The sequence below is a fragment of the Bradyrhizobium sp. AZCC 1588 genome, from assembly GCF_036924735.1.
In the GTDB taxonomy this organism is placed as follows: domain Bacteria; phylum Pseudomonadota; class Alphaproteobacteria; order Rhizobiales; family Xanthobacteraceae; genus Bradyrhizobium.
The window spans coordinates 115343-230685 of the sequence record NZ_JAZHSC010000001.1 but is presented as its reverse complement, the minus strand read 5'-3'; the positions used below and the strand labels follow the sequence as shown (position 1 = coordinate 230685).

Annotated in this window: 98 protein-coding genes, 3 tRNA genes and 5 pseudogenes; 47 read left to right on the top strand and 59 right to left on the bottom strand. The window is 59.7% G+C overall.

What is annotated here, in order from left to right; genetic code table 11:
• Positions 1–244: 244 nt before the first annotated feature.
• Complete coding sequence (locus V1277_RS01005; protein ID WP_334414678.1) at positions 245–1003, top strand: SDR family oxidoreductase; 759 nt, start codon at positions 245–247, stop codon at positions 1001–1003.
• A gap of 140 nt (positions 1004–1143) precedes the next feature.
• On the opposite strand, the gene V1277_RS01000 is transcribed toward V1277_RS01005, so the two are convergent.
• A tRNA-Arg gene (locus V1277_RS01000) sits at positions 1144–1220 on the bottom strand.
• A gap of 49 nt (positions 1221–1269) precedes the next feature.
• Positions 1270–1527 carry a hypothetical protein gene (locus V1277_RS00995; protein ID WP_334414677.1) on the bottom strand — a complete coding sequence of 86 codons (258 nt, stop codon included), beginning with the start codon at positions 1525–1527 and terminating at the stop codon, positions 1270–1272.
• A gap of 330 nt (positions 1528–1857) precedes the next feature.
• On the opposite strand from V1277_RS00995, the gene V1277_RS00990 reads away from it, so the two are divergent.
• The 3 genes from V1277_RS00990 to V1277_RS00980 all read left to right on the top strand — a co-directional run bounded on the left by V1277_RS00990 (position 1858) and on the right by V1277_RS00980 (position 5203).
• Positions 1858–2304: a hypothetical protein gene (locus V1277_RS00990; protein ID WP_334363268.1), complete on the top strand. Its 447-nt coding sequence runs from the start codon at positions 1858–1860 to the stop codon at positions 2302–2304.
• A 156-nt stretch (positions 2305–2460) separates the two neighbouring features.
• Complete coding sequence (locus tag V1277_RS00985) at positions 2461–3336, top strand: DMT family transporter (RefSeq protein WP_334414676.1); 876 nt, start codon at positions 2461–2463, stop codon at positions 3334–3336.
• 130 nt (positions 3337–3466) lie between these two features.
• Positions 3467–5203, top strand: coding sequence for a methyl-accepting chemotaxis protein (locus V1277_RS00980; RefSeq protein WP_334414675.1), 1737 nt, complete (start codon positions 3467–3469; stop codon positions 5201–5203).
• Between the two features lie 137 nt (positions 5204–5340).
• On the opposite strand, the gene V1277_RS00975 is transcribed toward V1277_RS00980, so the two are convergent.
• Positions 5341–6000, bottom strand: a complete 660-nt coding sequence (locus V1277_RS00975; RefSeq protein ID WP_334414674.1) for a peroxiredoxin — start codon at positions 5998–6000, stop codon at positions 5341–5343.
• 469 nt (positions 6001–6469) lie between these two features.
• On the opposite strand from V1277_RS00975, the gene V1277_RS00970 reads away from it, so the two are divergent.
• Positions 6470–7009, top strand: a complete 540-nt coding sequence (locus V1277_RS00970) for a hypothetical protein (RefSeq protein WP_334414673.1) — start codon at positions 6470–6472, stop codon at positions 7007–7009.
• A gap of 989 nt (positions 7010–7998) precedes the next feature.
• Here V1277_RS00970 and V1277_RS00965 read toward each other — a convergent pair.
• A complete protein-coding gene (locus V1277_RS00965) occupies positions 7999–8814 on the bottom strand; it encodes an alpha/beta fold hydrolase (protein ID WP_334414672.1) in 816 nt (271 codons plus the stop codon).
• A gap of 480 nt (positions 8815–9294) precedes the next feature.
• Positions 9295–9684, bottom strand: coding sequence for a hypothetical protein (locus V1277_RS00960; RefSeq protein WP_334414671.1), 390 nt, complete (start codon positions 9682–9684; stop codon positions 9295–9297).
• Between the two features lie 202 nt (positions 9685–9886).
• Between V1277_RS00960 and V1277_RS00955 the strand changes: the two genes are divergently transcribed.
• Entirely contained in the window at positions 9887–10165 is a 279-nt protein-coding gene (locus V1277_RS00955; RefSeq protein WP_334414670.1) for a hypothetical protein, read from the top strand.
• A 67-nt stretch (positions 10166–10232) separates the two neighbouring features.
• Here V1277_RS00955 and V1277_RS00950 read toward each other — a convergent pair whose 3' ends face one another.
• Entirely contained in the window at positions 10233–10571 is a 339-nt protein-coding gene (locus tag V1277_RS00950) for a hypothetical protein (RefSeq protein WP_334414669.1), read from the bottom strand.
• Positions 10572–10863: 292 nt separating this feature from the next.
• Between V1277_RS00950 and V1277_RS00945 the strand changes: the two are divergent.
• From V1277_RS00945 to V1277_RS00935, 3 genes and pseudogenes are all read left to right on the top strand, one after another.
• Positions 10864–11315 (top strand): annotated as a pseudogene (locus tag V1277_RS00945) (PPC domain-containing DNA-binding protein).
• A gap of 291 nt (positions 11316–11606) precedes the next feature.
• Positions 11607–12134: a hypothetical protein gene (locus tag V1277_RS00940; RefSeq protein WP_334414668.1), complete on the top strand. Its 528-nt coding sequence runs from the start codon at positions 11607–11609 to the stop codon at positions 12132–12134.
• Positions 12135–12228: 94 nt separating this feature from the next.
• Positions 12229–14949 carry a bifunctional diguanylate cyclase/phosphodiesterase gene (locus tag V1277_RS00935; protein ID WP_334414667.1) on the top strand — a complete coding sequence of 907 codons (2721 nt, stop codon included), beginning with the start codon at positions 12229–12231 and terminating at the stop codon, positions 14947–14949.
• A 12-nt stretch (positions 14950–14961) separates the two neighbouring features.
• Here V1277_RS00935 and V1277_RS00930 read toward each other — a convergent pair whose 3' ends face one another.
• Positions 14962–17415 (bottom strand): PAS domain S-box protein, encoded by a 2454-nt coding sequence (locus V1277_RS00930; RefSeq protein ID WP_442894434.1) that lies wholly within the window; start codon positions 17413–17415, stop codon positions 14962–14964.
• A gap of 56 nt (positions 17416–17471) precedes the next feature.
• Positions 17472–18236, bottom strand: coding sequence for a thermonuclease family protein (locus V1277_RS00925; RefSeq protein WP_334414665.1), 765 nt, complete (start codon positions 18234–18236; stop codon positions 17472–17474).
• Positions 18237–18441: 205 nt separating this feature from the next.
• Between V1277_RS00925 and V1277_RS00920 the strand changes: the two genes are divergently transcribed.
• From V1277_RS00920 to V1277_RS00900, 5 genes are all read left to right on the top strand, one after another.
• Complete coding sequence (locus tag V1277_RS00920) at positions 18442–18651, top strand: hypothetical protein (RefSeq protein WP_334374705.1); 210 nt, start codon at positions 18442–18444, stop codon at positions 18649–18651.
• Positions 18652–18789: 138 nt separating this feature from the next.
• The gene (locus V1277_RS00915) at positions 18790–20805 is read left to right on the top strand and encodes an acetyl/propionyl/methylcrotonyl-CoA carboxylase subunit alpha (RefSeq protein ID WP_334414664.1); all 2016 of its coding nucleotides are present in this window, start codon (positions 18790–18792) and stop codon (positions 20803–20805) included.
• A gap of 109 nt (positions 20806–20914) precedes the next feature.
• Positions 20915–21784 carry an isocitrate lyase/PEP mutase family protein gene (locus V1277_RS00910; RefSeq protein ID WP_334414663.1) on the top strand — a complete coding sequence of 290 codons (870 nt, stop codon included), beginning with the start codon at positions 20915–20917 and terminating at the stop codon, positions 21782–21784.
• Positions 21781–22080, top strand: coding sequence for an acylphosphatase (locus tag V1277_RS00905; protein ID WP_057845542.1), 300 nt, complete (start codon positions 21781–21783; stop codon positions 22078–22080). The genes V1277_RS00910 and V1277_RS00905 overlap by 4 nt, the downstream gene beginning before the upstream one ends.
• Positions 22081–22210: 130 nt before the next feature.
• A complete protein-coding gene (locus V1277_RS00900) occupies positions 22211–22582 on the top strand; it encodes a nuclear transport factor 2 family protein (protein ID WP_334374709.1) in 372 nt (123 codons plus the stop codon).
• Positions 22583–22662: 80 nt separating this feature from the next.
• Here V1277_RS00900 and V1277_RS00895 read toward each other — a convergent pair whose 3' ends face one another.
• Positions 22663–24567, bottom strand: a complete 1905-nt coding sequence (locus V1277_RS00895; RefSeq protein WP_334414662.1) for a diguanylate cyclase domain-containing protein — start codon at positions 24565–24567, stop codon at positions 22663–22665.
• 271 nt (positions 24568–24838) lie between these two features.
• Between V1277_RS00895 and V1277_RS00890 the strand changes: the two genes are divergently transcribed.
• The 3 genes from V1277_RS00890 to V1277_RS00880 are packed head-to-tail and all read left to right on the top strand — an operon-like array spanning position 24839 to position 27523.
• Positions 24839–25396 carry a GbsR/MarR family transcriptional regulator gene (locus tag V1277_RS00890; RefSeq protein WP_334414661.1) on the top strand — a complete coding sequence of 186 codons (558 nt, stop codon included), beginning with the start codon at positions 24839–24841 and terminating at the stop codon, positions 25394–25396.
• Between the two features lie 28 nt (positions 25397–25424).
• Positions 25425–26090, top strand: coding sequence for a DUF4166 domain-containing protein (locus tag V1277_RS00885; protein ID WP_334414660.1), 666 nt, complete (start codon positions 25425–25427; stop codon positions 26088–26090).
• Positions 26087–27523, top strand: a complete 1437-nt coding sequence (locus V1277_RS00880) for a TIGR01777 family oxidoreductase (RefSeq protein ID WP_334414659.1) — start codon at positions 26087–26089, stop codon at positions 27521–27523. Before V1277_RS00885 ends, V1277_RS00880 begins: the two co-directional genes overlap by 4 nt.
• A gap of 27 nt (positions 27524–27550) precedes the next feature.
• On the opposite strand, the gene V1277_RS00875 is transcribed toward V1277_RS00880, so the two are convergent.
• Complete coding sequence (locus V1277_RS00875) at positions 27551–29068, bottom strand: ATP-binding protein (RefSeq protein WP_334414658.1); 1518 nt, start codon at positions 29066–29068, stop codon at positions 27551–27553.
• Between the two features lie 81 nt (positions 29069–29149).
• Entirely contained in the window at positions 29150–30028 is an 879-nt protein-coding gene (locus tag V1277_RS00870) for a LysR family transcriptional regulator (protein WP_334414657.1), read from the bottom strand.
• A 92-nt stretch (positions 30029–30120) separates the two neighbouring features.
• On the opposite strand from V1277_RS00870, the gene V1277_RS00865 reads away from it, so the two are divergent.
• Positions 30121–30549, top strand: a complete 429-nt coding sequence (locus V1277_RS00865) for a tautomerase family protein (protein ID WP_334414656.1) — start codon at positions 30121–30123, stop codon at positions 30547–30549.
• Between the two features lie 52 nt (positions 30550–30601).
• Here the strand turns inward: V1277_RS00865 and V1277_RS00860 are convergent, their stop codons facing one another.
• On the bottom strand, positions 30602–31018 hold the full coding sequence (locus V1277_RS00860) for a tautomerase family protein (protein ID WP_334414655.1): 417 nt from the start codon (positions 31016–31018) through the stop codon (positions 30602–30604).
• A gap of 93 nt (positions 31019–31111) precedes the next feature.
• On the opposite strand from V1277_RS00860, the gene V1277_RS00855 reads away from it, so the two are divergent.
• A complete protein-coding gene (locus tag V1277_RS00855) occupies positions 31112–32011 on the top strand; it encodes a LysR family transcriptional regulator (protein ID WP_334414654.1) in 900 nt (299 codons plus the stop codon).
• Between the two features lie 117 nt (positions 32012–32128).
• Here V1277_RS00855 and V1277_RS00850 read toward each other — a convergent pair whose 3' ends face one another.
• Positions 32129–32428, bottom strand: coding sequence for a hypothetical protein (locus V1277_RS00850; protein ID WP_334414653.1), 300 nt, complete (start codon positions 32426–32428; stop codon positions 32129–32131).
• 108 nt (positions 32429–32536) lie between these two features.
• Complete coding sequence (lipB, locus tag V1277_RS00845) at positions 32537–33265, bottom strand: lipoyl(octanoyl) transferase LipB (protein ID WP_334414652.1); 729 nt, start codon at positions 33263–33265, stop codon at positions 32537–32539.
• 63 nt (positions 33266–33328) lie between these two features.
• Here lipB and V1277_RS00840 point away from each other — a divergent pair, with 63 nt between their 5' ends.
• Positions 33329–33571, top strand: a complete 243-nt coding sequence (locus tag V1277_RS00840) for a FliM/FliN family flagellar motor switch protein (RefSeq protein WP_027583831.1) — start codon at positions 33329–33331, stop codon at positions 33569–33571.
• 97 nt (positions 33572–33668) lie between these two features.
• Positions 33669–33753 (top strand) — tRNA-Leu (locus V1277_RS00835).
• A 23-nt stretch (positions 33754–33776) separates the two neighbouring features.
• Here the strand turns inward: V1277_RS00835 and V1277_RS00830 are convergent.
• From V1277_RS00830 to V1277_RS00820, 3 genes are all read right to left on the bottom strand, one after another.
• Positions 33777–35051, bottom strand: a complete 1275-nt coding sequence (locus V1277_RS00830) for a tyrosine-type recombinase/integrase (protein WP_334414651.1) — start codon at positions 35049–35051, stop codon at positions 33777–33779.
• A 285-nt stretch (positions 35052–35336) separates the two neighbouring features.
• The gene (locus V1277_RS00825; RefSeq protein WP_334414650.1) at positions 35337–35558 is read right to left on the bottom strand and encodes a hypothetical protein; all 222 of its coding nucleotides are present in this window, start codon (positions 35556–35558) and stop codon (positions 35337–35339) included.
• A 434-nt stretch (positions 35559–35992) separates the two neighbouring features.
• Positions 35993–36238 carry a hypothetical protein gene (locus V1277_RS00820; RefSeq protein ID WP_334414649.1) on the bottom strand — a complete coding sequence of 82 codons (246 nt, stop codon included), beginning with the start codon at positions 36236–36238 and terminating at the stop codon, positions 35993–35995.
• 764 nt (positions 36239–37002) lie between these two features.
• On the opposite strand from V1277_RS00820, the pseudogene V1277_RS00815 reads away from it, so the two are divergent.
• Positions 37003–37182, top strand: a pseudogene (locus V1277_RS00815) (cyclic nucleotide-binding domain-containing protein); the annotation flags it as partial.
• 101 nt (positions 37183–37283) lie between these two features.
• Positions 37284–37673, top strand: coding sequence for a Crp/Fnr family transcriptional regulator (locus tag V1277_RS00810; RefSeq protein ID WP_334414648.1), 390 nt, complete (start codon positions 37284–37286; stop codon positions 37671–37673).
• 45 nt (positions 37674–37718) lie between these two features.
• Here V1277_RS00810 and V1277_RS00805 read toward each other — a convergent pair whose 3' ends face one another.
• Entirely contained in the window at positions 37719–38348 is a 630-nt protein-coding gene (locus V1277_RS00805) for a Mom family adenine methylcarbamoylation protein (RefSeq protein ID WP_334414647.1), read from the bottom strand.
• A 337-nt stretch (positions 38349–38685) separates the two neighbouring features.
• Here V1277_RS00805 and V1277_RS00800 point away from each other — a divergent pair, with 337 nt between their 5' ends.
• A complete protein-coding gene (locus V1277_RS00800; protein WP_334414646.1) occupies positions 38686–38973 on the top strand; it encodes a hypothetical protein in 288 nt (95 codons plus the stop codon).
• A gap of 44 nt (positions 38974–39017) precedes the next feature.
• On the opposite strand, the pseudogene V1277_RS00795 reads toward V1277_RS00800, so the two are convergent.
• Positions 39018–39209: pseudogene (locus V1277_RS00795) on the bottom strand (tyrosine-type recombinase/integrase); the annotation flags it as partial.
• Positions 39210–39854: 645 nt separating this feature from the next.
• Between V1277_RS00795 and V1277_RS00790 the strand changes: the two are divergent.
• Positions 39855–40358: a DUF3237 domain-containing protein gene (locus V1277_RS00790; RefSeq protein WP_334414645.1), complete on the top strand. Its 504-nt coding sequence runs from the start codon at positions 39855–39857 to the stop codon at positions 40356–40358.
• 374 nt (positions 40359–40732) lie between these two features.
• Here the strand turns inward: V1277_RS00790 and V1277_RS00785 are convergent, their stop codons facing one another.
• The 5 genes from V1277_RS00785 to V1277_RS00765 form a co-directional block, all read right to left on the bottom strand.
• Complete coding sequence (locus tag V1277_RS00785; RefSeq protein ID WP_334414644.1) at positions 40733–41140, bottom strand: hypothetical protein; 408 nt, start codon at positions 41138–41140, stop codon at positions 40733–40735.
• Between the two features lie 1322 nt (positions 41141–42462).
• Positions 42463–42939 (bottom strand): hypothetical protein, encoded by a 477-nt coding sequence (locus tag V1277_RS00780; RefSeq protein ID WP_334414643.1) that lies wholly within the window; start codon positions 42937–42939, stop codon positions 42463–42465.
• Positions 42940–43031: 92 nt separating this feature from the next.
• Entirely contained in the window at positions 43032–44486 is a 1455-nt protein-coding gene (locus V1277_RS00775; protein WP_334414642.1) for an acetamidase/formamidase family protein, read from the bottom strand.
• An 87-nt stretch (positions 44487–44573) separates the two neighbouring features.
• Complete coding sequence (locus V1277_RS00770; protein WP_334414641.1) at positions 44574–45008, bottom strand: hypothetical protein; 435 nt, start codon at positions 45006–45008, stop codon at positions 44574–44576.
• A 115-nt stretch (positions 45009–45123) separates the two neighbouring features.
• Positions 45124–46188, bottom strand: a complete 1065-nt coding sequence (locus V1277_RS00765; protein WP_334414640.1) for an alpha/beta fold hydrolase — start codon at positions 46186–46188, stop codon at positions 45124–45126.
• Positions 46189–46250: 62 nt separating this feature from the next.
• Between V1277_RS00765 and V1277_RS00760 the strand changes: the two genes are divergently transcribed.
• A complete protein-coding gene (locus V1277_RS00760; RefSeq protein WP_334414639.1) occupies positions 46251–46670 on the top strand; it encodes a CopG family transcriptional regulator in 420 nt (139 codons plus the stop codon).
• A 5-nt stretch (positions 46671–46675) separates the two neighbouring features.
• On the top strand, positions 46676–47878 hold the full coding sequence (locus tag V1277_RS00755) for an extracellular catalytic domain type 1 short-chain-length polyhydroxyalkanoate depolymerase (RefSeq protein WP_334414638.1): 1203 nt from the start codon (positions 46676–46678) through the stop codon (positions 47876–47878).
• A gap of 186 nt (positions 47879–48064) precedes the next feature.
• Here the strand turns inward: V1277_RS00755 and V1277_RS00750 are convergent, their stop codons facing one another.
• Positions 48065–48253 carry a hypothetical protein gene (locus V1277_RS00750; RefSeq protein WP_334414637.1) on the bottom strand — a complete coding sequence of 63 codons (189 nt, stop codon included), beginning with the start codon at positions 48251–48253 and terminating at the stop codon, positions 48065–48067.
• Between the two features lie 850 nt (positions 48254–49103).
• Between V1277_RS00750 and V1277_RS00745 the strand changes: the two genes are divergently transcribed.
• Complete coding sequence (locus tag V1277_RS00745; protein WP_334367195.1) at positions 49104–49526, top strand: hypothetical protein; 423 nt, start codon at positions 49104–49106, stop codon at positions 49524–49526.
• 553 nt (positions 49527–50079) lie between these two features.
• Here the strand turns inward: V1277_RS00745 and V1277_RS00740 are convergent.
• Positions 50080–52131 carry a PAS domain S-box protein gene (locus V1277_RS00740; RefSeq protein ID WP_334414636.1) on the bottom strand — a complete coding sequence of 684 codons (2052 nt, stop codon included), beginning with the start codon at positions 52129–52131 and terminating at the stop codon, positions 50080–50082.
• A 631-nt stretch (positions 52132–52762) separates the two neighbouring features.
• Positions 52763–53587 (bottom strand): site-specific integrase, encoded by an 825-nt coding sequence (locus V1277_RS00735; protein WP_334414635.1) that lies wholly within the window; start codon positions 53585–53587, stop codon positions 52763–52765.
• Between the two features lie 210 nt (positions 53588–53797).
• On the opposite strand from V1277_RS00735, the gene V1277_RS00730 reads away from it, so the two are divergent.
• From V1277_RS00730 to V1277_RS00720, 3 genes are all read left to right on the top strand, one after another.
• Positions 53798–53947: a ChaB family protein gene (locus V1277_RS00730; RefSeq protein WP_334420253.1), complete on the top strand. Its 150-nt coding sequence runs from the start codon at positions 53798–53800 to the stop codon at positions 53945–53947.
• A gap of 308 nt (positions 53948–54255) precedes the next feature.
• Positions 54256–54489 carry a hypothetical protein gene (locus V1277_RS00725; protein ID WP_334414634.1) on the top strand — a complete coding sequence of 78 codons (234 nt, stop codon included), beginning with the start codon at positions 54256–54258 and terminating at the stop codon, positions 54487–54489.
• Between the two features lie 99 nt (positions 54490–54588).
• On the top strand, positions 54589–56145 hold the full coding sequence (locus V1277_RS00720) for a recombinase family protein (protein WP_334414633.1): 1557 nt from the start codon (positions 54589–54591) through the stop codon (positions 56143–56145).
• On the opposite strand, the gene V1277_RS00715 is transcribed toward V1277_RS00720, so the two are convergent.
• The 5 genes and pseudogenes from V1277_RS00715 to V1277_RS00700 all read right to left on the bottom strand — a co-directional run bounded on the left by V1277_RS00715 (position 56131) and on the right by V1277_RS00700 (position 60686).
• A tRNA-Gln gene (locus tag V1277_RS00715) sits at positions 56131–56204 on the bottom strand. The two genes, V1277_RS00720 and V1277_RS00715, sit on opposite strands and share 15 nt — an antisense overlap.
• An 851-nt stretch (positions 56205–57055) precedes the next feature.
• On the bottom strand, positions 57056–57325 hold the full coding sequence (locus V1277_RS34920) for a DUF1214 domain-containing protein (RefSeq protein WP_442894556.1): 270 nt from the start codon (positions 57323–57325) through the stop codon (positions 57056–57058).
• A gap of 500 nt (positions 57326–57825) precedes the next feature.
• A pseudogene (locus tag V1277_RS34915) lies at positions 57826–58233 on the bottom strand (DUF1254 domain-containing protein); the annotation flags it as partial.
• Between the two features lie 180 nt (positions 58234–58413).
• On the bottom strand, positions 58414–60048 hold the full coding sequence (locus V1277_RS00705) for an AMP-binding protein (RefSeq protein WP_334420252.1): 1635 nt from the start codon (positions 60046–60048) through the stop codon (positions 58414–58416).
• On the bottom strand, positions 60045–60686 hold the full coding sequence (locus V1277_RS00700; protein WP_334414631.1) for a TetR/AcrR family transcriptional regulator: 642 nt from the start codon (positions 60684–60686) through the stop codon (positions 60045–60047). The genes V1277_RS00705 and V1277_RS00700 overlap by 4 nt, the downstream gene beginning before the upstream one ends.
• An 84-nt stretch (positions 60687–60770) precedes the next feature.
• On the opposite strand from V1277_RS00700, the gene V1277_RS00695 reads away from it, so the two are divergent.
• From V1277_RS00695 to V1277_RS00685, 3 genes are all read left to right on the top strand, one after another.
• Positions 60771–61667 (top strand): crotonase/enoyl-CoA hydratase family protein, encoded by an 897-nt coding sequence (locus tag V1277_RS00695; protein ID WP_334414630.1) that lies wholly within the window; start codon positions 60771–60773, stop codon positions 61665–61667.
• Positions 61668–61902: 235 nt separating this feature from the next.
• Positions 61903–62832, top strand: a complete 930-nt coding sequence (locus V1277_RS00690; RefSeq protein ID WP_334414629.1) for a glutathione S-transferase family protein — start codon at positions 61903–61905, stop codon at positions 62830–62832.
• A 79-nt stretch (positions 62833–62911) separates the two neighbouring features.
• The gene (locus V1277_RS00685) at positions 62912–63970 is read left to right on the top strand and encodes a hypothetical protein (RefSeq protein WP_334414628.1); all 1059 of its coding nucleotides are present in this window, start codon (positions 62912–62914) and stop codon (positions 63968–63970) included.
• A gap of 670 nt (positions 63971–64640) precedes the next feature.
• On the opposite strand, the gene V1277_RS00680 is transcribed toward V1277_RS00685, so the two are convergent.
• The 4 genes from V1277_RS00680 to V1277_RS00665 all read right to left on the bottom strand — a co-directional run bounded on the left by V1277_RS00680 (position 64641) and on the right by V1277_RS00665 (position 68221).
• The gene (locus V1277_RS00680; protein WP_334420251.1) at positions 64641–65588 is read right to left on the bottom strand and encodes a hypothetical protein; all 948 of its coding nucleotides are present in this window, start codon (positions 65586–65588) and stop codon (positions 64641–64643) included.
• Positions 65589–65718: 130 nt separating this feature from the next.
• Positions 65719–66924, bottom strand: a complete 1206-nt coding sequence (locus V1277_RS00675; RefSeq protein ID WP_334414627.1) for a hypothetical protein — start codon at positions 66922–66924, stop codon at positions 65719–65721.
• Positions 66925–66976: 52 nt separating this feature from the next.
• The gene (gene aztC / locus V1277_RS00670; RefSeq protein ID WP_442894555.1) at positions 66977–67915 is read right to left on the bottom strand and encodes a zinc ABC transporter substrate-binding protein AztC; all 939 of its coding nucleotides are present in this window, start codon (positions 67913–67915) and stop codon (positions 66977–66979) included.
• A gap of 111 nt (positions 67916–68026) precedes the next feature.
• On the bottom strand, positions 68027–68221 hold the full coding sequence (locus V1277_RS00665) for a hypothetical protein (RefSeq protein WP_334414625.1): 195 nt from the start codon (positions 68219–68221) through the stop codon (positions 68027–68029).
• On the opposite strand from V1277_RS00665, the gene V1277_RS00660 reads away from it, so the two are divergent.
• Positions 68220–68798 carry a Fur family transcriptional regulator gene (locus tag V1277_RS00660; RefSeq protein ID WP_334414624.1) on the top strand — a complete coding sequence of 193 codons (579 nt, stop codon included), beginning with the start codon at positions 68220–68222 and terminating at the stop codon, positions 68796–68798. The two genes, V1277_RS00665 and V1277_RS00660, sit on opposite strands and share 2 nt — an antisense overlap.
• A 165-nt stretch (positions 68799–68963) precedes the next feature.
• Here V1277_RS00660 and V1277_RS00655 read toward each other — a convergent pair whose 3' ends face one another.
• Genes V1277_RS00655 through V1277_RS00640 form a run of 4 tightly spaced genes read right to left on the bottom strand, consistent with a single transcriptional unit; the run spans position 68964 to position 72552 of the window.
• Positions 68964–69572 carry a DUF3526 domain-containing protein gene (locus V1277_RS00655; protein WP_334414623.1) on the bottom strand — a complete coding sequence of 203 codons (609 nt, stop codon included), beginning with the start codon at positions 69570–69572 and terminating at the stop codon, positions 68964–68966.
• Positions 69547–70440 carry an ABC transporter permease gene (locus V1277_RS00650; RefSeq protein WP_334414622.1) on the bottom strand — a complete coding sequence of 298 codons (894 nt, stop codon included), beginning with the start codon at positions 70438–70440 and terminating at the stop codon, positions 69547–69549. Before V1277_RS00650 ends, V1277_RS00655 begins: the two co-directional genes overlap by 26 nt.
• An 8-nt stretch (positions 70441–70448) precedes the next feature.
• Positions 70449–71846 carry an ABC transporter permease subunit gene (locus tag V1277_RS00645; RefSeq protein ID WP_334414621.1) on the bottom strand — a complete coding sequence of 466 codons (1398 nt, stop codon included), beginning with the start codon at positions 71844–71846 and terminating at the stop codon, positions 70449–70451.
• 1 nt (position 71847) lies between these two features.
• Positions 71848–72552 carry an ABC transporter ATP-binding protein gene (locus V1277_RS00640; protein ID WP_334414620.1) on the bottom strand — a complete coding sequence of 235 codons (705 nt, stop codon included), beginning with the start codon at positions 72550–72552 and terminating at the stop codon, positions 71848–71850.
• 215 nt (positions 72553–72767) lie between these two features.
• On the opposite strand from V1277_RS00640, the gene V1277_RS00635 reads away from it, so the two are divergent.
• The 5 genes from V1277_RS00635 to V1277_RS00615 all read left to right on the top strand — a co-directional run bounded on the left by V1277_RS00635 (position 72768) and on the right by V1277_RS00615 (position 79343).
• The gene (locus tag V1277_RS00635) at positions 72768–75152 is read left to right on the top strand and encodes a TonB-dependent receptor domain-containing protein (protein WP_334414619.1); all 2385 of its coding nucleotides are present in this window, start codon (positions 72768–72770) and stop codon (positions 75150–75152) included.
• Between the two features lie 14 nt (positions 75153–75166).
• The gene (locus V1277_RS00630; RefSeq protein ID WP_334414618.1) at positions 75167–76594 is read left to right on the top strand and encodes a PepSY domain-containing protein; all 1428 of its coding nucleotides are present in this window, start codon (positions 75167–75169) and stop codon (positions 76592–76594) included.
• A 138-nt stretch (positions 76595–76732) separates the two neighbouring features.
• Entirely contained in the window at positions 76733–77959 is a 1227-nt protein-coding gene (locus tag V1277_RS00625; RefSeq protein WP_334420250.1) for a CobW family GTP-binding protein, read from the top strand.
• Positions 77960–77970: 11 nt separating this feature from the next.
• Positions 77971–78951: a CobW family GTP-binding protein gene (locus V1277_RS00620; RefSeq protein WP_334382758.1), complete on the top strand. Its 981-nt coding sequence runs from the start codon at positions 77971–77973 to the stop codon at positions 78949–78951.
• Positions 78952–79055: 104 nt separating this feature from the next.
• On the top strand, positions 79056–79343 hold the full coding sequence (locus V1277_RS00615) for a nitrate reductase (RefSeq protein ID WP_334414617.1): 288 nt from the start codon (positions 79056–79058) through the stop codon (positions 79341–79343).
• Positions 79344–79908: 565 nt separating this feature from the next.
• On the opposite strand, the gene V1277_RS00610 is transcribed toward V1277_RS00615, so the two are convergent.
• From V1277_RS00610 to V1277_RS00590, 5 genes are all read right to left on the bottom strand, one after another.
• Positions 79909–80502 carry a LabA-like NYN domain-containing protein gene (locus tag V1277_RS00610; RefSeq protein ID WP_334414616.1) on the bottom strand — a complete coding sequence of 198 codons (594 nt, stop codon included), beginning with the start codon at positions 80500–80502 and terminating at the stop codon, positions 79909–79911.
• 103 nt (positions 80503–80605) lie between these two features.
• Positions 80606–81766: a GNAT family N-acetyltransferase gene (locus V1277_RS00605; RefSeq protein WP_334414615.1), complete on the bottom strand. Its 1161-nt coding sequence runs from the start codon at positions 81764–81766 to the stop codon at positions 80606–80608.
• Between the two features lie 655 nt (positions 81767–82421).
• Positions 82422–83858, bottom strand: coding sequence for an HlyD family type I secretion periplasmic adaptor subunit (locus tag V1277_RS00600; protein ID WP_334414614.1), 1437 nt, complete (start codon positions 83856–83858; stop codon positions 82422–82424).
• A complete protein-coding gene (locus tag V1277_RS00595; protein WP_334493412.1) occupies positions 83845–86556 on the bottom strand; it encodes a type I secretion system permease/ATPase in 2712 nt (903 codons plus the stop codon). Before V1277_RS00595 ends, V1277_RS00600 begins: the two co-directional genes overlap by 14 nt.
• A 115-nt stretch (positions 86557–86671) precedes the next feature.
• On the bottom strand, positions 86672–88699 hold the full coding sequence (locus V1277_RS00590; protein ID WP_334414613.1) for a heparin lyase I family protein: 2028 nt from the start codon (positions 88697–88699) through the stop codon (positions 86672–86674).
• A 1184-nt stretch (positions 88700–89883) separates the two neighbouring features.
• Here V1277_RS00590 and V1277_RS00585 point away from each other — a divergent pair.
• The 3 genes from V1277_RS00585 to V1277_RS00575 all read left to right on the top strand — a co-directional run bounded on the left by V1277_RS00585 (position 89884) and on the right by V1277_RS00575 (position 94299).
• A complete protein-coding gene (locus tag V1277_RS00585) occupies positions 89884–91095 on the top strand; it encodes a polysaccharide deacetylase family protein (protein ID WP_334414612.1) in 1212 nt (403 codons plus the stop codon).
• 536 nt (positions 91096–91631) lie between these two features.
• Positions 91632–92894, top strand: a complete 1263-nt coding sequence (locus tag V1277_RS00580) for a nucleotide sugar dehydrogenase (protein ID WP_334414611.1) — start codon at positions 91632–91634, stop codon at positions 92892–92894.
• Positions 92875–94299, top strand: a complete 1425-nt coding sequence (locus V1277_RS00575) for a glycosyltransferase family 4 protein (protein ID WP_334414610.1) — start codon at positions 92875–92877, stop codon at positions 94297–94299. The genes V1277_RS00580 and V1277_RS00575 overlap by 20 nt, the downstream gene beginning before the upstream one ends.
• A gap of 55 nt (positions 94300–94354) precedes the next feature.
• On the opposite strand, the gene V1277_RS00570 is transcribed toward V1277_RS00575, so the two are convergent.
• From V1277_RS00570 to V1277_RS00535, 8 genes are all read right to left on the bottom strand, one after another.
• Positions 94355–95050 (bottom strand): heparin lyase I family protein, encoded by a 696-nt coding sequence (locus V1277_RS00570; RefSeq protein WP_334414609.1) that lies wholly within the window; start codon positions 95048–95050, stop codon positions 94355–94357.
• A gap of 634 nt (positions 95051–95684) precedes the next feature.
• Positions 95685–96962 (bottom strand): glycosyltransferase family 4 protein, encoded by a 1278-nt coding sequence (locus tag V1277_RS00565; RefSeq protein ID WP_334414608.1) that lies wholly within the window; start codon positions 96960–96962, stop codon positions 95685–95687.
• Between the two features lie 87 nt (positions 96963–97049).
• Positions 97050–97895: an FkbM family methyltransferase gene (locus tag V1277_RS00560; RefSeq protein ID WP_334414607.1), complete on the bottom strand. Its 846-nt coding sequence runs from the start codon at positions 97893–97895 to the stop codon at positions 97050–97052.
• A 14-nt stretch (positions 97896–97909) separates the two neighbouring features.
• Positions 97910–99520, bottom strand: a complete 1611-nt coding sequence (locus V1277_RS00555) for a lipopolysaccharide biosynthesis protein (RefSeq protein WP_334414606.1) — start codon at positions 99518–99520, stop codon at positions 97910–97912.
• Positions 99521–99522: 2 nt separating this feature from the next.
• Positions 99523–100893: an O-antigen ligase family protein gene (locus tag V1277_RS00550; RefSeq protein ID WP_334414605.1), complete on the bottom strand. Its 1371-nt coding sequence runs from the start codon at positions 100891–100893 to the stop codon at positions 99523–99525.
• A complete protein-coding gene (locus V1277_RS00545; RefSeq protein WP_334414604.1) occupies positions 100890–102050 on the bottom strand; it encodes a glycosyltransferase family 4 protein in 1161 nt (386 codons plus the stop codon). The genes V1277_RS00550 and V1277_RS00545 overlap by 4 nt, the downstream gene beginning before the upstream one ends.
• Positions 102051–102356: 306 nt before the next feature.
• A complete protein-coding gene (locus tag V1277_RS00540) occupies positions 102357–104189 on the bottom strand; it encodes a Wzz/FepE/Etk N-terminal domain-containing protein (protein WP_334414603.1) in 1833 nt (610 codons plus the stop codon).
• Between the two features lie 143 nt (positions 104190–104332).
• Positions 104333–105829 carry an undecaprenyl-phosphate glucose phosphotransferase gene (locus tag V1277_RS00535; protein ID WP_334414602.1) on the bottom strand — a complete coding sequence of 499 codons (1497 nt, stop codon included), beginning with the start codon at positions 105827–105829 and terminating at the stop codon, positions 104333–104335.
• Between the two features lie 248 nt (positions 105830–106077).
• Here V1277_RS00535 and V1277_RS00530 point away from each other — a divergent pair, with 248 nt between their 5' ends.
• From V1277_RS00530 to V1277_RS00520, 3 genes are all read left to right on the top strand, one after another.
• On the top strand, positions 106078–107541 hold the full coding sequence (locus V1277_RS00530; protein WP_334414601.1) for a polysaccharide biosynthesis/export family protein: 1464 nt from the start codon (positions 106078–106080) through the stop codon (positions 107539–107541).
• Between the two features lie 141 nt (positions 107542–107682).
• On the top strand, positions 107683–108681 hold the full coding sequence (locus V1277_RS00525) for a UDP-glucuronic acid decarboxylase family protein (RefSeq protein WP_334376006.1): 999 nt from the start codon (positions 107683–107685) through the stop codon (positions 108679–108681).
• 187 nt (positions 108682–108868) lie between these two features.
• On the top strand, positions 108869–109033 hold the full coding sequence (locus V1277_RS00520) for a hypothetical protein (protein ID WP_334414600.1): 165 nt from the start codon (positions 108869–108871) through the stop codon (positions 109031–109033).
• Positions 109034–109183: 150 nt separating this feature from the next.
• On the opposite strand, the gene galE is transcribed toward V1277_RS00520, so the two are convergent.
• The 4 genes and pseudogenes from galE to V1277_RS00505 form a co-directional block, all read right to left on the bottom strand.
• Entirely contained in the window at positions 109184–110233 is a 1050-nt protein-coding gene (galE, locus tag V1277_RS00515) for a UDP-glucose 4-epimerase GalE (RefSeq protein WP_334414599.1), read from the bottom strand.
• Between the two features lie 160 nt (positions 110234–110393).
• Positions 110394–111269 (bottom strand): response regulator transcription factor, encoded by an 876-nt coding sequence (locus tag V1277_RS00510; protein WP_334414598.1) that lies wholly within the window; start codon positions 111267–111269, stop codon positions 110394–110396.
• Between the two features lie 288 nt (positions 111270–111557).
• Positions 111558–111810: pseudogene (locus V1277_RS34910) on the bottom strand (IS3 family transposase); the annotation flags it as partial.
• 162 nt (positions 111811–111972) lie between these two features.
• Positions 111973–112245, bottom strand: a complete 273-nt coding sequence (locus tag V1277_RS00505; RefSeq protein ID WP_334414597.1) for a transposase — start codon at positions 112243–112245, stop codon at positions 111973–111975.
• Positions 112246–112392: 147 nt separating this feature from the next.
• On the opposite strand from V1277_RS00505, the gene V1277_RS00500 reads away from it, so the two are divergent.
• Entirely contained in the window at positions 112393–113073 is a 681-nt protein-coding gene (locus V1277_RS00500) for a response regulator transcription factor (protein ID WP_334414596.1), read from the top strand.
• Between the two features lie 246 nt (positions 113074–113319).
• Here V1277_RS00500 and V1277_RS00495 read toward each other — a convergent pair whose 3' ends face one another.
• Positions 113320–114105, bottom strand: a complete 786-nt coding sequence (locus tag V1277_RS00495; RefSeq protein WP_334414595.1) for a metallophosphoesterase family protein — start codon at positions 114103–114105, stop codon at positions 113320–113322.
• Positions 114072–115217 carry a carboxylate--amine ligase gene (locus V1277_RS00490; RefSeq protein WP_334414594.1) on the bottom strand — a complete coding sequence of 382 codons (1146 nt, stop codon included), beginning with the start codon at positions 115215–115217 and terminating at the stop codon, positions 114072–114074. Before V1277_RS00490 ends, V1277_RS00495 begins: the two co-directional genes overlap by 34 nt.
• Between the last annotated feature and the right edge of the window lie 126 nt (positions 115218–115343).

Sequence of the window (115343 nt, the reverse complement as noted above, 5' to 3'; positions counted from 1 at the left end):
GCGAAATACGCGCTCTGGTTCATTCGCGTGACTATTGCCATGTCCGCCTTCTCGTCCGCTATCGATTTCGAGTAGTGTCAATTCGAAAAACGCGGTGGCCGACCATGACGGAGCGTCTTGCATTTCGCGGCCCGACGTGCTGGCCCGCAAACTGGCTATCTGAGGGGATAAAGAACTCGCCGATCACACGGCCCGCCACAGCGTGGGAGTTCGGCACAACAACCCGACACGGATCGGAGGGACAATGAATCTCAATCTCACCGGCAAAACCGCTCTCGTTACAGCCGCAAGCGGCGGCATCGGAAGCGGTGTGGCGGAAGCGCTTGCCGACGCGGGCGTGCGGGTGGCGATCAGCGGGCGCACGCTGGCGACGCTCGAAATGGTTGCCGATACGCTCGCTTCTCGTGCGGGTGGACGGCCGGCGATCGTGGTCGGGGACGTCGGCGCCAAGAGCGGGCCAGCCCAAATCGCGGCCCAGGCAGCGGCGGCACTCGGTGGTCGCATCGACATCCTCGTCAATAGCGCTGGTGGGGCGAGACCGATCACCGACGAAGCGGATGACAGCTATTGGGAGGAGTCGTTCGCTCTCAACTTCATGGCGGCGCGGCGGCTGACCGATCTCGTCATTCCCGCGATGAAGGCGGAGCGCTGGGGGCGGATCATCAGCATTTCCGGGGCACTGGTTGCGCCGAGGCTCAATGCCGCGGCCCCCGCCAAGGCGGCGCTGGCGAGTTGGTCACGGACGCTGGCGTTCGAGCTCGGCGCGTACGGGATCACGGTCAACACGATCGCGCCGGGGCGCATCAATACGGCGCAGATCCTGAAGTTGCATCCGACGGAGCAGTCGCGGGCCGATTACATCAAGCAGAACATTCCTGCCGGCTATTTCGGCGAGCCCTATGACGTCGGCCATCTCGTAGCGTTCCTGGCCTCTCCGCTCGCCCGCTACATCAACGGCGCTGCGATCCCGGTCGACGGCGGCGCGGTGCGGCGGGCGTTGTAGATTTGGAGCGGGCCGCTTGCCAGTTTCGAGGAGTTGGCTGCGGCGTTACAGCGATGCACGCTGCGCACACTGCGGCCGCAGAACACCGAGCTTTCCGGCGCGATATCGGCGGCGTTTGGCGTAAACAGCGTATTCTGGAATGGCGCGCTCGGAGAGATTCGAACTCCCGACCCTCGGAATCGAAATCCGATGCTCTATCCAGCTGAGCTACGAGCGCCTGCGGTCTGCCGATATCAGACTTAGCTCGGCAGGGCCAGCAGCGGAAGCTAGTAGCAGGGATGCCGCCGGCGGTCCTGGCCGATATAGGCGGCTGCGCCCTGGCGGCAGAGGACAGTGGAGGGGCCGTCGTAATAGGCGAAGGTGCCGGGCTGCGGGCCGGGCCCGTAATTGTGCAGGAAGCTGATGGGGTAAGGCAGGCCCCAATTGTGCAAGTGGTGCCGATTATGGCGGGCGTCCGCCAGGTTTGGGGCGAGGGCCGCGGCGGAGAGGAGGGCGGCGGCAACGAAAAACTTTGCTTTGGTCATTTCGATTCTCCGGAAGTCCCACTGAAACTGTAGTGATTCGATCTGAACGGGCAGAAATTCGTGCGAAGAAAGCGCGTTAAAACAACAAGATAGAAGCCTGAGCTGTGATTCGATCGAAGCCCGTAACCCCTGCCATTTTTGCTGATCCAGCGTCCCATTCTAGGAGAATCGGGCAGAAATGCTGCGGAAAGCCATCCTAACGCGCCCATTTTTGGCCTCAAGGGATGCTTAACGAATTCCCAACACAGTCCGGCCAGAGTTCTGTCCGGTCAGACTTCAAGGGCCGACCTATCCCCGTCTGACAAAGGCTACCCGGTTCCCGATCGACCCATGCGCATCACGTCTCTTGCCTTGCTGTCCCTCTCGGTCCTGGTCGCGAGCCCGGCGCGCGCCGACCTGCATATCACGCGCGACCACGGCGGTTATGTCGAGGAGTACAAGGCCAAGTACAAGCGCATCCGCGACCGCAAGGAGCGCGTCATCATCGACGGCATCTGCAACTCGGCCTGCACGCTGGTGTTCGGCATCGTGCCGATGAACAAGATCTGCGTCACGCCGAAGGCGAGCGTTGGTTTCCACCAGGCCTATTACGACAAGGCCTTCACTTTCGGCATCAAGGTCACGAGTGCTGAAGGGACGTCAGACCTGATGTCCTATTATCCGGAAACGGTGAAGGACTGGATCCGCCGCAACGGCGGGCTCACCACCGAGATGAAGAAGATCAGGAACGGCCGCGAGCTCTGGAGGATCGTCGATCCCTGTCCGGAAGAGTGGTGATCGCCCCGTTACCTATCTCGCAAGCCCCTGGAACGTGACTATGCCGCGATAGGGCCGCGCTTTACAAATTCGTTCTTCGATATCTGAAGTCGCGCCGGCGGTCCCGCGTGACCAATCCTTGCCGCACAACATGCGATCGGGCAACAGGGGCGGCAAATGACTGGCGACTTCGAAAAAATTGCCGCGCGCGCGGCGCCGGCGATCTTCGTCGTGCTCTGGAGCACGGGCTTCATCGGCACCAAATATGTGCTGAACAGCGCCGAGCCGCTGACCTATCTCGCGATCCGAATGGCGTGCGTGGTCGGACTGATGGCGATCATCGTCGCGGTCGCGCGGCCGCGCTGGCCAGATCGCATCGGCATCGCGCACAGCGCCGTCGCTGGCATTCTCGTGCACGGCATCTATCTCGGCGGTACGGCGATCGCGATCGCACATTCGATTCCGGCTGGGCTCTCGGCTTTGATTCCGGGCCTGCAGCCGATCCTCACCTCGACGCTTGCGAGCCGCTGGCTCGGCGAGCGCGTTACGCCGCTGCAATGGAGCGGATTGCTGCTCGGGCTCGCCGGCGTCGTGCTGATCCTGCACGACAGGCCGATGAGCGGAGAGGCGGGCTGGGGATGGCTCGCCTCGGCCATCTCGCTAATCAGCATCACACTCGGCACGCTGTACCAGCGGCGCTACTGCAGCGCGATCGACTGGCGGTCCGGCAATCTCGTGCAATACGTCGCGGTGACGATCTTCTTCGGTCTCGGCGCATGGCTGTTCGAGACCAACGAGGTGCATTGGACCACCGAGTTCATCCTGGCGCTGGCCTGGCTTGCGGTCGTGCTATCGATCGGATCGATCGGGCTGCTCTATTGGTTGATCCGGCGCTCGGCCGCGACGTCGGTAGCGAGCCTGTTCTATCTGGTGCCCGCGGTGACGTCGCTGATGGCCTATGTGCTGTTCGGCGAGCGGCTGGACGCGGTCTCGATCGCCGGCATGGCCGCCTGCGCGGCGGCCGTGCTGGTGGTCAACCGCCGCTCAGTTTGAAGTAGAGCGCTCGGCCTTCCTGCACGTATAAATTTCATGAGACATATCAGTATTTTCCCTGGGTTGTGCCCATTAAGGCGATCGTAAGCAAAACGGGTCAGATTGGGCGCGATTTGGGGGATTTCTCGTCATGACCACGCAATCCACTGGAAAGTTCCTGCCGGCGCTCAAGCTGCGCCTCGGTACCAAGGCTGTCATCTGTGCGATCCTCCTGATCGCGGTGAATACCGCGCTCGTGGTCGGGGCGGCCCATTGGTCGCTGACTTCCGAATTCGGCGACCGGGCGCTACGGGACATCGAGGTCAACCTGCGCACGCTGGGTCTGGCATTTGCCGAGACCTATAGCGACGCCAAGATCACCATCAAGGATGGGGCGGTCGCCCGGGCCGAAATTCCGAAGATGCCCGAGTTCAAGGACCACGCAATTGTCGATCGCGCGGTGGGCTATGCCGGCGGCAACGCGACGCTTTTCGTCTATGACGACGCCAGCAACCAGTTCGTCCGCCGCACCACCAATGTGAAGAAGGAGAACGGCGATCGCGCCGTCGGCACTCAGCTCGCGGCCGACCATCCCGGGCAGGCGGTGGTGCGCCGCGGAGAGGCCTACCGCGGCCCGGCAACGCTGTTCGGCAAGACGTTCATGACGGCCTACTACCCGATCGTGAATTCGGCCGGCAAGGTGATCGGGCTGCTGTATGTCGGCATTCCCATGGCTCACTACGAGAGCATGCTGTCGCATGCCATTCAGAACATGGCGATCGCAGCCGGCATTGCCGCGCTGCTGGTGATGATGCTGACCATGCTGATCGTGCGGCGGGTGACCAAGCCGCTGACGTCGGTCACGGCCTCGCTTACCGCAATCGCCAACGGCAACGCCGACGTCGAAATCGACTGCGACGACCGGACGGACGAGATCGGCGAGATTGCGCGTACGCTTGCGGTCTTCAAGAACAATTCGGTCGAGCGTCGGCGTATGCGCGACGAACAGACCGCGGCTGCCGCGGCCGCGGCCGAGCAGCGCAAGGCGGAATTGCGCGGCTTCGTCGACGAGTTCCAGACCGGCATTGGCGGCATCCTCGACAAGGTGCTGAGCTCGTCCAGCGAATTCGAGCGCGTGGCCCGCCAGCTCACCGACACCGCGCGGACGACCGCAAGCCTGTCCGGCAAGTCGGCCGGCGCGTCTGAGACCGCCTCCGAGCATGTCCGCACCGCGGCGGCGGCCTCCGACGAGCTCTCCAGCTCGATCGCCGAAATCACCCGCCGGGTCCAGGAATCGAACGGCATCGCAGCCGACGCCGTCAAGCAGGCCGCCGCCACCGACCAGCGCATCAACGAATTGTCGGAAGCCGGCGCCCGGATCGGCGACGTGGTGAAGCTGATCACCTCGATCGCCGAGCAGACCAACCTCCTGGCGCTCAACGCCACCATCGAGGCGGCGCGGGCAGGCGATGCCGGCCGCGGCTTTGCCGTGGTGGCGCAGGAGGTCAAGAGCCTCGCCGGTCAGACCGCGAAGGCGACGGAAGAGATTTCCAGCCAGATCGGCAGCATGCAGCTTGCGACCGAAGAGTCGGTCAGCGCGATCAAGGCAATCGGCCAGACCATCGAGCGCATCAGTGATATCGCCACCTCGATCTCGGCGGCCGTCGAGCAGCAGCGCGGCGCGACCCAGAACATCGCGCAGAGCGTGCGCGCGGCGGCGAGCGGCACGGCCGATGTTGCGGCCAACATCCGCAACGCCGCGCAGGGCGCCGACGAGACCGGCGAAACCTCGAGCCGGATGTTTGCCTCTGCACAGAATCTGTCGAGCGAAAGCCTGCACCTGAAGGCCGAGGTGGAAAAATTCCTCGACCGCGTCCGCGCCGCCTGACGGAAGCGTGGCGGCGGGCTACGACTTGGTCCGTCATTCCGGGATGGTGCGCTAGCACCAGACCCGGAATCTCGAGATCCCGGGTTCGATGCTTGCGCATCGCCCCGGGATGACGGTTGCGATTGCTTTCGCAACCGTCACTTCGGTTGCGGCACGATCCGGATATAGGGCTTCGGTGCCTTCCAGCCGGCCGGATAGATCGTCTTCGCCTCGTCGTCAGACACCGAGCCCGCTATGATGACGTCTTCGCCCTGCTTCCAGTCGGCCGGCGTGGCGACGCGATGCTTTGCGGTCAGCTGCAGCGAGTCGATCGCGCGCAGGATCTCCTGGAAGTTGCGGCCCGTGGTCATCGGATAGACGATCGTCAGCTTGATCTTCTTGTCGGGGCCGATCACGATCGCGTTGCGGACGGTCTGGTTGTCCGCAGGCGTGCGGGTGAGGGGATCGCCCGAGGTCGAAGCCGGCAGCATCTCGTAAAGCTTGGAGACGTTATAGTCGGTATCGCCAATCATCGGATAGTTCGGTGCCGCGCCCTGCGTCTCCTTGATGTCCTCGGACCATTTCGAATGCCGGTCGACAGGATCGACGCTCAATCCCATCAGCTTGACGCCGCGCTTGTCGAACTCCGGCTTCAACTTCGCGAGAGCGCCGAGTTCGGTGGTGCAAACCGGCGTGAAATCCTTCGGATGCGAGAACAAAAGCGCCCAGTTATTACCGATCCAGTCGTGGAATTTGATTTTCCCTTCCGTGGTCTCAGCTTCGAAATCGGGGGCGGTTGCGCCAATTGGGAGTGCCATGGTTTCACCTCATGTTATTCAAGTTACAGGGAAAATTGCCTTTAACATTATAGGAGTCTGAAGCGGTTAAGTGAACCGGTTAGCGTAAAAGGTGAGATCCTTCTCCGCGAGCCCGGAATTCCTAGCATCTTCTTTTGGTCCGCGCCTCTGCGACGAAAAGAACCGGCGGGCCTGCATTCGATGGTGGAAGCCTGGTTTGGGAGCCATCCTTTTGTTTTCACAACCGTTCCGCTTTTTTGCCGTCGCTGCCCCGATATTGCCTTTTATGGCCCGCATCACGCCGGCCGCTTTGCACCAGGGAGTGCATTTGGTCTGAACCGTGACCGACCTCACAGCGACCAATTGGCAACCATGTAAAAATCAAGGAATGCGGGTTTCGAATCGTTAACCGCTCGTTCATGGCCCGTATGGAAATGCTGGACTGGAATTGAAATTGAGAAGTGCAACTATGTCTGCCGCGACCACTGAAATGTCCCTCCAACCATCCTGCCGCAAGACCGCTGCTCATGCGCTCACCATCGTGCGCGACGGCGTGATTACTGGCGAAGGCCCAACGACCAAGGGCCGTATCCATTTCTCCCGTGCACTCGATGCCGATGACGCCGCCTGGTGCGCGCGCATCCTCACCGTGAGCGCCATCGAGCATGAGCCGGTGAGCCGCGCTGAAATCGAAGCGCTGTTCGAAATCAGCGATGCGGCTGCGGAACGTACCGACGACGGTCGTTTCGACGATCTGCTCGCCAAGGCGGTCGCCCACCATGCCGCTTCCGAATCCGGCCTGCCGGTGCCGCCGCGCACGGTCGCGCTGTCGCCGGATACGCCGATCGAGAGCTGGGCGCCGGTGAAGGCCGCCAACATCGACACCAAGGTGCTGGAATGGATTGCCAGCCAGATGCGCGGCAAGCGCCACAGCAACCATCGCCTTGCGGCGCTGGTCGCTACCCTCGTCGGCGCCGCCGCGCTGCCGCTCGCGCAACTGCCGGGCATGCTGGACATGGGGCTGCTGTAGGTTCATTTGGCGATCATCGGTTTTCAAGGCGGCGGGGTAGTGCCCGCCGTTTTTGTTTTGAAGTCCTGCGTCGGTCCTCTGGTGTCATCCCCTGCGCATGCGGGGGATCCAGTACGCTGCGGCCTATCGGTTCAATCACTGCTGTCTCTGGAATATTGGGTCACCCGGTCCGGGGCTTCGCCAAAGGCTTCGCCGAGACTTTGCCGTGCTGGCGCGCCGAAGCTTTAGCGGAGGCGGCAAGCCGGGCGATGACGGCTGAATATGCGTTCGCGATCTCGCCGCATCATCTGCGCGAGGTTTGCCTGAAACTTCCCGCCCTCTCCAAGCAGAGGGCGCAGGGAAGACCGGGTGCTAGCTGCACCCGAGGTCTCGTGTGCCGTTGCGCATAGCAAAAGACGCACACGAGCATACAGGTACAGCGGAAACACTCCGGCCTTCCCTGCGCAATGGCTTTACGGCTTACTTCGTGCTCTTCCCGGAGAACGGCTTTCTTGCCTCCGTCATCGGCGGGACACTTCCCGCCAACTTAACGCCAGCACCGCGGCGCCAGAACCACACGACTTCACCGTACGTTTCAGGCGCGTACGTCTATCGCGCCATCCGCGTCCATCGCATCTCACCGCGCGTTCGTGACGATGGCCAACGCCCCTCATCTGCGACGAGACGAGCGGAGTTATGCGACTGATTTGCCCTGCAAGTGAAGCGGAATATTTTTGTTTCCGGAGCTTGACACGATTTCTGAAAATCAGAAGTGATCTGCCTGTCGGGCACTCATGGCGAGAGTCAGCCACGGGTTAAGAACAATCAATGACTTGCCGGTCGCACCTTGTGGCTCATCTGGCCGAAAATGGGCATTCGTCGCACGATTGGTGCGACCGAGCCCACGCATCGACTTCGATCAGGTCAAACCAATTCTCAAGGAGATTAACAGCCAGATCGCTCGCTGGCTCCGCTGTACGCATAGGTAGAGCGGTCGCCGAGCAAACGGATTAACCAGATGAACGAGAGAGCTTGTCAATGAAAGCTACGATCAAGCGCGACAGTTCTTCAGGGCGATCCAAGCTCGGAAGATGCGCTGTATCTTTCAAATCATGCTGCTCAGCTTTGGGAATAGTAGATGCGACATGGAGAGCCCGTTCTTGAACATACGGGAGGTCAAGGTTCCCCCACATAACGAGTGTTGGCTTCGCAATCTCGCGCATCCGCTCGTAATTTGGCGGCGCGCCGAGATCCCTTCCGGCAGGTGGCAGTCGGAGCGCATGGCCGTGCATTTCCAAGAAGAGTTCGCGAGGCGCGCCCGCGACGCGCCCTTCGGCCGCCAAGGCGCCGTCCAGGAATATCCGCGCTTTGATCAAGTTCAGGCGATCCAAATCTTTCTGACTTTCCGCATCCCTCATTTGGTCTAGCAGAGCTTTGACCGCTGGCGGAGATGCCGGCGGAGGAGCGCCAGTCACGGAGGGGGCGACAAGTATCAACGCGCGAATTTTTGCGGGCTGCTGGAGAGCCGCATCGATCGCGATCAAGCCTCCTTGTGAGCAGCCCACCAAGATCACCGACCTATCATCCGACAGGGCGCCGATTACTGTCATCAAATCGCCAACGGCTGAGAAATTCTCTTCGTTCGCGAAAGTTTGGCCAAATCCACGACGATCATAGGCGATCGCTTTATTGCTCGCGCTGACAGCAAGCATCTGAGCCGCCCACATACGACTATCTGCGATGTTCGCGTGCAGGAATACGACAGGATCGCCACTTCCCAAGACCTCAGCGGCCAATGTCGCATGACCGGACGTTATCTTTTCCATTCTAGTATCTGCGCTACCTCTCGTCACGGAGTTTCATCTCAATCTATTCCTCGAGTTAAGCGACACAATCGTTACAAGTGCGGATGCGGCGAGTATGCCGAACCGCATTGTCCGCGGATTCAGCGAGTCATAGGGTTTAATTCTCGCTCTGGCACCCCATATGAAGTCTATGGCACAATGGAAATCGTCAACCACGCGGCAACCATCGATGACAAAGGATGAGTTGCGCCAGATGCTGACCGAGGCGGTGCGCAATACGCAGCCAATCGCGGATCACAAGCCGAAACGCGCCCCGGAGGCCGAGGACGATCAGTCCTAGCTAGCCGCCGCTCATTCGCAATAGCCAAGAAACACACCAGGCGCGGTTTCTAATGTCGATCCCGACAGCCTGACCTAATCGAACGCTCAAAAAAGGAATAGCGGATGCGGATAGCTGCCAAGCCCACCGAACAAGAGATCATCGAGGGGCCGCAAGCGGTGTCATTTCAGATCGCGAACGGAACTGCGCGGCAGCGCTGCGTTCTGCAAACCGAGCTGCCGACCAAGGCTCTGGCGCAAAAATTTCTTCTCGCAAATTGGCCTGTTATCGAAAAGATGGCGCGCGACGCGCTCGCGGCCGGAAAGCTTGAAGACGGCCAGATCAAACTCGTCATGGCGGCCTGAGCAGTTCATTATCAACACCAATTTGGATTTACAGGACAAGTCATGCTGAAAGATCGCGAGAATATTCTGAATGCGCTCCGCGAAAAGCCGCTTAAGGTCTACCAAGTCATGCGACGTGCCAATCTCCCCAATGAGGAAGCCTGCCAATCCCTGCTTCTGAAGATGCGCGACGAAGGCCTCGTGAAGTTCGATATCCATAAGGGTCATTGGCTCATCGGGTAGTCAGATCCATGCGGCGGGGTTATTTCCCCGTCGCCTCCCGGTTAGTTTTGCTCTGCGACAGGATTGTTACATTTGTGCGGAACCGGCCTCCGAGTCGCGGAGCATTGGCCGGGGCCGGCAAATCCTGTTTGGAAACACATGGAAACATTGGAGCCTGACATCGTTCTTCGATGGAAGGAGGCCCGCCATGAGCAAGTTTCATGAGAAGGTCGAGGCTCAGACCAAACAGATCATCGGGCAAATGCTCGGCGACGACCTGCTGGTCCGGGAAGGTCGGGAGCAACATCGGCAAGCGACGGAGCCCGAACCGACTGATCCCGTATCGTCCGATGGCAGCGATGATCAGGGCATCGTCCGTGATCAGCGGGGACAGGAGCAACCCAAGGACAAGGAGCGTGCCCAGCACGTGAGCCGGGTCGACCGCGGCGGCGATCCGCCTGGAAAGAAGATTTCAGGCAATCGCTAAATGAAGCAATCGCTAAACGAGAGAAGAGGCGGTGTTGGACCGACTCTTCTCCAGTGCTCGTTGTTAGCTACTGACAGATATGGCGCCGGCCGTCTCCACCGATGAATGTCGTTCCGGGTTGACAGACGAAGCCGCTATTGTAGTAGCGCGGCCCGTAACCATAATTGTAGGCGTAGACGTCGTTTCGGAATGGCGCTGTCGCAATCGCGCCGGCCGTGCCAATCGCGCCGCCGACCACGCCGGCGGCTATCTCACCCGGCCAGAATCCGCTGTGGCGATGATAAACCCGGTCCTGGGTTTGCGGCTTACGGATGGCATCCGACCGTCCGTGAGCATCCTGCGCCAGTGCCGGCGCCGCGACCGCGGTCGAAAGAACCGCCGCTGCGGCTAGGAGCTTCAAGTTCATGAGTTGTCTCCGTTGCACTTATAGGAGCCAACCGGAGGCGCCTGCGACCGTTCCGATATCGTGATCGGTTCGCTTCAAACGGATGTGAGGTTTCAGTTCCAGCTTCTGTTTTGCCAAGGCGCTCAATCAGCAAAACGCACCATGGTTTCGCAGCCGGGTAATCGGGCATTTTGGCGCACTGAAATCCATCGATGCTCGCGGTCGTGAGCTGGGGCGATCCCGGCTCTTCGGGAACGATGCCCTGTAGAGCCGATTGACCAGGACAGAACTGACCGCCATTTGCGAGGTCGCCATGAAGAGCAAACGTATCGGCGCCGACGATGAGGCGCAGGTTCACGTCGTCATTCTGGACACCGGCGAGGAGGCGTTTGCCGCGCTCACCCGTTCGCAGCCGAATCCGGGATTTTTGCAGCCTCGCTGACAGCGATCGGCGCCTTCGAACAGGCGACGGTCGGCTGGTTCGACGTCGTCGCAAAGAACTACCGGAAGATCGAGGTCGACGAACAGTGCGAAGTCCTCAGCGCGATCGGCGACGTAGCCGCCGGCGATGACGGCAAGCCCAGCCTGCACGTTCACGTCGTGCTCGGCCTTGCCGATGGCTCGACCCGCGGCGGTCATCTGCTGGCAGCAACCGTCAGGCCGACGCTCGAAGTGATCTTGACCGAAGCGCCGGCAGCGCTTCGACGCAAGAAGAGGCCCGACCTCGGCATCGCCCTGATCGATCTTGCGGCGGGGGGCGGGTAGCGCATCCGACGAGCGCCTTTAGGAACCAACTCATTCGGTCCCATGTTGTCAGCCCATGCTCCTCGGCGCCCAGGTAGCACCTTGGCAATCTGTTTCGACTTCCGGCGCAGAGTCTCATAGCTCCCGCCGGAGTTCGAGACCGTAAGGAGACACGGCAGCAAAACGATCGCCGAGGTAGTAGTTTCGCGGGTCGAAGAAATTATTTGCGCACCGGGCGCCAGCGTAAGCAAACGTTTAGCCGCTGCCCGTAAAATGCCGGCATCAACTTCTGCATTTAACCTCTGGTTAGTCATGCGCCTTCTGCCGATGAAAGAGCCGGACAGGTCCTGGCGGTCGATCAAGGGCCAGTGGAAGAAGGACGCCGAAAGCGTCGGCGAGGACTTTTCGACTTTTTCGACGGGAAGCTATGCGGCCTATGACGGGTTGACCAAGGAAGGCGATCACCCGAGTCTGTACTGCCTGTCAGACGGCGAGCGCATCCATGCGGCCTGCCAGGTCAGCCGCCTGATGATGAGCAAATTTCCGGATCCCATCCTCCGCGCGCGCTTTATCGTGGTGTCGCCGGTTTACGAACTCGGCATCGCCGATGCCCGTCAGTACGCCCAGACGATGGTGGCGCTGTTCTCGGGCATCGTATGGCTGTCGAGGGATACGATGTCGGCGAGCCACATCCGGTTTTTCCTGCGCAGTCCCGGAGACTCGCAGTTCTTTGCGGCGCTGCAGGCGTCGACGCCGGGCTCGCTGTTTTCGAAGTTCACGATCGACGGGGCTCTGATCGAGTGCAGTCTCAAGGAAGACGAGATGGCGGAATCCGCCTGATTCGGCGGCCGCTTTAACCTCCCGATAACTCATTTTGCTAACGCCGCCTTGGCTTGTGGTCCCTACAACACGCGCCTGTTGAGGGGCAGCGAAAATGCTGAATAATCCGTCGGACGACGTCATCGCGGAGAGCCAGCCGCTGTTCGGTCGCGGCATGCCGTGGCGGATCAGGCTGAGCGCGATCCAGTGGCTGATCCTGAGTGCCGCAGGGCTCGTGGTCGCGATCATGCTCGGCACCGGCTATTTCGCCATGCAATACCGCGAGCGCGCGCTGGAAGTCGCCGAGCGCGAACTCAACAACAGCGCGCTCTTGCTGTCACGGCATTTCGACCAGCAATTGAACGATCTCCAGCATGTGCATGAGGACGTCGTGTCCGGCATGCGGGCCGACGGGGTCGATACGTCGGAAGAATTCGAACAGAGGATGTCGACCTTAAGCGCGCACGAGATGCTGCGCAGCAAGCTTTCGGCGCTGCCCCATGTCGGCGCGCTGAACCTGTGGGACGTCAAGGGATGGCTGATCAATTCCTCCGAGATGTGGCCGGTCCCCGATCTCAGCATCGCGGACCGTCAGTACTTCAAGGAGTTCACGTCGGGAAAGCCGACCACCGATGTGATCGTCGAGCCGGTCGTCAGCAAGGTGACGAGGAACTGGACCACGCTATTTGCGCGCAAGATCGTCGGCCGCAATGGCGAGATCATCGGATTTGCCAGCCGCGGCGTCGAACCGTCGCATTTCGAGGCCTTTGTCGGATCGCTGGAGCTCAACAGCGATACCGCGATCTCGATGATTCACCGCAACGGCACCATCATTGCCCGCTATCCGAAGGACGACAGCCTGATCGGCTTCAATGTCGCCGGAAGCGAAGCCTTTCAACGCGCGCTGGCCGTGGATGGCAATATATCCGGGCGCTTCACCAGCGCGAGGCTGGCGGAAGACAAGGTCGGCGCGGTCAAGTCGCTCATGCACTTCCCGATCCTGATCGTGGCGACCACCCGAACGGAGGCTGCGTTGGCCGACTGGCGGGCGCAGACCAGACTGCAATTTTTCGCGGCCGCGCTGGCGATCATCGTCGTGATCGGCATGGTCTTCCTGATCGTGCGCCAGCTCCGCCGCCAGCATGCCGCCGCGCAGCGCAAGCTTTCGGAGAAGAGCCAGCATCTCGACACCGCCATCAACAACATGACGCAAGGACTGCTGCTGTTCGATTCCTCGGGCCGTCTCGTGATCTGCAACAGGCGCTATATCGATATGTTCGGGCTCTCGCCGGAAGTCGTCAAACCCGGCTGTCATCTGCGCGACCTGATCCGGCACCGTCAGGAACGCGGCTCCTTTCTCGGCGACGTCGACGCCTATTGCGAACGCTTCCTCGATCCCAACGGCAGTCTCGTTCAGGACACCGTGACCTCGACGCCGGATGGACGCACGATCCGGCTGATCTTCAAGCGGTCGGCGGACGGCGGCTGGGCCGCGACGCTGGAAGACGTTACCGAAGGCCGACGCGACCAGGCCAGGATCGAACATCTCGCCCATTACGACGCGCTGACCAATCTGCCGAACCGGACCCTGTTCCAGCGCCATGCGGAGGGACTGCTGCTGGAAACGGAGGGCCACGAGTTCGCGATTCTCTATATCGACATCGACGAGTTCAAACGCATCAATGACACGCTGGGACATCTGATCGGCGACGAGTTCCTGAAGGGCGTGGCGGAGCGGTTGCGCCAGTCGGTCGGCGCTGAGGATTTCATCGCCCGCCTCGGCGGGGACGAATTCGCTATCCTTCAGCACGGCATCGAGAGCGCCGAGGACGTTCGCGCGCTGGTCGCGCGGATCTATCAGGCGCTGCGTACCCCGTTCGACTGCCATGGCCATCAGCTTTCCAGCGATGCCAGCATCGGTATCGCGATTGCCCCGCGCGACGGCTCGGACCTTTTCGATCTACTGAAGAACGCCGATCTCGCAATGTATGCGGCGAAGGCCGCCGGCCGCAGGACCTATCGCTTCTTCGATCCGGAGATGGAGCAGCAGGCCAATCATCGCCGCGAGCTGGAGGCAGACTTGCGCGAGGCGCTGGTGCAGGGCGGGTTTGAACTGCACTATCAGCCGCAGGTCGATCTGAGCGGCGACGGCGTCACCGGCTGCGAGGCGCTATTGCGCTGGCGGCATCCGGTGCGCGGCATGATCTCGCCCGCCGACTTCGTGCCGGTCGCCGAGGAGACCGGCCTGATCGAGGAGATCGGGCAATGGGTGTTGCGCACCGCCTGTGCCGAAGCCGCAGTCTGGCCGGCTCATGTCCGAATCGCCGTCAACGTCTCGCCGATCCAGTTCCGGTCGGAAACTCTGTCGATGAAAGTCGCCGCTGCCCTTGCCGAGACGGGACTTGACCCGCGCCGGCTGGAGCTGGAGATCACGGAAGCCGTTCTGATCGCGGACGACGACGCGGCGCTTGCGGCGCTGAACCAGCTCCGCGCGCTCGGCATTCACATCGCGCTCGACGATTTCGGCACCGGCTATTCCTCGCTGCAATATCTGCAGCGCTTCCCGTTCGACAAGATCAAGATCGACCGCTCCTTCGTCAAGGAAGTGACGCGCAATTCCTCGTCGGCCTCGATCATCCGCGCGGTGGTCAGCATCGCCGCCGACCGCAACATGATCACCACGGCCGAAGGCGTCGAGACGTTGCAGCAGCGCGAGACCGTGCAGAGTCTCGGATGCACGCAGATGCAGGGTTATCTGTTCAGCGCCGCGCGCCCTGCGCAGGAAATCCGCGCGCTCTTGGCATCGGGGGAGGCCGGCGTCGAAGCCGCGGCGTGAGGCGTATATGCCCTAACGGCGCGCCTCGGAAATCGCCTTCCTGAGAATTCGCGACAGCAGTTCCACCGAGTAGGGTTTCTGGATCAGCTCGAAGCCGCGGTGGGCGCTCTCCGCCAGCACGTTGCTGTAGCCGCTGGTCAGGACCACGGGCAGGCCGGGATAGCGTTCGCGCACGATGCCAGCGAGCTCGACGCCGTTCATCCCGGGCATGATGACGTCGGAAAACACCAGGTCGGCGGAAAACTCGTCCTCGGCCAGGATTGCGAGCGCGGCGTCCGCGCTGGCGACACGGCGCACAGTGTAGCCGAGATCTTCCAACAGCTCGGTGGAGAACTGGCCGACGTCGTCATTGTCCTCAACGACTAGGACGCGGTAGCCGCGGCCGCGGGCCGCGGGCTCGCTGGCGGTCGCGGCGGCTTCGCTCGTATCGGCCGGCACCGCGGCCTGCGGCAGGTAGATCGTGAAGGTCGCGCCCCGGCCGGGCTCACTTGCAACTGCGATATCGCCGTCGGATTGCTTGGCAAAACCGAACGCCTGGCTCAGCCCGAGGCCGGTGCCCTTGCCGACTTCCTTGGTGGTGAAGAACGGCTCGAAGATCGTCTCGAGCAGGGCAGGGGCAATGCCGCAGCCGGTGTCGGTCACGGTGATGGCGACGAAGTCACCGCTGCGGGCGGGCTGGGCACGCAGCGGCGGAATCGCATCCACCTTGCGGACCTGAATGGTCAGCCGGCCCTCGCTGTCCATGGCATCGCGGCTGTTGACGGCGAGATTGATCAGCGCGGTTTCGAATTGCGCGACGTCGGCGATTGCGAAGCAATTGAGATCGGCGATTTCGACGTCGATCCTGATCCGGGCACCGACGAGGGGGCGGATCAATTGCGCGACGGACTCGACCTGGGTGCCGACGTTGAACACCTGCGGCTTGAGCGGCTGCCTGCGGGCGAACGCCAGCAATTGTCCGGTCAGCTTGGAGGCGCGCTCCACCGTCTCGGCGATCGCGTCGATATAGCGCCGTCGACGCTCTTCCGGCAACTCGCGGCGGCGCAGGAAATCGGTCGCGGAGCGGATGATGGTCAACAGGTTGTTGAAATCGTGCGCCACGCCGCCGGTCAACTGTCCGACCGCTTCCATCTTCTGCGACTGGCGCAGCGCTTCCTCGCCCTGGCGGCGCTCGGTGACGTCGATGGCCTCCGGCACTGCCCCGATGACGGCGCCGTGCCGGTCGTGCAGCGGGCGCATCGCGAAATCGAAATAGCGGTCGCCGATCGGCAGGTGCAGCAGCATTTCAATCCTGGCCTCTTCGCCCTGCATGACCGTGATGAAGGCGTCGCGGACGGCGTCGCGCATGCCGGAGGTCGCGGCAAACCATGGCGTTTCCCAGAACGGCTGGCCGACCACCGCGCCGGCGTCGGCGCGGATGCCGGCCAGCGCCGTCCTGTTGGCATAGAGCACGTCGCCATGCTGGTTGAGCAACGCCTGATATTGATGGCTGGTCTCGAAGATCGCCCGCATCTGGGCTTCGCTGGATTCGAGCTGCGCCGTCCGCTCGGTGATCCGCAGTTCGAGAATTTCGTTCAGCCGGCGCAGATCGTGCTCGGCCTGCTTGGCCGAGGTGACGTCGTGGGCAACTCCGATGAAGCCGATGTGCTTACCGGTCGGATCCCAGCGCGGCTGGGATTCCGAGCGCAGCCACCGCCATTCGCCGTCGGCGCGCTGATAACGGGCCTCCAGCACGAACGGCTTGAGCGATGCTTCGCCTGCGACGGATTCCTGGACGACGCGCGCGGCGTCGTCCGGATGCAGCCTTTTGCGCCAGTCGAACACGATGGCTTCCTCGAACGGCAGTCCAAGGAAATCGACATAGGCCTGGTTGGCGAAGGAACGCGTGCGGTCGAGCTTGGTGACCCAGATCGGCACCGGCGCGCTGTTGGCGATCAGGCGGAAGCGTTCCTCGCTTTCGCGCAAGGTTTCCTGCGCCAGCATCTGATCGGTGACGTCGCAATCGGCGCCGACGAGGCGCAGCGCGCGGCCGTCGGCCTCGCGCTCGATCTTAGCGACGACGCGGATCCAGCGGACCGCGCCGTCGTTCGGCCGCACGATGCGGTATTCGGCCGAATAATCCTCGCTCTGGCTTTTCAATACGCCGAACAGGTGCTGGACCGTTCGCTCGCGATCCTCGGGATGGATTCGACTGACCCATTCCTCGTAGGTCTCGTTGGCCGCCTCGGGTGGCAGCCCGTGAACGATAAGATATTCGGGGGAGCGGCGGTTCTTGACGCCGTCACGGAAATCGATTTCGAGGCCGCCGACGCCGGCAATGCGCTGGATCCGCGCCAGCTCCGCTTCGCGCTCCTGCAAAGCACGATGAGCACTGTCGCGCTCGCTTGCGATTTCCTGCAGATATTGCCGCAAGCGCTCGGCGGCGGCAGCTTCAGGCAGGAGGTTCGTCGTGTCGGAAGGTGTCATGCGTGCCGGCAACCTCTGCCGGCACTTTCACACAAGAGCCGGCGCGTTTGCCAGCCTCATTTGCTCTTGGTGGTTGACCGGCAGTTATAGGCCCGGCGGAACCCGGCGGCCTGCGCATCTTCCTCGGAACAGAACCAGCGATCCGGCTGGGTCAGTCCCGGATAGGAGCGGCATGCCTGCAGATGGTAGATGCCGAGGTTCCCGGTGACGCGCGCGCGTACCGCGTACTTGCCCTTGATGTTGCAACTCGCCGGCATCACGAGATCCTCGGGGAACAGCGCCTCACGGATTTCGCGATCGCGATCAGCGCGGCACGCAGCGCCGAGCAGGGGGCCGTCTTTCTTCCCGGCGCGGAACTCGCGCGGCGCGACGAAGCAGCCTTTCCAGAGTCCCTGGCGGTCATCCTTGGCGCGCGCCTCGTCCACCGTGAAGCGCCCGCTGGCGGAGGCCTCGACATTCAGGGCAAATCCCTTGCGGACCAGCAACTGGCTGAGACTTGTGGTGTCGCCCTCGATCTTGCACACGCCGATGCGCCGCTTCTTGTAGACGGGATCGGGACCCAGATCGTCGCAGCGGACCTGTTTGCCGCCGATCAACTTGGTCAGTTGATCGCGCGCCTCGATCCCGCAGGTCCAGCTATCGGCGTGTTCGTCAATGCAGAGTTGATCGACGGTGGGCGCCTCGATGCCGTCGAGGCGGTAGGTGACATTGCTGAGCTGAAGTGTGCCGCCATCCCGCACGATGGCGGTGGCAGCCAAACTCTGGCTGGCTGGAAGGACAATCGACAGCAACGCCGCAACCAGAATAATTCGTGATCGCATCTGATTCATTTCAAATCAATTCCACACCCGCCGCAGCCTTCTAGCATAAGCTGATGTGATTGAACCAAGATGCCGGCGCTAATGGCGCAAGCGAAGCAGGTTGGGGAAAGCTGCGAGCGCAGTTGCGACCAGACGACAACGGCCCATTGACTTCATAGGAACAAAATAAGAACATGGGCCACCTCGCTCAACACGGATTATTGCCATGTCGTCCTCTTCACAGCCGAAGTCCGAAGAGAGCGATGAGCTGGAAGCCGCTGTAGATCAGGCGATTTCTGCCTGTGGTGGGGATATGAGGGCGACGATCCGCGCGTTGATCGTGGCCAACGAATATCTGGAATCCGAGGTCGGCGAGCTGATGAAGGCGGTATCCCACGCCTATGCGCGGGGCCGCTTCAACTCCTATTCCGGCTGAATTACCGCCAGGCGGCACCGCGAAGCCGGTACGAGACCGTTGCCTCCATCGATTTTTGCTGTACGACGGGTGTGTTACCCGCGTCCCGCATGTCTCATTGCGGGGGAGGATCCCGCCCAAAGCTCAAGCAAGAAGAACATGTTCAAGAGAATTCTGATCGCAAATCGCGGCGAGATCGCCTGCCGGGTCATCAAGACTGCGCGCCATATGGGGATCGAGACGGTCGCGGTGTATTCCGAAGCGGACCGCGATGCGCTCCATGTCGAAATGGCGGATAAGGCCGTGCTGATCGGCCCGCCGGCGGCCGCCGAGAGCTATCTGTTGATCGACCGGATCATCGACGCCTGCCGCAAAACCGGCGCAGAGGCCGTGCATCCCGGCTACGGCTTTCTTTCCGAGCGCGAGGCGTTTCCGCGCGAGCTCGCCAAGGCCGGCATCGTTTTCATCGGCCCCAATCCCGGCGCCATTGCCGCGATGGGCGACAAGATCGAATCCAAGAAGGCCGCCGCGAAGGCAAAAGTCTCGACCGTGCCGGGACATCTCGGTGTGATCGAGGACGAAAAGCATGCGGTGAAGATCGCCGACGAGATCGGCTACCCCGTGATGATCAAGGCCTCCGCCGGCGGCGGCGGCAAGGGCATGCGGATCGCGCATTCGAAGAAGGAAGTCGCCGAGGGCTTCAACCTCGCCAAGGCTGAGGCCAAATCCTCGTTCGGCGACGACCGCGTCTTCGTCGAAAAGTTCATCGTCGATCCGCGCCACATCGAAATCCAGGTGCTCGGCGACAAGCATGGCAATGTGATCCATCTTGGCGAGCGCGAATGTTCGATCCAGCGCCGTAACCAGAAGGTCATCGAGGAAGCGCCGTCGCCGCTGCTCGATGAGACCACCCGCCGCAAGATGGGTGAGCAGGCGGTGGCACTGGCGAAGGCGGTGAATTACGATTCGGCCGGCACCGTCGAATTCGTCGCCGGCCAGGACAAGAGCTTTTACTTCCTGGAGATGAACACCCGTCTGCAGGTCGAGCATCCCGTCACCGAACTCGTCACGGGCATCGACCTGGTCGAGCAAATGATCAGGGTCGCAGCCGGCGAGAAGCTTTCCATCGCTCAGAAGGATGTCACGCTCACCGGCTGGGCTGTGGAATCGCGTGTCTATGCCGAGGATCCCTTCCGCAACTTCCTGCCGTCGATCGGCCGGTTGGTGAAATACCGGCCGCCGGTGGAAGCGAGCCAGGACGGCGTCACCATCCGCAACGACACCGGCGTGCAGGAGGGCGGCGAGATCTCGATCCATTACGACCCGATGATTGCCAAGCTCGTGACGCACGCGCCGTCACGGGCCGCCGCCATCGAGGCACAGGCCACGGCGCTCGACGCGTTCTACGTCGACGGCATCCGTCACAACATTCCGTTCCTGTCGGCGCTGATGAACCATCCGCGCTGGCGCGAAGGCAAGCTTTCCACCGGCTTCATATCAGAGGAATTTCCAAAAGGGTTTTCGACGCGTCCGCCGGAAGGCGAGATCGCGCGGCGGCTGGCCGCCGTGGGTGCCGCGATCGATCACGTGCTCGGCGAGCGCAAGCGCCAGATTTCCGGTCAGTTGACCGGCCGCCTGGTGCAGCGCGAGCGCCGCCGCGCGGTGTGGCTCGATCGCGACGAAATCGCGCTGGACGTGGCACGCGAGGCCGACGGCATCGCGGTGCGTTTCATCGGTGCCGATGGCCTGCCGGGCAATCCGCACAACCTGATCTCGGCCTGGACGCCGGGCGAGCCGGTCTGGCACGGCACCATCGACGGCCACTTGGTCGCAATGCAGGTACGCGCAATCCCGAACGGCTTCCGCCTCGCGCACCAGGGCTTTGAAGTTGCAGTCAACGTCTTCACTGAAAGCGAGGCTGCCGCCGCGAGGCTGATGCCGGTGAACTCGGCCGCCGACACCGGCAAGAAGCTGCTGTGCCCGATGCCCGGGCTCGTGGTGTCGATTGCGGTCGCCGAAGGGCAGGAGGTCAAGTCCGGCGAGACTTTGGCCGTGGTCGAAGCGATGAAGATGCAGAACGTGCTGCGCGCCGAACGCGACGGCACCGTGAAGAAAATCCATGCCGCGGCCGGCGCGACGCTGGCGGTGGACGCGCTGATTTTGGAGTTTGCGTAGACGCAACCCCCGTCATTGCGAGCGCAGCGAAGCAATCCATCGTGCGGCAAAGGAAGTATGGATTGCTTCGTCGCTGCGCTCCTCGCAATGACGAATGAGGAGCCTCCTGATGTCTTTCCGCAAACGCCGTGAAGCTCTGCGTTCCATCCTCGCCGGCCCCGCCTGCGTCCGGCCAGGATCAGTCTATGACGCAACCTCGATCCGCATTGCCGAAGACCTCGGCTTCGAACTCGGGATGTTCGGCGGCTCGGTGGCCTCGCTTGCCGTTCTCGGCGATCCCGATATTGCGCTGATCACGCTGACGGAGCTGGCCGAGCAGATGCGGCGGATGTCGCGCGCTTCGACACTGCCGGTATTGGTCGACGCCGACCACGGCTACGGCAATGCGCTCAATGTCCGCCGTACCGTGCAGGAACTTGAGGCTGCCGGCGCTGCTGGCCTCACGATCGAGGATACGCTCTTGCCGCAGGCGTTCGGGCAGGCTGGAACGCAATTGATTCCGCTGGAGGAGGGCGTCGGCAAGATGAAGGCCGCGCTTGATGGCCGCAGCGATCCCTCGCTGGTCATCATGGGCCGCACCGGCGCCGTGTCCGTCACCGGCCTTGACGACGCCATTGGACGTGCGAGGGCGTATGAGGCCACCGGCGTCGATGCGCTGTTCTTCACGGGCATCAAGAGCCGGGGCGAGCTGGAAGCGATTTCCGCCGCGACGAGATTGCCGATCGTGCTCGGTGGTGCGCCCGAGGACATGACGGCGCTGGATTATCTCGCCGGTCAGCGCGTGCGGATCGCGCTGCAGGGCCACGCGCCATTCGCCGCCGCCACGCAGGCCGTCTACCAGACGCTGAAGGCGTTGCGTGAGGGAACCTCGCCGAAAAATTTGAACAGCCTTGCATCTGCCGAGTTGACCAGCCGGGCCATGCGCGATGCCGAAATAAAGGCGCGCGCTGGCGCCTTTCTCGGGTTGAAGAATAAATGAGCGATGCAATTCGTCATGTCACGATAAGCGGCCGGGTGCAGGGCGTCGGCTATCGCGCCTGGGTGGACGACACGGCACGGGCGCGCGATCTCGAAGGCTGGGTGCGCAACCGCAGGGACGGCCGTGTCGAGGCGGTGTTCGCAGGTCCCGCGGAGCCGGTGACCGCGATGATCTCGGCTTGCCGGCGAGGGCCGTCATCGGCCCGGGTCGAGGCGGTACAGGACGACGCCGGCAATCCCGAGATGCTGAAGCTGCGGCGGGCAGGGGAGCGGTTCTCGGTGCTGCCGACGATATAACGTCGGTGCCTGTTTGAACTGGGGCCCGCTCTCGGAGCCTCCGACCTTGACCGACCGAGTCGCCAATGGCCTATTCGAAGATCGAACGCGCAGAGCAGATATCAATTATCCGACTGGGTGGAGACGGGCGATGGACATTCGATCGACGCTGGCGGGTTTATGTGATGCCTTCAACGCGCACGATCTTGATCGCATCATGGCATTCTTTTCTGACGATTGCGTCCTGGAGATGCCGCGGGGAAGCGAGCCTTGGGGGACTCGTTTCGAGGGCAAACGGAACGTAAGAGAAGCGCTGGCAACACGCTTCGAAGGCCTGCCTGACGTCCACTACGGTAACGATGAGCATTTTGTGGATCCGACTGCCGAGACCGGCATCTCAAAATGGACCCTCACGGGCACCACCCGCGAGGGCACGAGAAAGGAGGTCCGAGGTTGTGACTTCTACACGTTTCGCAACGGGAAGGTGATCCGCAAGGACTCCTATTGGAAAATCGTGGAATAGGTCGGTGTTGGCTTTTCGCGTCCAGCAAAGCGGATATCGAGCCACTTCTTGCACAATTAGGTAGCAGCTACGCGCCCTAGCTAATGCGCCCGTTCGCCCGGCGCGAACTCGCTATCGTGCTGGATGGAGGCGCTGTCGACATACTGCAGGTCGACTGAGGAATACACGATGCTGCGGTTGCGGCCGAGGCGCTTTGCCTCGTAGAGGGCGGTGTCGGCTTCTCCCACCAGCGCGGCCTCGTCGATCGTCGAACGGGTTTTTGCGGCAACGCCTGCGCTGATGGTGATGTAGCCGCGGCTCGAGGCCGTGTTCGGAATGCCGAGCGCCCGAACCGTCAGCCGGATGGCTTCGGCAACCTTCATTGCGTCGTCTTCCGAGCTGTTCGGCAGCACGACGGCGAATTCCTCGCCGCCATAGCGCGCGGACAGGCCTGACGTGTTGTCGGTCGCATTGCCGATGGCTTTTGCAACCGCCTGCAGGCAACGGTCGCCGGCCTGATGCCCGTAGGTGTCGTTGTAGCCCTTGAAATTGTCGATATCGAACAGCAGCACCGAAATCTCTTCACAGGCTTCGTATTCGCGCCGCAGGAAGCCATCGAAGGTGCGGCGGTTGGTCAAGCCGGTCAATCCGTCGGTCGCGGCAAGCTGGGTGAGGCGGCGGTTGAGCTGGGTCAGCTCATCCTCCATCCGCTTGCGTTCGGTCACATCGCGGATGACGCAGAGGAATTCCGTCCGCGCCGGGTCGCTGGTTGCAGAGGCCATCTTGAACTTGCTTTCCACCCACGCCAGCGTCCCGTCGCCCCGATAGTGCCGAAACACGACCGTGCTGACGCTATCGGCGCCGTCGATCCGGGTGGTCGCCGCTTTGACGCTCTCCCTGTCGTCGGGATGGACCAGGTCGAAGCATGACTTGCCGAGCAGATCTTTAGGACGCAATCCCAGCACCGGCTCGGCCGATCGGGAAACATAGCGGAGCAGGCTGTTGGCATCGATGAGGATGATGATATCGGCGATGTTGTTGGCCAGCAGGCGATAATGCGCCTCGCGCTCGCGCAGCGCGCGCTCGGTCTTGCTGCGGAAGCGGAACTGCAGGGCAACCAACGCCGCCAGCATCAGGATCATGCATAGCAGAACGCCGGCGACGATGGCGTCGGTCCGCAAGCCCTTCCACCATTCGGAGAGCAGCCAGTCTTCCGACATAGCGACGGTGACCACCATCGGGTAGTGCGGCGTCACCTCATAGCCAAGGTGCTTCACGAGGCCGTCGAACGGCGAGATGATCTTGTAGTATCCGACAGAACTTTGCTTGAGATGCTTCCTGAACAGGTCGGTCTTGGAGAGATCCGTGCTCTTGTCCGACTGCGGCCAGCGCATCAGGAGCGCACCATCATTCCGTATCAGGCTGATGCCACCGTCGGGGCCGAGCTGGAATGTCCGGTAAAAGTTATTGAAGTAATCCTTGTCGATCGCTGCGGCGACGACCCCGCCAAAGCTGCCGTCGAGCTTGGTGATGCGTTTCGAAAGAACGATCATGGAGGATCGCTCGTCCACGCGGGATTGCATCAGTTCGCTGATCCGAAGCGTGTTGTCCGGTTTGTCACGATGGTAGGCGAAATAGCTGCGATCCGAGATGGTATGGCGCGGTGTCTCCGTCAATGACGAATAGGTCCAGTTGCCCTTGGCATCTGCGACGCCGATGCTCCGCAATTGGGGCAGCGTTTTCGCCGTTTCAGCGAGGTATCTGTTGAACCGGTCCGGATCGGGATCCCTGTATTTCAGCAAGTCGACCATTCCGCCCATCGCGATATCGACCGCCTGGATGGTGTGCGAGGCATGCTCGGAAAGCGAATGCGCGAGGTTCTGGATCTCGGAGCTGCCGCTCGCCAGCGCCGCCTTCTTGGCGTCGAGCACCTTCCAGGCCATGACGCCGAGGATGCAGGCGGTCATGACCAGCGCAAAGGCGATGACCAGGGACGTCGATGTCACCCGCCGCAGCGGCCCGCCGGGGTCTGGGGGATTTCGATGGGGCATTCCGTGCCTTGATTGCCGCGCCGGACCTTGTTGCTGGCAGCGTGCCAGCGGAGTCTAAGACGCGACCGGTACTGGGCGGTTAACGAGCTGTCCGTGAAAACACGGAAGCTATGAACCCGAGTTCCATTTCGGGAACCCGGACTCTTGGAAAGCGTGACGCGCGGATTGGGTCCTCCAAACCGCAAGAGGTCTTGACAGTCGCACAGTAACGTCAGATATTTCTGTCATGACAGAAAAGACCGACAAAAAGAAACTCCCTGCCGTGGTCGAACGGTTCATCCTTCACTGGGGCGACATGGGGGACGAGTGGGGCGTCAACCGCTCGGTCAGCCAGATCCACGGTCTGCTGTATCTCGCCGAGGCGCCGATGACCGCGGAGGATATCGCCGAGACGCTCGGTATGGCGCGGTCCAACGTGTCCAATTCCATCAAAGAGCTGCAGGCCTGGAATTTGATCCGGCGGGTGCCGATCCTCGGCGACCGGCGCGATCATTTCGAGGCGGAAACCGACATCTGGGAAGTGGCGGCGCGGATCGCCGCCCGCCGCAAGGAGCGCGAGATCGATCCCGCCATCGATGCGCTGCGCGCCTGCGTTTCCGACGCCGCTGACGATCCGACCATCAGCCCGGTCGCGGCCAAACGGCTGAAGGAAATGCTGGCTTTCACCGAACTGGTCGACCGTTGGTACACGCAGATGCTCAACGTGCCGCGGCCGAGGCTGGTCGCGTTGATCAAACTTGGCGAGAAGATCGTCAGCTTCTTGCCGGCGGGGAAGTCCAAATAGGGGCAGAGGGGCAGAGCAGGAGCGAGTGATGGTGTCCACAAGAGTACCCAGGTTTCCTGCAACGCCTGCCTCGAACACTATCCTGCTCGACGACCACCGCTTCCACGATCTGTTGCCCGACGAGGAGTGGGGCCGACTGCCGTTGGCGATCTGGCGGCGATTTTCCAAACGCTTCGCCGATGGCGAAACCGTTGTCTATGTCGGCACGGTGGAGGAGGCGAGTTTTAGCCGCGCCGGCTGGTGGCTGGCGCAGCTCGCGCGCGTGATCGGCGGGCCGTTTCCGCTATGCACCGAGACCGGCGTCTCGATGGCCGTGATGGTGACCGAAGATGCGGCGAGCGGCGGCCAGATCTGGACCCGGATCTGCGCGCGCAGCAACGGCTTTCCGCAGGTCATTCACTCGGCGAAACGGTTCGCCGGGCCCACCGGGCTGGAAGAATATGTCGGCTACGGCGTCAGCATGGCGTTGCGCATTGCCGTCGAGCACGAAGCCCTGGTGTTTCGCAGCGTCGGCTATTCCTTGCAGATCGGGCCGTTGCGGTTGCCGCTGCCGCCCTGGCTCACGCCTGGCGATCTCACCGTAACCCATTCCGACCTCGGCGGCGGCACGTTCCGCTTCATGCTCGAGATCGTCCATCCCCGCCTTGGCAGGCTCATTCGTCAGTCCGCCGTGTTCATGGAGGCCGCATCATGACGTCGTTGCTTTGGATCCTGATCGCCATTCAGGTCGTGATGGGCGTGTTCGACACGTTCTACCACCATGAGCTGACCGAGCGGCTCGCATGGCGACCATCGCAGCGCTATGAGCTGCAGCTTCATGCGTTGCGCAATATGCTCTACGCGCTCTTGTTCCTGGTGCTGGGCTGGCTGGAAGTGCACGGCGTCTTCGCCATGCTGATCATCGTGGTGCTGGTTGCGGAAATCGTGATCACGCTGATGGATTTCGTCGAGGAGGACATGAGCCGGAAATTGCCGGCCAGCGAACGCATCAATCATACGCTGCTCGCGATCAATTACGGCGCCATTCTGGTGCTGCTGCTGCCGGTTCTGATCGGTTGGGCGGCGCAGCCGACCGGCGTCAAATCGGCTTACACAGGATGGCTCAGCCTGATCGCGGCGGCTGCGGCCGTCGGCGCTGCCCTGTGCGGGCTGCGCGATTTCACCGCGTCAAAGCGTCTTTCGCGAATGACGAGTGCGCCGGCGGCAAGCCTGGTCGAAAAGCTGCCCGACCGGCAGACGGTGCTGGTCACCGGCGCTACCGGCTTCATTGGCAGTCGCCTGGTGGCAGGACTGAGCGGGGCAGGGCATCAGGTGATCGCGCTGGTGCGCAACCCCGCCAAGATCGAGATGCTGCCGCCGCCGATCACGCTGATCACGAGCCTCGACCAGCTTCCGGCCGACACCCGTATCGATGCGATCGTCAATCTCGCGGGAGAACCGATCGGCAACGGGCTGTGGACCGAAGCCAAGCGCCGCAAAATCCTGGATTCCCGCATCAACATGACCGGCGATGTCATCCGCCTGATCGCGCGGCTCGAGCGCAAGCCGACGGTGCTGGTCTCGGGTTCGGCGATCGGCTGGTACGGGCTCTGGCAGGACCAGGTGCTGACGGAATCGGCCAAGTCGCATGCCTGCTTCAGCCATGAACTCTGCGACGCCTGGGAGAAGGCAGCGCGTCCAGCGGAAGAGCACGGCGTGCGGGTGGTCTACTTGCGGATCGGCCTCGTGATCGGCACCGACGGCGGCTTCATCACGCGGATGCTGACGCCGTTCGAGTTCGGCCTCGGCGGGCCGCTCGGCTCGGGCCGACAGTGGATGTCGTGGATCGAGCGCGACGACCTGATCCGCCTGATCGCCCATGTCATAGCGCGTCCGGAAATCTCAGGACCGGTCAACGCGACGGCGCCGATTCCGGTCACCAATCTGAAATTCACCGAAGAACTTGGCCGATGCCTGCGCCGGCCTGCGGTGTTCCGCATTTCCGGTGGGCTGCTGCGCCGTGTCGGCGGCGATTTCGCCAATGAATTGCTGCTCGGCGGCCAGCGCGTGTTGCCGAACAAGGCGCTCAGCAACGGCTTTGTGTTCCGGCACGAAACGCTCCGCAGCGCCTTCGAGGCGATCTTGTGAGGAGGGCAGTGGCCCACCAGCCAGCCATCACCGCGGCAGTTTCGCGATCGCCTGGCTGAGCTCGTGGATTTCGTAGGGCTTGCGCAGAATCGGAAAGTCGCCGCGCACGTTCCGCGCGGAATCGCTGTAGCCGCTGGTCAGGAGGATCGGCAGTCCGGGTCTGACGGCCTTCAAGTGGCGCGCCAGACCGAGGCCGTCCATTTTGCCGGGCATCACGATGTCGGAGAAGACGAGGTCTATCCCGTCGAGTTCGATTTCGCGCAACGCGGCTTCGGCGCTGGCTACCCTGCGCACGGTGTAGCCGAGCTGTTCGAGCAGCCCGGTGCTGACGGCTGCAACATCAGGATTGTCCTCCACCAGCAGCACGGTGCCGCTTCCGCCGGTTTCAACCGCGTCGACGGCCCCGGCAGCGTCAGCGGGCTCCTTTCGCGGCAGCAGGATCGTGAACTTCGTGCCCTTGCCGAGCTCGCTCGCCACCTTGACCGTTCCGCCCGCCTGATGGGCGAAGCCGTGAACCTGCGATAGTCCGAGACCCGTGCCCTTGCCGATCGGCTTGGTGGTGAAGAAGGGATCGAAGATCTTGCCGAGCACGTCGGGCGCGATGCCGGTGCCCGTATCTTCCACCGAGATCGCGACATATTGGGTATCGGCCTCGCCGGACGTCTCGTTGTACGCCGATATCGTGATGACGCCGCCGCCGGTCATGGCGTCGCGCGCGTTGATGACGAGGTTGACCAGCGCCGTCTCGAACTCGGTGACGTCGACCATCACCGGCCAGACCCCCGGGTCGACGTCGAGCTGCAACGTCACTGCGCTGCCGACACCGCTGTCGAGCACCTCGCGCATCGCATCGATCTGCTCGGCGACGTCGACGGCCTGCGGGTTGACGCTCTGCCGCCGCGCGAATGTCAGCAACTGGCTGGTGAGGGAAGCGCCGCGTTTGGTCGCTCCTTCGATCGCCGATAGCCCCCGCAGGCAGCCGGGATCGTTGCCCACCGCTTTCTTCAACGTGTGAAGACTGCCGCTGACGATCATGAGAAGATTATTGAAATCGTGCGCCACGCCGCCGGTCAGTTGGCCGAGCGCATCGAGCTTCTGCGATTCCGCGAGCTGCTGGTGCATCCGTTCGAGTTTGAGCTGGGCTTCGCGGCGTTCGGTAATGTCCCGGGTGATCTTGGCGAAGCCGACGAGCTCGCCGTCCTCGTAAATGGGATCGATGACGACGCTGGCCCAGAAGAACGTGCCGTCCTTGCGAACGCGCCAGCCATCCTCCTCGTAGCGGCCCTGTTCCCGGGCAATGCGCAAGGCGCGAAGCGGCTTGCCATTCGCGCGGTCGACTTCGGTATAGAAGCAGGAAAAATGCTGTCCGATGATTTCGGCGGGCGCGTAACCCTTGATCCGCTGGCCGCCGATGTTCCAGCTCGTCACCACCCCGGTCGGATTCAGCATGTAAAGCGCGTAGTCGGAAACGCCTTCGACCAGGAGTCGGAAATTGCGTTCGCTTTCGAATAGATCCCTTTGCTCCTGCTGATCTTTTTTCGACATCCGACCTGCCCATTTAACTGGCGCAAACGCTTGTCCTGCCGATTAGTTCCACGGCCGTTGGCTTTTTAACGAAATGGTGGGTTACCGCGCTGCGGCCACGCTTCTGAATGTCGCCGCGAGCGTCCGCAGCGCCGCGAGCTTGGTTGGGTCGCTGACCTTCGAGTGCAGCATCACCTTCGAAGAACCGAGCCGCGGCAGTCCTTCGGCCGGCCCGATATCGACCAGGCCCGGTGGCGCGATCCGGTGGGCCAGCGGCGCTACCGCGAGGCCGGCCAATGCCGCGGCGGCAACGGCGGTGACACCGCCGCCGACAAAGCTCTCGCTCCAGGCGATGCCGGCCTTGTCGAGGGCACGAACGGCAAGCGCGCGTACGCCGCAGGGCGGGGCCAGCGTCGCCAGCGGCAGCGTCTCGCCGCGGCGCCAGGCCAAACCTTTGGCGGCAAACCAGCCGAAGCCGTCTTCAGTCAGCTTCTCGCCGCCGCGGCGGCTGCCTTCCTGGCGGACCACCACGGCTTCGAATTCGCCGGCATCATAGGCGTCGAGCATCTGGCGCGAGAAGCCGATGGTCACGGAAAGCGCCAGTTGCGACGACACCGCATGCAGCCGTTCGAGCAGCGGCACCAGTTCGGGGCCTGCGGCGTGATCGGAGATCCCGAGCGACAATCGCGAGCGCGCGGGCTTGTCGCTCGACAGCGCACGGTCATGCGCCTCGATCAATGCGCGGGCGTGGGGCAGGAACGCAGCGCCTTCGGCGGTGAGCGCGACCGCCCGCGGCGAGCGCTCGACCAGCCGCCGGCCCACCACGCTCTCCAGCCGCTGCAGCTTCATGCTGACGGCGGCCTGCGTCGTGCCAAGCGCTTCGGCGGCGCGGGTAAAACCTTGCAGTTCGGCGACCAGCAGGAACGCCTGCACCGTATCGATATCCAGCGTGCTCACGGAGCCATCAACAGAGCTTATCATTGTTATGAATAAAGATAAGATACCAAAATGATGGCCGCGGGTCTAGCTAGCGGGAAGCGCAATGCCAGCGCGCCCGCTCAAGGAGAACGACCATGCCGCTCATCACCGTCACCTATTCCAGCGTCCACAAGGCGCCATCGCTGCAGGCCGAGATTGCGTCCGCCGTCAGCGATCTCACCGCGCGAATCCTGCGCAAGGATCCGAAGGTTACTGCCGTCATCGTGAAGTCGGTCGATGCCGCAGACTGGTTCGCCGGCGGCAAATCGCTCGCCGAGCAGAGCCTCGCCAGTTTCTGGCTGGACGTTCACGTCAGCGAGGGCACCAACACCAAGGACGAGAAGGCGGCCTATCTCGCCGCGCTATTCCAGCGCATGGGCGAACTGCTCGGGCCGCTGCACGAGGAGAGCTACGCTCATGTTAACGAAGTGAAGGGCGATGCTTACGGCTTCGGCGGCCTCACCCAGGAGCGCCGCTACATCGCCGGCCAGCTCGAAGTCGCGCCGCGGAAGGCTGCCGCGTGAAGATCGCCTGATGTGCGGACGGCGCTTGCGGCGCGGTCCGCACGGCTTGCTGCTAAGGGGCGGACGTAGGGCTGGTTGCCATCGGCGCGTGGTGGTCGCCGAATGCAAGTCCGCGTCCGAGCGACCAGTCGACCGGCGCATTTTCAGTCAGCGCGATCATGATGTCATCTGCGGAAAATCCGGCGCCAATGGCCCGATCCACAATCCGCCGAAACAGGTTTTTCTTCTGATCGATCGTGCGCCCCGCGAGAAACAAAATCTCGATGATCGACGCATCCACCGTGCGCGTGACATCCGGGAAGGTCGGGTCGATGAACATCATTTCGTGCGCGTAGGTCGAAACGAGCTGAAACCGGTCCTTGGGCGGCACACCGCAGGTCTCGACGAGACCCTCGTGCACGGCGTCGGCAAGGGCGCGAATTCTGGCCGGCGCAAGATGGGCCGGAACGGAGATGCGGGCGAGGGGCATGGGAAGACCTCCAAGTTGCTGGGGACTCCGTCCTATTCATGCTAAGAGTGAAGATAAATCCTCGATTTTGCGAAACACTCATACTGAAATGTCGTGAATACGAATATGCTGATGCACCCGATGTCAGACCTCGCGGTTTTCGTCCGAACGGTCGATCTGGGGAGTTTCGCGGCTGTGGGCGCTGAAATCGAGCTGACCGCCTCGGGCGTCTCCCGCATCGTGACGAGACTGGAGCGCCGCATCGGCGCCAAGCTGCTGCATCGGACGACGCGGCGGCTGGTGCTGACGCAGGAAGGCGAGACGTTCCTCGTTCATGCAAGGAGCATCCTGGCTGCGGTGGAGGCCGCCGAAGCCGATGTCGCCTCCGTTCATGGACGCCCGCGCGGCCATCTGCGGATCAACAGCGGCACCGCGTTCGCAAGACACCGGCTTGCGCGACTGCTGCCGCAGTTCATGGACCGGTTTCCAGAAATAGCAGTCGATCTTTCGGTGAGCGATCACCGCATCGATCCGATCGCCGACCAGGTCGATGTCACGATCCGGGTCGGGCCGCTCGGCGACAGCGAGCTGATCGCGGTTCGCCTCGGTGAAGTCAGGCGCATCATCGCCGGAAGCCCGCGATATCTGGAGCGCTGTGGCACTCCCGAACAAGCCGCGGATCTCGTGCGGCACAATTGCCTGCAGCTCAGCGGCTTCTCGCGGCTTGCGCAATGGCCGATGTTCGAGCAAGGCAAGCGGATCATGGTGCCGGTAAAGGGATCGATCCGCTCGGACAGCGCCGATTTCCTTCTCGACCTCGCGTTGGCCGGCGCCGGTCTCGTGCGGTTTGGTGATTTTTTGGGGGAGGCGGCCGTGAAGGATGGCAGGCTGGTGCCGGTGCTGTCGCACTGCCACGATCCCGATCCGCAACCGATCACGGCCCTGATCCTGCCGGGGCGGCAAACCATCCCGCGGGTTCGGGCTTTCGTTGATTTCCTCAAGGCGAGCACTTGACGGCGGTTGGACAGCCGCTTCCGCGCGCACGCGCGGCTCGTGGCGCCGAACAGATCCTCGAGGCGGGCCCGAGCGCGACGCCTGTATCGCGGTTCGTCCGCCGAGCGGCTCTCCGCCTCACACGATCAGCACATCCAGCACGGCCGCGGTCGCTGCGACAAGCAAGAGCGCAATCACGGTGGCTCGCCAAAGCAGTTGCCGACGCGCCGCGCGGCGATCTTGGAATGCCAGCCAGTCGCGAACGAATCCGACGGGAATGTTCATCGTGACGCTAAGCCTGTTCGGATGATGCAGTTCGTGATCCGCGAACATGGCGCGCACGTTCGCCACGCCCAGTCGTTCTAATACGCAATTCCATTCCCAGGCGTGCGTGCTGTTGGTCCATCGGTTCTCGAAGGGAAGCCTGTGCGACATCATCGCGACCTCCGCTGTTCACCGCCTGCCTCTGATATGTGGCCGCACTCACCGTGGCGGAAGACCTCAAGGGAGAGCGGCGATAGAAGCGGGCATATCCGATCGACAGTTTCAGGCCGTTGCCGCGGGCAGGTCTGCCATGGTCGTTCCGAACACTTCCTGGAACGTCCGCCGCAGCGCGATGTCGACGTCTTCCATCGCCACCGGCAGGCCGAGGTCCACGAGTGAAGTCACCCCGTAACGCGGATCGACAACGCCGCAGGGGACGATCGCGGAAAAATGCGAGAGCTCCGGCTCGACATTGATGGCGATGCCGTGGAACGACACCCAGCGCCGCAACCGCACGCCGATCGCGGCGATCTTGTCTTCGTGGCCGACACCCTTGTCCGGCCGCCTGACCCAGACGCCGACACGATCCTCGCGGCGCTCGCCGCGCACGTTGAAGGCATCCAGCGTGCGGATGATCCATTCTTCGAGGCCGGCAACATAGGCGCGCACGTCCGGCCGCCGCCGCTTGAGGTCGAGCATCACATAGGCCACCCGCTGGCCGGGACCGTGATAGGTGAGTTGTCCTCCGCGGCCGGTGGTGAACAACGGGAAGCGCGGCTCGAGCAGGTCGTCCTGCCTGCCGCTGGTGCCGGAGGTGTAGAGCGGGGGGTGCTCCAGGAGCCAGACCAGTTCGGCCGCCTTCCGCTCGGCGATCTCGGCCGCGCGGGCCTCCATTGCTGCCACGGCTTCGGGATAGGGTACCGGTTCCGCCGAAATCCGCCATTCGACCCCGCCGCCGTCTTGGGCTTGTGCGAAGGTCGTCAAATCAAGGCTTTGGCGGTCATTAACCATTGGCTAACCATAACGTGTTCAGGTGGGAACCACACCAATTTAGTCCCCTTTGGCGGTTCAGAAGTGGCCACCCTCGATAAAGTCAGCGTCGATCTCATGGTGGTGCTCGGCACCACGACCATGCCCATCCACCAGGTGATGCGGCTTTCCCGCGGCGCCATCATCGAACTGGACGCCACCGAGGCGGACGAGGTCAAGATCCTCGCCAATAACTTGCCCATTGCCTCCGGGGTGGTGCTGGTCGATCGCAACCGCATCGCGGTCGAAGTCAAGCAAATGCTGCCGAAATCCCCTGATGTCAGGTAGTTATCGGAGCGCAAAACTTCCTTGTCCCTCCATCCCTGATTTGTTACATCGCAGCCGTTGATCCGGCGGGCTGCAATCCTTCCAGCCGGTATCCCAAGCGCTCGTGGCGGAATTGGTAGACGCGCTGCCTTGAGGTGGCAGTGAGTAACATCGTGGGGGTTCGAGTCCCTCCGAGCGCACCACCCCCACACTTGGCGTTGAAATCTCACGACTTTTTCCGCCGGTTACTCTCGAAGGTTACTATTCTGTTCTGGTCCGGCGGCATCGCCAGATCGACGATGTTCTGGGTTTGATCGAAGGCGATCAGCTTGTCCATACCGTCGAATCCGAGCCGCTCGCGGTTGGCCTTGGCGATGTAGACCGCCGGCATTTTCTCGTCCTGCCAGCCGAACATCGACATCATCTGCGACTCGGTCGCGCCGGCATAGGCAGTGTCCTCCGCACGCGCCTTGCGCACGCCGTGGCAGTTCTTCTTGGCTTCGTTGACGCCGGCAAGGCGGGCGTACTTCTTGAACTTCGCCGCCCATGCCTTCTTGCACATCGGCACGATCGCGCCTTTGACCAGCTTGCCGGTGAAGGTCTCGGCTCCCAAGATACCGGCTTCGCGCGCCTTGGCCAGCGAGATGGCAAACTCCGGATGCACCGGCACCGTCACGATGGTGCGGCCTTGGCTCTTCTCGGTCGCGATCTGCACGGCCATCCGCTTGATGATCCGCTTTAAGTGCTCGGGGCCAAAGCGCGCGGCGTCGCCAAGCCGCAGGAAGGTGAAGTGCAGGATGTCGAACATCAGCCGCGCCTCGGTGCCGAGTGGCCAGCGCGCCCGGTACTTCGCCATGTCCTCCTCGGTCCACGGCACCCAGCCGCCGCTCTCGCGCGAGGCCGCCGCCTTGCCCGACTTCAGCCCGATGGTCGGGTCGTCGTCCTCCTCGATATATTCCTCCTCGATCATCCAGCGGATCATGTGCCGCAGCGCGGAGAGCAGGTTGCCGGCCTGCACGGGCGTGCGCGCCTTCATCTCGGCGCGGATCACCTTGCGCCTCAGCGCCGCGAACGGTCGCTCGCCATTGTCATAGAGCAGCGATTCGATCAGCCCGGTGCGCGCCAGCCGCGTGCCATCCGCCAGTCCCTTTTCGCCGACCGCGAGATCACCCAGCCAGCGGTCGCTCTGCTTGTAGAGCGTCCAGTACCAGCGCAGCGATCCCGGAATCGGCGGCGTGTCCGGCAGCGGCTCACGCTTCTTGCGGCGCTGCTTCTCGGCGCGAACCCAGTCGGTGGCGTCGCCGAACTTGCCGATCTGTTCGACGATCGCGGCATCAACCGCCTGCTTGAATTTTTCGGTGCCGAACTCCTCGCGGATACGGGTCTTCGGAAGCTTGTCGCGCAGTTGCACATACCAACGCAGCTGACCCTTGTCGGAGACGTCACTGATCACGTAGCGGCGCGTAGTGGGTGGCACCTCATCGGGTCTGGTGCGGCGCATGCGTGGCACTCCTCCCAAGGCACGGACCGCAGCCTCCCATGCTTGATGGAAGTCGCTTCGCTCATACGTGCTGTAATCTTCTGCGATGTCGATGCGGCGACCCGTTTTGCTGACCTTGACGTACCAGCGCAGCCGTCCACGAAAAGTATCGTAGTATAGGTTCATCCGGTGATCCTCGGGCGCGCGAGGAGGCCGGCGTTTGGTTTCAAGCATTGGCTTTCTCCGAGGACCAATGCTTGGAGTCTAACGATGCGGTGACTCCGCATCAATTGCATAAGGTGTGTTTCACCCGCTTTCGGTGCGTTTCAGGTAACGCTGCAACGCTTCTGACGGCACCCACGTCTCGTCGAGATCGCTTGTGGGCTGGGTCGGCGTGACGCTTTCCATCAGCGCAATTCGAATGACGCCGTTCGCATCGACAGTGACCGCGCTCGCGCCGGCTTCCTTGGCGGCGCGGATCGCGCGAGCTATGTCTGCTTGTGTAACCTTTGCCGGACGCCGCGGCATGATCTTCTCCTCGTGTGAACTTCAGCTCCGTTCAAGCTGGGCGCTCTGCCGTTATGCAACACCGAGCATCCCGAAGGCGGTCTGAGTGCGACCACAGCGCGTTTGACATCAGATTCTGTGTTGGCGACCCACGAAATCGAAGGAGGAATGGTACGGGAGAGAGCGTCGCGTTAATTCATTCAACCACGGCGTTCAGTGGTCACTCCAGTGAAGCCAAATAAAACTTGGAGTATTGTGCGATAGTCGAAAGAGCCAAAAATCATCGTGAGCCAGTGAAGTCGAAAAAGAAGATACTGATCATTTTCTCTTGATGAGCTTAGCTGAGACAGTTTCACAGTTCTCAAGGGCTTCTTCAGCGCTTCCAATGCTCCGGCCTTGGAGCGTCGGGGAGGGTGCCGACCTCATGCATGCGGTACATGATGACACCGAACGTACTAGTCTGTGCAGTGGCTTTGGTGATTCGCTGCTATCGATGTTGTGCTCGAGTGCCCTGTCTTCGCCGCTTTCAGCTGGAAGCCGCGCACGAAATCCGCATCGCTGACGGTCTTGAGGTTAACGATCGCCATCTCGGGCCCTATGCACCATAAATAAGTCGGCAGCCACTGGATGCTATCGAAGGCAACGTTTGCCTCGTTGATCGAGGCCGCCGCATTGATCGCGGCTTTCGCGCCGAGCCGCACAGTCTCGATCGTTCGACCAGTCTCGATCGTTCGACGCGATCGAGACCCGCGCGATCGAGGCGATCCGCCACGCGGATCACTTCACCGCAACGCTGTTCCTCGGGCGCGGTCAATACCGCGTCGAACGACGGCCCACCGTTCACGCGGCTACGCAATCCGCACGCGAGATCGAGCAAGACCCGGCGGCGCACACGCGCCGCGCGCTTGTGTACGCCATCGCGCCCGACGGCCACGCCACGCTGCTGACCGCCGCCCTGATTGAAAAACTCCGCAACCTCGCCAATCAATCGAAAAGAAAGAACCGGGGCGCGTACTCATAAATCGGGACGTTGGATTGCCGCGTTCGATGTCGCTTGTCTACCGTGCGCCGGGAATTGGAACCCCTGCGTTTCCGCAGTCCACGGCAATTACCCATGCGTATTTTACGGTTGTGTCCGGCAGCTAGTTGCGACTAACCCCCACGACGCCGCGAGCAGGAAAACCCTTCTCGCGGGAGGTTTTTGGAATTTCGTTTTTAAGAGTGAAAGCGTCGCTAAGTGAGTTGGGTTCTCGATGCGTGTAGAGAAAGCAAGCAAAGCTAGACATTTTTTAAGACCGCCCTTTCACGACGCTCCAGATGGAGCGAGCCGCGGATGCCTCACCGCGGGTTCGTCGCAGTGACGCCGCCCGGCGGAATTGGTAACCGCCTTCTGGCAGCGCTACCGCAAGCCGACCTGGATCTGCTCGCGCCCGAGCTGGTGGGGGTCGCGCTCCATCAGGACGCTGTGATCTCGCGAGCGGGTGACCAGGTCGACTATGTCTTGTTTCCTCATAGCGGTGCCATCTCGCTGATGATCGACATGGCAGACGGTCACACCGTGGCTACGGCGATAGTCGGGCGCGAGGGAGCATTAGGCACTCTTTCCGTGTTTGGACCGTCAGCTTCGGCCCTTACCGCCATCGTCCGTGCGGCGGGCACTGCCTCGCGAATCCCGGCGCCGCGATTTCACGCCGCATTTAACCGGAGCCCGGCGATCCGGTACATGATCCAGTGTCACGTCAGGCGATGCAGGTACAGCTTCAGCGCAGCGGAGCCTGCAATGCGCTGCATCAGGTGGAAGCCCGGATGGCGCGCTGGCTGCTCCACCTTCGCGACCGCATCGACGAGGACGTCCTCCCGCTCACCCAGGAGGCGCTGTCGCAAATACTCGGTGTTCGACGAACGACAGTGACGCTCCTGATGCGCAATCTGCGAGCGCGCGGAGCGATCAGGTCTGAGCAACGAGGCAGGATCGAGATCGACCAGTCGCGGCTCGCCGCGGCAGCCTGCGAATGCCACGGCACCATGCGTCTCGAAGTTGAGGAGATCTTCTCGAACAATACGGCCCGATCTCGTCGGGCGACTCTGGCTGCTGATGAGCGCATCTCAGGGGTTGAATTCGACGATGCCAAGTGAGCGTAGTGCGGTCGTGGCGGCGCGACGCCTGCAAGCTTTCGTCGGTCAAAATGGAGCGTGGCGGTCGCCGCTGCCGCGCCGCTGTGCCGACTGGGGGCCGGCCATCGCCTGCTTGCCACGCGCAATTCCTCGATGCATGCCGGCGCCGCGCCGCTCGATCTCCGCATACGGAAGTTCTTTGCAGGCGAGCCGCGCACGCGCGGACTGATTGAGAAAATAGATATATCGCATCTGGTAGCCGTCGAGCGGCACGCCCTGGCCCGACCATGAACCGCCGGTTTTGGCGAAATGCGCCGCGCGATTCTTTCCGGTTACTTGCGTCATCTTGTGCGTGACTGAACCATCGGGCAATCGCAACAAACTTTTATTCAGCTTGATCCCCGTGAGCACAAAGCCGGCCGCGCGATAGATCGTCCCGTCACCGCACTGGCTTCCATCGGCGAACGAGATCACCCATTCGATGTGCGGATAATGCTTCCTGATCATCCGCAGCGCGATCGAGAGCGCGCGGCTTTCGCTGTTGCGCGGCAGCGCCTCCGAGAACGCCAACCGGTTCAATTCGAGAAAGCCGTTCCATGCGGTATCGCGCACGAGCCCGAGGACGTTCCTCTTGTCCATCGACGGGCCGAACGTCATCGCGCCCTCGAGCCGGCAGCCGATAAAGACGAAAGGCATTGTTGACCGTCTTGTGGCTGTAGTGCAGCCGAATGATCAGCGCGTCTGCGTCCTTCTTCGAGATCGGCGCGCGCGGATATCCCTAGCCTGACCCATGGTTAGTCACTGAGTTCGTAGCACATGCTTCGAGACGCGGTACATCAACTCAACACGGCTCATCGCGGAGGCGCCAATCGTCAGAACTTACTTCCGCTTTTAGGGCATAACGGATATTGCCGGACTTGGTGCTGGCTCGACCCGGTCGAGAATGACCCATCCCGGAAATAGGCCCTAGTCCAGCAGCGGCCCAATATGCTTTGATGCCTTGGGGCTCGGACTCAGACGTATGGGTGGCCTCATGTACATGTTCATTCGAAAGTACACCAAGGTTCGTTCGGTTGCGGATGCTGCCCGCCGCGCCAAAAGCGGCATCGGTCAGATCCTAAGGGAATCGCACGGATTCAGATCTTATTATGGGGGCGAAGGCGTCGGTGTCGCTGTGATGATATTCGAGGACCGCGAAAGCGCCAATGCGGCGAACGATAAGGTACTGGAGTCTGTTAAAGCGAGCCTGCTTGACCTTAATCTTGGAGATCCCGAAATCATCGCCGGGGAAGTTTTGGTCAATATAGAATCTGATGCGTAATTGTTCGCAAAGCGTCAGGGCAGCGCGTCAAAGCTGTGGCTCCTGCTTGCACGGTCGGCTGCATGGCCGCTCGGCGCGACGTCGTCGACCCTGAGCGCCACGACATCGCAACCCCGAAGTTTGCTGTCAATGGCTACGTTGAACAGAGCCAGATCACGGATCCTGCCATCGACCTGGAGCTTCGTCCGGATGGACCACACGTGCTTCGGGTGGAGAGGCGGCTTTGCGCCGACGATCTTTCCCTTATTCCAAAGGGCGTGCCTTGAGACGCTCTCGCTCCGTTAACGAGGGGGCCATTCTCAATCTGGTAACCTTTTGAAAGAACGGTCGGCTTTCAGACGATTGAGGACGTACTTGGGTCCAATTCGACAGACCAGAAGTCGCATTTTGACCCAACTCAGACATAGCAACTGCGGTCTATAGCCAGTTTGCGCCAATCCAGCAGACGATTGCTATGGGTCCGTCGTGTTCGGACGCGGCTGATAGCGGCAGCTTCGTTGACTATTACGGGTCTCGCTAGTGGCCACGATCACAATGTGCTAGTTTGGAGAACACGACCGGACGCGAGGCGAGCATGCGTCAGTCGTCGGACCGAACCGCAATCCGCACAGCGCGCAATCCGCACAGCGACTGAACCTGCGGCGGTTGACCCGTCCCGCTGAACGCTGGCACTGGATAAAATTTTCGGCGGCTACAAGCGTTGTCGGCGCGGCGCCGAAAGAGCGCGACACACCAGCTGGTGAGCTAGATACATATCGCGTTCGGTTGGAATGCACCAGTACAAGAGGTGTCTCGTGCACGATTAAACAACCACAATGGGAGGTACAAAATGAAGGGTATATTGTCCTCCTCACCGGATCATCCCCCTTGGCGCATTTGTTATGGCGCTTGCCATATCCGCGCCGGCATCCGCCGGCGGTCCCGAGACTTCCATAAAGACCGAGTACCTGATGACGTTGCACGCGCCCCTCGATGCGCCTCAAGCAATTGATCAAAGTCTTCTCATTTACAATGCGCAACCAGGCGGAGGGGTCGACGGGCCACGTATCAAAGGAAAATTCCTGGCGCCGGCCGCCGACTGGTTGCGAGTGATGCCGTCTGGTGTCTTCCGCCTCGATGTGCGCGCCACGATCCAAACCGATGATGGCGAACTCATCTACCTAAGCTATGGCGGCGCGATCCAATGCAGTAAGGAGCAGGCGGACCGCCTGAACGCCGGAGAGCAGCTAAAAGCGGACGATTGCTACTTTTTCACCACGCCGACGTTTCAGACGAAGTCCGACAAATACGCCTGGCTCAATGCGATCCAAGCCGTTGGCAAGATGGTTTCCGTCAAATTCGGTGAGGGCAGTCACGTACGCTATAATATCTTTGCGCTGAAGTGACCCGTATCGGAGTTTTCCGATTGAGGGTTGCCAACGGTCGAGGGCCCGAAGAGCGCCTCGTACAGTCAGAACACTGCACAGGGCACTCCTCCTATCCAGGTCACTGGCGTGACGACTGGATACAAGATCACGTGTCGCCTATTGGGCCCAAGCCGACCAACTCCGTCGCTTACGGCTGGTCTGGTTTTGAGGGCAGTCCGGACTTCGCATCAGCGGTCCTTCGACCGCCGCTTGTGACCCGGAGCCGCAATGCAAAGGGAGCCGATTTGATGCGATCACCTGCTGGCCGAGGGCAAGCAGCCTGACGCTTTCGCGCTTCCAGTTTTCGGCGGCAAGGGGAGTTTGACCTCCCCTTCTCTTTGCCAATGGAAATCTCACGCCTTCAGCTCGGTGATCCGCATGATCCCGACCACGTTTCCATCGTTGAACGCTTGCTCGTTTGTACCTTTGTTGCAGGTCCAAACGAAATTCGTCTTGGCCGTAAAGGTTTTTCCTTCCTGCTCGATCCGAAGCTCCCCTTCGGGGATATGGCAGACCATGGCGTTCATCATCGGGGGACCGGCAGTCTTCGATCCGGGCTGCATGATGACGTCAAGCATCGAGACAGTCTTGAAACCGGGGATGATGGATGGTGTCTCGCCATCGTAAGCACGCACCACGACGCCTGGCCACGGCGTGGTGTCCTTGTAGCCCAGGGTTTGAGCGGCGGCGGGCTTCATCATGGCCGCCGAAGCCGCTGCCAACCCGATTCCAAGTGCTGACCTTCGATCGATCTTGTTCATCGCTATTCTCCTGAGGGTCGCGCAACGAGCCGCCGCAGAGGCGGCGCGCGCATTTCGTCGAATGTGAATGAGTTGTGCGAACCGAAAAAAGCGTCGGCCTCTTAAGAGAGTGTGCCTGCCGATGGCGTCAGTGCTGCTCGTTCGCCCCGGACGGCGATTTCGGCTGTCCCGTTTCAAGGGCAACTACATTCTACGCGACCTGACGCGCCTGAGAAACAGGTGGTTTCGTGCGAAGGTCCGATGGCATACCCTCCGGAGGCGGCGGGCTGCGGCTTCTAGGAATGTCCGGAGTTGGCACTTTTCGGACCTGACAGGTGTGGCTGACGATGCCCGTTGTTGAGGGCAAAGCGGATTTCCCAGTTGCGCACTCAGACTTCTGAGTTTGACCCCAAGCAGACTTTTCTGCGCTGATTGGAGGCGGACTGACCGGCCGCCGCTCGCCTATCAGAATGTCGAGGTTGTCGAGCTAGGATGCGTGCTCGCCAGTATCAGTTGATCGAGCGGTGCGCTTGCGCAGCGATTCCAAGGCAAGACAGGCGTGGTGCGCGGCCTTTAGATCACCGGTCTTCTCGATGAACTCTAGTGCCCACATCAAGTATTGCATAGCGGTGTCGGCGTCAGAATCAGGGCGAGTGGTCATGACAGCCGTTCGTACAGGATTTTGTTGCGGTCGTCCTCATTTCGCGGCGCATGCGCGAAATGCGCGAGTGATGGTCGCTTAGGTTCAAAAGTGTGCCGATGTGGGGACCTATAGTGGCGCGCTATGTAGGAACAGACTGATGCGCTTTTCGTTGTTGTGTGACGCGAACCTTAGCGCCCTTTTTGGAGGCGAAGCACCTTCCTCGCAGCACTCCGCACGTTCCAAGGAAGGTAGAAATGCGAGCGCATCAGATTTTCCTGATCACTGCAATAGCGGCGGGTTGCAGCATCAGCCTTCAGAGTACCGCCTTTTTCCAAGAGTATCGGGGAACGTGGGAACAACAAAGGGCCTGCACGCCCGACGTCTGGCGGTTATGCGGCGCGCAAATCCCCGATGTGGACAGGATCGTGGCTTGCTTACGGCGAAATACTCCGCAACTCAGCGATCGTTGCCGCGCGGTTTTTGCACAAGGCGATGCGCCCTCACGTGGTGAGGATCGCTACTATGAGCAAAGGCGCTACGATCGGGATTATGGCGCCGCGGCGGGTGCTTCGACCTCCCAGGCGACGGTGCCTTGCGGAAATTTGTAAGGACCGGGATCGCGGTAATCGTCGCGGCGCAACGACGCAAAGCAAATAGAGCAGGGCGACAAACCACCCCGCTTTGGCTCGCTTCCGTCTGGTCAGGCGCACGAACATCCAAGAATCCCTTTGGGTGGCTCGGAGGACGAACCGCTCGGCAGCAGCAATTCGGGAAGGGCGCTGCGGCTCTTGTCCAACGCTTCGGCGATCAACCAGGCATGGCGTGCTGCAAAGTCGTCGCGGCAGACGAACAAATACTCTCCGATGCCGACGACGGTGAACAGCTTGACTGGTCCGTGCTCGGCGAAGGGGGGCCTCCCTTGTCGAAGGGCTGCCGCATCGTCGCGCCGCATTAGCGCGACGTCCAACTGCTGCGAGCTGATCAGACTGGCGATGCGCTCCTTGTGCGGCGCCCTGCTCACCTGGGCCTTGCTGCTCGGCAAGCGATCCGCGAGGACCTCAGCTACCCGCTTGCCGAGCTCGAACGAGGGAGGATCGGCGCGCGAAGTCAGGATCAGCAGGTGACGCCGGCGGTAGACGCCCCACTGGCCATAGGGTGCGTGGCCACAAAGGAACATGGCTGCGGCGCCGGCCCCCGCCGTTCGGAGGAATTCCCCGGCGGCTCGGCCTCCCCCCAACCTCAGGACCTTCGGTCTTATGCCACACGCTACTACTTGCGGAATATGGTGGTCGGCAGGATGGCGGAGACTGCGTAGTTCGGCACGTCGACGACATTGCCGATACGCAGGTCGGCGGCCACGCTCGCCACGACATATGCCTGCTCCGGCGTGAGGCCCTTCTCGCCAACCATCCAGTCGATCAGCTCAATCAGGGCGTTGCGCGCCGCCAGCATCAGATCCTCCGAGAGGTTCTCGAGCGGGCCGATTTTCTGGCTGCCGAGGTAGGTATGGTAAGGCGGGATCTGGCCCTTGGCTTTCAGCGGGAAGCCGGTGGTGGCGTAGAACTCGGTCGGCGCCAACCGGATGAGCTGATCGCCGCCTTCGAAGTGCGGGACTTTGACCTTCGCGGCTTGCGCTTTGCGGATCTCGGTGACCAGCGTGACCGTCGCCCCCATCTCGATCGCCGTGCCGGAGACCTCGCCATCGCCTTGCGCGAAATGGACGTCGCCGACGAACAACCCGCACCCGTCCACGAAGCAGGGCAGCAGCAGCGTCGTGCCTACCACCATCTGCTTGATGTCCATGTTGCCACCGTTCTCGCGCGGCGGAATGGTGCGCAGGCACTCGTTCTTGCTGCTTCCGTTCTGACCGCAGACATCGCTCGGCAGCGCACCGAGCGGCTGCGGAGTCAGCACGACGCCGCCCGCGCTCTGCAGCGCCGCCTCGCGCGTGAGGATCGTGACCACCTCGGGCTGGCCCGGCAGCACCCCGACCGTGCCCATAAATCCGTTAAAGGGGATGACGACGCCCGGGATCTGGTCGGAGACCGCCTCCTTGCGGTTGAGTTTCCAATTGGCGATGAAAGGCTTGGTGAAGCGATCGCGCAGGAAACCGAAGCCCGGGACGATCACGGTGTAACCGTAGTCGTCCGGCTGTACGTCGAGGAGTGTCACCGCCAGTACGTCGCCGCGCTGGGCACCCTCGATGAAGACTGGGCCGGTCAGCGGATGGACGAGATTGAGATCGGCCGCCGACACATCCTCGGGCTTGGAGCCGAGGTTGAAGTCGGAGTCGAAGGCGTCGCGCGTTTCAAAGACGATATGCTGACTGGGGTTGGCGCGACTCACCGGCTTGATGGCCGGGTGCATGCGGTTCATGCAGTTCTTGTCGTCGACGCAGTGCGCGCCGGTCTTCGCGACGCGCACAATCTGCCACGCCTTAACGGACGTCGTATCCGCATGCGCTGCGGTTGCGCTGAGCAGCAATGTCGCGGCCGCAGTGATGATCCAGAATTGCCCAGATTGCATCATTCGCTCCTCCCTCAGCAGAATCGTGACCCTATTCTGGTCGGGACGACGATCGGCAACGCCTTGGGCGCCCGGCGGCACGATGAGGAGATCAAGATCTCGTCCTGACGACCGTCCGGCGAAGCTACTCCCCTTTGGGGTAAGTGCCAACCACCATGGGTCGAAAGGGCGGAAAAACAACGGCCTCTTCACCGCCATGGCGTTCTTGTCGGTCCAGCATTTCCTTGTCCTCAAAGTGCAGCGTTTTCAGTGTCGGCGCTGACACGACGGACATATCCTTCGCGGTCAGATCACCGAAACGAACGGCGCGAGACCGATCAGCAACAGGGCGACGCCCGTGGCACCTTCCAGGAGACGGGACAGATGGGCTAGGGTTGCGCCATGCCGGGTCCAGCTGCGCACGCGCCATTCGCGTGCGAAGGTTGTCAGCAACGCAACAACGCAGGGCGTCAGGGCGACGCCCAGCAGCATCGCGGCGGCGAAAGCAACGCCGGCCGCTGGGACACCGTTTGCCAGGGCGTAGACCATCGCGAACAACGTGAGGCGGGCACGGTACGAGACCCGCCACAAGTCCCACGGACAAGCATCGTGACGGTGCGGCTCACCGCGGATTGCGCGAAAGAGCAGCCATGCGCCGATGGCTGCCAGAAGACCGCGGCTCAGCAGTTCGAGCGCGGCGGCGCCCGGCGCCTCTGGTCGAGTGTGAACGCATGAGGCCACCGGTGCCAACTCATAGCGACGTCACGCTTCTGGCACCAAGCTGACCTGACGTTGTCCTGAGCGACGTCCGCTGTCGAAGCAAAGCGGCAATCGACAACTTGCCCTTAGGTTGGCGTCATCGTTGGCGCCCACGCAACCAATCAATTACCTTCGGCCAGATTGCTCGATGCGCCTGCCTGCCCACAAGTGGTCCCACATGCTGAAGCGCCACGCCGACTTCCGGCTCATACGGAAAAATCGAAGAGTTCTTCAACACTCCTAAAACTGACGAGGGTGGGACCACTCGGCTTGCATGATCGACAATGGCCGCAACGGGAATTTTGGCCAGAGCGTCGGATCGGGCATCCCGCCCAAGCACATGAAGCTCGTTCCCGGCGAATCGGTCTTCACGATAGAGCAGCTGGATAACATCTCGGATCAGTTGGCCGCTAGGCGCGAACTCATCCAGACTCCAACGAATGACGGCAACATGGATTGCTAACGCTTCCAGATCCAGCAAGCTTGAGCAGCTATCGCCATAACGCCCGATAACGAATTCTTCCGGAGCCGCGACAACGCTCGCCAGATCGAGCAGACTTCCCGGGACGGGACCAAGCGGCACTGTTGGCGAAGACAGCACAATCGGTCCTAGCGCTCCGGTCTGTTCACCGAATTTTAGAGGAGCTTCTACAAGCACGAGTTTGCTGACCAGGTGCGGCTCAATAGATGCAGTGATTGCGGCGAGGGTCCCACCAAGAGAGTGCCCGACGAGGGTGGATGGGCCGCGATGCTCGGTCGCGATCAATTCAGCTGCAAGGCTGAGCGAGCGTATGCTGGATTCAAGGTCCCACTTGCCATCCTGTTCCTCTGGCCATTCGTACAGGTAGACGGCGAATCCCGCCTGGATGAGACGCCGCACCACGCTCACGTCCGGCAAAAGGTCGAATATGTAGGCCCGCTTGATCGGGGCGGGTACAATCAAGACTGACGAAGGGGTCGCCGCCGACCGTGCGTAGCGGCGTAGTCGGAAATCGGGATGCTCAACGCGGTCCCATGCCGTTTCATGCGGCCCGTAGCCCGCACTTTCCAGCATTTCACCAACTGACCTTCTGAAGGCGTCGCTAACCGACAAAATCGGAAACATCGTCTCGCGTCCGTGGGTGCACTTCAAATTCGAGAACCCACCAGCGTTCCATTCCATTGACAGGCGCCTTTAACATCCATATACCATCCATATAGATGGCATGAGGATGGAGGAATGCCATGACGAGCAACGTCCGCGAACTCCGGCCAAAGCCCCCGGAAAGCGAAAAAATCACGATCAATCTCGGCTATGTCGATCTTGGTCAGGTCGACTTGATGGTTCAGGAAGGTTTCTACTCGAACCGTACCGATTTCATTCGAACGGCAATCCGCAACCAGCTGGAACGTCACGCGGACGTCGTCAAACAGACAACGACCCGAAAAAGTTTGGATCTGGGTCTGAGGCACTTCAGCCGAGAGGATCTCGAAGCGGCGCGGCAAGCCGGGGAAATGCTGCACATCAACGTTTTGGGCCTTGCCAGTATCGCTCAAGACGTCACGCCCGAGCTTGCTCGCGCCGCAATTGCTTCGGTCTGCGTTCTGGGCGCGTTGCAGGCCAGTCCGGCGGTCAAGGCCGCCCTCGTCGATAGAACACGGTGAACGCAATGCTCAGACAGGACATAGTTGGCGAAGCCACACGCCTCACGCGCGCTGGCCGACTCGTGGAGGCCACCGCGCTCCTTCAACGCATGCTGCGCGACGAAAGCGCGCCAGACCCGGAATCCCGCATCGGTCACCCCGCGCTTATTGGACAAGAGCCGTCGATCATTGACGCGAAGGCCAATGCTATTGAGGAGAGCGATAGCCCGGACCTGGCGCGGCCTCCATCCGCTGAACCTCGCATGCTCCGCGAGTTTCTCGATCGCACAAGGCAGCGCCCTGGGTTCAACTTGCGAGCTGTGATTGAGCGCAAGCCGCTTTCCCCGTCAGATATCGTGCCTGACGGCACGAGGTTCATCGAAGGAACCTACAGCAATCCGGCGGGAAGCCGTGCCTACAAGCTGTTCATCCCCAGCCACTATCAGGACCAATCGCTTCCTTTGATCGTGATGCTACACGGCTGCACTCAATTCCCAGACGATTTCGCCGCTGGTACGAGGATGAACTTCATTGCTGAAGAAAAATCTTGCTTTGTGGTCTATCCGGCCCAGCGCAGCGAGGCAAACCAGGCGAAATGCTGGAACTGGTTTCGCCCAGCCGACCAGCAGCGGGGCAAAGGTGAACCCTCGCTTATCGCGGGCATCACTCGCCAAGTCATGCGTGACTTTTCGATCGACCCAAATCGCGTCTATGTTGGTGGACTATCGGCCGGAGCTGCCGCTGCTGCGATCATGGGTAATACCTACAAAGATCTGTACGCAGCGATCGGCGTACATTCTGGCCTTGCCTGCGGGGCCGCTATTGACCTTCCATCTGCGTTGGTCGCCATGCGACAAGGTGGCGGAGCCAGTCACAGCGTTACTTTATGTGACGGTCCACCTGTTCCAACTATTGTTTTTCACGGCGACTGCGACACTACCGTGCATCCTAACAACAGCGGTCAAATTCTTGCGCAGTCTGTCAGAGCGATGAACCTGCAAAAGAAGGTTGGTCGCGGCCAAGTACCTGGAGGGCATGCCTATACCCGCACGATCCTGAGCGACGTGAATGGGCGCGGAATATTGGAGCACTGGGATATCCACGGAGCTGGTCACGCATGGTCCGGAGGCAACCCAGCCGGCTCCTACACTGATCCGAAAGGACCGGACGCAGCAAGGGAAATGCTGCGTTTTTTCCTCGAGCATTCGCTCCCACAGCGATCAGGTTAGGGTCAGCCCGTTCGCGGCACTTTCGGAAATGACGGCTACGAGCCGACTGTCAGCTCATTTGAGGCAAAGCGGACATATCCAGAGCAGATAGATAGGACTTAGCGGTGTGGTTGGATTTGTTAGCTGGACCTCGGTGGCCGAGTACTCAGGGCTGCCTCTTCCGTGTTTCATTGGAAGGAGAAGTGGCTAGACGATCTCCACGCCAGGATCGTTGCCTGGTACGACAAAATCCGGGTTTGCGGGTGACGGTGAAATACCGCGCTCAACGATGCCAGTGGCTACCAGCCACTCGTTTGCATTGCCGCTTGCAAAAATTACAAGCGCATCCTGGTTGGGAAGCGCCTGCAGTCGAACTATGAGCTCTTTGACGGTCATCGCGATTTCTCCTGACGACAGGTCCTTGCTGGCCAGTCGTAAGAAATCGTCGCCTCGATCTCGATCTTATCGAGAGGAGACCGTCGTCCACCAAATCAAATGTTAACGTGTAAAGCCTGCATTGTCCGTGACGTAAGCCGGATCATCTCGTCCGTCCAAACCTGGTGCCCCGTTCCGCCTCTTGCGCAAGCTTCAGCCAATCCTCGGCAAGGCGCACCCAAGCCTCCTTATCCAGAGGGCTCATGGCCTTCTCCGCCAGCTCACGGCATTCCTCAGCCTCCTTACGGAACCTCTCCGCGTCGGTTTGGGACGAGGGTGTCATCTGCGGTTCTTTCCCCTTCATCAACATGGGTATCGAGTTGTCTGTGGGAACAGCACCGAGCTATCCCGCGAAACGCGTCTCGCGATTGGCCGTTCCAAAGAAGATAATCGGCAGTTATATTATTGCTGCGGGTCGGCTAATGCGCTCTGCGCTAAATTTGACCGTTCCGCGCCGCGTGAATGTGCGAGAGCGCTAGGTCTGCTTCTGTGACGAAACGGACCTTCCAGCGCGGCCTGACGATGTCCGCCCTTGAGGGTACAGCGGACCTGCCATGAAAGCAGGGACACTTCCGAGTTTGGACCCAAAGCGGACGTTGCGGTGAACAGGTTTACCGGACTGGGCGTATCGGACCGCCTCGCGAAACTTCATCAGATCGGAGCTCGATCATCGCCTGTCGAGCGACGGTCGCGCGGTCTTGCAGCCGGACTTCCGATCACACGATCGTGCAGCGTTATGCACGGAAGCGAATCTCATGTTGGTTTTGCAGGATCGCCGCCCTAGAATTACGGGGATCCCGGGACGAGTGAAATGCAGTTTGTTTGCGACGCGCCGAACGGTAAGGCCTGGTTCCGTATCGAGACAGAAGGTGAGGCGGCGCATGAGTCTCGCCTGATGGGCCACACGGTCGAGAAATATTTTTGCCGCGAGCGGGAGAAGGCCGTCCAGTCATGGCGTCCCGAACGACCCGATGCGATCGAGCGCGACATCGGTCTCAAGGCCCATATACAGCGAGAGATGCCGCTTTTCCTCACGTTGCGCGACGGGGATGGCAATGCACTGAGTACAGCGATGCTGCCGCCGGGTGGCAAGGATCGCGGCGATTTCCGCATCATCATCGTTGCCGCATCCAATGCCGATCCTTACCCTCAGCAAGGCGCAGCCATCGCGGCGCTGGGAGCGCATTTCGGTCTCACACTCGATCGCGACCGCTGCTTTCCCTACCGCCGCTGACGATGAGCTGGAAAATTGCCGCCGCCGCTGCGTGATCCTGTCCGCTTCTGGCCGATTGTGTTGCAAAAGTCGATTTTCGCCGATGACCAAAATTCTGCGGGCCGTGGGCGCGACTTTCGTGTACAAGATGTGAGGGACCTCACGGCCTCGCGCAAATTCACAGGCGACTTTCGTAGCGCGATTGAGGTCATACGAATCAACGATCGCTCGCTGCTTAGTGTTTCGCGAAAAATCTTGAGCCCTGCAACTTTCGACTTTTGCAACACTATCGGCCCCTAACGGCCGTGCCGCATGAGCCGGATGATGTCCGCCTTGGAGAGCAGAGCAGAAGCGCTTCTAAAGCCGAACGATGCCGCCTTTTGACCCGGAACGGACATTGACCCTGGCCGTACTGGTGCCGGACGCACCAGCGGTCTAGCGACAATCCTCTTTTTTCGTTGCTTGTCAGACGCGAGATTGCTGGAGTTGTCTTCTCGGGCGAGGTAAGCGGTTATCTGCGCGCCTAGGCCACTGCCGACGCACGATTGCTTTGGGAAATCGACACGGCGCGCGACTACGCTACCGTGAATGGCGTTTCGGCACGCAGTGGTGCCATGGAGGGATCCGGTCCAACCATCGCGCGCGCGGCGCGAACGGGCTCGTCTTGTTCGGGAGGCAGGGTGAACTGAAACACTGCGCCCCGCGGTTCATTCGCGGTGACCCACAGCCGCCCTCCGTGCGTCTCGATGATCGAACGGCAGATGGATAGACCCATACCCATGCCGTCCGGCTTGGTGGTGTAGAATGCCTCGAAGAGGCGATCCTCACTCGTCGGGTCCAGCCCCGGACCGGTATCCCGCACCGCGAAGAGCACACCGTTCGAGATATCCGTGTTCGTGCTGATTCGTAGCTCCCGCGCCCCTTCGTTGAGGCAGCTCATTGCTTCGACCGCATTGAGGATCAGGTTGAGAATTACCTGTTGCAGCTCGACGCGAACGCATTTGATGAGCGGCAAGCCGGTCGCGAGGTCTGTTTGCAGCGAGACGCCATGTCTGAGCACTTCGCTTCGGGTCAGGGCGATGACGTCGAGGATAGTGTTATTGACGTCCATGCTATCTTTCCGCGCGGGTGCTTTCTTGATGAGGGCACGGATCTGATTGATCACCTCGCCGGCTCGCTTGGTGTCATTGACAATGCGAGCGAGCGTCTGTCGCACCTCCTCCAGATTCGGAGGTTGAGAACCGAGCCAGCGCAGCGCGGCCTGGGCGTTGGTAAGCGTCGCGGCGATGGGCTGGCTGACTTCGTGGGCGACCGAGGCGGTGAGCTGGCCCATCGTTGCGACACGGCTGGCGTGCGTCAGCTCCACCTGTTTCTCGCGGAAAGCCTCAGCGGCTCGCTTACGTTCGGTGATGTCCCGGCTTAGGGAAATGAACAGTCGCCGGCCGCCGTCTTGGCAGAACTCTCGCACGCGAATCTCGACGGGGAACACCGTGCCGTCTTTTCGGCGATGGCGACTCTCGAACGTTACGATGTCCCCCGCTTTGAGGCGATCGCCGTAACGCTGCCACGTCACTGTGTTCAGATCCGCATCGAAATCGAACGGAGTCATCCCGATCAGTTCGTCCCGGCTATAGCCCAAGCTTTCGCAGGCGTTTCGATTAACGTCGAGAACAATTCCATCCTGGTTGTGAAGCATGAACGTGTCGATCGCGTGGTCTACGAAGGTGCGGAAACGCGCCTCGCTCTCCCGTAGCGCCTGGTCGGTGCGCATGCGCTCGGTAATGTGCCGCCCGACGCCGCGATAGCCGACGAAGCGGCCCGCCTTGTCAAACACCGGCAGCCCCGAGACAGACACGTAGCGCTTGCCGCCGCCGGACGTCGGCCGGGCGAGCTCGAAATCGCGGAACGGGAGATGCGCATCAAGCGTCTCCCGGTGCTTGCGCCAGGCCTCTGCGTCAGGCTCCAGGTACGGCACTTCCCAGCGCGTCTTACCGATCTCGGAGCCCGGCGCCGGCGCGTCGGCAAGGCGATCGGCGAACTCCTGGCGGATAAAGCGATGCTGAGCGTCGGTCTCCCAGTACACCCCGAAGGAGAATTGCATGAGGATGCGAAAGCGCTCCTGGCTCTCCTGCAGCGCCTCTTCCGCACGCTGGCGCGCTGCCAACGTTTCCAAGTCGGCCTGCAATACGTCGCGCCACAGCAGCATGAGTCTGATGTAAAGCCCGCTATACTCGTTCCTTTTGTTGTCACAAACACAGAGAGTTCCGAATATCTCGCCGTCGGGCCAAGCGATCGGAACACCAAGGTAAGAAATCAATCCCAGATTACTGTCAGGGCACAACTTCCACCGTTCGTCCTCGCGGACGTCAGGGATAAGCAGCGATTGGCGGGTCTTCATCACGGTCTCGCAACAGAATCCCGTATCGAGCGACACGACGCCCCAAGGATCCCTCTTGGCATTGCTTGATATGAAGACCTTGATGCTGGGCGGCTCCGCCCGCATGATCAACGCGGAAGGGACGTGCACGATCTCGGCAAGTAGATCCACGATCTCCTGCCACTTGCTGACGATCTCAGAGGGTACTTGAGCAGGATGTGGCATGGTCGATTTTGTTGCCGAGAACAATTGATCTCATCGAATCATATTTTTGGGACGAGTAGCTCGCCGTTGCGCGTCCCGCAGCGGCAGATTGCCTCCCCAACCGGTCTTGAACATTGGATGCCGGTAGCTCTTCGCCCCAGCAGCGAATGATCGATCAGGGCATATCGCGTGACCACTATACTTATGTATGGGAGTAGCTAGACCTTCGCACTCTGACGCGAGATTATCTCTGACCGCTCGCTAGAAACAACGTCGAATTGGAAACCAACCTAATGTACCCGCCTTCGGACCCGTATCGGGAGACAAGAACCATCATGGTCGGTAGGCACTACTCACGCGCCAGGCGGCGACTATCAGGGAAGAACGGCCCTCTACTTGAACGAACAGAAAACCACCTCGGTTGGCGGCTTCTTTCAGACTGAGCCCCGACGAGGTGATCGAATGATTCCGACTTCCGCTCTTGGCCCTTAGGAGACATGGAGGAGGAGTCCAGCAAGGTCCGCTCTCGGCGGTAGAGCGGACGTGGAGCAGCGCGGGTTAATACTTCCGGCTTTTGGCGAGTCACGTGAGTTCGTTGCCGCGCGGCTCGCTTCGCTTTGTGAGTAACGCAGTCATCGAATTCGTCGTCGCGCCGCCGGGCTGATGAATACATGGCCTAGGTCGAAACCAGCGTTGAGACGAACTGCTCCATTGAGGGTTGCGCAGCTTTCTGCAGTTTGTGTAGGTCTTCGGGTTTGAGAGTCGTATAGCGCCGCAGCATCCGCCAATCCTTGTGGCCCGTCACCATCGCAACCTGCTGTATCGAGAAACCAGCTTCAAAGAGCAGGTTTGTGCCTTCATGGCGCACATTGTGAAAACACAAATCGTCGAGATCGATAGCGTTGCATGACCGATGGAAAGCAGCTCCAACGGATTTTGAGTGGTGAGGGAACACGCGTCCGATACTACGCGTGACTATACGTTGCTCGAGAATGATCTGCCATGCATCGTAGCCCGTGGAATTGAGGAGAGAAACTATCTGATGATTTCCGTCCTTTCGTCGCGGGTCTTTGCGATCGCGGATGGTGACCGTTCGCTTGGTCATATCGACATCAGTCCACTCTATCCGACAAATCTCGGCCTGGCGCATTGCAGTCGCGATTGCGAAGCGAATAATTCTACCGAGTGGAATAAATTGTAGGGGATTGCATTCAGCATATTCAATCAATCGGTTTAGTTCATCCTGCGTAGGACGGCGGTCGCGCTCGTTTGATTTTCCCACGAGATCGAGATGCTTCAGCGCAGCTCGCGCTAACCGAACACTCTCTACAGAAACTTCGATGCCGTGAACTGACGCAGCGTGCAGTAGGATGGTTCGTATGAAGGAGAGATCGATCGCAAGGGTTGCCGGCCCAGCCCCTTGCGCTGCTCGCTTCCGTCCGAACTCGATCAATCTTTCGCGGTCGGATTGGAACGTGAGTGCCAAATTGGAATTAGCCACGTCGTTATTGGCGTTGAAGCAAATTGGGCGCTCGTTTGCCTGATCAATTGACTTCGGTGAGTGCAGGGAAATGTCTTCGCTCTTACAAATAATTGATGCCTGGCCGGCCTTCTCGTGGTCAGAAGATCACTAGGAGTGGTGCAGATACCTTACGTAGTGAACGCCCCTCCCGCCTTCGGTCAGGGACCATTGCCTGAGCATTGACAAGACATTTTTCGCGAGGCGTTCAATCACTCCTTTGCCGAGCACGTTGGAGATCCTCGACAGGAAGAGGCGGCACTTCGGATCGCATCAGGCGCGGTGAAGCGGTCCTACATGAAAGTCGGCAACAACTGGATGTCACGACGTGAGCTCGGCTGATGGTTTGCTGCATTGAGCAAGGGCTTAGTCTGCAAGGTCGTCCCCCGATGCGTTAAACGCTTTGCAAATGTATCCAGGCCGCCCGGACACCGAATCGCCGACATGCTTGTGATCGCGCTCCATATCGGCTGGCTGCGTGATCTAATTTCATCACGTCCCTCACGCTCCATTGAGGCGTTTCCCCAACTACACTCACGTTGCGGCGTGTGTGATTTACCCCTCGAAGCGTTGGATCAACGCTGACTTCATTGCCAAGCTGGTTCTTGATTTCAGTTGAATGTGCGTCGTTCTTGGCCCGAGAATACGTCATGGCAATGGACAGCAAACCTCAAAGACAGAGTAGCCGAAACAATGCGCCGGCCGCATCCGTTGAATGCGGAGATTTCATCGATCAGACGATTGCAATCTGGCAGCCGCGGACAAAGCGGCAGCTTACCCGCGAGGACGGCCGTGAGATCATCGAGAATATGACTGGCTTCTTTCGCATTCTTCAAGAGTGGGACCGCGTCGATCGGGCCAAGAAGAACGCTGACAAGTCCTGATTGTGACTCGCTTTACGGTTAAAGAATCTCGTTGCGCCCGGAATCGGACGTCGGCAGAATGATCCTAGGTCCTCCAAACGCGGGCGTAGGGTAGGCCTCATGAACAAGCAAACACGAAGCGAGATCACTGCCGTTGGCGATGCGACGAAAGCGATTGCTTACGCGCGCGTCTCGTCGAAAGAACAGGACAAGGAAGGTTTTTCGATTCCTGCCCAGCAAAAGCTGCTTAGCGGTTACGCGCAGACGAACCGACTGACCATTGTGCAGGAGTATGTTGATGTCGAGACCGCCAAGCATACCGGCAGGACAAATTTCGAAGAGATGGTGCGCTATCTAAAGTCGCACAGAAATATACGGATCGTTTTGGTCGAGAAGACCGACCGCCTTTATCGTAATCTCAAGGATTGGGTGACGCTCGACGAGCTTGATGTCGAAATTCATCTCGTCAAAGAGGGCGTCGTTCTCTCGCGCGATTCCAAATCCTCGGAAAAGTTCGTGCACGGCATCAAGGTCCTGATGGCGAAGAACTACATCGACAATCTCTCAGAAGAAGCGCGTAAGGGCCAGCTTGAAAAAGCGGAGCAAGGAATTTGGCCTTCGAAAGCGCCTCTTGGGTATCGCAACGTTACTGGCCTCAATGGTAAAAAGATCATCGAGCCAGATCCCGAATTTTCCGGGACGATCACACACCTCTTTGGCTGGTACGCGACGGGTACTCTTTCGTTGAAACAGCTTGCAGCCGAGGCGCAATCGGCGGGACTCGTCTATCGCCGGACCGGTGGGCCGCTGCCGACGAGCAACCTGCACGCCATCTTACGCAACCGTCTCTATACAGGTGATTTTGATTGGAACGGTCGTCGATATGTTGGCCGCCATCAGCCGCTTGTGTCGCGTGAGCTATGGGAGCGAGTCCAAGGGGTGCTCGATGGACGCCATGCGAGTAAGAGCGGGCGCAAAACCAAGCGAGACTTTGCATTCTCCGGACTGATCAAGTGCGGACATTGCGGTTGCGCCCTGGTAGGCGAGCTTAAGAAGAAGCGCTACGTGTACTATCACTGCACTGGGTATAAGGGGAAATGCCCCGAACCCTATGTTCGGGAGGAGGTGGTCAGCGAACAATTTTCTGCCCTTCTTGGGCGGCTCTCCTTTGGCGACGAGGTCCTGTCGTGGGTGAGAACGGCACTGCTTGAAAGCCATGCGGACGAGCAGAAGGAACATGAGGCCGCCATCGGCCGCCTGCAGGGCGAATACGATCGGCTGCGCCACCGTCTCCACGCGATGTATGTCGATAAACTCGACGGACGGATAGACGGCTCGTTCTATACCCAGATGTCTGAGCAATGGCGGACCGAGCAGGACAAGATTGCTCGGGAGATTGCGCGTCACCAGGCGGCCGACCGTTCGTATCTCGAAGAGGGTGCGCAATTGATTGAGCTCGCGCATGGCGCGCAAAGGCTCTTTGCAAAACAAGAAGCCCAGGAACAGCGACGGCTTCTGAATTTCGTACTATCGAACTCAATCTGGAAAGATGGCGAGCTCACCGCGACGTTCCGGCAACCCTTTAATCTGATAGCAGAAGCTACCGCAGCGGCGTCGGGTGGAGAGGGCGGCGGAGGCCTAAATTCGCCCGGGCATCCGGCTTGGCTGGGGAACTAGGATTCGAACCTAGACAAACAGAGTCAGAGTCTGTTGTGCTACCGTTACACCATTCCCCATAAACCATTGATATTACATCGTTTCTTGTCGAAACTTTTGCAAATGGCTTCGCAAATGGTCCCGATCATATAACTGCACCGGTGGTTTCGGTCCAGCCCTTGTTGAATCGCCCTCGAAACAGCCTGCATCTAGCGGTTTTCGTAGGCTTTGCTGCGTTATCCTGGGACATAGCATTGTTCTTTCCATTAGCTGACTCTGATTAAGCCGTCAGCGCGGCTTGGCTAAGAGAACGAAAATTGCTCCGGTCGGTGGTTCGAGTCGCTCCCCCGCTACCACGGGCCACGATTTTCTACGCCAGACTACGATTTTGTACGATTTCGTACGCTCGATGGTAGCGCTTGGGCGCCTTAACTAAGGGAGAAGTTTGCGTTAGCCGCTACACGGGGTGTTCTCGACCCGCATGAGCCAGCGTCGCTGAGACCCCGACCGTCGATCTCGATCGATGGATCAAATCCATTGAACGCAGGGTGCTCAGGAAATCTCGCACGCCTGAGCGTCCGCCGCTACCGAGATCCGACCGAACTTCCCGCCTGATCACCACTTATCTCTTCCCTACGTGGATCCGCCACTGCAACGCCCCCGCTACCATCTTTACACTCCTTTGACCTGGTTCGGATGAGCCTTCTATCCCGAGCAAGGCATTTAGGCGGCCTGCTATCTACATGGCTACACCACGTGGGCGCGCCGGATTGCTGAACACAGTGACGGTCCTCCACCAGATTTCTGATGGCTTCTGCCGCCTCTCCGGAGTGGGCGTGACTGAGGTGAGAGTCACTGAGCATGGCGTTTCAGTCGAACTGATACCCGTCGGACGATCGGTAAACACCGGTTGTCTGAAGTGCAGCGTTCCCTACATGCCTTGAGTGATCGGAAGTTCGTAACGGCCTTCGACCAACGATGGCTTCGGCAGATACGCTCTCAGCAGCACCGTGAAATTTCCGTCGGCAGGCGTCGGCAACCAGTTTGCGTTCGGCGCTGTGCTCGGTTCGCTTCTCGACATCCAGATATCGATAGATCCATCCGCGCCGCGTCTGAGGCCCGGTGTGCGATCTCCGATCGTGTAGCGATTGATTGGATTGTCCACGAAATAGAACTGCCCCTCAGGAGTAATCTGATACATCGACAACGACCAAAACGCGTCGACCGGCGGTAGTGCTCGCCCGAGAACGTCAGTCGCCAGTTTCGCGCGCTGTCGTACCCCCGAGAGTCCGGACCTAGTGCACGAAAATACATTGCTTCCACTCGGGTCAGCCCGCCAAGGCCGCCTAAAGCCACGGCCGCACGATAGTCGTAGTCCTGACCGAAATTACCCAGGCTTGATCGGGGATATGTCCAGCCGTTCTGTACGCGGCCGAGGCCGCGAGCCTGCGACAAGATCTTCTTCGCGTCCGAGATACCTTCTTCGATTTCCTTTGCCTGATCGGCAGAGAAATTCTTCAAATCGAAAGTGCCACCCAGGCGCAGAAGGGGAGCCATGCTGTCGAGAATGCGAATATCTGTTACCGGCGGTGGACTCTCGTTCATGAGCTCTTGAACGGAAGCAAAATACTCGCTCCAGGGCGCGGACCGTCCGGCATAAGCTTTCAGCGTCGAGCTCTCGGCGCCGCTGATCTGCCACCCGTCCTGAAACGCATGAGCACGGGGCAGGTCGTCCTCGCTGTCGACGAGTGTCCTTCCGAGAACCCAGACCCAATTCGTGGGCGAGCGGATGACCATCGGGTTGAGGGTCGCGTCGTGCGGTCCAACCACCATAAACGATCGAGGGCCGTTCCCGGATGTCCGGGTGCCAACCATAGCAAAATTGTTGGTGTACATGTCCATGAACGGGATACAGTAGTAGCGGCCCGCTGAGTCCGGTACGGTGATGATTACTGGTCCCTTTTCGAGGTTCAGCCACGCCTGCGAATAAAGCGTGTCATTGTTCGGGGTCGTGACGAACTGACCTTTGGCTGAGACGAGCTTGCGCTGATGCTGGAATGTATTAGCTCGAACCCCCTCGGCGAATCTCGCGCTCCGTTGTTGTCCCATTTCGATCAGTGGCAGACCCACATCCATGCGTCAGCGGCCGCTTTACGCAGGCTACCCCGAGCGTCGGTGGACGACTCCGTTGCGCGAGCGACGCCGGAAACCTGTGCGACCGCCGCAGCAGAAGTGACAAGAAAGCGTCTTCGGTTCATGTTGGTCCTCCTGTCGCGTGGCTGGAGCGCCTCATCGGAGAGCGTCCAGCTTCCCAGAAGCCAATGCTTCCCGAAGCCGGAATTTCTGTACCTTGCCGGACGCGGTCAGCGGAAACTCGGTGCAGGCGAACCACAGCGTCGGCACCTTGTGGTGCGCCATCGCCGCGCGACAGTGCGCGGTCAATCGTTCCGCGCCTCCGGTCGCGTCCGACTTCAGCCGGACGGCCGCGGCGACGACCTCTCCCCATTTCTCGTCCGGCGCCCCGAACACCGCGACATCGGCGACGTCGGGATGCTGCAGCAGGCAGGCTTCGACCTCGGCCGGATAAATATTCTCTCCGCCGCGGATGATCATGTCCTTGAGGCGGCCCGTGACACGCAAGTGGCCGCGCTCATCCAGCGTCCCCAGGTCGCCAGTGCGCAGCCATCCGTCAGCCGTGATGGCCTGACGCGTATCCTCCGGCGCGTCGAAATAGCCGATCATGGTCTGATATCCACGGACTTGAATTTCGCCCTCAGTGCCGGTCGGCAAAACGCGAAGATCCATCGGATCTGCGACACGCACTTCGACGTTCCAGAGCGGCTTTCCCACGGTGTGGACGAACTCGGTCTCCGGATCGTCGACGCTCGTCTGCGCGACGATCGGGCTGAGCTCGGTCTGACCGAAGACGGTGACGACCGGGAGGCCGAGCGCTTCCTTCACGCGGCGATGGATCTCGGGAGAGACCGGCGCACCTCCAGACAACGCGACGCGCAGCGACGACAGATCGCGCGGGGCGGTCTTCATCGAGTCGATCAGCGCGAGCAGCATCGTCGGAACGCCGAAGACGATCTCAGCTTTCGTCGCTTCGATCGCCTGCAACACCGTCGGCGGATCGAAAAACAACGGCAGCACCAGCGTCGCGCGCGATGTCATGCATCCCAAAACGCTCATCACAGAGCCGGCCGTGTGGAAGAGCGGCATTGGACTGAGCAGGACGCTGTCTTCGAGGCCGGCCCTGGCGGCAACGTAGCTCGCGTTCGTCACGAGGCCACGGTGGTGCAGCAACGCGCCCTTGGGGCGACCCGTGGTTCCCGACGTATACTGGATCTGTGCAGGGTGTCCGGGGTCGATTTCGGGTAGGCGCGTTGCCGGCGTGCTCCGGATTTGATCGAGCCAGCCGTCGAAAGCGTAACACTTCAGAGCGGTCTTCTTCTCCATGTCGCGGGCGACGGCCCCGGTGTCGACGCCGCGGAAGTTCGCTAGATGGAAAAGGGCGGACGACCTTGACCGGCGCAGCACGAACTCGAGTTCGCTCGGCTTGAACGCTGGGTTGGCGGTCACAAGGACCACGCCAGCGAGCGCCGCGCCGTATTGCAGCACAACCCACTCGGGCACGTTCGGCGCCCAGACGCAGATGCGGTCGCCCGTCTCGAAGCTCCGCAGCAGCCAGCTCGCGCAACGCCTCGCGTCATCATTTAACTGCGCGTACGTCCACCGTCGATCGGTGTTCGGGACCCTGACGGGCGACGGCATTGACGTCGGCACGACCTCGATCAGTGCCGTACGATCGGGAACTTCGGCGGCTGTCGTGGCCAGCGCCCGGCCGATGCTGACGTCAAGGATTCCTCGCGTCGTATCCGCCGGCCAGTATGATTCTAGAAGCCTCTTCCCGTCCGTATTCATTCTCTCTCGATCCTTTGCCTTGCTGGAATCTTCTTCTTTGTTTCGAGCAGGGTCCGCATCGCTTCGGCCCAAGCGGCGACAAGGCGCTCGCGTCGCCCCGGCGAACTGCGGAGATTCTCGGAAATTGCGAGCCCTCTGATGAAATGGAGCGTCAGCGCGACGACTTCGTCGTAGGCGTCAGAATCCGTCCACTCGCCGAAAAGCTGGAAGTAGACTCGGTCGAGATCGCGCCGAGCGCCGCGTTCGGCCGCGATCAAGGCCTGCTTCAGTGCCGCGTCGGTGCGCGCGACCGCCCACAACTCCAGTTCCGCGAGATAGGCCGGCTGACGCGCAGCGAAGGCGAGCGCCTCGACGGCCGCGACCAGACTATCGGCTGGGCCGGCCCCGGCGCGGCCTTGCGACACGGCTCTCTCGTTACGGCGGACCAGTTCGGCCACACTCGCGGCCAACAGGGAGGCGTGGGTCGGGAAATGATGGAGGAGGGCGCCACGGCTAACTTCCGCCCGATGCTGCACCGCAAGCGTTGTCGTGCCTGCGACGCCGGCCTCGATCAAGCATTCGACGGCGGCATCCAGGATACGTGATCGTGTGGAATCGGCCGCTCCAGCCCGGCCTCCGGTCTTCGCCGCTTTTGGCATACCTCTCCCCTTCGACAGTCAGTGTTGACTGTATCAAGGTAGATGCTACAGTCAACCTTGACTGGTTTGACCCCGAAGGATCCCATGCCGAATTTTTCGACCCTCAGCATCACAGTCCGCGAGGACGCTCCCCGCATCGCGCGCCTCGTTCTTGACCGTCCCGAACGTTTTAACGCTATCGACGATGCGATGCCTGGAGAGATCCGGGCCGCCGTCGAGTGGGCGGAGGAGAACGACGACGTGCACGTCATCGTGATCGAAGGTGCCGGCAAGGGCTTCTGCGGCGGGTACGATCTTGTCGCCTACGCCGAGAGTGAGATCGAGCACCCCTGCCAGCAGGAGAGCGAGCCCTGGGACCCTATGGTCGACTACGCTTTCATGAAGAAGAACACCGAAAATTTCATGAGCCTCTGGAAGTGCTCGAAGCCGACCATCGCCAAGATCCACGGCGCCGCGGTCGCCGGTGGCAGCGACATCGCGCTCTGCTGCGACCTGATCGTGATGGCCGAAGATGCTCGGATCGGTTATATGCCCACGCGCGTATGGGGATGTCCCACTACGGCGATGTGGACGTTCAAGCTCGGACCTTCACGCGCCAAGGAGATGATGTTCACCGGCAACATGATCGACGGTCGGACGGCGGCGGAGTGGGGCTTGGCGAACGCCTCTGTTCCGGCCGAGCAGCTTGAGGGGGCAACGCGAAGGCTAGCGGACCGGATCGCCGGCGTGCCGAAGAGCCACCTCGCAATGCACAAGATGGTCGTCAACCAGGTCATGCTGAACATGGGCCTCGAACAGACGCAGTCGCTTGCGACTCTGTTCGACGGTATCACGCGTCACAATCCGGAGGGCCTGTGGTTCAGGCGCTACGCGCAGAAGCATGGATTCAAGGCTGCGATCGAGTGGCGCGATAGCGGACGTCCGATTCCGGAGCGCGACGAGGCGCGCAAGTTGATCAACGAAATGGATGGCCGAAACTGAGGCCGCCAGGAGCGTGATCGATGTCGGTCAACATCCATCCGGTCGATACTACGGCGTTGGCTACCTATATGCAGATACGGGTCCTGATTGGGGGTCGTCAGTGTTGGAACAGCCCATCTTCGATTTTGCCTTCACGCGATGAGCTGGCACAATCCTCTCGAGGCGCTGCTCGGGCTCAGCGGTCTGGATCTCGGCGCGCGGGCGCACTGGCCTCTCGCTGGCGAAATGAAGGCGCATGACCGAACTCATTCTCCATCACTACGACTTCTCCAACTACTCGGAGAAGGTGCGTGTTGCGATGGGCTTCAAGTCGCTCCGTTGGAAGAGCGTGGTCGTGCCGCCGGTGATGCCGAAGCCCGACCTGACGCCGCTGACGGGCGGCTATCGCCGCGCGCCGGTTCTCCAAATTGGCGCGGATGTCTATTGCGACACGCGGATGATTCTCAAGGAACTCGACCGGAGGCATCCCGCGCCGACGTTGTTTCCTGCCGGATGCGAAGGGCTGGCCAACGCAGTGTCGGCCTGGGCCGAAGGACCGCTCTTTCGTTCCATCATGTTGTATGCGTGGGGCACCAATCACGATTTGATGCCGCCGCAACTGTTCGAAGACAGAGCTCGGATGAGAGGTTTGCCGGTTCCGAGCGTCGCGGCGGTAGAGAGAGCGGCGGCGCGCAACGTGCCGCTGGTCCGTGCGCAGTTGCCGCTTGTCGAAGATATGCTGGCTGATGGCCGGACATGGATCTGCGGCGACCGATTCACCGTGGCGGATCTGTCGATATTCCATGCGCTGTGGTTTCTAACAGACCGCAGCGACCGGTTGGCGCACGAACTCCAACGCTTCTCTGCCGTTCGAAGCTGGATGGAAAGAGTTGAACAACTCGGGCATGGCGAGCGTGAGGAGATTGCGCCAGATGAAGCGCTGGAGATCGCACGCAAAGTCGAGCCGGCGCCGCCATCGAGAAATGGCGTCCGACATCCCGAGGATCCCGAATGCGGTTCGCTCGTCGAGGTGCGCGCCATCGACTACGCGAAGGATGCAATCGCAGGCCGCGTCGAATTTCTCGACGTAGACGAGGTTGCCATCGGCATCTGCAACGATCGGGTCGGCGACATCGTGGTCCATTTCCCGCGTGTCGGCTTCGAGTTGCGAAAGACACGGAGTTAGGCGCGGATCAGGTCCGCTGACCAAGCGCAACGGCGCTCATCACTTTAGCTGTACATTGAAGAACGCCCCGGAGAAGCAAATGAACATCGAGAACAATTCGACGGATGACGTGCAAGCCTATCGCGCGGTCGAGCGGATCTATCATTCGTATCTCACGGGCCTCGTCCTTCATCTCTCGTCGCGCGCCGGGGCGGCTCGCGCTGCCGAAATCGTGTTCAGAATGTTCCGGCGCCAGCAAGCAACCCATTTCGTCGCGAGCCTCAAAAAGCTTGGTTTGGACAGGCTGCCGCATGCGGTCGCGAGCGCACAGTACAACTACCTCGCCAATCAGGTTGGTGGCGTAAAGGTCGAATACGTTTATGAAAGCGACAGGAAGGCATGGATTCGTTATCCGCCCCCCCGTTGGCTTTGGTATGGCACCGCAATTTGTGGAATTCCCTCGGAAGTGTCGCGCGGGATGCTAAGGGGGTGGCATGGCAACAATGGCGTGGTTCTCGGTAACCCTCGCCTCGGCTTCGTCTGCACGGGACAGACCGTCGACGGGCAACCCGGCCTGGAGGGATATTACCGGGAGTACGATCACGAGCTTTCTCCGGAAGAGCGGCTGCAATTCTCGCCCGGTGAGCGCTGCCCGCCATTCAGGCCAGAACTTGCGCCACGCCTTCCCGAAACGAATTGGCCAGAGAGTCGCTTGAGAAAGGCGCTCCGCAACTACGCGATGGACTATATCACGTCGATCCTGCCTGAAATGATGTCGGTGCTCGGACCGGCCGAGGGAGGTCACTTGGGAGGTCTAGCTGCCCGATTGATCGGCATGCATATGTTCGACGAGGTTGCGTCCATGCTCGGTGGAGTGGACCAAGGTGTCGCAGGCTTCGCGACCGCACTTACGCGCCTTCTGCGAGGCCAAGGCGATGACGCGGAGATGCATCTTGAAGGTGACACGGCGATCGTAAGACAAACTACGTGGCGCCTCATGGCGGGAAGGGAGCAAATGTCTCCCGCCATATTCGATGCATGGAACGAATTGTGGCTGGGCGCCGCACTAGCGCACGATCGTTTCATGCGCGTTACCCTAATCAGCCGACGCGATGCCGGCGACCCGGTGTGGGCATGGGCGATTCGAGAGGGGCGGTAATTCGCAGTAGAACCGCCAACTTGAATTCGGCAGTCCCGATGAATTGATCGGTAGATCCAAGTCATCCTGATCGAAGCACTTCTGGCGTCGACCAGCATGGCTGAATGTCGGCGCCCGGTGATGCGCGCCGTGTATCTGCTAGCGAGCAACGGATACGAGTCTCTTGTGCCTCGCTCGGCGCCTGCGCCGCCTGAGTCTTCCCGCCGGGTGTCGGATCATGCGGGATTTGAAACTGCAATCGGAGTCAGGTGGAATTCCGACCGGAAACACCGCGCCTGGCGGACCAAATGCCGCTTTCGATTTTCCGCGACGGAGGTCGCTGTCGCCCGACCGGGCGCCGAAAGGGGTTTCGACGTTCCTCCGTACGAGGGTACAGTTGCGGCAGTCCCCGGCTCACGAACGACCCTATGCGAAGGATTGGATGAGGTATAGCAGGTCCGGCGAGTGTGGGGAAAGGCGGTAGCGGACCCCCGCTACCACGGCCTCGATCTTCTACGCCAAACTACGATTTCCCACGATTTCCATCGATTGGTGGTCGCGCTCTCCGACAGTTCATGGGCGGCGCTTCTCGAACTCGAAGCGTCCTTCAAGTTCTGACAGCGGCGGGTGGGCAGAAGCGATCCAACTCGATGTCGCCCAGGTCCACGGGTCCACACCTTTGTCGTCGATTTCACGGCTCCTTACAAATCGGTGCCGGCGTCGGCGGCACCGGATGATCCTTCTTGTACTGAGCAATGATCGGCTCGAGAGCCGATCTTGACCAAAATTTCGGAGACCTGATTTCTTTCAAGCAGGATCGGTTCCAATATAGCCCCCGGCGCGATGGTAACTGGTCAGCCGCAACTGCCTGCGCGATGGCGTCGATATCGTGTGATTCAGGATAAATGTAGACCGTGCTGGGATTGTCTTTCATCAACGCGATGACTTGCTCGGCGTCTGATGGCGACCAACTGGTGCAACCATTGCTGCGGCCTGCAGAGTAATCGACCAGTGTTCCAAATGGAACGTAACCGTCATGACTCGCGTAGGGGCTGTGCGGGTGCCTTCGAAGACATACTCCCTTTAGTGATACGGCCGCGTGGCCCCCGATCGCGCGCTCTCTGGCATTCGCGGTCTCACCTTCACCGTCAAACTGAACGAATGAGCGTATGAGGATCGCGTCTTGCTTTGCTGAAACGCGGTAATAGCCTTTGACGGAAGTCTTCGTCTCGACCGTCACATAGGCGCCACCGGCTGTCAGGTTGGAATCGATCGCATTGCCGAAGTTCTTTGCGCACCGCCTCCCATTTGCAATATCCGCGATGCCTTTCAGATCGCGACCGCTGCCATGACCCGCTGAAACTGCGCGAAACGACCGGTCGGCCTCGCAGATAATGTAGAACCGGCGCCCCAAGTTGCCTTCACTTGTATAGTTGGGCCGCGTAGCGTCCATAGCGAAGTAGCAGGGATTTCTGACCGCGCCTGCACGCACCTTTTTCAGGTAGAGCGCGCGAGCTCTCTCCAAGACCACTGGTGCGATTTGACCTTCGCTGTCGCCGACATGGGGCTGCAACCAGGCCGGCACGGCCGATGACTGACCTACCGCAAAAGCTGGGTCCGAACTGGACAAGACAGTCATGCTGACGAGGCCGACAATGTTCAGAAGGTGCACTCTTGACTGCAACGCAACAGCTCTCTTGTCCACGTATCTTGCACCCGGCTCGGATGTCGCCACGCTCTGCAAAGGCCGCGTTGGTTCAGATCCGCCGCTATTCGTCATGAGTCTGACCTGATCCGCCGACCGCAACAATATTGAAGGGCCTCCCGCCGAGGCTGATTTCACTGGCCTTGGTGAGGCTCATTGCGTCGACGAGCGAAACGACGCCTCTTGCCGGATCAGTCACAGCGATCTTGTCACCAGCGACTGCCAGCCGTGGGCGCGGATCATTCCAGTGACCGTCCATGGAGTAGGGCTCGGTCACTCGTAGCGATCCGTCAAGCTTTCCGGCGACAACATCCAATCGATGCAAGCGTCCATCTTCCGTAAAGATGTACGCGAATTTTGCGCGGACTGGATCCACGGCAAAATCCACCCGCCGCACTGGCAATGTCACGAGGCGGAACGGTTCCGCATCAGTCGGCTCCATCAGAACGACCTTGTCAGAACCGTAATTGCCAAGGAAGTATTGCAAGCCTCGTCCGCCAAGCATGATGGTCGTCTTGCCGCTTGGCAGCGCGGCGGCGTAGGGAAGGTGCTTAACCTGCGGCGCGGACCCATCCATGCTGGCAACGAGAAGTCCGGTAGCGCAGCTGAAAACAAGGATGTTTCCTGATGTTGCTTCGCCGTGCAGGTCCGGGCACGAATGAACGCCGCCGATTTGCGCACCAGACTTGTCGACGATCTTGATGCCAATGGGCAATTCATCTGAGTTCTTGACGTTAGGCTCGGAAAGGAGCGTGTAGCGATCATTCGCAACCGCGACCCCATGGTGAGGCACCCCCGCTGCGGTTTCGCGCAGAACAGACTTCGATTCCAGGATCATCCTTTCGGATGCGAATCGCGCGCGGCCCTCGCCGTCGAAGAAGATCGCGATCTCGCCACCATACTCGACCACGTGCGATGGCTGCTTGCCCGCGATCTCAACGCCAAGCAATCGCGGCGGCTTGACTTTGATGTCGCCGTGATCGCCATGATCGTCAAATGATATGCCACTATCAATCGCTGTGACCAGGTCCGCACCTCTCTGCACGGCAAGGACCGTCCGTCCGGTCTTGCTGCGGTAGAGACGAGCTGGCGCTTTGGTCGCAAAGGTTTCGATCTTCTCTTGCTTGAGGAGATCGATGACATTCACAATTGGCTCGGAATGGTCGGAGACGAACAGGCGCCACGCCGTCTTCTCGCCAGCTAAAGCAGCGCAGTTGAGAGCGAGTGTCGTCAGAAGGACACCGATAGTGCCGGTTTGAACTCTGGTCATCGGATATTTTCTCTCAAAACAGCATTCGCGCTCCGAAACGAGACGCGTTCGATCAGGGGACATCAGGCGCGATGGCCTTCCGGATTGTCGAGGCGTTGTGCTTCATCATGTCAACGTAGGTGGCCGCCGGCCCGTCGGGGCGGGACAGAGCATCGGAGTAGAGCTCTCCGCCGACCTTCGACCCTGTTTCCGCGGCAATTCGCTGCACGAGACGGGGATCGGTGATGTTCTCGACGAAGACCGCGGCGACCTTGTCCCGCTTGATTTGCCGGATGAGACTGGCGATGTCGGACGCTGGGGCCTCGGCGTCTGTTGAAAGGCCTTCTGGCGCGAGAAATGTCAAACCGTATTCGTGAGCGAAGTAGCCGAATGCGTCATGCGCGGTGATGACAATGCGCTTGCGGGGCGGGATGGGTGCGATCGTCGTTCTGATCTCGTCATCGAGCACGCTGAGAGTTGCATCATAGGCTTTGGCATTTGCCTCATACGTCGTGCAGCCGGGTGGATCGATCGAACAGAACGCGTCTACGATATTTTTGACGTAGATCCGGGCATTCGGAACCGCTTGCCACGCATGGGGATCATAGTCGCCGTGGTGGTGGTGATGGCCAGATCGCCCGTGATGGTGCGCTTGCTCAGTGCTCTTGAGCGGCTGGACTCCTTTCGTAAGCTCGACAACCGGCGCCTTTGTTCCGCTCGCTTCGATAAGACGTCTCAAGAAGCCTTCGAACCGAAGGCCGTTGACGAGTACGATGTCGGCGGCGGCAATAGTTCGGACGTCCGCGGGCCTGGGTTCGTAAACGTGGGGATCGCCGTTTGCTCCGACGAGTGACCTGACATCGATACGGTCTCCGCCGACATGACGCGCAAAGTCAGCAATAATCGAGAAGCTGGCGACCACATTGAGCTTCTTGGTCGACGCGGCACCAGCAGCAAGCGGTGATAGTGAGACGAGTCCCGCAAGCACGACCGTTCTTAACGTCTTGATGATCGCGTCCATCCGATGCTCGCCTCAGCCTGAACTGTTACAGAATATGTAATGTTATAACATAACAACGCATTGCGCGAAGCGGGGCGGGGATCAGTTCCGCGCGCAATCGCCCTAGATCTCTGTGTGGTCCAGGATCGTATGTTCTCCGGACCAGACCTTGTCTGCGTCGTAAATTCGCTCGCGGCGCTTGGACCTGAAGTCAATCCCAAGAATGATCTGGCCCATGGCCCTCTTTCCGCCACCGAAGAATCGGGACGGAATGGAGACGGGGAGCAGGGCGTCCTCCCGCGTTTGGGACTTGGTCATGAACGATCCTGGGTGTAATGTTGTAACAGCACAATACCTGTTATACTGTTACACCGTCAAGGTGAACGGAATGCATCGCAATCCAGATCCGCGCGGAACTCGCGCGCACGAAAAGACGCATGGTCACCCCGTCGATGGCGATGCAGTTGAGTCGCGCGCCCGCTCGTACGCGGTATCGAAAGGGGTGCCGTTCACGCCGATGCGCCAAAGCGTGCTTGCCTTGCTTGCGGCGTCCGGAAAGCCGATGAGCGCCTACGAGATCGCAGAGAAAGTGAGCGATGCGCGAAAGCTCAAAGCCGTGCAGGTCTACCGTGCGCTCGAATTCCTGCAGGAGGCAGGATGCGTCCATCGGCTGGCGTCCCGCTCGGCCTATTTCGCCTGCGATCATCTGCACGGAGAAGGCGAAACGGTTGTCTTCATGGTTTGCGCGCAATGTGGCGCGGTTCAGGAGGCGGCCTCCGAACTGGTGGCGCGCGGCTTGCGGGGCGCAGCGAAAACAACCGGCTTCAGGCCCCGACATCCGTCGATCGAGGTGGAGGGCGAGTGTGCGGAATGCGCGGGTACGCCCGAACGCTAACCCCATGGCTTGCCGCAGGATCAGTCAATCTCGCGGCTAGGCGCAAGGAGTATTTGCCGGCGAGCAGCGGCAAGCGTCATACCCCGTCTCGGCTTCACTGCAGTTGTCGATAGCTTTGGCGACTCTCCGTACCAGAGGTGTCCTGATCGGAAACGCTTTGGACAGTTACTCGATCGACCCGCGGGACGAGCGCGCAAGCGCGAGGCCGCCAAGCACGGACGCGAGCGCCAGCATCAACATGGCCCGCCACCAAATGCTCCAGTTGATTTCGCTTGCCGGCATCTCAATCCAATGCCACCGGGGCAATGATGACAGGTCATGCACGGTCATGGCGCGGCTCTCCAGGATTCTGGGAGAGAAATACTGCCGCCATTTTTTGTGAAAAGCCTCGGTCTGATCCTTGAAGGCGAGGAAACGGCGTGAATCGGTGCCGGCGATAGAGGTTAGCGCTTCATTGACGAGAATCGCAGGCGATAGCAAGCTCAGCCTGTCGACAAGTTTTTGCTGTTGCAGCAGTTGCTGATCAAAATGTTTCAAAAGCGGCTCGATTCGCTCATCGACGTTTTGCTTGGCCAGAAAAAATGCACGCATGCGCGAAGGCACTTCGATGCGTTCATTTTTTACCAGCAGCGCTTCTGGATCGGAGGCATAGCGATAATCCGCGCTATAGAGGTCCTCGTATTCACGCAATGATTCGGCGGTTGCGACGCGCGTGCGGTTGGCCAATTCGGTGCGGGAGGGGGCCGGGCTAACCAATCCCACGGCAAGGTTCATTGTCACCGGCAAGATGAGCACAAGAATCGTCCAGAGTGCCACCATGATCAACGCATTGGTCGAAGATGAGAGGCCAACGGTGTTGACCAAGGCCGCGACCGCGAACCAGAAACAAGGTATACGCCGCCACCAGCGCCGACCACGACAGCATCAAGACCAGTTGCTCCGCGCCGCGGGCTTCGGGACGGATCAAAAGCAGGACCACGAGCGGCACAGGAATGACGATCGCCAGCAGCGCAAGCATGCGCACGATGACTTTCCCGGTCATCAACGTTGCGATGGAAAGCGGTTGCGAACACAGCATGCGCAAGGTGCCATGTTCGCGCTCTGCCGACAGCAGGTTATACCCGAGCGTCGTAACCAGCAGAGGCAGTACGAATACGACAACGAAAGCGAGATCGAAGTGCCCGCTGAGCAGATTCCAGGGATTTTCGATTTCCGTGTCGTACATGAACTGAACTTTGCTCAAATAGGTGATGCGGTAATAATTGGGCATCATGTCCGACTGACCGATCGCCAGCGCCGCGAGCGGCGCGTTGGGCATCGTGGCGTAACGCCCGGACAAGGTGCCGGCCATGGCAGCGGGGTTCGCGGGATTGGAGAACGGTATCAGCGCGGTTTGGCCAGCGAGAACGGATTGGAGCATCCCGCTATTTGCCGTTTGGGTCTCTTGTTCGTGTTTGAGGACTTGAGCGACCATGCGGTCGCGGAGCGTTGCTTGCGCCAGTCCCACAAATAGTCCGTAACCCACCATGAGGGCCAGAACGCAACACACCAGCAGCAGCGTGCGGTCGCGGACAAGGATGCGGGCCTCGTGCAGTACGATCAGCGACAAGGTGGAGAGCGGGCGAGGCTGCATTGTCTTCATTCGACTGCCTAGCGCATCAGCGGACGGGAGAGCGCATACTGCGCGAGCGCGACGGAGAGGCAGAACATGACGGCGAGCAGCGCAAGGCTCGCCCAATGGTGCGCCAAGGCAAACGACACAGACGGAAGTTCATACTTGAATTGCGGCACGCTTGCCCACAGCTCGGGGCCAGCCTTGTAGGTGAAATGCGCATTACCCAAGCGATCGGCGTGTTCGATCAAGTCCTCACTGACAATGTTCTGAATCTTCCGCCGTTGGCCTTCGGCCGCGGTTGAGAAGTCGCGATGCTGGGAAAAGTCCGTTCCCGCCAGGCCCATGGAGAAGCCGCGGAGTGCAACGACCGGGGCAACAAGGCCGACCCACTCTTGCGCGCGTTGTTGACGCTCGAATGTGTCCCAAAGCCTGCCGAAGTTTTCATCAAGTGCGCCGTAACCCGCCTCGTCATCGACTTTCAGCGCCGCGCCCCACTTGCTGAGCGGAACCGATGGATCCCACGGCGTTCGCGCACCGAAGTGGATGGACCAGGCCTTGCGGCCAGCGTCTGCCACGTCGTGCGCGAGTTGATTGTCAAAGTCGAGCCGGGACGGCGTGGGATGGAGCAAATTCGTCGCCTCGGAGGCGGTGCGCGGAGCAATCAGCGTTGCGGCGACCCAGAAGCCCAGGAGCAAGACCAGGGCGGTCCGCGACGAATGCGCGAGTGCTGATACCGCCAGGGTCAGAAACACGAAAAAGCCGAGATAGAGGCCGTATCCCGCCGCGAGCCACGCAATCCGATAGACCACGTCCACGCGCTCTCCAGCGGGTAGGCGAGCAACGATGAGTACTGCAAACGCAAGGCCGACTGGAGCAATCAGAATGCCAACGCAGCTCGCGAGCGCCGCCGCTTTGCCGTAAAGAAGGCTCCGCGTGGGCGCGCCCAGGCTGAGCAGCTGGCGCAACGTTCCGCGTTCGCGCTCGTCGCTCACAGAGTTGAAGCCGATGACGATAATGAGCAGGGGAAGCAAAACCTGAAGAAGCCAAGCTGGCGATAACTCGCCGAACCGCTGCAAACCGGTTGCATCCTGGGCCGGCCGGAACTTGACTTCGCTCTGGCGATGCGCCTGTAGCCAGACGGTCGAGCCAACAAACGGCCCAATGCCGGGATCGAAGACGGCAAGCGATGGTTCAGGCTTGAACACATGCATGCCCTGTTCCGCCGCATCGTGCGGGTGCCGATAGCCTTGGTGAAGCCAGGCGTCATGGTCGAGGGCTTGGCCTGCCGACCGTTCGCTATTCAGCTGAACCTGCCGATTCCATCCGGCCGCCAGAGCCACCAGCATGAGGATGACGACCAGCCCTCCAGCCCAGAGCAGACGCCCGTCGCGGGTCAGCACGCGAAGATCTTTGGCGGCGATGATTGCGAACACGTCAACTCTTCATGTGCTTGAGGTACAGCGCTTCAAGATCGGCATGGCTGACCTCCTCGCTCCTGAGTTCTTCCACCAGCCGCCCTTGCTTCATGATGCCGATGCGGGTCCCGGTCTGCTTCGCGTGGAAGAGATCGTGTGTTGTCGTCAGGACGGTCACGCCGTCATTGCTGGCCTTGACGAGAAGCTCCGAGAACTCGTTGGCCGCGGACGGGTCAAGTCCTGAGGTGGGCTCGTCGAGCAAGAGGGCTTTGGCATTCTTGGCCAGTGCGATGGCAATTCCCACCTTCTGACGCATGCCTTTCGAGTAGGTCGCGACCCTGTCATCGGCTGCTTGGCGAGGCAGACCTGCCGCCTCGAGCAGTTCAAGCAGCCGCTGCCGCGGCAAATGCTCTCCGATTGCGAGTGAGGAGAAGAATGCCAGGTTCTCCAGACCTGAGAGCACGCCATAGAGCGTGACCTGTTCGGGGATATATGCAAGGAGCCGCTTCGTCTCCAGCGGCTGACGCGCGACATCGAGCTTGCCGATTTGCAGGCTGCCGGATGTCGGCTGGAGAAAATTCAGGAACAGATTGACCAGCGTCGTCTTGCCCGCGCCGTTCGCCCCCAAGAGGCAATAGATCTCGCCAGGCAGGACGCTGAGCGAGACATTATCTAGGGCACTCTTGGCGCCAAACTGCTTCGTCACTTCAATCGCATCGAGCATGGTTTCTCGTACACCTCCACTGGCCACGTCGGCCGCTCATCGAAGGTGGCCTCGTTCGGCACGCCAGCAATAGAGAGTAGTGAATTCGGCTTTTCACGCTCTGCGGTCGCATGGCGAGGCTCGTTGGGCTGCCTTGACGTATGTAACGTTATAACATTACATGTCCCTTGTGAAGCCTTGATGTGGTCGAGGTGGTTCGCGGGGTGGGGGCAAGCGTGCGTTACCTGTTGTGTTCGGTTTCTCTATCAGCTCTTTTGGCGGGCGTTCTGCTTTTTGGCTTGGCTGAAGCGCAAGCTCAGACGCCTTCGTCATCACCCGACCAGCCGGCGAGCTCGTTGCCACCTATTACCTTTGACGCGCCGCAGCGGCGACCAACGGCGAGAGTGCCGACGCTGTCGAATTCGCAAAGAGGCCGCATCTCCCGGACAAGCAGAAATCCGCGACCCTCAACCATCGCCGAGGCGTCACCGCAGTCGCAAGGGCAACAGCAGGTGCCGGCGCCGCCGCTGAACACAAATGTAGTTACGCCCAGCGCGAGCCGGCTGGGGCTGACCCCTCGGGAGATTCCCGCAACCGTCGAGGTCGTCGGAGCGGAAACGATCCGGGAGCAGGGCTACCACACCACGATCGACACGGTGAAAGGCGCAACTGGCGTGACCGCCAGCGACGCGCCGAACGACGTGTTGTTCTCCATGCGCGGTTTCCAGGGCGAACAGGTCAACGTGACTTACAATGGCGTCAATATCGGTCCGACGGGCTTCACGGCGCTGACCATGGAGACGTTCAACCTCGATCGGGTCGAATTTCTCAAGGGGCCATCTTCACTGATGTCAGGGCAGGGCGCGGTCGGCGGCGCCATCAACTACGTCACCAAGGCACCTTACACCGGACCGATCAGGAATGAAGCGTTCGTCGGTTTCGACTCGTTCGGCAGTGTTCGCACCGGCGTTGGCTCAGGAGGCAGCACCAACATCCAGGGCCTCGATTACCGGTTCGACATCAGCCGATCTGTGCAGAACGGCTTCATTGATGACACCGACACAAAGAATCTGCACGTATCTGGGCAACTGGATTATCGCCTCACGAATGCGTTCAAGGTTTTCGTCGCGACCGAATACAAGGACTACAATGCGCGGGTCTATGAAGGCACGCCGCTGGTCCCGGTCGCTTTTAGCGGTCCTTTCGCGACCACGGGCATCGTGTCCGGAACGAAAGTGTCCGATTATAACGGCACCAATCTCGGGCCTGTCACCATCGACAGCCGTACGCTGAAAACGAACTATAACGTGCTCGACAACCACAAGACCATCAAGGAGTCATGGGCGCGCGGAGGATTCGAGTGGGATCTAACGAGCAACGTCACCCTGAGAAGTCAGGTCTATAACTACAATGCCAGCCGCGACTGGTACAACAATGAGGTAAGTGCCTTCAACGCCGCCACCAACCTGGTTGATCGTGAACGGTTCTATGTCCATCACAACCAGAACATGGTCGGCAACAACACGGATCTCACCTGGAACACCAACGTTTTCGGAATGGAAAACCGCTTGGTGACGGCGCTCGAATTCTATCACCTGGATTTTTCAAGGCCCGGCGCGGCGAACTTTCCTTCTGATCAGGTGACGCTGGTCGATCCGTTCCGTGGCTATTATGGTTTGCTGACGACGCAGCGACAGACCGCCACCAGCGACAGCTTTGCGATCAACCTCGAAGACCGGCTGAAGGTTACGCACAACTTCGCGCTGATCGGCGGTCTCCGCTACAATCCCTTCCAGCTCGATCGAACATCAACCGACGTCAACGGTGTCAGCACGGCCGGTTTCCCCTACACCACAAGCTGGCAACCTGTGACCGGCCGCATCGGATACACGTGGGAAGCGATTCCGGGGACGACGTTCTACAGCCAATATGCGACGGCGAGCGACTTGTCGGTAGGCAGCATCTTCCTCTTGAGCCCGACGCAGCCGCTGACCTTGACGTCTGCCCGCAGCTACGAGACCGGTGTCAAGAATCTGTTGTGGAACGGTCGCGCCGAATGGACCTTTTCGGCTTTCGACATCGAGCGCAGCAATGTGTATTCGGCGCAGGTTGGCCAACGCCTCAACATCGCTGGAAAAGTCAAATCGCAGGGCGTGGAGTTCGCCGCGGCAGTGCGTCCGACCCCTGAGCTCAAGTTCTGGGGCAACGTCGCGTATGTCCACGCACGCTATGCCGACTACGAATTCACGGGCGGATCGTTCTCGGGAAATACCCCGCCGAATATTCCTGCCGTTGTCGTGAACGGCGGGGCCTCGTATCGTTTCCTTAATCCGGGTTGGCTGCCAGTCGAGCTCGGGGTTTCGGTTCGTCATGTCGGCGACCGGTATAGCACCGATGCCAATACGGTTAAGCTACTCGCCTATACGACGGCGGATGCCTTCGCCTTTATCGACATTCCGAAGTCACCGACATTCCCGAATTTTGACAGCACGCGCGTCACCTTCCGGGTACGTAACTTCACCGATGCGAAGTACGCGGCATGGAGCTCTCCATTCTATCCAGATCAGATCTTACTGGGGGCACCGCGGACCTACGAAGTCGGGGCGTCCTTCAAATTCTGATGGTGGTTCGCCCGTTGCGGGTCCTGGTCCTTATCCATCGCTGGCTGAGCATCCCGCTGTGCTTGCTGTTCCTGATGTGGTTTGCATCTGGGATCGTGATGCACTTTGTGCCATTTCCAGCGCTCACCGAAGCTGAGCGCTTCGGAGGATTGTCCGTCTTCGACGTTTCCAAGGTGAGGCAAAGTCCCGCCGAGGCTGTCGCGGCGAGCACGCTCAAAGGCGTCACGCGGGTGCGTCTGTGGCAGCGCAGCGACGGTCCGGTGTACCTGGTGTCGACTGCCTCCGGCATGAAAGCGCTGCATGCTGACGATCTGCGCGCGGCCGATATCGGCTCCGAGAAAGTGGCACTCGCAATCGGGTCCGAGCATGCGCGCTTGCGCGGCTTGAATCCTGCTGCGGCCACTTTCGTGGAACTGGCGGAATATGATCAATGGACGGTTCCGAACAGTCTCGACGGACACCGACCTCTCTATCGCATTGCTCTGAACGATGTTGCGGGAACCGAGCTGTACGTCTCGTCACGCACCGGCGAGATCGTGAGAGATACGACGCGCAGTGAACGCGCATGGAACTACGTTGGAAGCGTCGTCCATTGGATCTATCCGAGTGTGCTGCGCAAGAACTCGATGGCCTGGAACGTCACGGTCTGGTGGTTGTCCCTTGCTGCCGTCATCGCGGCATTGTCGGGCCTCATGGTAGGCCTGTTTCGTTTCAGGCGCGTGCGAGACCGTATCGTATCTCCCTTCCGAAAATGGCATGCTTGGCATCACTGGCTCGGACTGGCGTGCGCTGCGTTCGTGGTGACGTGGATTGTTAGCGGATGGCTATCGATGGACCATGGCCGTCTCTTTTCCACCGGCGTGCTTACCAGATCGGAAGCCGACCGGATCGCCGGGACGCCGGCATGGGTCGAACTGACCGCGACAGTGCCCGCATCGCTTTCACCGGCTACCCGTGAAATCGAGTGGTTTACTTTCGGCGGCCGCATCCATCAACGTAATCGAACGGGACTTGACGCGCAGCAGCTTTCCGTCGTCGTTCCAGCGTCTGCTTCACCTGCTTCCCCGTTCCTGCAAGCCGATCAGATCAATGTCGTCATCTCGCACGCCGTCGGTAGCTGCTCGGGCACTTCGGCTGTCGCGCCAGATGACCGTTACTTCCGTGCATCCGAAGTTGCATCGGCTCCCGTATATCGGTCCATATGCGGGGACGTTTGGTACCAAATCGATGGTGCCAGCGGCGCCAACCTGGAAAAGCTTGATGCGCAGCGTCGAACCTATCGCTGGCTGTATCGCGCGCTGCATACTTTCGATTTTCCTGCCTTGATGGCGCGCCCCAGCCTGCGGAGCGCGATTATTGTTGTTCTATGCGCGTTTGGAGCAGCGTTCAGCATCACCGGAATCGTGATTGCCTGGCGGCGACTGAGACTTGAATTTCGCTGACCGCTTCGAATGGCCCGCCTGCCCATGCGCTGCAAAGGCAGAGACCACAATCAATCGTGATGGGCCCCCAAAGGGGCTGTTGTGCGCCTGAATGTAACGTTATAACATTACGCATCGGGGCGATTTGATTGCGTGGCAATGAAGATAGACCAGCCGATTCCGGTGACGATCCTCACGGGCTTCCTGGGCTCGGGGAAATCCACGCTGCTCAATGAGCTCTTGGCCAGCGAGGGCTTTGCGGACACCGCCGTCATCACCAACGAGTTTGGCGATATATCGATCGATCATGACCTTGTTCGCGTGAACAAGCGGGAGCTGATGGTGACAACGACAGGCTGCCTCTGCTGCACAGCAGCCAGCGACATCAGGTCTTCCTTGTTCGAACTTTACGACGCTGTGGAGAGCAAGGCTGTCCCGCCGTTCAAGCGCGTGGTCGTCGAGACGACCGGGCTTGCCGATCCCGCTCCGATCATCAATCAGATCACACCGGGCGGTCTTCCGGCGGTCGGGTATCGGGACCATGTCGTGGCAAGATGCTTTCGACTGTCCGGCGTCGTCTGCGCAATCGACGTGACCATGATCGAAGAGACGATGGAGCGGCACTTCGAATGCATGAAGCAGGTGGCGTTTGCGGATAGTGTCGTGCTGACCAAGACGGATCTCGGCGCAGAAGCCGCCGCAGCTCCCGGTTTCTCCGGCCTGCTGCCGAAGATCCGGCAGATCAACGCTTCCGCGGCCATCGTGGACCGTCACGGGAACGACTTCGATCTCGCAGCGGTCTTTGCTCCGCGTCGCTACGTTCCCTCCGAACAGGGGGCCGATGTCGAGGGGTGGTTGGCCTTGGAGGTGGCGTTGGCCCAGCAGGGGCAAACTCACAACGATGCCACAGGCGCGAGCCGCCATGCGGCGGCTGGCATCCAGAGCCTGGCATTGCTCGAAAGCCGGCCCGTATCGCCGCGAAATCTCGCCACATTCATTGAACTGCTCAAGGCCGTAGGCGGCCCGCAATTACTCCGTCTGAAGGGGCTCGTTGGGCTGGAGGACGATCCGGAGCGGCCTGTTGTCGTACACGGCGTTCAGCATGCGATTCAACAGTACCGGCTTCCGGCCTGGCCCTCGGACGATCGTCGCACGCGAATGGTCGTCATCGCTCACGGCCTTGATGAAGCGGTCGTCAAGAATCTGTTCACGGCGATAACAGGCATTTCAGCGCGCGCAAAGGCGCAGTTGGTGCTCACGGTCGCGGGTCTGAGCGTTCTCGGTTTTGCGCTTGTCGCAGGGCTATTGCTGTTGCTTCACGAGCGCGCCACTGCCCAGTTTGAACCCAAACCTGTGATTCAGAACGCAACGAGACCTCAACGCTGAAAGGGCCACGCATGAACAATGTGATTTCACAAACACCGGTCACCGTCCTCACCGGGTACCTGGGCGCAGGGAAGACAACTTTGCTGAACCGTATCCTGACCGAGACCCACGGTAAGCGTTATGCGGTGATTGTGAACGAGTTTGGCGAGGTCGGAATTGACAATGATCTGATCGTCAATGCGGACGAAGAAATATTCGAAATGAACAACGGGTGCATCTGCTGCACGGTGAGAGGTGATCTCATCAGGATTCTCGAAGGACTCATGAAGCGGCGCGGCAAGTTTGACGGGATCATCGTGGAGACCACCGGGCTTGCTGACCCGGCGCCCGTGGCGCAAACCTTTCTTGTAGATGACGACGTTCGTCGTAACACGAAACTCGATGCCATCGTCACGGTCATCGACGCAAAGCACCTCCTCGGAGAGATCGACCAGGCGCACGAAGCGCAAGAGCAGATCGCATTCGCCGACGTTGTCTTGCTCAACAAGACCGATCTGGTCTCGGAGGCGGACCTTAAGCTCGTCGAGGCAAGGATTCGTTCAATTAATCCCTATGCGATGATCCATCGCACCGAACGTTGCGCCCTTGACCTCGAAAAAGTCCTGGATCGGAATGCGTTCGATCTCAACAGGGTTCTTGAATTCGAGCCTGGCTTTCTCAGTGAAGCTCACGACCATGAGCACGACAGTCACGTAAAGAGCCTGTCATTGACGACGCAGACACCTCTCATTCCTGAGAAATTTTTCCCCTGGATGCAGGAGACCGTTCGTCAGTTCGGGACCGATATTCTGCGGCTGAAGGGCATCATCCAATTCCAGGACGATCCCGATCGCTTTGTTATTCAGGGAGTGCACATGTTGCTCGAAGGAGACCATCAACGCCCCTGGAAACCCGATGAGCCGAGAACAAGCCGCCTGGTCTTCATCGGGCGCGATTTGCCGGAGGACGTCTTGAAGGCAGGCTTTGAGCAGTGTCGGGGCTCAAGTCACTGATTGAAGGCACGGGTGATGCACCAAGCTTGCAGCATGGCAGCGGAATTTGTCCGTTGCCATGCTGAGGCTGACAGCCCTCGCAAATCCATTCGGACGCCAAAAGCATGCCAAAGATTGCCTTACCTATGGGGCGGCGGGTCCAAAGAATCGGCTATCCTCAGGCAGTTCAGGAATTAAAGCTGCAGACGCAGAAGCTGTTGGGCTTGTCGAATGACGTGACTATCTCGGTTAGCGAGTTGACCTGTCGAGAGCCAGGATGTCCCGATGTGGAAACCGTCGTCGCGATCTTGAGAGAAGGGGAAAGGCCAATAATTGCAAGAATCCACAAATCGATTCCCGACGTCACTCTCGATGAACTGAAAGAAGCGCTTGATCTGAGACTTCGTACCTAGAGCGCGCTTTCACGGACATTTCACCGGGATATTGTTGGCGAAAAGTTTCCCCGAAGCTGCTCGATGCATCGAGCGGAGCGTTGTCGAGTTGGCCGAGCCGCAACTGTTCGGCCGGAGTCGGCTGAGCGGCAGATCGAAGGTCAGCAGAACTCCTTCAAGGACTCTACGTTCAGTTGGGCGAGCGAAGCCAATTCCTCGCGCGTAAACTGGCCTTTCTTCGCATGCGCGGTTCGACACCGAAGCTCTTGGACGCCTCGGCGCAGTTCGCTCCCAGATTTCGCCGCGCCTGATCCTCCGTGGAGGGCTGTCTTTCATTTGGAAACGGCTGCCAACCCATTGGAATTACTTGAGCGACTTTTCAGCCTTTTTTCCAAATGCGCCCCGAAATCGTTGGATAATCAAACTGATTTTGATTCCGCCATTCGGGCGTCCGACCCGTCCGGCTGCAGCCAGCACTTAAAGCGGCGAGTTCGTTATTAGATCAGCTCTTTTCGGGGCTAAATTTTAAGGTGCGTTTGGAAAGCACTGCAGCGTCGGTTCTTTCCCTCTGCGGGCGAGAATGTTGTCAGCCGTGATGGTCCCGTTGCGAGGATAACGTGGGATGGCGCGCGTCGCGCGGGGCTGGCCGTTGGGATGGGTCGCGGCTAAGCTTGGGCTTCAAATCTACCAGATCGATGAAAGCGTCGGCCTGACGCCGAAGTTCATCGCCGATCATCGGAGGATGGGTGGCAATGGTTGAGACGACAGTGACGCGAACGCCTCGACGTTGGATCGCCTCCACCAATGGGCGGAAGTCGCCGTCACCTGAGAACAGAATCATCTGATCGATATGCTCGGCAAGCTCCATGGCATCAACAGCGAGTTTGATGTCCATGCTGCCCTTCATCTTGCGATGGCCGCTGGTGTCGGTGAACTCCCTGGTTGTTTTGGTTACCACCGTGTAGCCGTTGTAGTCGAGCCAATCGATCAAGGGTCGGATCGATGAATATTCCTGATCCTCGATGATCGCGTTGTAGTAGAACGCCCGAAGTATCGTGCCGCGACTTTGGAACTCCTTGAGCAGTCGCTTGTAGTCCACATCGAAACCAAGCGTCTTGCTGGCCGCATAAAGATTGGGGCCATCGATAAGTAGCACGATCTTGGTACAGCAAGATGACATTCAAACAATGGCTCCCAGATCGGACAGCAAGGCATTAGAGACATCAGTTCACGTTGTGTGTTTCGCGCGGCCGGCCGACGCGGCGTAAGGGCCGCGCAACCCGTCACCGTGCCCAGAGTTCTTTGACCGCTGCAAGACTGCCGGCCGCGCGCCGAACCTTTCCGGCGAGCCGCGGATAGCGTCGCAGTCTCTCCACGGCGTGGTCGCGCAACACATAGGGCATGCCGCGCCAGGAAAGGGCGATACCGACATCCGTCAACGGAAGAGGTTGCGCGCCAAAACGCCGCTTGTAATCGTAATTGCCGATGCTGAAATCAAAGTGCCGCACACCTTGCCCGTGCAAGGCGGCCATCGTCCGCTCGATGCAAAGCCGGCTCGGTGAGAAATTGGACCACTGCTCTCCGGCGTTGGTGTTCCGCAGCATAGAATAGTGCGGGCCGTGCCTGAATCCCAGGGTGGTGGCCACGACGCCGTCGTCGCAGATCAACGCCGAAACCACGGCGTAGCCTTCCGCAAGACCGCGACTGACGACGTCGCGATAGAACTTCGCGCGACGGGGTTCGTCGAGAACGAATTTCTTTCCCAACTGCTTCATGCGCTTGTGCTGTTGGCAATCCATCACATCGAGAATCCGCAGCGCTTCGTCGACGGTGGTGGCGATTTCAAATCGGGCTCCGGGGTGGCGGGTGAAGACGCGCCAGCACCGCGGCATCTGTATTTTGCGGATCGAGGCGCGATAGACTTCGAAATCATCGCCGAGTTCGACGAGATTGCCGTTCACCGAGCAGGATCGGGCGCCCTCGATCTCCGCCAACGGATTGGGACGCCCACGGATTTCAAGCGGCATCTTTTTCAGCCGGATCAGGTCGGGACGATCAGGCAATTGGCGCAATGCCGCCAGCAGCGCGGAACCGATCGTGTGCAAGCTTGCGGCAACATGCGGCGCGTTGGATGCCAGTATCGGCGCGTTGTAGTCGCTCAGGCCCAGATCCGCGAACTCGATCGAGCGAACGCCGTGTTGATTGCGGCACACCAGCGGAACGAGTGCGACATCGCGCTGCGTACTCGTGTCGCTGATGATGGCAATCACGGGATCGACGGTGTCGAAGGCGCGATACCACGCATCGAGCCAGTGCCTGTGTTGAAAGACCGTGGCGTCGCCGCCGTTGCCCCAGCGCGCCGAGGCTTTGGTCCAGTCGCGGACAAACTCTACGCGGAACGACGCGGCCTGCCTCCCAGGCTCTGGAACAGCCAACTTGGCCATGCTTCTCACTCACCGCTAAATCGATTGCGCTTGTCTCCGACGGGCGATCGTGATGATGCCGTCTGCCTCCGTGTCGTAGGAAAATCGCCGTCGCGTGGCGGAGCAGTGAGATATCCGTGCCGGCGCGCTCCGGAGGGAGGAATCTAACCGACCGCGCCTGCGGGGTCGGCGGCGCAAAGGTGGATGTTGATGAGCAATGCGCTTCCGGGCGAGGTACCTCCGAAGTAGAACTCTTGACCTTGCAGTCAGGTATCTTCGCATCGATGACGATCGTGTCACGTCGCCCGGCTTCGTCGACACCGAACTGACCGGATCCTTGGACGACGACGGCCGCCGACGTATCGCCGGCCAAAGCGCTTCGCGCCGCTTGTCCGAGGCCGACGATGTTGCTTCTGCTTCCCTCGGTGTAGTCCTTAAGAGCAGCCGCAGAACGGAATAAAACGTAATAAGGGAGAAGGGGCGAACGCCCGTGCATTGGCCCATGAGCGAAGCATCGCTCGTGATGAATAGTGAATCGACCGTGTCGACAAGATGAAGACGGCCCGTAACGCGGCCGACGCGGTAGCGGAGAATGGTGACGGCGACGTCGGTTAACGAGCCATGCCGCCGATCTCCGGCTACCCCGCAAATGCTCTTCGCTGGCGTTCAGCGTCTTCTACCGCTCGCGCAAAGACTCCTGCTTGTATCGTGCCAGCGGCGAGAGAAGGTAGCTGATGATGGTTCGCGAGCCTGTCTTGATCTCGACCGTCACCGCCATTCCCGGCCCTAGCTTGATGAGTTTCTCATCTATCTGCATGGCCGCACGGTCGAGCGAGACACGAGCGGCATACTCCAGCTCCTGACCTTTCGGTTCACTGCTGCTCGTCGTCGCGCCCATTGCCCGATCATTCGAAGGGCCCTGCTGCCTGTCGCGGGTGATGGCGTCAGACGAAACGCTGAGCACTTCGCCATGAAGAAGCCCATAGCGCGTGAAGTTGAATGTATCGACCTTGATCTCCGCTTTCTGGCCCGGTTGCACGAACCCGATATCGCGGTTGGAAAGCATGGCCTCGATCTCGAGTTGGCTCTCGCTCGGAACCACCACGGCGAGCGCCTGAGCAGGAGTCACCACGCCTCCGACGGTATGAACAGCGAGTTGCTGCACGACGCCATCGACGGGCGCGCTCAAACGCTGGAGTTTCGTGCGCCGTTCTGCCTTGATCACCTCCTGCGCCGCGCTCGCAGTTTTCTGCTCGGCTTTCGCGAGTGCGTCATAGGTCGTGCGCCGATACTCCGCGGCGGTTCTTTCCCTGGTTTCCTTCAGCAATGACAGGGCGGCATCGGCTTCGCGCAGCCGGCTCTGCTGTAGAACGAGGTCCTGCTGAAGCCCGACCAGTTCCTGGTATTCGGAGAGGTAGACGACCTTCGAAGCCAGCGCCTTGTCGACCAGATTCTTGCGGATGTCCACGCGCTCCTGCAGCACCGGTATTGTCGCCTGGAGCTTGGCGACGCTCGCCGAAGTGGTCGCCCGTTCAGCTTCCTTCTGCCCCTGTTGCCGTTCGATCTCCGCGAGCTTGGCGTTCTGTTCGGCGCGCTGGCTGATCAGGAACTGGCGATGCATCTCGACCTCAGCGGCGCTCGCGCTCTGCGGCGGCCGGAAGGCGGCAAGCGGATCCTCTGCGAGCGCGGCGCGCAGTCGCGCCACATCGAGTTCGGCCGCAAGGAGATCGCTCTTCTGGCGGTCGTTGTCGGCTTCCGTCATCGTCGGATCGAGTTCGATCAGAACGTCGCCGGCTTTTACGGTCTGCCCGTCGCGGACGTGGATAGCGCGGACGACACCCGTCTCGAACGGCTGGATCAGCTTGGTGCGCCCGCCCGGTACGATCTTGCCGGTTGCGGAGGCGACGATATCGACGCTGCCGAGCGACGCCCACAGTAGTGCGATGCAGAAGATCGCAATGATGCTCGCGCCGATCGCCCGTCCAATCGGCGAAGGCGGGGTTTCAGTGACCTCGAGCGCCGCCGGCAGGAACGCGATTTCGTGCTCGCGGCGGCGAGCTGGGGGAGCCGGATTTCTCGGAAACGGGACGATATTGCGGCTAGCGGACGTCATGGATACCGGCCTGTAGATAGTGGAGGTTTGCGTAACGGCCGTTCGACCGGATCAGCTCATCATGGCTGCCGTCCTCGACGATGCGGCCATGCTCGAGCGTGATGATCCGGTTCGCATTGCGCACCGTCGAGAGCCGGTGAGCGATGACGAAAACGGTCCGGCCGGCGGCAATTCGCTTCATGTTCTGCTGGATGGCCCGCTCGCTTTCGTAGTCGAGTGCGCTGGTCGCCTCGTCGAGGATGAGGATACGCGGATCAGTAATGAGCGCGCGCGCGATCGCGACACGCTGGCGTTGCCCGCCCGACAGGCTGCTGCCGCGTTCGCCGACGATGGTGTCGTAACCCTCGGGCAGTTCCAGGATGAAGTCGTGGGCGCCGGCGAGCGATGCCGCCTCGATAACGCGCTCCATCGGCATGGCCGGGTCAGCCAGCGCGATGTTCTCGCGGATCGAACGGTTGAACAGCACATTCTCCTGCAGAACGACGCCGATCTGGCGCCGCAGCCAGGTCAGGTCCACCATCGCGAGATCGACGCCGTCGATCAGCACCCGTCCGCTCTCAGGCACATAGAGACGCTGGACCAACTTGGTGATGGTGCTCTTGCCCGAGCCGGACGAGCCGACGATGCCGATGACCTGCCCGGGTTGGACATTGAATGACACGTTGTGCAGCACCTCGGGACCGTTAATGCGATAGCGGAACGTCGCATGCTCGAACGTGACCTGCCCACGGATCGGCGGCAGTGCGGCGCGGCCGGGATTGAAGCTCGGCTCCGGGATAGTGTTGAGGATGTCACCGAGACGATCGATCGACAGGCGGGCCTGATGGAAATCCTGCCACATCTGGGCGAGACGCAGCACCGGCGTGCTCACACGTCCGGCCAGCATGTTGAATGCGACGAGTTCACCGACGGTGAGATCGCCGCCGATCACAAGTCTGGCGCCGAAGTAAAGCGTTGCCGCTATGACCAGCTTGTTGATCATCTGGACCGCCTGGCTCGCCGTATTGTTCAGGCTAAGCACGCGGAAGCTCGCGCCTACATAGCCGGCGAGCTGCTCCTCCCACCGGCGCTGCATCTGCGGTTCGACCGCCATGGCCTTCAGTGTCTCGACGCCGGTTACGCTCTCGACCAGGAAGGCCTGATTCTCGGAGCCCCGATTGAACTTTTCATCGAGGCGCCGGCGAAACAGCGGCGCAGCGCCCACGGAAATGCCGATGTAGAACGGGAATGACGCTAGAACGATCAGCGTCAACGTCGTCGAGTAGTAGAACATCACTGCAAGGAAGACGACGGTGAACAACAGATCGATAACGAGCGTAAGCGCTGAGCTCGTCAGGAACTGACGGATATTCTCCAGCTCGCGGACGCGTGCGACGGAATCGCCGACCCGGCGGGCCTGGAAGTATGCGATCGGCAACGCCATCAGGTGACGAAATAGCCGGGCGCCGAGCTCGACGTCGATACGGTTCGTGGTGTGCGCGAACAGATAGACCCGGAGCGTTTCGAGAACGGCCTCAAACACCGTCAGCGCCACAAGACCTATGATCAGGACGTCGAGCGTACTCATGCTTCGATGCACGAGCACCTTGTCGATGACCACCTGGAAGAACAACGGTGAGATGAGCGCGAAGAACTGAAGGAAGAACGAGGCGACCAGCACCTCGCCGAGAAGACGGCGATATTTGTGGACCGCGCCGACAAACCAGCCGATATCGAAGCGGCGGGAGAGATCGGTCAGGGACGCGCGTCGCGCCATCAGGATGATGTCGCCGTCCCAAATCGCCTCGAGCTCTGCCTGCGTCATTGCTTCGGGCTGGGGAGACAATGGGCGCTGAACAAGAAGCTTGTCATCGACGACTTTGCCGAGGATCAGGAAGCCGCCGTCGCGCAGCAGGGCGATCCCGGGCAGCGGAGTGACGGCAAGTCTGTTCCAACTCGTCTTCTGTGCTCGCGCCTTGAGCCCGAATTCCTTCGCGCAGCGCAGGATCTCGGTAACACCGAGCCGCGCCGCACCCATGCGATGCCGGATCTGTTCAGGGTCGGCCGCAATGCCATGGCAGCGTAACAGGATTGCCACAGCCACGAGCCCAGATTCGTCCTCGCTCTGAGGTACGATGCTCACAGCCTCGGCGTCGGATCTGGCCGCCTGGAAGGCCATATCGCTTCGTTCGCCGAAGCACGCGCGCAGCAATGTATCGCGGGCATGCGTCACGATATCGCGGGCGCGCGTTACGGGGACGACGGCGCGCCGCGCCAGACCACGTACGGTGACACCCATGTCAGCGAGGGCTTGGAGCATCTGATTGGTGACGTTCTGCGATCCCGTCAGGATCAAACGACCGTCCCAGATTTCCTCGAATTCCGTGCGCGTCATCAGCTCCGGACGCGACGCGGTCGGACGCAGCACGAGCGCCCCGTTGTCGTCGACTTTGCCGAGAAGCAGAAACCCGCCGTCACGCAGCGATGCGATTCCAGGAAGCTGAAAGCTCGCAAGTCGCGTCCAACGTGTTGTTTGCGAACGAACCTCGACTCCAAACTGGCGCGCGCAGCGAAGCAGGGCGCGGATGCCTACTGTGCTGCTTCCGCAGCTATCGCGGAGCTGATCGGGTTCGGTGTGGACGCCATGAAGGCGCAGGAACAGAGCCAAGGCTCGAAGCCCATGGTCTGCGGCGTGGGCATTCCCATTCTGCATCGCCATAATGTTTTAACTCAACTCCTCGCGGCTACCGGCCGCGATTGATGTTCCTTCTCTGCATTCCCAAACTTTGGTGGTGCCGCACCCAGGCGCTGCTGCGCCTGGGTGCGAACGCGGATCAACGTTGCGGTCTGGCCAGGATAGCTTCCTGCCCAAAACCAGTCGGTTGCGACACAGCCGATACGATCTGCCCTTGATCGACCCGGCCGATGTTGCCGGCCAGATATTGGTTCAGCAGCGCGTAGTTCTGGCTTGCCAGAGACGCCGTGGCCGCACCTGCCGCGGGCTGAGTATCCCCCACGACCGCTTGCGGCTGCGTGGTCGCCAGAGTGCTGGTGCCCGACTGCATGTGGTCCCGCAGCATTGCAAAGCCCTGGTTTGCCAGGAACCCTGCGCTTGCGGCGGTCGCATCCGTCGCGGCGATCGGCTGCGGTGCGGTGGACGCCGCGGTGCTCGTGACGGGTTCCACGCGCGGCTGCTGTACAGAGCTTTGGCTCAGCACGCCTGAGCTCGTTGAGGTCGAAGACGGAGGATTCGTCACGGTGTTGGTCTGCTGCGCCGTGGTGGTCGTCGTACCCGCACTTCGCGGATCCGTCACGGTGATGGTCTGCGGAGCGGCTGAAGTCACAGCGCCGGTGACCGGGTCCTGCGCCGTTGCGGTCAGCGTGAGCGTAGCGGCAGGAGCGATCCCGCTACGGTTGTAGTACGAGCTTAGCTCGAGGCCGCCGTTAACCTGCTCAGCCGTCAAGGTGATGTTATTTCCCCTGAACGTCTGACCATCGGACGTGGTGATCCTCTCGTACCTCGGCAGGCCCGTGACGTTCACGGTCACCCGATCGTTGGGATCGGTCGTTGTCACGTTGGCCCCCAGATCGACCCTACCGCCCCTGCCGGTCACCGAGAGCGTGTTATCCGCGACGGTGAGGGCCGGCTTGGTGACAGAAGGGGTTGTGGGGTTGGTAGGGGTTGTTGGCGAGGTCGGCGTCGTTGGCGATGTCGGCGTTGTCGGTGAGGTCGGCGTGGCATCGATCTGCAGACCGGTGAACGTCTTCACCGCACCTGAGAGGTTCGCCGCAAGACCGGAAGCATCCTTGATGCTGGCGCCGCTCGGAAGATTGACTCCGGTGATCGCGAGCGCCGGCGTGTCCTTGTCGGTCGGTGCGACGGTCGTTTTGAAGGTGAGCGAGCTCGTGCCCGAGCCACCGACATAGGTGGCCGTGCCGCCATCGTTGAGCGACAGCGTAGGAATGCCGGTGACGGCCACGGCCTCGCTGAAGCCGAGCGTCATTGTGATGGTATCGCCGTTATCTGCGACTCCCGTCCCCGGTGAAGCGGATGCCTGCGTCACCGTCGGCGCGAGGTTTTCCGGGGTGGTTGGCGACGTGGGCGAGGTTGGGGTCGTCGGCTGTGTCGGTGCCGGTGCCGCCCCAGTCCAGACGTCCAAGTTGCTGTAAGTCGCCGTAAGCGTTTCCGGGGCCGGCGCACGGTAGACGCCTTCCTTCCAATAATACTGTTCGCCACTCCCATATCCTATCGGACCCTGGTAATTGGCGATCTGCACCCCATCCCGCCAAACTTTCGCATATCCGTTTCCCGAGCTGTCAAAATTGACTTGAATATTCATGGAATATTCATGCCCCCGCTGAATGGGGTTCGGGTCTCTATAGATGACATTCTCCTTACCGGAGCTGTCACGAACGATGATACTCATATGTTCGCCGTACATTGCGACGGCGAATGGAGGCGAGCCGCTTATACTGGTTTGATGAAACTGGCCGAGGACCATCCATGCAGCAGTATTTGCCGCCCCGGGCTCTAGGGTAAGACCGTAGGATACATTTATGGGAGTGCCGCTTGAATAACGTTGGGATAGCTCTATCTCGGAACGCTCCGCTGTAGAATCGCTGTAGCCGGGGCTGCTCCAATGATCGCCGGAGTGGACCGAAAATCGGAGCGTTTGGGAATCGGGCGACGTCAGGCTCCACGCCTCGTTCGCGTTCTGGACGCGCGCGCCATATCCATCGATTGTTATGCTAGAGCCATTTGCACCTGAGAAAGAGGTGATTGGTTCGGAAGCCATTCCGTGATCCTTTTGAACGTTGAAGACGGGGAATTCCACTGCCGCGCATGCGATGACGCGCGACATACCACATGTTCGCAGCGCGTAGCTCAGCGAACAGAGTTCATGTGCCGCGCATCGCGATGGCGAGTGACACAGCGCATGGTCGCAACGCGCTTGGCGCCGCGAACGGATTTCAATGGGCAGTGGGTTTTGAAGTTGCCCCCCGACTGCTCAGCCGGATGGCTAATTAGGAAGTGTGGCGAAAAAAATTTCAGAATGTGACTTTATACACACGTATACGGCAGCAATACGTACGCGGAAGTATGGCGCTGAAAACATGCACTATCCGCCTGCCAATCGAACAAAATTGAATCGGTCGATGTGGCGGGGAAGTCGCGAGCGCGACGGGTGCGTGATCGGTGTCCAAGTGATGGAACAGACGATTCAGCGGCGCGATCGTCATCTTGGCGCCTGTGAAGACACTTGCCATTCTGCGAAGGCAAGCCCGCCGGCTGACGCGCACCGAGTTGCGCCGGTGCAGCCGACTATGAGAACAAGGAGCGGCGCGAATGGCAGATAATCGAGTAGAACTTATCGAGGATAGCTCGAGGTCCCTGCGAGCCGAATAGCCGCAACCGGTACGCCTACGAAGCACAGATCAACCGGGCGCCGTCCAAGTGAGTCCAGTAATCCAGGAAGGTGCTGGCGTGACCTTGAGATGCGCGGCGCCACCAGCGCACCGCAGCCGCGGACCGAGGCCGACACATCGAACAGCGAAGACGTAAACCCATCATAGCGAGCGACTTCGCGACGGCATGATCTCCGTCGTCGGGTCGAAAAATTGTCACATGTCGGCTTGATCGAAGCATTTCGGCGGGCGGAATTGCCGGCGGGCCTAGTACCCAGAATTGGGTAGCCACTATGCCCCAAGTGAACTCTTCTCCGTCCCCGGTGAATGTCTCGACCCTTTTGCTTAAACTTGCAGTGAAGTGACACGCGCCATGCAGGAGGAGGTGATGGTGCGTTCGATCTCTGTTGTACCCGCGTACATTCCTCACTGAGCTAGCGAACTGCATCACGTCTTCGCGAACTCTCTCGGTCAGAGAATGGCGGCGATTACAAGGAGCTCAAGGAATTTTGCCATCGAATTGTTCTCCACTTCTCATACGCCGTATTTAAGTACGCCTTGCCATCGCAAGCGCCGCGACGGACCGCAAACTGAGCGCAGGGTGACCTCGAGAATGAACCTCGGCGCGAGGAGGAGGCTCGTGCGCAATTTCGTATTAGACAGAGCTGAGTCATTGAGCCTTATGCACGGCTCACCTGACCCATGGATGATCGATGAATGTCGAGAGTCGGGTGTGCCGGAAATCCGGGAGGCAGTTTCTGCAACATGGTTAGGCTGCTGCCGGAATGGATTCCAGCTGCGCCCTCCAGTGAAGCAGTTGTTAAAAAATGGCCTGTTTCATGGAATCGGCGGCATTGGACTTTTTCCAGTTTTTCGCCGAATCTTCGCTGGCAGGGCAGCGATCGTGATGTTCCACGAAATTCAACGGGATTGTCGGTCGGAATTGATGACCGGTACTTCGGTTGAGCTTTTTGAATACTCGATCAGTTGGCTGCAGCGAGAGGGATGGGCAATTGTTAGCCTTGAGGAATGTCTTGAGAAGTTGGCCAGGAATGACCGATCGCGTCGCTATGCGGTTCTTACTTTTGATGACGGATACCGAGACAATGTCTCGGTGGCCCTTCCAATCCTCGAGCGCAACAACGCTCCATTCATGGTGTACATACCCACCGCCGCCTTGACGCGGACCCTGCAATCGTGGTGGTTGGGATTGCGCGAGCAAATTCGCTCAAGTGATGACATTACGATCGATGCAATGGGCATTCGGATTCACTGTCCTGACTTCCGACGCAAGCGACTTGCTCTAACAAAAGTGGTCCAGTGGGTTCACCAAGACTACAAGCGTGTCGCAGCGCTTGCGACGACGTTCAACAAGGCTGGTATTTCGATGTCAGCGTTGAACGAGCGATACTTCCTGGACACGTGCGCGCTTCAAAATTTGGCACGTCATCCTCTCGCATCAATTGGCGGGCACACAACTTCACACGCAGCGCTCGCAACCTTGGACGTGTCCTCAGCGCGAGCCGAGTTGGTCGATAACCGCAACTATCTGGAGAATCTACTTCAGTTGTCCGTTCGGCACCTCGCTTATCCGTATGGCACCCCCGGGGCATGTGGTCCGCGTGAAGAGCGTCTCGCCAGTGAAGCGGGCTATTCTAGCGCCGTAACAACACGACACGATCAGCTAAGCAACCATAAATTAAATCAATTCGCGCTTCCTCGCATTGGCGTTAGTAGTTCGTTTGACTCGGAAACATCTTTCGCTGCACGAATGAGCGGGGTCCAGTTGGCTGCACATAGATTATTGGAGAACAGTCGCCGGATGATTGGCGTCTGGCTCGGCCGGCAGTAGATAGGGCGGCGGCCCGGATTTGGCTGGCTAGGTGACGTGCTTGCGTTCGGAAGGATCGTGATTTTATCCTGAAGGGTGGGAAGCCGATCGAGAATGACGCGCGCGCCATAGTTGCCAAGCACGATAATGGCCGCACTATCCTCGAACAATCGGTTGATGCGTCCGCGCAAATATGTCCCGCACGCTAGGTCAGCCTCACCACGACGGCTTGCGGCGACAGCGAATTGGACCAGTGCCTGTGCAAAGACCACCAGCGCCCAATAGATACTCTTCTATCCCCTGGTCCTACTACCTTTAGTCGCTTGGTTACAAGAGTGGCGCGAATCGCAATAGGTCCAGCCGGCGAAGCCGGGCTTTGTCGATCAAAGCGATTGCGCGTGGTTGAGCTCGACGTTCTCATTGCGGATTAACGCATACGACGGCGGTCGAAGAATTAGTTCGTCGCCGGAGTACTCCCAACTGGGTAGCCACTCAGCCCCCGACGACAACCCTTTTGCTCACACTTGCTCGGCACACCCCAAGACTATTGTGGCAGGATGAAAATTGCAGTGTTCGGACTTGGTTACGTCGGCATGACCGCGGCCGCCTGCCTTGCCAGGAACGGTCACGAGGTCATCGGTGTCGACGTCAGCGATGAAAAAGTGGCGATAGTCAATGCGGGCAAGTCGCCGATCGCGGAGCCCGGGCTCGACGAGTTCGTAGCGCGTGCCGTCAGAAAAGGTTTACTGAGCGCGACCAAGGATGCGAGTGGGCATCTCGACAGTTGCGCCATGGCAATAGTGTGTGTGGGAACGCCCAGTGCGCCGGACGGATCTCACAACATGAGCTTTATCGTCGAGGTTTCCCATCAGATCGCGGAGTTGGTCGGCTCCGCTCGAGCAACGATGTTGACTGTCGTATTTCGCTCCACGGTGCGGCCCGGCACGATCGAGGAACTGGTACTCCCGATTTTTGAGGACGCATTGAAGGGTAAGATGGATCTTGTCGAACTCGTCTACAATCCAGAATTCTTGCGCGAATCCGTGGCGATCGAAGACTTCTTCAATCCACCGAAGATCGTGATTGGGACGAAGGACGGAGAAAAGTGCCCGGCTCTCGACGAGTTGAACGCAACAATCAACGCACCGGTCTTCTACACGACCTACCGTGCGGCGGAGATGACAAAATTCGTCGATAACACGTTTCATGCAGTAAAGATTGCTTTTGCCAACGAAGTTGGTCGCGTTTGCGACAAGCTCGGTATCAGCGCGGCCACTGTCCATAGGATATTCATCTCTGACACGAAGCTCAACATCTCGCCCTATTACTTGAGACCAGGTGGCGCATTTGGCGGCTCATGCCTACCGAAAGACGTTCGCGCGCTGCAATACATCGCAAGCGACGTCGGGGCACATGCTCACCTTGTGGATGCGCTTCTGAGGTCGAATGATGCGCATAAGAATTTCCTGTTTGAGAATTGCGTGAAAGCAGTGCCGGCAGGCGGGCACGTGCTTATGCTTGGACTAGCCTTCAAGGAGGACAGCGACGATCTTCGCGAGAGTCCCAATATCGACTTGGCTCGCAAATTCCTTCAATCGCACATCGACTTGTCGATCTACGATCCCCAAGTCGAGCCATCAAAATTGTTGGGGCAGAATCTTGGCTATGCGTTCTCGAGTCTGCCCGCACTCCGCAAACTACTAGTCCCGAAATCGGTCGCCGAGTCGGAGCCATTCGACCTTGTCGTCGATACCAGAGGGTGGGCAAAAGCAATGGCATTACGCGCCGGGCGGGTCATCGATGTTAACACGCTTTCGTGACGATTGCGACGCAAGCCACCCAGCCCAAGCGGGTTTAGCGAAGCCCAAGTCGGTCGACGTCGAGAGCGAACTCCGCGAATTGGTCGGTTCGGATGCTACTCCCACGGGACTGGCTGTCGACGCGCCCGCTTTACAACCCGGCATTAGCGGTTCGGTTCGCCGCCGGGTGCTCATCATCGTCGAAAATCTTCCAGTCCCATTCGATCGCCGCGTGTGGTCGGAAGCCACTACCTTGTCGCGGCATGGCTATGAGGTGTCTGTAATTTGTCCCAAGGGGCCGGGTGCAACGGCTTCATTTGAGATCATCGAGGGAATCGCCGTTTATCGCCACTGGTTGCCGAAAGAGGGGCGCGGGGTACTAAGCTATTTCGCCGAATATGGCGCGGCATTGCTTTGGGAGTTCGTGCTAAGTATGAAAGTGCTCACAACGCGTGGGTTTGATGTCGTCCACGCTTGTAATCCGCCGGATCTCATTTTCGTAGTTGGTGCATTTCATAAGTTCCTGTTTGGAAAGTCATTCATTTACGATCAACACGACATCAACCCGGAGTTCTACGAGGCAAAATTCGGACGCCGTGGCCTGCTCTGGCGGGTCTTGGTTCTGCTTGAGCGCATGACATTCGCATTATCTGACCTATCGATAGCGGCAAACCAGTCATACCGTACCATCGCCATTGAACGAGGGAGAATGAACTCGGACCGGGTGTTCGTTGTGCGCTCCGGTCCGAACCTTTCGCGCGTGCGATCACTTCCACCAGACCCGGCCTGGAAAAAGGGAAGCAAATTCCTGGTCGCATATGTGGGCGTTATTGGAGAACCGGAAGGGATCGATCTGTTACTGGAATCGATCAAGCACATCCGCAAGAGAGGCCGCGATGATGTCCAGTTCGTCATTGTCGGGAGTGGACCGGCATTAGAGGAGGCCAAGAAACTTGCAATGACCTTTGAGTTGGACGAGTTGGTCACGTTTACTGGCCGTGTTGATGATGAGACACTGTTCACAATACTTTCGACGGCAGACGTCTGCGTGGATCCGGACCGCCCCAACGCGATGAACGACAAATCAACGATGAATAAGACCATGGAGTACATGGCCATTGGTAAGCCTATCGTCCAATTTGATCTCACCGAAGGGCGCGTTTCGGCTGGAGAGGCGTCCCTATATGTACAGAATACGGATACTGCGGAGTTCGGCGACAAGATACTGGAACTTCTAGATGATCCAGCGCGGCGTGACCGTATGGGCGCATTCGGCCAGAAGAGAATCCATGACGAGCTCGCCTGGGAGCACGAGACGGCAAACCTTCTAAGTGCTTATGAAAGGGTATTCAGTCTAAGATCTTCATCAAGCCGCCAGCGGCGCGCCGCCGTACCTGAATTGAGCCGACGCGATAGCCCGCGCTGATGCCGTAACGCGAAGCAGCGTGTGGCGGTCAGGAGTTCCGAGGCGGCCAATAGTATCACTGTTGGGGGAGTGCCGGTCGCGCGGCGGCTACCTGCAGATCTTGGTAGTACGCCGCGATCGATGCGGTACTCCCACGCGCGCGGTAGATCCCTTCCTTCCAATAGTACGTCTCACTGTGCCCGTATCCTATCGACCCTTGGTAGCTGATAAGCGGGACGTCATCCCGCCAAACACTGAGGGCTCCGTTTTTTTTGTCGCCAAACTTCACTTGAATGCGCATGGAATAGTATCGACCCCGTTGAATGGGATTCGGGTCTCGATAAGCTACGAACGCGGTTGAGGGCACATTTCGGATAATGATTTGCATATGTTCCCCAGCCATTGCTATGGCGAATGGAGGCGGACCGTTTGCATTGGTTTGACGAAATTGACCGACGACCAGCCATGGTGAAGTATTTTTTGCTCCGGTTTCTATCATAAAGCTGTAAGACACACTTACGATGGTGCCGGATTCAAACCGTGGTTCGAGCTCGATTTCAGAACGCTCAGCCCCGTCGTTATTCAAAAGATCGCTCCAGCCGGAATTGCTCCAATGATCGCCGGGGTGGACCTCAAAACGGAGCGTGTGGCTATCCGGCGAGGTCAGGCTCCAACTTTGGTTTGCGTTCTGGACTCGGCCGCTGATTCCACCGATCACTATGGTTGAGTCATTGGCGCCGGAGAACGAGGTGATCTCCGTTTTCGTTGCCACCCTACTGGTCGGGGCTGGCGGCACTTGGTCTGTGCCAGCCGCGATATCCATCGCAGTCGAGCTGTGAGCACCGCCCGAAGTAGTGCCGCTCGGAAATATCCTGCTGCCCCGGCTGTCTGCTGCCACCAAGCCTGGGAGCGCGAAGAATTGCAACAAGATTAGCACTATCAGCCTATGCTGTCGTACCCTCGTTGATCGATCTGATTGGTGTAACCACATTCCGTCGTCCCGCGTAGCAACCACCGTCGATGTGTTGTAACAAAATTTTCGGTCAGCATCTCAAAGCTCGCGCGCAGAAACGGCCGTAAACAAATCTCCCTAGTCCACGTTCAAACGGCTGCGACCAGTTGGGTTACCCAATTCGGCCACACCCATGCTTTCTGTTTGCTGGATGCGCCGTCGGCAACGCCGGTCATGAACCAGGCTCGGGACATAGTGCCAGCAGATCTTCGGACGAGGCTCATGATGACGAGATCCCGTCTACATAATCGAAGCGATAAAAGTACCGCGGCAGGTCTATTCAATTCGTGTGCGGGCCATCACTGGTGGCGCAAGAGCGCCTGGACAACGTCCGTGTGGCCGTCGACCATGCGTTCTACCTTGAAATGCCATCGCGAACGGACGGTCGCATACTTCAACGTCTCGCCGCCCTTCGCCAGGTTGAAACCAGGCGTGTGATATAGGCGCTGATCTCATATCGCTCGGCATAGTCGCGACGAGCAGCGTCGCCCAGACTTCGCCGCAACTCCCCATTCTCGATCAGTCGATCAAGCGCAGCAGCGAGCGCCGCGATATCGCCGACTGGCACGAGCAGGCCGTTGCGTTCGTGATCAATGACTTCGGGTACTGCGCCAACTGGCGTTGCAATCACGGCTATGCCATGGGCAAAGCCCTCTATCACTACCATTGGGAGATTTTCCACGAACGACGGGAGCACCAGGATATCGGTGCTGCGGAGCAGCGTCGCGGTTTCGTGGGGGCCAAGCCAGCCCGGTAGATTCACTCGATCGACAATTGCCAACCGTTGAGCATGGGCACGACTCTGATCCAATTCGCCATGTCCGGCTATCGTCGCCGACCAGTCGGCGCGGGTTGATAATCTTCCGAGTGCGTCAATGAGTTGCGGAACTCCCTTCTCGGGTCGAACTTGACCCAGAAAGGTAATCCGGATCGGCTCACCCTGCGCCCGGTCTCGATTTGGCCCGCTCGGCAGGGGGGACGCGTTCGGAAGAATTGTGATCTTGTCCCTCACGTCTGGCAGCCGATCCACAATGAGGCGCGCCCAACACTGCCCCAGAACAATGATCGCCGCACTATCGATGAAGAGCCGGTTGATCCTCCCGGCCAAATATACTCCGGAGTCAGCCCAAAAACGCCCGAACCGGCCGCTGTGAAGATGCACGACGTAGGGAACTCCCGAATACCGCGCAATCGCCGCGATCATGAGTTTGCGGTAGACGCTGCCGCGCCATGCAAGTTGAATGTGTAGCAGGTCAACCTCACGCCGTCTGGTCGCGGCTACTAACTGAATCAGTGCGCGCGCAAAAACGAGCGGCCACCATCTCTTCTCTCCCCTGGTCACCAGTCGCTCTGCCTCAACCCCGAGTTCCTTGCGTTGGCCGATGGAATCAATGATGAGATCCGTCAGCCGATCAATTCCTCCTCGGCCATACTGGCCAAAGGGAGTGACCACCATCACGCGAAGTGCATCCTGATCGGCGGGCTTTTCGAGCGTGCCGTTATCCACTTGAATGCGGGTTCGCTTGGGGTGAGCATTCGGTCTCATTGGAGCACGTGCGGAGACCGGTACGTGGGGGCCGCTGACACCGCGACTTAAGCTTCCTTCCGTCCCTTTGGTCCCAGCGCAACGTTTTTCGCTTTCCGTTTGGGACGACCGCGTCAGTGTGTTCATGACGGAATCCTAAGAAATCGAAGCGGACGGATTGCGAGCGTCCGCCGCAAAATGCAGAGCGAGCTCAATGCGGCGTGCAGCTCACTTTCAATGCAGCGCCGCGTGGGTATCATACCAACCAGGTATCGCCACTCGGAGATGTTTCTGCAGACGCGACGAGGTCTTGTAGAGCTGCCGGCCAATGATGTTCCGCCGCAAGGGCGAGTCGTCGCCGAACAATCGGTACATTCTAAAAATACGTTCATAATCCCTGATCGCGTCAGCCTGCGACAAATACGGCTCCGCGATCTCGGTACCGAAGGGCCCTGATGCCCCCCGCGGAAAGACGTGTCGTACCGTATTGCCGGTAAGCGATTGTCCCTCATACGACCTGCCATCGATCGTCTGCTGCTGCACTACCGCAAAGCGGGAGTAACCAAGCTTGGACAAGAGATCAAACTCGCCGAGTAGAGCCGAGAAATCCGTTTTTGTGGACTCGATCGAGAGATAGTCTGGGCGTTCCGTAAACTGCAGCAGCATCTTGGCGCAGACGAGGTCCGCACCCTCTATATCGATCTTCATATAATGAGGGATTCCGAACTTGGCGAGACACCCGGCGAAATCAACCGTCTCAAGCTGTATCACCGAAGAGCTGCTCCCGAGCTGTTGGTTTCGCTCGGCCCACTCCAGACGGGCGGTACCCCACTGATCGTTCGTGCTGCGATAAAAAGCGACACTTCCAGACGCTGGTGGATCAGGGCAGATCACACCTGGAACAATATTTAACTGACCGTCTGCGAGCGCAGCCGCAAAGCGCTTTCGGCAGTGATCCACAAGCAGCGGATCGGCCTCGAAACCAACAACCCGGTAGCCTTTCTTCAAATAGAATTCAGTATCTTCACCTCGGCTCATTCCGACGTCGTAAACCAAATCTGGATGTTTCAACTCGGCCATCTCATCCTCCCCGATCAACGCGTTAGCCACACGGTAAGATTGCGAGGCCCAGACCACGATTCAGGTATGATGCTCAATGCCACCTCCCGCTCGTCCGGGCGTATCGGGCGCAGGAGGAGAATGGCGCCGATCATCGCGGCGACGCATCCGCCCGCGACGGCTAGCGCTGCATGATCTGAGGCAACTCCGATCACTTCCTTGACGGCCAAACCCGCCAGGATAATAGGAAGGCCGACGAGGGCGAATTGAGTCATCGTTACGAGGTCGATGGCACGACCCACCATCTCTCTTCGATAAACAAATAGAAAAATGCAAAACCTTGCAAAACTCTCTACCATAGGGAACGCAAGTGCGCTCCAAATGCCGTACCTTCCTATGGTGACATAGATCGCACCGGCCGACGCCAATCCAAGGGGAGACAGGAGCAGGAACACCTTCTGCTTGAAATTTAAATTACCTACGATTTCGAAAATTCTGTAGGCTGTGTTGATAGCCATCATGCCCGCAAGCACCGGCAACACAAAGAAATATTCGGCATATGCCGGCGTCGCCAGTATCCGGACGATCGCTTCGCCGGCTACCGAAGTGGCTATCACGATAGCAAGACTACAAACGAGGTCGAGCTTGTATACAAGCGATAGCGGAGCGAAAAGTCTTTCGCGCGATACCCCCTGGGCCATGTTGGCCATGACCATCGGCTCCAAGCCCGGCAGCACCAGTCTCCCTGGGAGGCCACGCTGCAGCGATCCCAGGAGACTTTGTGCAAAGGAAAATCCGGCAAGGGCCAGCACGTCGAGACCAGTGGCCGCTACCAGCCGCACGACGGAAGGGTTCGATACCACCCAGGCAAAGTGTGCCAGATAGATCGTTGCAGCGAAGCGTGGCGCTTGCTTAACGTAGATCGGCATAGGAGTGTCCGCGGCGACCTGGCTTCGCCACAACCGGGTGACGACTGGCACAAGAAGGATGACGACCGTGGCCAGCGCCAGCAGGGCAGTCGCGGCGCTGCTCACAACAATCAGCTCGGCGGTAGCGGCGTGGCCCGTTGCGAGAAGGACTACGACCGCGGCAAAGCGGCTGATGATTTCCACGGTCGTCGCGATTGCTAACCGGGTATGAGCAATCCAGGTCTGCGCCAGCGCATCGGCATCACTGAAGATGCTTGTCGCGATGTACCATACGGTGAATGCGATACGCGTGGTGGTTGTAAGCTTTTCGGACGTGAACCAGTCGAGGAAGCCGTATTCGATAGCGATGAGGAACAGCGTAATCCCGGCGACGCGCGCCACCACGATCCCGAGCCCCAGGGCGAGCAATGCGTCGCGTTCTCCGCGCAATGTTAGATCGGGGACAAACCGGTACACCGTCCGTTCGATGCCGAATGACAATATGTTCTGCCCGAGCATCAAGGCGGCAAGAAGGATGGCGTAGGTCGCGTAGTCCCCGACCGGCAGACTCTTGACGACGAGGACCTGAAATCCGAATGCGAGGATCAGGTTCGCGGCTCTCGCACTGATATGAATGCAAAGCGCACGCCTAATTCGGGGCCTGACGTAAATTTCGTCTCGTCCTTCAGGGAGCGACCGGTTGCTCCCGCCAGCGCTCAATTGACTTTGGCTATACATGGTCAACCCCGGCGGAAGCTGGCGGTAAGCGCGTGGAGGTCTCGCACTTCAACCCTTGCTCTTGTTGTGAGACCCGCTGCCAGTGCAAGCAGTACGACTGCGTAGCACTCGGTTATCAGATAGGATTCGATGCAGTTGGCGCCAAGCGTGTAGATGACAACAACGAAGGGAAACCCACTCAAATGACCGAGGTGAGCGGGAGGAGCGACAACGAGCCGCCCCGTTACCGTCAAGAGCCAGATTATGACAGCTAAGCAGATACCAAGCCCGAAATAGCCGAAGGCAATCAGTACCTCAAGATACCCATTGTGGCAGTGCGGATATTCGTATCCCGTCGCGGCCAAAATCTGGGGTTGGACCTCGTAGACGAAACCGGCGGCATATCCGTACCCAAAGAGAAGGTGCTCCTGTGCCAAGATGAGTAACGTGTCCCACAAGGGGATACGACCTGTTAGATCGGGTTGCTTACCAAGGACGGAAAGCACCGCGGTAAGCAGCTTCGGTGCAAAAAGGAACACCGGCAGCATGGTTGCGAGCAGCAAGAGGAGGACCGTGCCGCGGCGAGCGGGTTTTAATCTGGTCAACCATTGCGTGACTAGTAGCGCCGAGGGAAAGATTGCTGCCGTCAGGAAGCCGCCACCAGAGCCGGCGTTAATGATACACGCAATTGAAACAATCACGATCCCATAGCGAATGATGCGTGACGGCCATATGAGGCTTCCATAGCAGATTAGCAAACCCATGCTGACGCCGGCGACGTGCCCCAATGCAGTCCGATGGGAAAAAACCCCGCGCCAGTGTCCGACGTGCACTGACTGGAAATAATCTGAAGCATTGTGCACTCCGTAGCGCGGAGCAAGAAATACATAAACGACGCTGAGCAAGATTGTGAGCGACAGGACGCGGCCTAACAGCCGAACGGCGTCTTGGGTATTCAATACTGTCGCCACCAAAAACCCGAACAGCACCGATCCGGTGAAGGCGACGCCCTTTCGAAGCGTGAAGCCGGGATCGGGAGACCAAAGCATCGACGCAAACGCCATGGCCGGCATTAGGAAAATGGGCCAAGTGCCGAGCGCCATGTCGCTCGCCCGACGTGAGCAAAGGAGCAGTCCGCCAGCAGCAAGAATGATCGATCCGAGCAGGATCTGGACCGTCATGGATGCTGCTCCCACGTCGATCGGGACGAAGGGATCGTTTCCAGACAACTGCATTCGGAATGCGCCGATTTCGAACAGCAGACCGGCTGCGAGGAAGATGATCAGGAATGTATGGGCCGGCGTACTCGCAGAATTGCGGGACACGTCCCCAGCGGGTATCGGGCGAGCCTCCTCGCGGAACTGATAGGTTAGGGGCAAACCTGCGGGCGTCACCGTGGTCTCACTCGAACAAGCTCCGCGTACACGGAGCTGACCAACTCGGCAAGCACGGCGTACGATCGGTGTGCAGCAATCCAGGGCGGGCCGCGCCCAGCCATGGACTCCGCGACGGTTCTATCGGAAAGCAGAGTGGCGATTGCCTCGGCGAAACCTTCGGAAGAGAGGTCGGTAATCAATCCTGCTCCACTCGCCTCCAGGATCTCGCGCTGGTCGGGATGATCGTTCGCGACCACCGGACGGCCCATCGCAAGATACTCCACCAGCTTGGTCGGGGTTCCGTCGGCTAAAATCGGGATGGGGGGGTAGGGGGACAGACAGACATCTGCGCGCCGGACATAGCCGAGCGCCTGTGCAAGGGGGAGATGCCCGGTGAAGATCAGCCGATCAGCCATCCCTTCCTCCTTGGCGATGTCAAGCAATGAGTCGCGATCCGTCGGTCGCGTGTTGCCAAGCAGCACGAGAACGGCGTCATAGCCCTTGCGCACCACCGCGCCCAGCGCCCGAACGATGACGTCGATCCGGCGGCTCGGCCCGCTCGATCCGATGTAGAGGAGGACATTCCTCCCGCCCAGGCGCCGGTCATCGGTCGGTGCTATGTTCGATAGGTTGAATCGATCAACCGAGACCGCCATCGGAACCGGCGTTATTTTGTGCGCCGCGACCCCCCGTTCAATGAGTGTGGCCTTCATTCGCGCGCTCTGGGCAAAGACGTGATCCGCGGCCTGCAGAACGATGCGGTAAAGGATAGGCCTTCCCGCCGTCACATAGGCCCGCATCGCCAACCGGCGCCAGCCGGGAATAGCTTCTCTTCGGTCGCGAGCCCGCTGGAGTGTTTCTTCCAGCATTGGAAAGGACATCCAGTATACGAACGGCCGACCGGCCAATCTGGCCAGCAAGAGAAATAGAAGTGATGATGTCGACCGGTCGCGAGCCTGAACAATGTCGTACTCGCCGCGCAGAATGGCGAGGCCGGCCCTTAGCATGAGGCGCAGACCTGCGAGCCGGGCGCGGATCGATCCGCTGCCGAGCACGAAAGTGCGCTCCCCAGGCGAAGCAATCACAATCTCCGAAGGACCGGGGCCGCTTCTCGCCATCAACCAGTCGACGCGACATCCCGTACCTACGAGCCACCGTGAAAACAGCTCGGTCATGTCCACTCGAAACGGGGGATAACGATCCTTGGCAACGCAGAATAGTCGGTAGCTCGCCTCGGAGACCAGGTAATCACGAGCCGGCTTTTCACCGAACGCTGCAATCGGGCCCGGCGCACCGGCTTTGTGGGCAGGTCCTTTCGGCACGACTCGGAGCGACATTCCGAGTTCAGCAGATCGGCGGTCACCGAGATGGTGATCACTATCTCCGTTGTTGATAGACAGGCTCATCGAACAGTACTTTGCATTTGCTTAACGAACGGACCAGCAGAGCTTCGCACCACGCGCTTTGCATACCAGATGCGCCTATACGCCATCGCATTTTGCTTTATTGAGTACGATGCCGGCGACGTTCTCATGTCGAATAACATCGAGCCCGCGCTTTACGACATCGGCATTCGTACGGCTCGCTTCAATCACAAAAATGAACGAATCCAACACATTCACCGCGGCCCGCGCGTCCGCAAACGGTTCCACTGCCGGCAAATCAACAATGACGTATTCGTAGTCTTGGCGAAGAGTACAAATCAATTTGTCGAGCAGCTCAGATGCTAGGACTTCACTCGCGTAGATTGGTCGAGATTTGTTGCCGACCGGTAGAAAAGCCAATTGTGTTGTGGACTCGATCCACGCCGTTTCGTGCACTGAAGCCGTTCCCGACATGACATCCAAAACACCAAGTTCCGCAGACGGAGCCAATGCGGCCGAGAGTGATTGATTTCGTAAGTTGCAGTCCACCAAAATAACTCTGGCCCCAGTGTTTGCCATGAGTAACGCCAAGGCCGCTGCAACAGTCGACTTGCCCTCGTCGGCTTGCGTTGAGGTAATCCCGATAACCTGGTTTCGCTTGCCCCGACGGTTCATGGAATCGATGGCTAGCTTGATCTCAATAAATGAATCCGCAAATCGAGACTGTGGCGCATCCGTAATGGTCCAGATTGGACTCGCGCTACGCGCGATCTTTCTAGCCACAGAGTTGGATAAAGCACGCTTGTGGCGACGCGCGCTATCCGCAAACAACGAGCCAAGCACGGCGCCGTCGGACTTGATCCCTGGGACAACTCCGATGCAGGCGATCTGAAGCGCTTTCCAGACTTGCTCGCTGGTGCGGAGGCTTCGATCTGACAGATCGCGCAGCATTCCGAGAACGACGCCGAGAAGCGCGCCTCCAATGGTCGATATTCCAAGCACGACTCCGACTTTTGGCGAACTGGCCCTCAAGGGACGGGAAGCTTCGGCGAGCAGACGGGCTTCCAATACCGGCGAGGATTGCTGCTGCGCCTCGATGTAACGCAGGAGACGGAGAAAATTATCATAAGTCCTGGCGGTGGATTCCGCGGCGGCCTCCAATTCTCGGAGCTCACCTTGCGTCCTCGCCGTCAATTGGGACGCGGGTGTGCCCGCATCGACCGTCTCTGCGGAATCCGCGGTATCGTTCCTGTTCTTTCGATAGTTCGTCAATGCTTTTTGGGCAGTCGACGCTTCGTTGCTCAGCTCGCTTATCCGATCCTTGACCCACTTCTCATTTCGCAAAACCGATTTGTATTTTGAGTCCATTTGATCGGCGATATATGTTTCCGCAACGGTGTTGAGGATCTGCGTCGCTCGGTCAGGATCGACGGAGTCGAAGCTAATCTCGATAATGTACGTAAGGCCGACGCGCTTGGCCGAAAGCTTGCGTTCGAACGATCTCAGGGCATACCTCGTTGCGCCAGATTCCGTTTCCGGTTTGATCCAGCCGAGCAGCCGGGATATCGATTTGATCATGCTGCGCAGGACGCCATTTTCCGGGACAAATTCCGGATCCTCTGCCAGGCTTAGTTTCCCTATTACGGCACGAGCGATACTCTCAGACTTTATGATTGCGATCTGACTTTCCACGATCGTTGATACGGACGCGGCGTCTCTCGCAGCCGCTTTCGACTCTACGACGAGTTGCGCGTCGGCAGTAAACGTCGGCACTGCAGCAATGAGGTAGAGGAGACCAACGCCAAGCGTTATCAAACACGTCGATAATATGAGCGAGGTGCGCCGTCGAATGAATGCCACCCCTCCTGCCAGCGACTCGGTCGGCAAGCGAAATTCAGGGGGCATAGCGTCCGATTCTACCGGATTGTCCGGTCTATTGGTCTTCAGCATTTTCTTGTACTGCCGCTAGTGGTGTCAACCTGAGGCTCCGCACATCATGATACGAAGCGCACGGGGTGCGGATGCCCAATTCCAATGCACCCTGGGGATTCACTAAATGAAAAGGTCGGTTGGTTGCAGCAGACGGAGCCGCGTTAATAAGCATTCCAGTACACCTTTCTGGAAAAGAGGGTCATGACCATGATTTTGAGATCGAAAAGAAGCGACCAGTTGTCGATATAGTAGAGATCATGCTCCACACGGCGCTGCATCTTCTCGAGAGTATCGGTGTCGCCACGGTACCCATTGACCTGAGCCCAGCCGGTAATGCCAGGCTTGACGTTGTGACGACGGAAAAATGACGAAATCAGCTCAGCGAACGCCTCGTTTTGAGCGGTTGGCTGTGGACGGGGCCCGACGAGCGACATGTCGCCGACGAGAACATTCAATAGCTGTGGAAGCTCATCGATGTTCGTACGGCGCATGATACGTCCCAGACGAGTCACACGTGGATCGTGTCTGGTGGCAGGTCTGAAATTGTCGCCTTCTTCCATCACGGTCATGGATCTGAATTTAAGCACGTGAATGGGCTCGTTGTTGTAGCCATGCCGCCTCTGACGAAATAGCACGGGCCCACGGGAGTCGAGCTTGATTGCAAACGCCACGATAGCGAGGACGGGGCTAGCTACAATAAGTCCGGCGATTGCAGCGACGACGTCGAATGCTCGCTTTATTGCTCGGTTGAATGGAGTGAGGGGACACTGAAAGATCCGCATCGTCACCATGTTGCCGAACTGAGTGATCCGCGACACGGCCATGAGATCGACAGTCCCAACAGGGACGACGTGAACGTCAACTGGGAGCTCGGATAGGGCGCCGGCAAGGACGAGAGCAACCGGAATATCCGGCTCCGACGTCAAAATTACAACGTCATCCGCTCGAAGGGGTCGGCAATCCGCGACCAGTGGGCGGGCATCAGGCAGCACTTGGACGGTGCTGGTGCGCGACGGTCCTGAAGAGTCGGCGCGAAATGTCGGAAAGTCGAACGAGCGGATGGTTCGAATTCCGGTGGCGGCTGCTCGCGCGGAAAAATGCAAGCAGTGATTCGGGTCTCCTATGAGAATGACGCGCCTGGCATCTATCAACCCTGAGGCAATCGAAGGCTGTAGTAATGAGAACCAAAGTGCACGGGTGCAGAGCACCGTAAGGAGAACGCTCACAGCTTGAGCTATGACAGTAGCGCGCGAGTAGTCTTCGGAGACTTTCAAAAGGAATATCGTCGAGACAAAGAAGGAGAATACGAGGAAGACGCCGCTGGCGCCGTTCCATAGGAAGACGTGGCGGGGCTGCGTCTGAATCCGTGAGTATTGCCGGTGCCCTATGGAAACCAGCAATTGCAAGGTAGCGATCAGAAGGGATTCCGGAATGTACTGGGCGGGATCCGGCGAGTGCAGCAGGACCAACCGATAATAGAGGAAGGCTGCGGCATAGGCCGCAGCGGTTACGAGCAGGAATTCGCTCGCCGCTGCCAGTGCCAACAGGACAGCCAAGCGGCCCCTGCCGATGCGTGCTGGGGTTTCCCTGCCGACGTCGACCGACTCTGCTGGAAACTTGGTAGAGGCCGGCACATTGGCAAACGAGGCATAACTCATAGCACCTTGCCACCCAGTCACTCTGTCTCGCTGGCCAAATCAGTACCATCGGAGACAACGGTTCGAAGTGGCTATAAATGGGTAGAAAGGGGTAACTACGATGGTCGATTGAGCTGCGGCATTGCGGGACTAAAATTGTTGGAAAGCAATCGGCTCGCAATGCCCCTTCCAATGATGAGAATGCGACGTTGATAGAGGATCAATCGAACATGGCGGAAGAGGGCACTGAGCGGTCCGGCGCCCAATGAGTGAACAGAACGTTGATTTTGCGGAGCGTCTGGCTCGACGGTCGGCCGGATGCGCGGGATGGCTATGTGCTGCCTTCCGCGAAACGATTCGAAGGATTTCCGGTGAAGGTGAATACGTCCGTACAGAGAGTTGCCGCCATGCCGAACTCCAGACAGCGCAATTGCATTCGTATCGATGCCTTTGGCGGCAGCTTGGGTCGTTGCAGATGGGGCTTGGTGGCTGTCGGCCTGACGATTTCCGTCACTCAAGCCAACGCCGAGTATCGAGTAAATGTTGGAGATGTACTGGAGGTCGCGGTGGCAGGCGTGCCGGACCTGCGGCATCGTGCTGCCGTCCAAATTGACGGGAACATTTCATTACCACTAGTCGGAACGGTTCCAGTAGCCGGCCTCTCCCTGCCGCAGATCCGATCCAAAATTGGGTCCGCACTGGCTAGCAAGGTGTATCGACAGAGGGCTCCGGATGGCCGTGAGGGCGTCATCGTGATTGACGCAGATGAGGTTACGGCGATCGTGGCCGAATACAGGCCCCTATACGTAAATGGGGACGTGTCGAAGCCGGGTGAGTACTCTTATCGTCCCGCCATCACCGCGCGCCAACTCGTCGCCATGGCGGGTGGCTACGACATCATGCGTATCAGAATGAGTAATCCCTATCTCGAGTCGGCGGACTTGAGAAGCGAGTACGGATCGCTTTGGACAGAACTCGCCAAAGAGCAGGCGCGTATGTGGCGTATCAAGAATGAGCTCGGAGAGCGGACGCAACTCAATCCAGGCGTTCTGACGGACGTGCCCGTAGCTCGATCGACGATATCGGAAATCGTCAATGCAGAAACGGAATATCTGAAGACAAAGCAGAGTGACTATCAGCGGGAGAAGGAGTTCCTTCAGCGCAGCGTCCGACAGGGAGAGGATCAGGTCCGCGTGCTCTCGGAGCAGCAGAAGAAAGAGGAAGAGGGATTGCAGTCAGACCTCGAAGAACTGCAGAAAGTGTCCGATCTCTACGGCAAGGGGTCCTTGACCAGCCCTCGCGTTACGGATGCCCGGCGCGGGGTGCTGCTGTCATCGACTCGGAAGCTGCAGACCTCTGCGCAACTATTGTCGATCAAGCAGCACCAGGACGAGGTCGCCAGAAGGCTGGTAAAGCTCGACGACCAGCGACGGCTCGATCTGCTCCGCGAGTTGCAGGACACCAGCGTAAAGCTCAACCAAATTCGCGAAAAGCTGCAGAGCGTCGCCGAGAAGATTCAGTATACCGCGATGGTTCGATCACAGCTCGTACGAGGAGCGGACACGAGAGCGGAGATTGCCATCGTTAGAAAAAGCGAGAAGGGACCGGAACGGATTGTCGCAAGCGAAGATACCGAACTGCGTCCGGGGGATGCCGTCGAGGTCACCCTGCGATATCAGGACGGTCTTGGTGCGGCTCTCCAGAGGCAGAGCAGTTCTTCAACTACTCCATAGCGATGGGCCGGACCGATACGACCGGGGGCGATTCGCTGCGCGAGATGCCCTCGGATCGGAAGGGCGCCACGTCTGGGAGGTGACTGTCGACGCCGCTGCCACAATGCAGCGTCAGCCCATTGATTTCGAACGGAGAGTAATATGCGACGCAATTATGATAGTTGCAAACGCGTTCTGGTCACCGGTGGAGCCGGCTTTCTAGGCTCCCATCTAATCGATCGACTGCTTTCCGACGGCCATGACGTTGTCTGCGCGGACAATCTCTTCACGGGAACCAAGCACAACATTGGACATCTGCATGCAACTCCGCGCTTTGAATTCATACGCCACGACATCACCTTTCCCTTGTACGTCGAAGTCGACGAAATCTACAATTTGGCCTGCCCGGCGTCGCCGATTCAGTACCAGCACGACCCGGTGCAGACCACAAAAACGTCGGTCCTCGGCGCGATTAACATGCTGGGCCTCGCCAAGCGTCTGAAGTGCCGAATTCTACAGGCTTCGACAAGCGAGGTTTATGGCGATCCTTCGGTTCATCCTCAAACCGAGGATTATTGGGGTCATGTGAACCCCGTTGGACCTCGATCCTGCTATGATGAGGGAAAGCGTTGCGCCGAAACCTTATTCTTCGATTATCATCGACAATGCGGTGTCGAAATCAAGGTCGCTCGTATCTTCAACACATACGGTCCGCGGATGCATTGGAATGACGGTCGAGTAGTGTCCAATTTCATTATTCAGGCACTCAGCGGCGAGCCGATTACACTCTATGGCAACGGCAGCCAGACGCGTTCATTCTGTTACGTTGATGACTTGATAGACGGTCTGGTGCGCCTCATGGACAGTCGAGATTCATTCATCGGACCAGTCAATTTGGGAAATGAAGGAGAATTCACGATTCGCGAGCTTGCGGAACTGGTGCTCGCCGAAACCGGCTCGTCGTCAAAACTTGTCAATTTACCGTTGCCCCGCGACGACCCCAGACAACGCCGACCCGATACTTCCCTCGCCAAAGCCGAATTGGGCTGGCAACCGACCGTAAGACTGCAAGACGGACTGAGGCCGACCGTTGCATTTTTTCGCCGCGACTACGCGCGCCGAGCCCGCAAACAGGAGGAGCCACATCTGGTTGCCGTCTAGGCTTGAACGGAAACAGTTGATGCGTTCCGTCGCTGGCGGCTCCTCAGGACGCCAAGATGGTCACCCAGGGCGCGCGACCGGAGGGAACGATGGAATGCAATGCTCGAGGCATTGTGTCCCGGTGCAGGGTAGACGCGCGGTAGCCTAATCCGAAGAGGTAGGAAGGCTCCTCCTGCGAGCAATAGGGTTGGCATCGGTGGGGCGCATCGCAACAGAAATTGCAGACAGCCATCGCTTGTTGTGCATCCGCCAGCCGCCGCGCGATGCGGTCAAGGCGCAAGACCTCTACGCGAAGGCCGACGCTGCAGGAACCAAGGAGGCGAAAGCACGAATTGAGGCGCTGCGTCGGTAGCACCATTGGGGCGACCGCGGAAAGCGTCCGAGACAGCCCTATTGAGCGGGAGTGCTGGCTACATCTGGGCAGTCGCTGTTCTTCATCCACGCCCGGATTATGACCGTTGCCCTACCGGCGGCCGCGAGGCCGCGCAATACGTGGACGATTTCAATGAACGGGCTGCGACTGTTCGCGAACCTTCAAGAGCTGGGTGCCACGATAGCCGTTTGGGTTTTTCATCTGCCAACGCCAATGGTCGGCGCACATCTGTGTCAATGATCGCCTTGATGTCCAGCCCAATAGCTTCCTCGCGAGCGTCGGATCAGCATAACAAATTGCAACGTCACCAACCCTGCGTTCGTCGATCACGTAGGGAATTCGCCTGCCGCTCACAACCTCGAATGTCCGAACCACCTCCAAGACGCTGCTCCCGCTTCCTGTTCCGAGATTGACGGTCAGTACGCCGGGTTGTTTCAGGTGGTTCAGAGCACTTAGATGCCCGGATGCAAGATCTACGACATGAATAAAGTCGCGGATTCCCGTGCCATCCGAAGTATCATAGTCGTTTCCCCAAATGTGTAGCTTCTCACGCTTTCCGATCGCCACTTGCGCCACAAACGGCAACAGGTTGCTCGGAACGCCCAAAGGGTCTTCACCGATGAGCCCGCTTTCATGCGCACCAACCGGATTGAAGTAGCGCAGAATACCAATCTGCCAACTTTCATCGGACCTATAAAGATCCCGTAGTATTTCTTCGATGAAAAGCTTTGTGCGGCCGTACGGATTGGTCGGTCCGACGGGATGCTTCTCGTCCAGCGGCAGGTACATGGGAGACCCATAAACGGTTGCGGACGAACTAAAAACGAGCGTCTTCACGCTTGCTCTCGTCATGGCAGACACCAGCCGCATCGTTCCCAAGACGTTATTCTCGTAATAACTCATGGGCCGAACGCCGGAATCGCCTACCGCCTTGAACCCCGCGAGGTGAATGACGGCGGTCACTTCGTAAGCACGCAATATCTCGTAGATCGCATCTTCGTTACAGATGTCGGCATGTCGAAAGACGAGCGATCGTCCGCAAATGGCTTGCACACGTTCGAGAGACGCTTCGTTGCTGTTGGAGAGGTTATCGACCGCGACGACATCGAGCCCAGCGTCAAGTAACGCGACAGAGACATGGGACCCGATGTAGCCAGCGCCTCCGGTCAATAGGATCATGTCGGAGCTTTCCGTTAGGCAGTTGCGCAGTCATGCCGGGCCTCGCTGGCCTCGATCTTGTCCTACACAACATGCGCACAACCGGCTCAGGGCAATCGACAGCTTCGGTATAATTCCGCTCAAGAACCAAGGGCCGCGAGAGTCCTGATAGTTGCCCGGCCTATTTTCCGAGCCGTGCTGTTCCGCTGCGTATCAGGCGGCCAATGTTGGGAGCCTTCACGCGATCGGTGGGTTGATGGATCAACTGGGGCCGTACTACTCCCTCGATCTGCTTGCTATTGGAAACAATCGGGAGCGAATCCGGAAATTGCTCGCTTGTACCGCCATTAATTTTCGGCCGCACCAGTGAACCGTTATTCATCCCCCAAATTGCTGCTTGGGTCCGGTTCTGGACCCGGATCTTGCGAAGGATCGCCTTGACATGAACCTTTACGGTCGCCTCCGCGATATCGATCTTGCGCGCTATGGACTTGTTGGAATCGCCCGCGATCAGGCATTGCATGATTGATTGTTCCCGAGGGGACAGTTGTTGCGTAATGCTGCGCTCCGCGGTGAAGGCGATCGCCCGAGCATTGTCGTTGCGCGGCTCCGGCCTGGCGCGTTGGTCGCTTTCAGGCTGGAGAATGGATGACATGAATGCCGGCGGAAAGATTGTTTCACCCATCATCACCAGTTCAATGGATTTGACGAATACATCGCACGTCATGACATCGATGAAATAGCCGCTGGCGCCCGCCTGGAAGGCCGCAACCATCTCTTCTAGCCGATAGTGGTCGGCTACGACCGCAATGCGTGCTTTCGGATGCCGCTCCCGCGAGTGCTCAATTTGTTCAACGGCGGATTCGAAATCATCGCCCGCATGGACAATGAGAACCAGCGATGGGTGCGATTGGAATTTGTTCGGCGACAAATCATCGGCGCATGACACCGACGCAAGGGTGCGAAAATTTGCCGCGCCTAGAATTCTAGCAATACCCTCTCTGATCAGTACGCTTTTCCCGACGATGCACGTTGCAAAAGATCGCCGCCTCCGCATTTCACCCTCCCAGCCATTACGCAATTTGACAATTTCGACAAATGCAAGAACACGGTAATTCTGGCCTTGAATCGGGGCTTTTCCGATCGATGGAGCCTTCTTCGCCTTCGTCTTTCTGGAATTTGGCAGCTTCAGTCGGGTGGAATTGTTCTACTTTTGCAGCGTCGGGTTGATGAATTTCGATGACTCGGATGTTAGATTCGAATTCCCGCTATCCAAATATACCTTTGGTTATAAGCCGTCCGTTACGTGCAGGGTATCGGTCATAGGAGCAAACGGCCGTCGGGCCTTGCGGCTCATCGATGCGATGATGTCGGCTGCGGCGAGGACCGACTGATATTCATGTGAAGCGTACTGCACGCCGCGATCGGAATGATGGATCAATCCGGCACCCGGCCGCTGCTGGCAGCCAGACACAACCAGCCTCCGCGGTTGGAATGTAAGTGATATCGGCCAGCCAGACCTGGTTAGGAGCGGCGGCGGTGAAGTCACGCGCGATCAGGTTCGGCGCGATCGGCAGAGTGTGACGGCTATCGGTGGTGCGAACCCGGACGCTCGCGCCAGCATAATAGCCGGCCGGCGAGACCTCGAGCACGGCACACATGAGCCGTACCAGATACGGTGTCGCGGTAGTCCTCAATGAAGCGGAAGCTCATGTCCGCGTTCCGGCAAAGATCGCGATCGACTTTTTTAAGACGTCGCGCTACATGCGCAGCCGCTCGTTCTCCTGGCGCAGCCGGGCGATCTCCCCAGCCTGGTCTGCCGACATCGGCGTCGTCTGCTTGGTGGGGCGCCACGCCGCCGATGTCGGCTCCTGCCGGAACTTGTCCACCCAGCGCCGCGGTACCGAGTCGCGCAGACCGAGTTCCTTGGCCACCGACGTGATCGAACGACGGCTCGACATCGCCAACTCGACGGCTCGACGCTTGTAATCCTCCGGAACAACTGACGTGACCGACGTTCTTCCATTCGACACCTTCCCGAGCCTACTACAAGTGTCCATTCATTCAGAGGAGGTTTAGCCCTACCGTCATGGTCGATTATATATTCTGGCATCGAGCAGGGGGGATGAATAAATGCTGGGGGGCGGGGTTAACATCGGGGACAGGCTGAGGACTGCCCAATGCGTAGTATCAGCGTGGTGATTGCGGATCGGCATCCCGTAGTCTTGAAGGGCTTGAGCAACGTGCTTGGAGCCCACTCCGATTTCAAGATTGTTGCATCTTTCACGGATGGTCCGGGCTGCGTCGAGGCAATTCGGAATCTAGCGCCGGACATAGCTATTCTCGACGCCTCGATGCCTGGCGTGAGCAGGCCGGAGATTCTCTCCATCGTAAATACCGAGAATCCGTCCACGCGGTTCGTCTTTTTCACTTCATCTGAAGTGGAAAGTGAGTTGGTCATGTCAGCCGCTACCGACGGTTACAGCTTCATCTCAAAGGAGGTGGAGCCCGGAATTCTCGTGCAGCTCTTGCGCCAGGTTGCGGGAGATCGGCGGCTGTTTCCGCAGCCTGCAGCCGATCAGGCCGCATTTCGGGAGCAAAGCGCGCTCACGGAGAACGCCGTCGCTGTGCTGACAGACCGCGAGCGCCAGATCATGCGGTTGGTGTCCGAAGGGCTCTCGAACAAGGAAATTGGCCGACGCCTGAACATCAGCAACGGCACCATCAAGGTGCATCTCCATCACATCTTTCAGAAGCTTGAAATCAGCAACCGGACGGTGCTCGCAGCCATTGCGATCTCGCAGGATGACGGAGCGAGTGTCTACCTGGAAAGTGAACCGCCTCGGAGTCGTCGAGGTTAGAAACGAATAACCCGGAAGCGTAGCTTAAGCGCAAATGCCCTGACGCAGACCATCGTGCGCATCGTTGGCTCGGATCGACAGCCGCCTGGTGCGTTGCGTCCGCTGCTACATGACTTCGCGCAAGGCGCGGCTTCCGCGAGCGGCTCAATAGGCCTCGCTCACGAGGACCGTCGGGATACTGACATGCGGTTTGCGGACACTATTGGCTCACGAAAAGATTTTTCGTCAACTCCTCCACCGGGGTGCTCATCGAAAACCGGGAACCTTACGCTGCAGGGCGTAGAAGCGGTCCCGCCACGGACCGATGCGATAGCCGGCGCCAGCCGCCTTCGCTTCAGTGAGCATATCGTCATAAGGCACGCGGAAGAATTCTACGGTCATTGGACCGCTATCAAAAAGCGCAAATTCTGCGAATTTTGGCGCTTGCTTGCGCGAAGCGTCCAGTGATCCCGGATTGACGAAGTATTCCCGATCCGACCGCAGTTTCACGACACCGTCCGCGAGAAGGTCGCGAACGCTTCCATCGTCTGCGACCTCGAAGATCTTTTGCTGATGCACGTGACCATAGAAGCAGACGCGGCGGCCGGGAAAGTCCGCGCGAAGGTAACGGACGTTCTCTTCGATATGAAGCGGCGTGGTCATGTACTGTTGCACATCGCGCACGCCGCCGTGAACGAGCACCACGCTGTCTTCGATCTGGACGGTTCTCGGCAGCGAGCGCAGATATTCCATGGTTTCGGGCTGGAGCAGTCGGCGCGTGCGTTTGAGCGCATGCATCGCCTTGTTCGAGCAGCGCTCGAAGCCGAGGCGGCTGATGCCGATAAGATCGTGGTTTCCCGCAATGGAGACGACGCCGCACTCCCGCAAAATAGCGACGCAATCGTCAGAATCGGCGTTGTAGCCGATGATGTCGCCGATGCACAGGAGTTGTTCGGGACGGTGATCTTCCAGCGCCGCGAGCGTCGCGACAAGAGCTTCGCGGTTGCCGTGGATATCGCCTAACACGCCATAGAGAGCCATCGTCGCGACCATACCTTCATCAGCCCGAGCAATTTACGAACCTTGCGAACGAAGTCCATCGCCAGGGGCGTCGGATCGCTCCAGGCGAAGACGTTGTAGACGGTGCGCGTAAAGAGGATCGAGGACAGCCAGCCAATCAGGCTCAGCTGCCGACGTGCGGCGAGCTGACGATAGGCGCGCCAATCGAGCGGCATGCAAAGCCAGCGCGTGTCCGTGCGATAGGACAGCGGCGGTGGCCGCTTGCCCGCGACAAGGTAGTCGTACGCGACCTCCATGAGGTTGAGGCCATTCGCCGCGCCGAGGTAATGCCAGAGATTGAAGCGCGCGTTCACCTCAAGAAGAAAGTGCTCGCCGGATTCCACATCCGTCTTGAAGTCCATTTTGAACGCGCCCTTCAGAGGCACCTGCTCGGCTATCCGCCGCCCGAACGTCGCGAGAGCGTCGTCGTGGATCAACTCGATGAACGAGCTCTCGCCGGTTAGTAGCGGAAACGTGCGCAACTTCCGGCCGACGAATGAGGCAAGGACCTTTCCATGCTCGTCGGCGACACCGTGGAATGACCAGAGCTGGCGATCATCTCCCCGAACGTACTCCTGAAATGTGAGATGATCGCGAAAGCGCCCGACGCGCGGATCGGCGGCTGCAGCGCGGCCGTTCTCGAAAATGAGCGCCTTGCCGTGGTCGCTGAAAAGCTGGATCTGAAGCGGCGAATGATACCAGCTGAATTTCGAGCGGGGCTTGGCAAGCACCGGGTCCTCGATCTCGGAAAGTAAATCCCAGGGCAGGCTGCGCGGCACCGGAAGGTCTCTGCCGCGCGCCAGCGCCTCGAAGCGGTCTTTCGTCAGCAGCCCGAGCGCTACTTCCGGATCGCTCAGGAGCAGCAGAAACTTCTCCTCGAAACGGGCGCGATGCATGTAGATGAGTTCGAGGAAATAGTCCTCGCCATACATCAAGGGAACCCGGCGGCCGAGCGCGCGGAGAAGCCGGTCCCCGGTATCGAGAAGCGCCTCGATCAGCGCGTCTGGCTCGTTCCGGGGCGGAAGGATGCAGCGCCCGCCGCAATAGCGGGAGGCGAATGCCGGGGCGTCCTCACTTGAGGCAACGATCGCCGGAATGCCCGCCATCCCGAGCGGGCGGAGCAAGACGGGTCCAGCCGCAAGCAGAACCGGCGGCCGGTCCGCCGTGATGTTCCGGCAGTTGATGTCGAGTATGGTGGCCATTGCCCTCTATGTGGCTTGATTAAGGCGTAC

Bases quoted from the DNA above. Each gene is read 5' to 3' on its own strand.
- V1277_RS01005 (WP_334414678.1), top strand. From the start codon at position 245: ATGAATCTCAATCTCACCGGCAAAACCGCTCTCGTTACAGCCGCAAGC.
- V1277_RS00995 (WP_334414677.1), bottom strand. From the start codon at position 1,527: ATGACCAAAGCAAAGTTTTTCGTTGCCGCCGCCCTCCTCTCCGCCGCG.
- V1277_RS00990 (WP_334363268.1), top strand. From the start codon at position 1,858: ATGCGCATCACGTCTCTTGCCTTGCTGTCCCTCTCGGTCCTGGTCGCG.
- V1277_RS00985 (WP_334414676.1), top strand. From the start codon at position 2,461: ATGACTGGCGACTTCGAAAAAATTGCCGCGCGCGCGGCGCCGGCGATC.
- V1277_RS00980 (WP_334414675.1), top strand. From the start codon at position 3,467: ATGACCACGCAATCCACTGGAAAGTTCCTGCCGGCGCTCAAGCTGCGC.
- V1277_RS00975 (WP_334414674.1), bottom strand. From the start codon at position 6,000: ATGGCACTCCCAATTGGCGCAACCGCCCCCGATTTCGAAGCTGAGACC.
- V1277_RS00970 (WP_334414673.1), top strand. From the start codon at position 6,470: ATGTCCCTCCAACCATCCTGCCGCAAGACCGCTGCTCATGCGCTCACC.
- V1277_RS00965 (WP_334414672.1), bottom strand. From the start codon at position 8,814: ATGGAAAAGATAACGTCCGGTCATGCGACATTGGCCGCTGAGGTCTTG.
- V1277_RS00960 (WP_334414671.1), bottom strand. From the start codon at position 9,684: ATGACCCTTATGGATATCGAACTTCACGAGGCCTTCGTCGCGCATCTT.
- V1277_RS00955 (WP_334414670.1), top strand. From the start codon at position 9,887: ATGAGCAAGTTTCATGAGAAGGTCGAGGCTCAGACCAAACAGATCATC.
- V1277_RS00950 (WP_334414669.1), bottom strand. From the start codon at position 10,571: ATGAACTTGAAGCTCCTAGCCGCAGCGGCGGTTCTTTCGACCGCGGTC.
- V1277_RS00940 (WP_334414668.1), top strand. From the start codon at position 11,607: ATGCGCCTTCTGCCGATGAAAGAGCCGGACAGGTCCTGGCGGTCGATC.
- V1277_RS00935 (WP_334414667.1), top strand. From the start codon at position 12,229: ATGCTGAATAATCCGTCGGACGACGTCATCGCGGAGAGCCAGCCGCTG.
- V1277_RS00930 (WP_442894434.1), bottom strand. From the start codon at position 17,415: ATGACACCTTCCGACACGACGAACCTCCTGCCTGAAGCTGCCGCCGCC.
- V1277_RS00925 (WP_334414665.1), bottom strand. From the start codon at position 18,236: ATGCGATCACGAATTATTCTGGTTGCGGCGTTGCTGTCGATTGTCCTT.
- V1277_RS00920 (WP_334374705.1), top strand. From the start codon at position 18,442: ATGTCGTCCTCTTCACAGCCGAAGTCCGAAGAGAGCGATGAGCTGGAA.
- V1277_RS00915 (WP_334414664.1), top strand. From the start codon at position 18,790: ATGTTCAAGAGAATTCTGATCGCAAATCGCGGCGAGATCGCCTGCCGG.
- V1277_RS00910 (WP_334414663.1), top strand. From the start codon at position 20,915: ATGTCTTTCCGCAAACGCCGTGAAGCTCTGCGTTCCATCCTCGCCGGC.
- V1277_RS00905 (WP_057845542.1), top strand. From the start codon at position 21,781: ATGAGCGATGCAATTCGTCATGTCACGATAAGCGGCCGGGTGCAGGGC.
- V1277_RS00900 (WP_334374709.1), top strand. From the start codon at position 22,211: ATGGACATTCGATCGACGCTGGCGGGTTTATGTGATGCCTTCAACGCG.
- V1277_RS00890 (WP_334414661.1), top strand. From the start codon at position 24,839: ATGACAGAAAAGACCGACAAAAAGAAACTCCCTGCCGTGGTCGAACGG.
- V1277_RS00885 (WP_334414660.1), top strand. From the start codon at position 25,425: ATGGTGTCCACAAGAGTACCCAGGTTTCCTGCAACGCCTGCCTCGAAC.
- V1277_RS00880 (WP_334414659.1), top strand. From the start codon at position 26,087: ATGACGTCGTTGCTTTGGATCCTGATCGCCATTCAGGTCGTGATGGGC.
- V1277_RS00875 (WP_334414658.1), bottom strand. From the start codon at position 29,068: ATGTCGAAAAAAGATCAGCAGGAGCAAAGGGATCTATTCGAAAGCGAA.
- V1277_RS00870 (WP_334414657.1), bottom strand. From the start codon at position 30,028: ATGATAAGCTCTGTTGATGGCTCCGTGAGCACGCTGGATATCGATACG.
- V1277_RS00865 (WP_334414656.1), top strand. From the start codon at position 30,121: ATGCCGCTCATCACCGTCACCTATTCCAGCGTCCACAAGGCGCCATCG.
- V1277_RS00860 (WP_334414655.1), bottom strand. From the start codon at position 31,018: ATGCCCCTCGCCCGCATCTCCGTTCCGGCCCATCTTGCGCCGGCCAGA.
- V1277_RS00850 (WP_334414653.1), bottom strand. From the start codon at position 32,428: ATGATGTCGCACAGGCTTCCCTTCGAGAACCGATGGACCAACAGCACG.
- lipB (WP_334414652.1), bottom strand. From the start codon at position 33,265: ATGGTTAATGACCGCCAAAGCCTTGATTTGACGACCTTCGCACAAGCC.
- V1277_RS00830 (WP_334414651.1), bottom strand. From the start codon at position 35,051: ATGCGCCGCACCAGACCCGATGAGGTGCCACCCACTACGCGCCGCTAC.
- V1277_RS00825 (WP_334414650.1), bottom strand. From the start codon at position 35,558: ATGCCGCGGCGTCCGGCAAAGGTTACACAAGCAGACATAGCTCGCGCG.
- V1277_RS00810 (WP_334414648.1), top strand. From the start codon at position 37,284: ATGCAGGTACAGCTTCAGCGCAGCGGAGCCTGCAATGCGCTGCATCAG.
- V1277_RS00805 (WP_334414647.1), bottom strand. From the start codon at position 38,348: ATGCCTTTCGTCTTTATCGGCTGCCGGCTCGAGGGCGCGATGACGTTC.
- V1277_RS00800 (WP_334414646.1), top strand. From the start codon at position 38,686: ATGTACATGTTCATTCGAAAGTACACCAAGGTTCGTTCGGTTGCGGAT.
- V1277_RS00790 (WP_334414645.1), top strand. From the start codon at position 39,855: ATGGCGCTTGCCATATCCGCGCCGGCATCCGCCGGCGGTCCCGAGACT.
- V1277_RS00785 (WP_334414644.1), bottom strand. From the start codon at position 41,140: ATGAACAAGATCGATCGAAGGTCAGCACTTGGAATCGGGTTGGCAGCG.
- V1277_RS00780 (WP_334414643.1), bottom strand. From the start codon at position 42,939: ATGTTCCTTTGTGGCCACGCACCCTATGGCCAGTGGGGCGTCTACCGC.
- V1277_RS00775 (WP_334414642.1), bottom strand. From the start codon at position 44,486: ATGGCGGTGAAGAGGCCGTTGTTTTTCCGCCCTTTCGACCCATGGTGG.
- V1277_RS00765 (WP_334414640.1), bottom strand. From the start codon at position 46,188: ATGGAATGGAACGCTGGTGGGTTCTCGAATTTGAAGTGCACCCACGGA.
- V1277_RS00760 (WP_334414639.1), top strand. From the start codon at position 46,251: ATGACGAGCAACGTCCGCGAACTCCGGCCAAAGCCCCCGGAAAGCGAA.
- V1277_RS00755 (WP_334414638.1), top strand. From the start codon at position 46,676: ATGCTCAGACAGGACATAGTTGGCGAAGCCACACGCCTCACGCGCGCT.
- V1277_RS00750 (WP_334414637.1), bottom strand. From the start codon at position 48,253: ATGACCGTCAAAGAGCTCATAGTTCGACTGCAGGCGCTTCCCAACCAG.
- V1277_RS00745 (WP_334367195.1), top strand. From the start codon at position 49,104: ATGCAGTTTGTTTGCGACGCGCCGAACGGTAAGGCCTGGTTCCGTATC.
- V1277_RS00725 (WP_334414634.1), top strand. From the start codon at position 54,256: ATGGCAATGGACAGCAAACCTCAAAGACAGAGTAGCCGAAACAATGCG.
- V1277_RS00720 (WP_334414633.1), top strand. From the start codon at position 54,589: ATGAACAAGCAAACACGAAGCGAGATCACTGCCGTTGGCGATGCGACG.
- V1277_RS34920 (WP_442894556.1), bottom strand. From the start codon at position 57,325: ATGTATCAGATTACTCCTGAGGGGCAGTTCTATTTCGTGGACAATCCA.
- V1277_RS00705 (WP_334420252.1), bottom strand. From the start codon at position 60,048: ATGAATACGGACGGGAAGAGGCTTCTAGAATCATACTGGCCGGCGGAT.
- V1277_RS00700 (WP_334414631.1), bottom strand. From the start codon at position 60,686: ATGCCAAAAGCGGCGAAGACCGGAGGCCGGGCTGGAGCGGCCGATTCC.
- V1277_RS00695 (WP_334414630.1), top strand. From the start codon at position 60,771: ATGCCGAATTTTTCGACCCTCAGCATCACAGTCCGCGAGGACGCTCCC.
- V1277_RS00690 (WP_334414629.1), top strand. From the start codon at position 61,903: ATGACCGAACTCATTCTCCATCACTACGACTTCTCCAACTACTCGGAG.
- V1277_RS00685 (WP_334414628.1), top strand. From the start codon at position 62,912: ATGAACATCGAGAACAATTCGACGGATGACGTGCAAGCCTATCGCGCG.
- V1277_RS00680 (WP_334420251.1), bottom strand. From the start codon at position 65,588: ATGACTGTCTTGTCCAGTTCGGACCCAGCTTTTGCGGTAGGTCAGTCA.
- V1277_RS00675 (WP_334414627.1), bottom strand. From the start codon at position 66,924: ATGACCAGAGTTCAAACCGGCACTATCGGTGTCCTTCTGACGACACTC.
- V1277_RS00660 (WP_334414624.1), top strand. From the start codon at position 68,220: ATGAACGATCCTGGGTGTAATGTTGTAACAGCACAATACCTGTTATAC.
- V1277_RS00665 (WP_334414625.1), bottom strand. From the start codon at position 68,221: ATGACCAAGTCCCAAACGCGGGAGGACGCCCTGCTCCCCGTCTCCATT.
- V1277_RS00655 (WP_334414623.1), bottom strand. From the start codon at position 69,572: ATGAACCTTGCCGTGGGATTGGTTAGCCCGGCCCCCTCCCGCACCGAA.
- V1277_RS00650 (WP_334414622.1), bottom strand. From the start codon at position 70,440: ATGAAGACAATGCAGCCTCGCCCGCTCTCCACCTTGTCGCTGATCGTA.
- V1277_RS00640 (WP_334414620.1), bottom strand. From the start codon at position 72,552: ATGCTCGATGCGATTGAAGTGACGAAGCAGTTTGGCGCCAAGAGTGCC.
- V1277_RS00625 (WP_334420250.1), top strand. From the start codon at position 76,733: ATGAAGATAGACCAGCCGATTCCGGTGACGATCCTCACGGGCTTCCTG.
- V1277_RS00620 (WP_334382758.1), top strand. From the start codon at position 77,971: ATGAACAATGTGATTTCACAAACACCGGTCACCGTCCTCACCGGGTAC.
- V1277_RS00615 (WP_334414617.1), top strand. From the start codon at position 79,056: ATGCCAAAGATTGCCTTACCTATGGGGCGGCGGGTCCAAAGAATCGGC.
- V1277_RS00610 (WP_334414616.1), bottom strand. From the start codon at position 80,502: ATGTCATCTTGCTGTACCAAGATCGTGCTACTTATCGATGGCCCCAAT.
- V1277_RS00605 (WP_334414615.1), bottom strand. From the start codon at position 81,766: ATGGCCAAGTTGGCTGTTCCAGAGCCTGGGAGGCAGGCCGCGTCGTTC.
- V1277_RS00600 (WP_334414614.1), bottom strand. From the start codon at position 83,858: ATGACGTCCGCTAGCCGCAATATCGTCCCGTTTCCGAGAAATCCGGCT.
- V1277_RS00595 (WP_334493412.1), bottom strand. From the start codon at position 86,556: ATGGCGATGCAGAATGGGAATGCCCACGCCGCAGACCATGGGCTTCGA.
- V1277_RS00590 (WP_334414613.1), bottom strand. From the start codon at position 88,699: ATGTCGCGCGTCATCGCATGCGCGGCAGTGGAATTCCCCGTCTTCAAC.
- V1277_RS00580 (WP_334414611.1), top strand. From the start codon at position 91,632: ATGAAAATTGCAGTGTTCGGACTTGGTTACGTCGGCATGACCGCGGCC.
- V1277_RS00575 (WP_334414610.1), top strand. From the start codon at position 92,875: ATGTTAACACGCTTTCGTGACGATTGCGACGCAAGCCACCCAGCCCAA.
- V1277_RS00565 (WP_334414608.1), bottom strand. From the start codon at position 96,962: ATGAACACACTGACGCGGTCGTCCCAAACGGAAAGCGAAAAACGTTGC.
- V1277_RS00560 (WP_334414607.1), bottom strand. From the start codon at position 97,895: ATGGCCGAGTTGAAACATCCAGATTTGGTTTACGACGTCGGAATGAGC.
- V1277_RS00555 (WP_334414606.1), bottom strand. From the start codon at position 99,520: ATGTATAGCCAAAGTCAATTGAGCGCTGGCGGGAGCAACCGGTCGCTC.
- V1277_RS00545 (WP_334414604.1), bottom strand. From the start codon at position 102,050: ATGACCGAGCTGTTTTCACGGTGGCTCGTAGGTACGGGATGTCGCGTC.
- V1277_RS00540 (WP_334414603.1), bottom strand. From the start codon at position 104,189: ATGCTGAAGACCAATAGACCGGACAATCCGGTAGAATCGGACGCTATG.
- V1277_RS00535 (WP_334414602.1), bottom strand. From the start codon at position 105,829: ATGAGTTATGCCTCGTTTGCCAATGTGCCGGCCTCTACCAAGTTTCCA.
- V1277_RS00525 (WP_334376006.1), top strand. From the start codon at position 107,683: ATGCGACGCAATTATGATAGTTGCAAACGCGTTCTGGTCACCGGTGGA.
- galE (WP_334414599.1), bottom strand. From the start codon at position 110,233: ATGATCCTATTGACCGGAGGCGCTGGCTACATCGGGTCCCATGTCTCT.
- V1277_RS00510 (WP_334414598.1), bottom strand. From the start codon at position 111,269: ATGCGGAGGCGGCGATCTTTTGCAACGTGCATCGTCGGGAAAAGCGTA.
- V1277_RS00500 (WP_334414596.1), top strand. From the start codon at position 112,393: ATGCGTAGTATCAGCGTGGTGATTGCGGATCGGCATCCCGTAGTCTTG.
- V1277_RS00495 (WP_334414595.1), bottom strand. From the start codon at position 114,105: ATGGTCGCGACGATGGCTCTCTATGGCGTGTTAGGCGATATCCACGGC.
- V1277_RS00490 (WP_334414594.1), bottom strand. From the start codon at position 115,217: ATGGCGGGCATTCCGGCGATCGTTGCCTCAAGTGAGGACGCCCCGGCA.